106 protein-coding genes, 2 tRNA genes and 1 pseudogene (2 of these 109 running past the window's edge) are annotated in these 113,126 nt (G+C 65.3%); 48 read left to right on the top strand and 61 right to left on the bottom strand.

Annotated elements, in window-relative coordinates:
- From AC1DT7_RS04745 to moaA, 3 genes are all read right to left on the bottom strand, one after another.
- Window positions 1–26, bottom strand: a tRNA-Asn gene (locus tag AC1DT7_RS04745) (it extends 49 nt beyond the left edge of the window).
- A gap of 52 nt (window positions 27–78) precedes the next feature.
- Entirely contained in the window at window positions 79–852 is a 774-nt protein-coding gene (locus AC1DT7_RS04740) for an NAD kinase (protein WP_478034587.1), read from the bottom strand.
- Window positions 853–862: 10 nt separating this feature from the next.
- The gene (gene moaA / locus AC1DT7_RS04735) at window positions 863–1,858 is read right to left on the bottom strand and encodes a GTP 3',8-cyclase MoaA (protein WP_478034586.1); all 996 of its coding nucleotides are present in this window, start codon (window positions 1,856–1,858) and stop codon (window positions 863–865) included.
- Between the two features lie 217 nt (window positions 1,859–2,075).
- Between moaA and AC1DT7_RS04730 the strand changes: the two genes are divergently transcribed.
- Window positions 2,076–4,025 carry a putative bifunctional diguanylate cyclase/phosphodiesterase gene (locus tag AC1DT7_RS04730; RefSeq protein WP_478034656.1) on the top strand — a complete coding sequence of 650 codons (1,950 nt, stop codon included), beginning with the start codon at window positions 2,076–2,078 and terminating at the stop codon, window positions 4,023–4,025.
- 2 nt (window positions 4,026–4,027) lie between these two features.
- Window positions 4,028–4,456, top strand: coding sequence for a YybH family protein (locus tag AC1DT7_RS04725; RefSeq protein WP_478034654.1), 429 nt, complete (start codon window positions 4,028–4,030; stop codon window positions 4,454–4,456).
- 266 nt (window positions 4,457–4,722) lie between these two features.
- On the opposite strand, the gene mfd is transcribed toward AC1DT7_RS04725, so the two are convergent.
- Both mfd and AC1DT7_RS04715 read right to left on the bottom strand, forming a co-directional pair.
- Window positions 4,723–8,178: a transcription-repair coupling factor gene (gene mfd, locus AC1DT7_RS04720; protein ID WP_478034653.1), complete on the bottom strand. Its 3,456-nt coding sequence runs from the start codon at window positions 8,176–8,178 to the stop codon at window positions 4,723–4,725.
- 126 nt (window positions 8,179–8,304) lie between these two features.
- Entirely contained in the window at window positions 8,305–8,571 is a 267-nt protein-coding gene (locus tag AC1DT7_RS04715; protein WP_478034585.1) for an FAD assembly factor SdhE, read from the bottom strand.
- A gap of 73 nt (window positions 8,572–8,644) precedes the next feature.
- Here AC1DT7_RS04715 and recG point away from each other — a divergent pair, with 73 nt between their 5' ends.
- Window positions 8,645–10,705, top strand: coding sequence for an ATP-dependent DNA helicase RecG (recG, locus tag AC1DT7_RS04710; protein ID WP_478034583.1), 2,061 nt, complete (start codon window positions 8,645–8,647; stop codon window positions 10,703–10,705).
- A 2-nt stretch (window positions 10,706–10,707) separates the two neighbouring features.
- On the opposite strand, the gene AC1DT7_RS04705 is transcribed toward recG, so the two are convergent.
- The 6 genes from AC1DT7_RS04705 to serS all read right to left on the bottom strand — a co-directional run bounded on the left by AC1DT7_RS04705 (window position 10,708) and on the right by serS (window position 16,133).
- Window positions 10,708–11,034 (bottom strand): PilZ domain-containing protein, encoded by a 327-nt coding sequence (locus AC1DT7_RS04705; protein ID WP_478034582.1) that lies wholly within the window; start codon window positions 11,032–11,034, stop codon window positions 10,708–10,710.
- 168 nt (window positions 11,035–11,202) lie between these two features.
- Window positions 11,203–11,523 (bottom strand): PilZ domain-containing protein, encoded by a 321-nt coding sequence (locus AC1DT7_RS04700; protein ID WP_478034581.1) that lies wholly within the window; start codon window positions 11,521–11,523, stop codon window positions 11,203–11,205.
- Window positions 11,524–11,676: 153 nt separating this feature from the next.
- The gene (gene tyrS, locus AC1DT7_RS04695; protein ID WP_478034579.1) at window positions 11,677–12,906 is read right to left on the bottom strand and encodes a tyrosine--tRNA ligase; all 1,230 of its coding nucleotides are present in this window, start codon (window positions 12,904–12,906) and stop codon (window positions 11,677–11,679) included.
- Window positions 12,907–12,942: 36 nt separating this feature from the next.
- Window positions 12,943–14,001 (bottom strand): peptidoglycan DD-metalloendopeptidase family protein, encoded by a 1,059-nt coding sequence (locus tag AC1DT7_RS04690; protein ID WP_478034578.1) that lies wholly within the window; start codon window positions 13,999–14,001, stop codon window positions 12,943–12,945.
- A gap of 46 nt (window positions 14,002–14,047) precedes the next feature.
- A complete protein-coding gene (gene surE, locus AC1DT7_RS04685) occupies window positions 14,048–14,812 on the bottom strand; it encodes a 5'/3'-nucleotidase SurE (RefSeq protein WP_478034576.1) in 765 nt (254 codons plus the stop codon).
- Between the two features lie 43 nt (window positions 14,813–14,855).
- Window positions 14,856–16,133: a serine--tRNA ligase gene (gene serS / locus AC1DT7_RS04680; protein ID WP_478034575.1), complete on the bottom strand. Its 1,278-nt coding sequence runs from the start codon at window positions 16,131–16,133 to the stop codon at window positions 14,856–14,858.
- A gap of 90 nt (window positions 16,134–16,223) precedes the next feature.
- On the opposite strand from serS, the gene AC1DT7_RS04675 reads away from it, so the two are divergent.
- The 4 genes from AC1DT7_RS04675 (at window position 16,224) to AC1DT7_RS04660 (ending at window position 19,070) form a co-directional block, all read left to right on the top strand.
- A complete protein-coding gene (locus AC1DT7_RS04675) occupies window positions 16,224–16,664 on the top strand; it encodes a host attachment family protein (protein ID WP_478034574.1) in 441 nt (146 codons plus the stop codon).
- Window positions 16,665–16,942: 278 nt separating this feature from the next.
- Window positions 16,943–17,446, top strand: coding sequence for a hypothetical protein (locus AC1DT7_RS04670; protein ID WP_478034573.1), 504 nt, complete (start codon window positions 16,943–16,945; stop codon window positions 17,444–17,446).
- Between the two features lie 701 nt (window positions 17,447–18,147).
- Window positions 18,148–18,612, top strand: coding sequence for an RNA polymerase-binding protein DksA (gene dksA, locus AC1DT7_RS04665; RefSeq protein ID WP_478034572.1), 465 nt, complete (start codon window positions 18,148–18,150; stop codon window positions 18,610–18,612).
- 80 nt (window positions 18,613–18,692) lie between these two features.
- Window positions 18,693–19,070 (top strand): PilZ domain-containing protein, encoded by a 378-nt coding sequence (locus AC1DT7_RS04660; protein WP_478034571.1) that lies wholly within the window; start codon window positions 18,693–18,695, stop codon window positions 19,068–19,070.
- Between the two features lie 62 nt (window positions 19,071–19,132).
- Here AC1DT7_RS04660 and AC1DT7_RS04655 read toward each other — a convergent pair whose 3' ends face one another.
- Window positions 19,133–19,288 (bottom strand): YdcH family protein, encoded by a 156-nt coding sequence (locus AC1DT7_RS04655; RefSeq protein ID WP_478034570.1) that lies wholly within the window; start codon window positions 19,286–19,288, stop codon window positions 19,133–19,135.
- Between the two features lie 176 nt (window positions 19,289–19,464).
- Between AC1DT7_RS04655 and AC1DT7_RS04650 the strand changes: the two genes are divergently transcribed.
- From AC1DT7_RS04650 to AC1DT7_RS04620, 7 genes are all read left to right on the top strand, one after another.
- On the top strand, window positions 19,465–19,662 hold the full coding sequence (locus AC1DT7_RS04650; protein WP_478034652.1) for a YdcH family protein: 198 nt from the start codon (window positions 19,465–19,467) through the stop codon (window positions 19,660–19,662).
- 116 nt (window positions 19,663–19,778) lie between these two features.
- The gene (locus tag AC1DT7_RS04645; protein ID WP_478034569.1) at window positions 19,779–20,228 is read left to right on the top strand and encodes a DUF1465 family protein; all 450 of its coding nucleotides are present in this window, start codon (window positions 19,779–19,781) and stop codon (window positions 20,226–20,228) included.
- Between the two features lie 290 nt (window positions 20,229–20,518).
- Window positions 20,519–21,316, top strand: a complete 798-nt coding sequence (locus tag AC1DT7_RS04640) for a glycosyltransferase family 2 protein (RefSeq protein ID WP_478034567.1) — start codon at window positions 20,519–20,521, stop codon at window positions 21,314–21,316.
- On the top strand, window positions 21,291–22,094 hold the full coding sequence (locus AC1DT7_RS04635; protein ID WP_478034566.1) for a ChbG/HpnK family deacetylase: 804 nt from the start codon (window positions 21,291–21,293) through the stop codon (window positions 22,092–22,094). The genes AC1DT7_RS04640 and AC1DT7_RS04635 overlap by 26 nt, the downstream gene beginning before the upstream one ends.
- Window positions 22,095–22,158: 64 nt before the next feature.
- The gene (locus AC1DT7_RS04630; RefSeq protein ID WP_478034565.1) at window positions 22,159–22,671 is read left to right on the top strand and encodes an RNA polymerase sigma factor; all 513 of its coding nucleotides are present in this window, start codon (window positions 22,159–22,161) and stop codon (window positions 22,669–22,671) included.
- Window positions 22,661–23,599 (top strand): FecR family protein, encoded by a 939-nt coding sequence (locus AC1DT7_RS04625; protein ID WP_478034564.1) that lies wholly within the window; start codon window positions 22,661–22,663, stop codon window positions 23,597–23,599. Before AC1DT7_RS04630 ends, AC1DT7_RS04625 begins: the two co-directional genes overlap by 11 nt.
- A 10-nt stretch (window positions 23,600–23,609) precedes the next feature.
- Window positions 23,610–25,943, top strand: a complete 2,334-nt coding sequence (locus AC1DT7_RS04620) for a TonB-dependent receptor (RefSeq protein WP_478034562.1) — start codon at window positions 23,610–23,612, stop codon at window positions 25,941–25,943.
- Window positions 25,944–25,946: 3 nt separating this feature from the next.
- Here the strand turns inward: AC1DT7_RS04620 and AC1DT7_RS04615 are convergent, their stop codons facing one another.
- On the bottom strand, window positions 25,947–26,909 hold the full coding sequence (locus tag AC1DT7_RS04615; RefSeq protein WP_478034561.1) for an NAD(P)H-dependent flavin oxidoreductase: 963 nt from the start codon (window positions 26,907–26,909) through the stop codon (window positions 25,947–25,949).
- 121 nt (window positions 26,910–27,030) lie between these two features.
- Here AC1DT7_RS04615 and AC1DT7_RS04610 point away from each other — a divergent pair, with 121 nt between their 5' ends.
- The 3 genes from AC1DT7_RS04610 (at window position 27,031) to AC1DT7_RS04600 (ending at window position 31,409) form a co-directional block, all read left to right on the top strand.
- On the top strand, window positions 27,031–29,619 hold the full coding sequence (locus tag AC1DT7_RS04610) for a M1 family metallopeptidase (protein WP_478034559.1): 2,589 nt from the start codon (window positions 27,031–27,033) through the stop codon (window positions 29,617–29,619).
- 71 nt (window positions 29,620–29,690) lie between these two features.
- A complete protein-coding gene (locus AC1DT7_RS04605) occupies window positions 29,691–30,866 on the top strand; it encodes an RsmB/NOP family class I SAM-dependent RNA methyltransferase (protein WP_478034558.1) in 1,176 nt (391 codons plus the stop codon).
- A gap of 33 nt (window positions 30,867–30,899) precedes the next feature.
- Window positions 30,900–31,409: a tetratricopeptide repeat protein gene (locus AC1DT7_RS04600; protein ID WP_478034557.1), complete on the top strand. Its 510-nt coding sequence runs from the start codon at window positions 30,900–30,902 to the stop codon at window positions 31,407–31,409.
- Window positions 31,410–31,524: 115 nt separating this feature from the next.
- Here AC1DT7_RS04600 and rsmA read toward each other — a convergent pair whose 3' ends face one another.
- The 4 genes from rsmA to AC1DT7_RS04580 all read right to left on the bottom strand — a co-directional run bounded on the left by rsmA (window position 31,525) and on the right by AC1DT7_RS04580 (window position 37,082).
- A complete protein-coding gene (gene rsmA, locus AC1DT7_RS04595) occupies window positions 31,525–32,343 on the bottom strand; it encodes a 16S rRNA (adenine(1518)-N(6)/adenine(1519)-N(6))-dimethyltransferase RsmA (RefSeq protein ID WP_478034556.1) in 819 nt (272 codons plus the stop codon).
- A complete protein-coding gene (gene pdxA / locus AC1DT7_RS04590) occupies window positions 32,340–33,335 on the bottom strand; it encodes a 4-hydroxythreonine-4-phosphate dehydrogenase PdxA (RefSeq protein WP_478034555.1) in 996 nt (331 codons plus the stop codon). Before pdxA ends, rsmA begins: the two co-directional genes overlap by 4 nt.
- A gap of 12 nt (window positions 33,336–33,347) precedes the next feature.
- Window positions 33,348–34,724: a peptidylprolyl isomerase gene (locus tag AC1DT7_RS04585; RefSeq protein WP_478034554.1), complete on the bottom strand. Its 1,377-nt coding sequence runs from the start codon at window positions 34,722–34,724 to the stop codon at window positions 33,348–33,350.
- A gap of 123 nt (window positions 34,725–34,847) precedes the next feature.
- A complete protein-coding gene (locus AC1DT7_RS04580; protein WP_478034553.1) occupies window positions 34,848–37,082 on the bottom strand; it encodes an LPS-assembly protein LptD in 2,235 nt (744 codons plus the stop codon).
- Between the two features lie 191 nt (window positions 37,083–37,273).
- Here AC1DT7_RS04580 and AC1DT7_RS04575 point away from each other — a divergent pair, with 191 nt between their 5' ends.
- From AC1DT7_RS04575 to AC1DT7_RS04560, 4 genes are all read left to right on the top strand, one after another.
- Window positions 37,274–38,740 (top strand): leucyl aminopeptidase, encoded by a 1,467-nt coding sequence (locus AC1DT7_RS04575; RefSeq protein ID WP_478034551.1) that lies wholly within the window; start codon window positions 37,274–37,276, stop codon window positions 38,738–38,740.
- Between the two features lie 107 nt (window positions 38,741–38,847).
- Complete coding sequence (locus AC1DT7_RS04570) at window positions 38,848–39,288, top strand: DNA polymerase III subunit chi (RefSeq protein ID WP_478034651.1); 441 nt, start codon at window positions 38,848–38,850, stop codon at window positions 39,286–39,288.
- A gap of 102 nt (window positions 39,289–39,390) precedes the next feature.
- Complete coding sequence (gene ndk, locus AC1DT7_RS04565; protein ID WP_478034649.1) at window positions 39,391–39,813, top strand: nucleoside-diphosphate kinase; 423 nt, start codon at window positions 39,391–39,393, stop codon at window positions 39,811–39,813.
- A gap of 13 nt (window positions 39,814–39,826) precedes the next feature.
- Entirely contained in the window at window positions 39,827–40,333 is a 507-nt protein-coding gene (locus AC1DT7_RS04560; protein ID WP_478034550.1) for a GNAT family N-acetyltransferase, read from the top strand.
- Window positions 40,334–40,438: 105 nt separating this feature from the next.
- Here the strand turns inward: AC1DT7_RS04560 and AC1DT7_RS04555 are convergent, their stop codons facing one another.
- The 4 genes from AC1DT7_RS04555 to purM all read right to left on the bottom strand — a co-directional run bounded on the left by AC1DT7_RS04555 (window position 40,439) and on the right by purM (window position 43,310).
- Window positions 40,439–41,059 (bottom strand): hypothetical protein, encoded by a 621-nt coding sequence (locus tag AC1DT7_RS04555; RefSeq protein WP_478034549.1) that lies wholly within the window; start codon window positions 41,057–41,059, stop codon window positions 40,439–40,441.
- An 86-nt stretch (window positions 41,060–41,145) separates the two neighbouring features.
- The gene (locus AC1DT7_RS04550; RefSeq protein WP_478034548.1) at window positions 41,146–41,523 is read right to left on the bottom strand and encodes an MmcQ/YjbR family DNA-binding protein; all 378 of its coding nucleotides are present in this window, start codon (window positions 41,521–41,523) and stop codon (window positions 41,146–41,148) included.
- Window positions 41,520–42,041 (bottom strand): phosphoribosylglycinamide formyltransferase, encoded by a 522-nt coding sequence (gene purN, locus AC1DT7_RS04545; protein WP_478034647.1) that lies wholly within the window; start codon window positions 42,039–42,041, stop codon window positions 41,520–41,522. Before purN ends, AC1DT7_RS04550 begins: the two co-directional genes overlap by 4 nt.
- A 162-nt stretch (window positions 42,042–42,203) precedes the next feature.
- Complete coding sequence (gene purM / locus AC1DT7_RS04540) at window positions 42,204–43,310, bottom strand: phosphoribosylformylglycinamidine cyclo-ligase (protein ID WP_478034547.1); 1,107 nt, start codon at window positions 43,308–43,310, stop codon at window positions 42,204–42,206.
- A gap of 61 nt (window positions 43,311–43,371) precedes the next feature.
- On the opposite strand from purM, the gene AC1DT7_RS04535 reads away from it, so the two are divergent.
- Genes AC1DT7_RS04535 through AC1DT7_RS04520 form a run of 4 tightly spaced genes read left to right on the top strand, consistent with a single transcriptional unit; the run spans window position 43,372 to window position 48,948 of the window.
- Complete coding sequence (locus AC1DT7_RS04535) at window positions 43,372–44,637, top strand: heavy-metal-associated domain-containing protein (RefSeq protein ID WP_478034546.1); 1,266 nt, start codon at window positions 43,372–43,374, stop codon at window positions 44,635–44,637.
- Complete coding sequence (locus AC1DT7_RS04530) at window positions 44,637–45,272, top strand: HdaA/DnaA family protein (protein ID WP_478034544.1); 636 nt, start codon at window positions 44,637–44,639, stop codon at window positions 45,270–45,272. The genes AC1DT7_RS04535 and AC1DT7_RS04530 overlap by 1 nt, the downstream gene beginning before the upstream one ends.
- On the top strand, window positions 45,269–47,446 hold the full coding sequence (locus tag AC1DT7_RS04525; RefSeq protein ID WP_478034543.1) for an RNA degradosome polyphosphate kinase: 2,178 nt from the start codon (window positions 45,269–45,271) through the stop codon (window positions 47,444–47,446). The genes AC1DT7_RS04530 and AC1DT7_RS04525 overlap by 4 nt, the downstream gene beginning before the upstream one ends.
- A gap of 5 nt (window positions 47,447–47,451) precedes the next feature.
- Window positions 47,452–48,948 (top strand): Ppx/GppA phosphatase family protein, encoded by a 1,497-nt coding sequence (locus tag AC1DT7_RS04520; RefSeq protein ID WP_478034542.1) that lies wholly within the window; start codon window positions 47,452–47,454, stop codon window positions 48,946–48,948.
- A 30-nt stretch (window positions 48,949–48,978) separates the two neighbouring features.
- Here AC1DT7_RS04520 and AC1DT7_RS04515 read toward each other — a convergent pair whose 3' ends face one another.
- Both AC1DT7_RS04515 and rnd read right to left on the bottom strand, forming a co-directional pair.
- Window positions 48,979–49,263, bottom strand: coding sequence for an I78 family peptidase inhibitor (locus AC1DT7_RS04515; RefSeq protein ID WP_478034646.1), 285 nt, complete (start codon window positions 49,261–49,263; stop codon window positions 48,979–48,981).
- Window positions 49,264–49,268: 5 nt separating this feature from the next.
- The gene (gene rnd / locus AC1DT7_RS04510) at window positions 49,269–50,447 is read right to left on the bottom strand and encodes a ribonuclease D (protein WP_478034541.1); all 1,179 of its coding nucleotides are present in this window, start codon (window positions 50,445–50,447) and stop codon (window positions 49,269–49,271) included.
- Window positions 50,448–50,550: 103 nt separating this feature from the next.
- On the opposite strand from rnd, the gene aspS reads away from it, so the two are divergent.
- The 3 genes from aspS to AC1DT7_RS04495 all read left to right on the top strand — a co-directional run bounded on the left by aspS (window position 50,551) and on the right by AC1DT7_RS04495 (window position 53,480).
- A complete protein-coding gene (gene aspS, locus AC1DT7_RS04505) occupies window positions 50,551–52,371 on the top strand; it encodes an aspartate--tRNA ligase (protein WP_478034645.1) in 1,821 nt (606 codons plus the stop codon).
- Between the two features lie 87 nt (window positions 52,372–52,458).
- Complete coding sequence (locus AC1DT7_RS04500; protein ID WP_478034540.1) at window positions 52,459–53,235, top strand: polyphosphate kinase 2 family protein; 777 nt, start codon at window positions 52,459–52,461, stop codon at window positions 53,233–53,235.
- A gap of 86 nt (window positions 53,236–53,321) precedes the next feature.
- Window positions 53,322–53,480, top strand: coding sequence for a hypothetical protein (locus tag AC1DT7_RS04495; RefSeq protein WP_478034538.1), 159 nt, complete (start codon window positions 53,322–53,324; stop codon window positions 53,478–53,480).
- Here the strand turns inward: AC1DT7_RS04495 and AC1DT7_RS04490 are convergent.
- Window positions 53,477–54,118: a carbonic anhydrase gene (locus AC1DT7_RS04490; protein ID WP_478034537.1), complete on the bottom strand. Its 642-nt coding sequence runs from the start codon at window positions 54,116–54,118 to the stop codon at window positions 53,477–53,479. The genes AC1DT7_RS04495 and AC1DT7_RS04490 overlap by 4 nt on opposite strands.
- Window positions 54,119–54,270: 152 nt before the next feature.
- Between AC1DT7_RS04490 and lipA the strand changes: the two genes are divergently transcribed.
- Together lipA and AC1DT7_RS04480 are read left to right on the top strand one after the other, a co-directional pair.
- Complete coding sequence (gene lipA, locus AC1DT7_RS04485; protein WP_478034536.1) at window positions 54,271–55,215, top strand: lipoyl synthase; 945 nt, start codon at window positions 54,271–54,273, stop codon at window positions 55,213–55,215.
- Window positions 55,215–55,688, top strand: coding sequence for a type II toxin-antitoxin system RatA family toxin (locus tag AC1DT7_RS04480; protein ID WP_478034535.1), 474 nt, complete (start codon window positions 55,215–55,217; stop codon window positions 55,686–55,688). Before lipA ends, AC1DT7_RS04480 begins: the two co-directional genes overlap by 1 nt.
- On the opposite strand, the gene AC1DT7_RS04475 is transcribed toward AC1DT7_RS04480, so the two are convergent.
- From AC1DT7_RS04475 to AC1DT7_RS04465, 3 genes are read right to left on the bottom strand one after another with little or no spacing between them, the layout of a single operon-like run.
- The gene (locus tag AC1DT7_RS04475; RefSeq protein ID WP_478034533.1) at window positions 55,634–56,149 is read right to left on the bottom strand and encodes a CinA family protein; all 516 of its coding nucleotides are present in this window, start codon (window positions 56,147–56,149) and stop codon (window positions 55,634–55,636) included. The two genes, AC1DT7_RS04480 and AC1DT7_RS04475, sit on opposite strands and share 55 nt — an antisense overlap.
- A 2-nt stretch (window positions 56,150–56,151) precedes the next feature.
- The gene (locus AC1DT7_RS04470; RefSeq protein WP_478034532.1) at window positions 56,152–56,691 is read right to left on the bottom strand and encodes a hypothetical protein; all 540 of its coding nucleotides are present in this window, start codon (window positions 56,689–56,691) and stop codon (window positions 56,152–56,154) included.
- Window positions 56,691–57,845 (bottom strand): bifunctional 2-C-methyl-D-erythritol 4-phosphate cytidylyltransferase/2-C-methyl-D-erythritol 2,4-cyclodiphosphate synthase, encoded by a 1,155-nt coding sequence (locus AC1DT7_RS04465; protein ID WP_478034530.1) that lies wholly within the window; start codon window positions 57,843–57,845, stop codon window positions 56,691–56,693. Before AC1DT7_RS04465 ends, AC1DT7_RS04470 begins: the two co-directional genes overlap by 1 nt.
- Window positions 57,846–57,931: 86 nt before the next feature.
- Here AC1DT7_RS04465 and dusB point away from each other — a divergent pair, with 86 nt between their 5' ends.
- The 7 genes from dusB to hflX all read left to right on the top strand — a co-directional run bounded on the left by dusB (window position 57,932) and on the right by hflX (window position 67,012).
- The gene (dusB, locus tag AC1DT7_RS04460) at window positions 57,932–58,933 is read left to right on the top strand and encodes a tRNA dihydrouridine synthase DusB (RefSeq protein WP_478034529.1); all 1,002 of its coding nucleotides are present in this window, start codon (window positions 57,932–57,934) and stop codon (window positions 58,931–58,933) included.
- Between the two features lie 4 nt (window positions 58,934–58,937).
- Window positions 58,938–60,002 (top strand): two-component system sensor histidine kinase NtrB, encoded by a 1,065-nt coding sequence (locus tag AC1DT7_RS04455; RefSeq protein WP_478034528.1) that lies wholly within the window; start codon window positions 58,938–58,940, stop codon window positions 60,000–60,002.
- Between the two features lie 10 nt (window positions 60,003–60,012).
- Complete coding sequence (gene ntrC, locus AC1DT7_RS04450) at window positions 60,013–61,467, top strand: nitrogen regulation protein NR(I) (RefSeq protein ID WP_478034527.1); 1,455 nt, start codon at window positions 60,013–60,015, stop codon at window positions 61,465–61,467.
- 53 nt (window positions 61,468–61,520) lie between these two features.
- Window positions 61,521–63,737, top strand: a complete 2,217-nt coding sequence (locus tag AC1DT7_RS04445; RefSeq protein ID WP_478034526.1) for a sensor histidine kinase — start codon at window positions 61,521–61,523, stop codon at window positions 63,735–63,737.
- 3 nt (window positions 63,738–63,740) lie between these two features.
- Complete coding sequence (gene ntrX / locus AC1DT7_RS04440) at window positions 63,741–65,114, top strand: nitrogen assimilation response regulator NtrX (RefSeq protein ID WP_478034525.1); 1,374 nt, start codon at window positions 63,741–63,743, stop codon at window positions 65,112–65,114.
- A 78-nt stretch (window positions 65,115–65,192) separates the two neighbouring features.
- On the top strand, window positions 65,193–65,723 hold the full coding sequence (gene hfq / locus AC1DT7_RS04435) for an RNA chaperone Hfq (protein ID WP_478034643.1): 531 nt from the start codon (window positions 65,193–65,195) through the stop codon (window positions 65,721–65,723).
- Window positions 65,720–67,012 (top strand): GTPase HflX, encoded by a 1,293-nt coding sequence (gene hflX, locus AC1DT7_RS04430; protein ID WP_478034524.1) that lies wholly within the window; start codon window positions 65,720–65,722, stop codon window positions 67,010–67,012. Before hfq ends, hflX begins: the two co-directional genes overlap by 4 nt.
- Window positions 67,013–67,096: 84 nt before the next feature.
- Here the strand turns inward: hflX and mazG are convergent, their stop codons facing one another.
- From mazG to metG, 5 genes are all read right to left on the bottom strand, one after another.
- Complete coding sequence (gene mazG / locus AC1DT7_RS04425) at window positions 67,097–67,870, bottom strand: nucleoside triphosphate pyrophosphohydrolase (protein WP_478034523.1); 774 nt, start codon at window positions 67,868–67,870, stop codon at window positions 67,097–67,099.
- A 93-nt stretch (window positions 67,871–67,963) separates the two neighbouring features.
- Window positions 67,964–68,173 (bottom strand): hypothetical protein, encoded by a 210-nt coding sequence (locus AC1DT7_RS04420; protein ID WP_478034522.1) that lies wholly within the window; start codon window positions 68,171–68,173, stop codon window positions 67,964–67,966.
- A complete protein-coding gene (locus AC1DT7_RS04415; protein ID WP_478034520.1) occupies window positions 68,170–68,934 on the bottom strand; it encodes an MBL fold metallo-hydrolase in 765 nt (254 codons plus the stop codon). The genes AC1DT7_RS04420 and AC1DT7_RS04415 overlap by 4 nt, the downstream gene beginning before the upstream one ends.
- A 10-nt stretch (window positions 68,935–68,944) precedes the next feature.
- Window positions 68,945–69,721 (bottom strand): TatD family hydrolase, encoded by a 777-nt coding sequence (locus AC1DT7_RS04410; RefSeq protein ID WP_478034519.1) that lies wholly within the window; start codon window positions 69,719–69,721, stop codon window positions 68,945–68,947.
- A complete protein-coding gene (gene metG, locus AC1DT7_RS04405; protein ID WP_478034517.1) occupies window positions 69,721–71,265 on the bottom strand; it encodes a methionine--tRNA ligase in 1,545 nt (514 codons plus the stop codon). Before metG ends, AC1DT7_RS04410 begins: the two co-directional genes overlap by 1 nt.
- A 407-nt stretch (window positions 71,266–71,672) precedes the next feature.
- On the opposite strand from metG, the gene AC1DT7_RS04400 reads away from it, so the two are divergent.
- Window positions 71,673–74,120: a TonB-dependent receptor gene (locus AC1DT7_RS04400; RefSeq protein ID WP_478034515.1), complete on the top strand. Its 2,448-nt coding sequence runs from the start codon at window positions 71,673–71,675 to the stop codon at window positions 74,118–74,120.
- A gap of 173 nt (window positions 74,121–74,293) precedes the next feature.
- Window positions 74,294–74,458 carry a YrhB domain-containing protein gene (locus AC1DT7_RS04395; protein WP_478034513.1) on the top strand — a complete coding sequence of 55 codons (165 nt, stop codon included), beginning with the start codon at window positions 74,294–74,296 and terminating at the stop codon, window positions 74,456–74,458.
- A 65-nt stretch (window positions 74,459–74,523) separates the two neighbouring features.
- On the opposite strand, the gene AC1DT7_RS04390 is transcribed toward AC1DT7_RS04395, so the two are convergent.
- The 7 genes from AC1DT7_RS04390 to AC1DT7_RS04360 all read right to left on the bottom strand — a co-directional run bounded on the left by AC1DT7_RS04390 (window position 74,524) and on the right by AC1DT7_RS04360 (window position 81,690).
- Window positions 74,524–75,858: a HAMP domain-containing sensor histidine kinase gene (locus AC1DT7_RS04390; RefSeq protein ID WP_478034511.1), complete on the bottom strand. Its 1,335-nt coding sequence runs from the start codon at window positions 75,856–75,858 to the stop codon at window positions 74,524–74,526.
- Window positions 75,858–76,535, bottom strand: a complete 678-nt coding sequence (locus AC1DT7_RS04385; RefSeq protein WP_478034509.1) for a response regulator transcription factor — start codon at window positions 76,533–76,535, stop codon at window positions 75,858–75,860. Before AC1DT7_RS04385 ends, AC1DT7_RS04390 begins: the two co-directional genes overlap by 1 nt.
- A gap of 444 nt (window positions 76,536–76,979) precedes the next feature.
- Entirely contained in the window at window positions 76,980–77,960 is a 981-nt protein-coding gene (locus AC1DT7_RS04380) for an AAA family ATPase (RefSeq protein WP_478034508.1), read from the bottom strand.
- Entirely contained in the window at window positions 77,957–78,586 is a 630-nt protein-coding gene (gene tmk / locus AC1DT7_RS04375; RefSeq protein ID WP_478034507.1) for a dTMP kinase, read from the bottom strand. Before tmk ends, AC1DT7_RS04380 begins: the two co-directional genes overlap by 4 nt.
- The gene (locus tag AC1DT7_RS04370; protein WP_478034506.1) at window positions 78,583–79,752 is read right to left on the bottom strand and encodes a D-alanyl-D-alanine carboxypeptidase family protein; all 1,170 of its coding nucleotides are present in this window, start codon (window positions 79,750–79,752) and stop codon (window positions 78,583–78,585) included. The genes tmk and AC1DT7_RS04370 overlap by 4 nt, the downstream gene beginning before the upstream one ends.
- Before the next feature lie 26 nt (window positions 79,753–79,778).
- On the bottom strand, window positions 79,779–80,687 hold the full coding sequence (locus AC1DT7_RS04365) for an SPOR domain-containing protein (protein ID WP_478034505.1): 909 nt from the start codon (window positions 80,685–80,687) through the stop codon (window positions 79,779–79,781).
- Entirely contained in the window at window positions 80,671–81,690 is a 1,020-nt protein-coding gene (locus tag AC1DT7_RS04360; RefSeq protein ID WP_478034504.1) for a lytic murein transglycosylase, read from the bottom strand. The genes AC1DT7_RS04365 and AC1DT7_RS04360 overlap by 17 nt, the downstream gene beginning before the upstream one ends.
- Before the next feature lie 123 nt (window positions 81,691–81,813).
- Here AC1DT7_RS04360 and AC1DT7_RS04355 point away from each other — a divergent pair.
- Window positions 81,814–81,903: transfer RNA gene (locus AC1DT7_RS04355), tRNA-Ser, on the top strand.
- 21 nt (window positions 81,904–81,924) lie between these two features.
- Here the strand turns inward: AC1DT7_RS04355 and AC1DT7_RS04350 are convergent.
- The 15 genes from AC1DT7_RS04350 to AC1DT7_RS04280 form a co-directional block, all read right to left on the bottom strand.
- Window positions 81,925–82,263 (bottom strand): PilZ domain-containing protein, encoded by a 339-nt coding sequence (locus AC1DT7_RS04350; RefSeq protein ID WP_478034502.1) that lies wholly within the window; start codon window positions 82,261–82,263, stop codon window positions 81,925–81,927.
- Window positions 82,264–82,356: 93 nt separating this feature from the next.
- Window positions 82,357–82,587 (bottom strand): 50S ribosomal protein L31, encoded by a 231-nt coding sequence (rpmE, locus tag AC1DT7_RS04345; protein ID WP_478034501.1) that lies wholly within the window; start codon window positions 82,585–82,587, stop codon window positions 82,357–82,359.
- A gap of 97 nt (window positions 82,588–82,684) precedes the next feature.
- On the bottom strand, window positions 82,685–83,161 hold the full coding sequence (gene fabZ / locus AC1DT7_RS04340) for a 3-hydroxyacyl-ACP dehydratase FabZ (protein ID WP_478034499.1): 477 nt from the start codon (window positions 83,159–83,161) through the stop codon (window positions 82,685–82,687).
- Window positions 83,158–83,859, bottom strand: a complete 702-nt coding sequence (locus AC1DT7_RS04335) for an OmpH/Skp family outer membrane protein (protein WP_478034498.1) — start codon at window positions 83,857–83,859, stop codon at window positions 83,158–83,160. The genes fabZ and AC1DT7_RS04335 overlap by 4 nt, the downstream gene beginning before the upstream one ends.
- Window positions 83,859–86,612, bottom strand: coding sequence for an outer membrane protein assembly factor BamA (gene bamA / locus AC1DT7_RS04330; protein ID WP_478034497.1), 2,754 nt, complete (start codon window positions 86,610–86,612; stop codon window positions 83,859–83,861). The genes AC1DT7_RS04335 and bamA overlap by 1 nt, the downstream gene beginning before the upstream one ends.
- Window positions 86,613–86,676: 64 nt before the next feature.
- Complete coding sequence (gene rseP, locus AC1DT7_RS04325) at window positions 86,677–87,810, bottom strand: RIP metalloprotease RseP (RefSeq protein WP_478034496.1); 1,134 nt, start codon at window positions 87,808–87,810, stop codon at window positions 86,677–86,679.
- Entirely contained in the window at window positions 87,807–88,964 is a 1,158-nt protein-coding gene (locus AC1DT7_RS04320) for a 1-deoxy-D-xylulose-5-phosphate reductoisomerase (RefSeq protein ID WP_478034495.1), read from the bottom strand. The genes rseP and AC1DT7_RS04320 overlap by 4 nt, the downstream gene beginning before the upstream one ends.
- Window positions 88,961–89,755 carry a phosphatidate cytidylyltransferase gene (locus AC1DT7_RS04315; RefSeq protein ID WP_478034494.1) on the bottom strand — a complete coding sequence of 265 codons (795 nt, stop codon included), beginning with the start codon at window positions 89,753–89,755 and terminating at the stop codon, window positions 88,961–88,963. The genes AC1DT7_RS04320 and AC1DT7_RS04315 overlap by 4 nt, the downstream gene beginning before the upstream one ends.
- Window positions 89,752–90,477 (bottom strand): isoprenyl transferase, encoded by a 726-nt coding sequence (locus AC1DT7_RS04310; protein WP_478034642.1) that lies wholly within the window; start codon window positions 90,475–90,477, stop codon window positions 89,752–89,754. The genes AC1DT7_RS04315 and AC1DT7_RS04310 overlap by 4 nt, the downstream gene beginning before the upstream one ends.
- 14 nt (window positions 90,478–90,491) lie before the next feature.
- Window positions 90,492–91,049: a ribosome recycling factor gene (gene frr / locus AC1DT7_RS04305; protein ID WP_478034492.1), complete on the bottom strand. Its 558-nt coding sequence runs from the start codon at window positions 91,047–91,049 to the stop codon at window positions 90,492–90,494.
- On the bottom strand, window positions 91,033–91,779 hold the full coding sequence (gene pyrH, locus AC1DT7_RS04300) for a UMP kinase (RefSeq protein ID WP_478034641.1): 747 nt from the start codon (window positions 91,777–91,779) through the stop codon (window positions 91,033–91,035). The genes frr and pyrH overlap by 17 nt, the downstream gene beginning before the upstream one ends.
- A 207-nt stretch (window positions 91,780–91,986) precedes the next feature.
- Window positions 91,987–92,907 (bottom strand): translation elongation factor Ts, encoded by a 921-nt coding sequence (gene tsf, locus AC1DT7_RS04295; RefSeq protein ID WP_478034491.1) that lies wholly within the window; start codon window positions 92,905–92,907, stop codon window positions 91,987–91,989.
- 86 nt (window positions 92,908–92,993) lie between these two features.
- On the bottom strand, window positions 92,994–93,860 hold the full coding sequence (rpsB, locus tag AC1DT7_RS04290) for a 30S ribosomal protein S2 (protein WP_478034490.1): 867 nt from the start codon (window positions 93,858–93,860) through the stop codon (window positions 92,994–92,996).
- Window positions 93,861–94,259: 399 nt separating this feature from the next.
- Window positions 94,260–95,087 (bottom strand): CDP-alcohol phosphatidyltransferase family protein, encoded by an 828-nt coding sequence (locus tag AC1DT7_RS04285; protein WP_478034489.1) that lies wholly within the window; start codon window positions 95,085–95,087, stop codon window positions 94,260–94,262.
- 10 nt (window positions 95,088–95,097) lie between these two features.
- Window positions 95,098–95,829, bottom strand: a complete 732-nt coding sequence (locus tag AC1DT7_RS04280) for a phosphatidylserine decarboxylase (RefSeq protein ID WP_478034488.1) — start codon at window positions 95,827–95,829, stop codon at window positions 95,098–95,100.
- 168 nt (window positions 95,830–95,997) lie between these two features.
- On the opposite strand from AC1DT7_RS04280, the gene AC1DT7_RS04275 reads away from it, so the two are divergent.
- The 3 genes from AC1DT7_RS04275 to AC1DT7_RS04265 all read left to right on the top strand — a co-directional run bounded on the left by AC1DT7_RS04275 (window position 95,998) and on the right by AC1DT7_RS04265 (window position 99,947).
- Window positions 95,998–97,218 carry an NADP-dependent isocitrate dehydrogenase gene (locus AC1DT7_RS04275; protein ID WP_478034487.1) on the top strand — a complete coding sequence of 407 codons (1,221 nt, stop codon included), beginning with the start codon at window positions 95,998–96,000 and terminating at the stop codon, window positions 97,216–97,218.
- Window positions 97,219–97,413: 195 nt separating this feature from the next.
- Window positions 97,414–99,189 carry a cation:proton antiporter domain-containing protein gene (locus AC1DT7_RS04270; protein ID WP_478034486.1) on the top strand — a complete coding sequence of 592 codons (1,776 nt, stop codon included), beginning with the start codon at window positions 97,414–97,416 and terminating at the stop codon, window positions 99,187–99,189.
- A 29-nt stretch (window positions 99,190–99,218) separates the two neighbouring features.
- The gene (locus AC1DT7_RS04265) at window positions 99,219–99,947 is read left to right on the top strand and encodes an SDR family oxidoreductase (RefSeq protein WP_478034484.1); all 729 of its coding nucleotides are present in this window, start codon (window positions 99,219–99,221) and stop codon (window positions 99,945–99,947) included.
- A gap of 9 nt (window positions 99,948–99,956) precedes the next feature.
- Here the strand turns inward: AC1DT7_RS04265 and AC1DT7_RS04260 are convergent, their stop codons facing one another.
- Window positions 99,957–100,868: a LysR family transcriptional regulator gene (locus AC1DT7_RS04260; protein WP_478034482.1), complete on the bottom strand. Its 912-nt coding sequence runs from the start codon at window positions 100,866–100,868 to the stop codon at window positions 99,957–99,959.
- 108 nt (window positions 100,869–100,976) lie between these two features.
- On the opposite strand from AC1DT7_RS04260, the gene AC1DT7_RS04255 reads away from it, so the two are divergent.
- Window positions 100,977–101,837: an NmrA family NAD(P)-binding protein gene (locus tag AC1DT7_RS04255; RefSeq protein WP_478034480.1), complete on the top strand. Its 861-nt coding sequence runs from the start codon at window positions 100,977–100,979 to the stop codon at window positions 101,835–101,837.
- Window positions 101,838–101,851: 14 nt separating this feature from the next.
- On the opposite strand, the gene AC1DT7_RS04250 is transcribed toward AC1DT7_RS04255, so the two are convergent.
- Complete coding sequence (locus tag AC1DT7_RS04250) at window positions 101,852–103,582, bottom strand: alpha/beta hydrolase family protein (RefSeq protein ID WP_478034478.1); 1,731 nt, start codon at window positions 103,580–103,582, stop codon at window positions 101,852–101,854.
- Window positions 103,583–103,690: 108 nt separating this feature from the next.
- On the opposite strand from AC1DT7_RS04250, the pseudogene AC1DT7_RS04245 reads away from it, so the two are divergent.
- Both AC1DT7_RS04245 and AC1DT7_RS04240 read left to right on the top strand, forming a co-directional pair.
- Window positions 103,691–103,996: pseudogene (locus tag AC1DT7_RS04245) on the top strand (NRDE family protein); the annotation flags it as partial.
- 110 nt (window positions 103,997–104,106) lie between these two features.
- Entirely contained in the window at window positions 104,107–104,457 is a 351-nt protein-coding gene (locus tag AC1DT7_RS04240; RefSeq protein WP_478034639.1) for an NRDE family protein, read from the top strand.
- 8 nt (window positions 104,458–104,465) lie between these two features.
- On the opposite strand, the gene alaS is transcribed toward AC1DT7_RS04240, so the two are convergent.
- Window positions 104,466–107,123 (bottom strand): alanine--tRNA ligase, encoded by a 2,658-nt coding sequence (alaS, locus tag AC1DT7_RS04235; protein WP_478034476.1) that lies wholly within the window; start codon window positions 107,121–107,123, stop codon window positions 104,466–104,468.
- Between the two features lie 41 nt (window positions 107,124–107,164).
- Window positions 107,165–108,421, bottom strand: a complete 1,257-nt coding sequence (locus tag AC1DT7_RS04230) for a M24 family metallopeptidase (protein WP_478034475.1) — start codon at window positions 108,419–108,421, stop codon at window positions 107,165–107,167.
- A 93-nt stretch (window positions 108,422–108,514) separates the two neighbouring features.
- On the opposite strand from AC1DT7_RS04230, the gene AC1DT7_RS04225 reads away from it, so the two are divergent.
- Window positions 108,515–109,807 (top strand): dicarboxylate/amino acid:cation symporter, encoded by a 1,293-nt coding sequence (locus AC1DT7_RS04225; RefSeq protein WP_478034474.1) that lies wholly within the window; start codon window positions 108,515–108,517, stop codon window positions 109,805–109,807.
- A gap of 301 nt (window positions 109,808–110,108) precedes the next feature.
- On the opposite strand, the gene AC1DT7_RS04220 is transcribed toward AC1DT7_RS04225, so the two are convergent.
- The 3 genes from AC1DT7_RS04220 to recA form a co-directional block, all read right to left on the bottom strand.
- Complete coding sequence (locus tag AC1DT7_RS04220) at window positions 110,109–110,741, bottom strand: glutathione S-transferase family protein (protein WP_478034473.1); 633 nt, start codon at window positions 110,739–110,741, stop codon at window positions 110,109–110,111.
- 13 nt (window positions 110,742–110,754) lie between these two features.
- Window positions 110,755–111,474, bottom strand: coding sequence for a class I SAM-dependent methyltransferase (locus AC1DT7_RS04215; RefSeq protein WP_478034471.1), 720 nt, complete (start codon window positions 111,472–111,474; stop codon window positions 110,755–110,757).
- A 302-nt stretch (window positions 111,475–111,776) separates the two neighbouring features.
- Window positions 111,777–112,871, bottom strand: coding sequence for a recombinase RecA (recA, locus tag AC1DT7_RS04210; protein WP_478034469.1), 1,095 nt, complete (start codon window positions 112,869–112,871; stop codon window positions 111,777–111,779).
- Window positions 112,872–113,069: 198 nt separating this feature from the next.
- On the opposite strand from recA, the gene AC1DT7_RS04205 reads away from it, so the two are divergent.
- Window positions 113,070–113,126, top strand: the beginning of a protein-coding gene (locus AC1DT7_RS04205) for an adenosine deaminase (protein WP_478034467.1). The gene runs 954 nt beyond the window's last position; only the first 57 of its 1,011 coding nucleotides appear in the window; the start codon lies at window positions 113,070–113,072; its stop codon lies beyond the right edge, outside the window.

Below are 113,126 nucleotides of genomic sequence, written 5' to 3'. Positions count from 1 at the left end.
GAGCTCTACCGCTGAGCTATCAGGGAACACCGTGCGGAGGCGCGCTGTATAGCCTGCGATTCAGGCGATGCAACCCCATCAGGCGATGAATTGTTCCATCGTTATGCGATCGTCCAGAGCATGCTCGGGATCGAACAGCAAAGTGAGTTCGCGCGAGCGGTCAATCGCGATATCGACCTTCGCGACTTCGCGAATCTCGCGCTGGTCGGCGACGGCGCTGACCGGGCGTTTGCCGGGCTCGAGCACGCGAAGCGAAATCCTTGCCTTGTCGGGCAGGATCGCCCCGCGCCAGCGCCGCGGCCGGAACGGGCTGATCGGGGTCAGGGCAAGCATCGCTGAGCCGAGCGGCAGGATCGGCCCCTGCGCCGAGAGGTTGTAGGCGGTCGATCCCGCCGGCGTCGCGACCAGGATGCCGTCGCAGGCCAGTTCGTCGATCACGATTCTTTCGTTCACCGTCACTTCGAGCTTGGCGGTCTGGCGGGTTTCGCGAAGAAGCGACACCTCGTTGATCGCGGGCAGCTTGAAGATCTCTCCGCTCGCCGTCTCGGCCGTCATGCTGAGCGGGATGACCTTGAACTCCTTGGTGCGCGACAGGCGTTCGTCCAGCCCGTGGCGGCGCCATTCGTTCATCAGGAAGCCGACCGTGCCCAGGTTCATGCCGAACACCGGCACGACCGGCTTGCGGCGTTCTAGCATCGCGTGGAGTGTCTGCAGCATGAAGCCGTCGCCGCCCAGGGCAACGATCATCTCGGCATCCTCGACCGGCACCCATTCATACGCATCGGCGAGTTCAGCCGCCGCGGCCTGCGCGGGGGGAGTCGGGGAGGCGACGAGCGCCCGGCGAATCGTCATTGGGGCAATCTCATCCGCCGGTCACGCTCATGTGCCGCGATACCGCCGGCGCGTTGGCGGYGATATCGAAATCGTGGCGCGCCGGCTTGGTGGCCATGGCCCGGTCGAGCGCCGAATCGAGGCCGTCCGCGCCGCCATCGCGGAGCGCCGCCTTCAGGTCGACCTGATCGTCATGGCCAAGGCAGGTATAGAGGATACCCTCGGTCGTCAGGCGCACGCGGTTGCAGGTGTCGCAGAAATTGGCAGTGAGCGGCGAGATCAGGCCGAGCCGCGTACCGGTGCCGCTGACGCGCCAGTATCGCGCCGGACCGCCGCTGCAATGCGTGTCGCGGGCCAGTGGGAAACGCGCGGCGAGATCGTCGAAAACCTGAGTGAGCGGCAGGAAACGGTCGGTGCGGTCCTCGTCGATCGCGCCGAGCGGCATGGTCTCGATCAGCGAGAGGTCGAAGCCATGTTCGACGCACCAGTTTAGCATCGGCGCAATCTCGCGATCGTTGAGGCCATTCAGCGCGACCATGTTGATCTTGACCGCCAGGCCGGCGTCGCGGGCTGCGAAAATCCCGCCGATCACCTGATCCACGTCGCCGTGGCGGGTGATGTAGCGGAAGGTTTCCGGATCGCGGCTGTCCAGACTGACATTGATCCGCCGGATACCGGCGGCGACCATTTCTTCGGCATGATCGGCCAGCCGGTTGCCGTTGGTCGTCATGGTCAACTCGTCCAGGCCGGCCCCGACGTGCCGGCCGAGGCGCCGCACCAGATCGCCGACATCGCGCCGGACGAGCGGTTCTCCGCCGGTGAGCCGGATTTTGGTGATGCCGCGGGCAATGAAACGCTCTGCGATCAGTGCGATCTCTTCCAGGCTGAGCAGGGCAGCGCGCGGCAGGAAGGTCATCTTCTCGGCCATGCAATAGCGGCAGCGCAGATCGCAGCGATCCGTCACCGAAATCCGCAGATAGCTGATCGTTCGGCCATGACGGTCGATCAGGGCGGGGGAACAGGCCATGAGAGGGAGCTAATCCTTTGCTGGGGTGCTAACAACCCCGTTCGGCACCTCATCCTCCTTCCTGTCCGACGCTGGGACCGAACAGCCCCCGTTCCAAGCCTTGTCCTTCGCCTCCAAAGCTTGGATGAAGGGAGAAGCGGTCCCTCGACAGGCGCGCAGACGAACGGAGAAGCTAGAGACCGTGACCGACGCCGAGCCCAACCATGGCCCTGCGCCTCTGTTCATCCTCTCGTTCCGGCAGCGTGACGAGCTTGCCGAGCTGGCGACCGGTGCCGGCTGGCAGGTCGTGGCAGCGCGGCGTGCGGCCGGAGTCGAACGGCGTTTTCTGAGCAGCGGCGCGGCGGTCGCGGTGATCGATGCCCGTGGCGCCCTGGAAGAAGGCCGGGAAGCGGCTTCGGCAATCGGCGGGGCGATCACCGCCAATGGCGGCGCGCTGCTCGCGCTGGTCTCACGCGGCGATACCACGGCGATCGGCGATTTTTACGATGTGGGGGCGACCCATTTTCTCGCAAGCCCGTTCAGCGAGAGCGAATTCCTCCAGGCGCTGCGCTATGCCGCGCGTCATGCCGAGCGGATGGCGGGGGAATGGCGCGCGACCGGGCCGCTCGAGCCGCTGGGCTGGCGGCTCGATGTGGCGACGCGGGCGCTACTGCTCACGCCGGCCTTCGCCCGGCTGCTCGACGTTGCCGAACATCCCAAGCCGGTCGCCTTGTGGCGGCGGATCGACCCGGTGGAACGGCGCGCGGCGATGGCATCGATCAGGCGCCTTTCGGCGACGCGCCAGACGACCGCGTTCGCGCACGATCTGCCGGGCCTCGGCCGGATCGTACAGCATCTGCACTATGACGCGAAAGCCGGGCGTATCGATGCGCTCGTCGAGCCCCTGGGCAGCGCGCCCGAGCCCGCGTCGGTCCTGCGCGATGCCCTGATCGGTACGCGCGACGCGGGGAGCGCGCGGCGCTGGATCGACCGGCGGCTGGCCGATCCCGAGGGACGGCCGCTCACCGCGATGCTAGTGGCGCTCAACCGCTTCGATATGGTCAATGCGGCCTATGGCCGGGCGGCAGGGGATGCGTTGCTCCGTGCTGCCTTCAAGCGGATCGAGGAAGCGGCGGTCGGTGCGCTGGTCGCGCGGCTCGGCGGATCGGAATTCCTCGTCGCGATCGAGGACGTCGGGGCGCGGGTCGATCTGACGGCCGAGCGGATCGCAGGCGAACTCGCGCGGCCTTTCGTGACCGGAGAGACGATCGCCGTGCTCGGCTGCCGCATCGGCATCGCCGGACGCGAACCGGGCGATACCGCTGCCAGCCTGCTGCGCCGTGCAAGCGAGGCGCTGGCCGATGCGCGTGCGTCCGACAGCGCCACGGTTCGGGTGGCGGAGACTGGCGGCGGCGAGGAATCGATCGATGCCCTAGCCGTGGAACTGCGCCATGCGATGGAGCGCGGCGAGATCGATATCCTGTTCCAGCCCCAGGTATCCGTTTCGACCGGCGCGATCGTCGGGGTTGAGGCGCTGGCGCGGTGGGATCACAAGGTACTTGGCACGATCGGTGCCGAGATATTGTTCGCGGCGGCCGCGCGCGCCGATCTCGAGATCGGGCTGTCGGATCATATTCAGCGGATCACGCTCGATCGCGCCGCAGCATGGCCGTCGCCGCTGCGCGGCCTTCGCCTGTCGATCAACCTGACGGCGGGCGACATCGCCCGCCCGGGCTTTGCCGATCTGTTCCTCGACCGGGTCGATTCAAGCGGTTTCCCGCGCTCGCGGCTGACGGTGGAGATCGTCGAGAGCGGGCTGATCGAGGATCTGGGCATCGCCGCGGCCCTCCTTGCTGCCTTGCGAAGTGCTGGCGTGCGGGTCGCGATCGACGATTTCGGCACGGGGTATTCAAGCCTGGCCTATCTGAAGTCGCTGCCGCTCGACTATCTCAAGATCGACAAGAAGCTTGCACAGGACATCACCGGCACGCCGCGCGACCGGGTCGTGGTGCGCGGCGTGATCGACATGGCGCGCTCGCTCGGGCTGGTCGTCATCGCCGAGGGTGTCGAGACCCAGCAGCAGCTCGATCTGCTCGCCAAGGAAGGGTGCCAGATCTACCAGGGCTTCCTCCGGTCCGAGGCGATCTCGATCGATGCACTGGTGGCGCTGATGGGAATTGCCCCGTGAAAATGGTCGCCGCCCTCGCCGCTGTGGCGCTGACCGCACCCGCCGCCGCGACGCCGCGGGAGGATGCGCAAAAGGCGATCATGGCGGCGATGACGGAGAGTGCGGGCGGATGGACGGCGGGCGATCTCGACCGCTTCATGGCGGTTTATGCTGAGGGGGCGACATTCGTCGTCGGCGACGGCGTGATCCGCGGCAAGGCCGCCATCGCCGCGCGTTACGCCCCGCGCTTCTCGGGCGACCGAGCCGCCAAACGGGGTGCGCTCAGTTTCGAGGAGATCGATTTCCGCGTGATCGACACGTCCCATGCCCTGCTCGTCGCCCGCTACCGCCTGAAGATCGAGGGAGCGGTCGACCAGACGGGGCCGACGTCGCTGTTGTTCGAGAAGAACCGAGCCGGCGCTTGGAAGATCGTGGCCGATCACAGCAGCTGAGTCGAAAAGAGCCGCTTCCCTTCGCCCCTTTGCCGAGCCTGGCTCACCTTGCCCGACGGAACGCCGGTGCCATCGATCCATCATTCTCAATCATATCGATCACCGTGCCGAGCGCGCGGGCGAGGGCCGAGAGCAATATGATCGAGCGGCCGTCGATATCGTGGCGACTGCGCCAATAGGCGCCGATCGCGGCGGTCGGGACCGCCCGCCGAAGTGGATATATCTCCTCCAAGGCGACTGGGGAGGGGGCGCCGCTCGGCGCAGCCCTAACCAGCCGCCTTGGCCAGCCCCTTGGACAGCTGCAGCGCCCCGTTGAGCCGAGCCTTCGGGTCGCCCCAGACCCGGTTCACCACCAGCTTGGAATCCGGCCGCAGCTTGGCCACGCCGTCGAGCCTCGCGATCCAGGCGAGCAGGCCGTCGATGTTCGGCGGCTTGTCGTCGTGGAAGCTGACCAGGGCGCCACGCGGGCCGACATCGATCTTCGACACGCACGCCTTTTTCGCGTTGAGCTTGATCTCGATGAGCCGGATCAAATTCTCCGTCGGGTCGGGCAACGGGCCGAACCGGTCGATCAGTTCGGCGGCGAAGGCCTCGATCGCCTGGGCCTCGTCCAGGTCGTTCAGGCGGCGATACAGGCCCATGCGCAGGTCGAGATCGGGCACATATTCCTCCGGGATGAGGATCGGCGCGTCGACGGTGATCTGCGGTGAGAAATCGCGTGGGCGCTGGGCCATGCCGCCGGCCTTTGCCTCCATGATCGCCTCTTCCAGCATCGACTGGTAGAGTTCGTAGCCCACCTCCTTGATGTGCCCGGACTGTTCGTCGCCGAGCAGGTTGCCGGCGCCGCGAATATCGAGGTCATGGCTGGCAAGCTGGAAACCCGCACCGAGGCTGTCGAGGTCGCTCAGCACCTTCAGCCGCTTCTCCGCCGTCTCGGTGACGATGCGATCGGGCGGGGTGGTGAGATAGGCGTAAGCCCGGGTCTTCGCCCGGCCGACCCGTCCGCGCAGCTGATAGAGCTGGGCAAGCCCGAAGCGATCGGCGCGGTGGATGATCATCGTGTTTGCGCTGGGGATGTCCAGGCCGCTCTCGACGATCGTCGTGGAGATCAGCACCTCGAATTTCTTGTCGTAAAAGGCCGACATGCGTTCCTCGACCTCGGTCGGGGACATTTGCCCGTGCGCGGTGACCGCACGAACCTCCGGCACATGCTCGCGCATGAACTGCTCGATATCGGGTACATCGGCGACGCGCGGCGTGACGAAGAAGCTCTGGCCGCCGCGATAATGCTCGCGCAACAACGCTTCACGCAGCACGACCGGATCCCAGGGCATGATATAGGTGCGCACCGCGAGGCGATCGACCGGCGGGGTCTGGATCACCGACAGCTCGCGCAGGCCCGACATCGCCATCTGGAGAGTGCGCGGGATCGGCGTGGCGGTGAGGGTCAGGACGTGGACGTCGGTCTTGAGCGCCTTCAGCCGCTCCTTGTGGGTGACGCCGAAACGCTGCTCCTCGTCGACGACGACCAGGCCGAGACGTTTGAACTCGACCGATTTGGCCAGGATCGCGTGCGTGCCGACGATCACGTCGATCGTACCGTCGGCAAGCCCTTCGCGCGTGGCTTTGGCTTCGTTCGTACCGACGAGACGCGACAGGCGGCCGACCTTCAGCGGGAAGCCGTCGAACCGTGCCGTGAAGTTCTGGAAGTGCTGGCGGGCAAGCAGGGTGGTCGGGCAGACCACGGCGACCTGAAGGCCGGACATGGCGGCGGCAAAGGCGGCGCGGAGCGCGACCTCGGTCTTGCCGAAGCCGACATCGCCGACGACGAGCCGGTCCATCGGGGTGCCCGCGGAAAGATCGGCAAGCACGTCGTTGATCGCGCGGTCCTGATCGTCGGTTTCCTCGTACGGAAAACGATCGACGAAGCTGGCATAGCCACCCTGATCGGGTTCGATCACGTCCGCCGGGCGGAGCGCGCGTTCGGCGGCGGTCGCGATCAGCTCGCCGGCGATCTCGCGGATGCGCTCCCTCATCCGGCTCTTGCGGCGCTGCCATGCCTCGCCACCGAGCTTGTCGAGGCTCGCGCCTTCGCTGTCGGAGCCGTAGCGCGACAGGACTTCGAGGTTCTCGACCGGCACGAACAATTTGTCGCCGCCGGCATAGGTCAGCGCAACGCAGTCATGCGGGCTCTGGCCGACCGGGATCGAGGTCAGCCCTTCGTACCGGCCGATACCGTGATCGACATGGACGACCAGATCGCCGGGGGTGAGCATCGCCAATTCGGCGAGGAAGGCATCGGCCGATTTCTTGCGCTTCTGGCGGCGGACCAGCCGGTCGCCGAGCATGTCCTGCTCGGTCAGCAGGGCGACATCGGGCGTGGTGAAGCCGTGGTCGAGCGGCAGGACGATAAGCGCCACGCCCTTGTCGGCGATGCCGAGCGCTTCCTGCCAGGTTCCGGCCTTGCTCGCGCCCTTCAGGCCGTGATCGGCGAGCAGGGTGGACAGGCGCTCACGTGCGCCGCCGGAATAGCTGGCGAGGATCGGCTTCTTGCCCTGTCGGCGCAGCTTCGCGACGTGCTCGGCGACCGCCTCGTAGACGTTCGCGCCGCTCGACCGCTCCGGGCCGAAATCGCGCGGGCCATCGACGTTGAACTCGATGACGGTGGCGCTTTCGGGCTCGTGGAACTGGGTGGTCAGATGAGCGGGTGCTCCTTCAAGCCGCTCCGCGAAATCCTTTGCGGTGAGGTAGAGGGCATCCGGCGGCAGCGGCCGGTAGCTGCCCGGATCGCTCGACTGCGCCTTGACGCGGTTGGCGTGATAATCGGTGATCGCCTCGAACCGCTGCTCCGCCGCGCCGAGCACGCCCGCGTCGCGGACCAGCACGGCGCCGTCGCCAAGATGGTCGAACAGCGTCGCCATCTTCTCCTCGAACAGCGGGAGCCAATGCTCCATGCCGGCGAGACGGCGGCCATCGCTGATGGCCTGATACAGCGGATCGCCGGTCGCGGTGGCGCCGAAGCGCTCACGGTAGCGGCTGCGGAAACGCTTGATACTGTCCTCTTCGATCAGCGTCTCGGAGGCGGGGAGCAACGTGAAGCCCTCGATCCGGCCGGTGGTGCGCTGATCGGCCGGGTCGAAGGTGCGGACGCTCTCGATCTCGTCGCCGAAAAAATCGAGCCGGAGCGCCTGCTCGGCGCCCGAAGGAAAAAGATCGACCAGGCCGCCGCGCACGGCGAATTCGCCGGAATCGGCGACCGTTTCGACCCGGACATAACCGTTGGCCTGGAGCTGATCCGCCAGACGGTCACGACCGATGCGTTCCTTGGGGGCGAGCGTGGCGACGAGCTGGCGGATGCGGAAGGGGGTGAGCGTGCGTTGGGCGGCGGCGTTGGCGGTGGTGATGAGGAGCTGCGGCCCTTTGACCGGCTGTTGCAGGCGGTGGAGCGTCGCCATGCGCTCGGCCATGACATTGAGCGTCGGCGAGGCGCGGTCGTATGGCAGGCAATCCCAGGCAGGGAAGGTAAGGACTTCCAGTTCCGGCGCGAAGACGGCGGCGGTCGCGGCGACGGCGCGCATCGCGGCCTCGTCCGGCGCGATGAACACGGCACGGGTCTTCGCGGCGCGGGCGAGATCGGCGAGCAGCCACGGCTCGAACCCCGTCGGCACGCCGGCAAGGGTGAGGGGCGTCTTGGCCGATAGGATCGTCTTCAGGTCGGGCATAAGGGCTTTCGACAATTTTCGTCATGCCGGACTTGTTCCGGCATCCATGTCTCCCGGCACACCACAGCGGTTGGGTTTGCGGATCGATGGACCCTGGAACAAGTCCGGGGTGACGAAGAATTCAGGTCATTTCTGGATCGGTACGTAGGTGAGCACGCGCATCGCTTCCATGATCGGCCCTTCGTAACGCGCCGGGCAGATATCGGTGCCGATGGCCCAGGCCATGATGTCGACATCCTGTTCCTCGAGCAGTTCCTCGAACAGATCGATCTCCGCATCGGTCCAGTCCGACGAGGCGGCATCGCAGAAACCGCCGATCAGCAGGTCGGCTTCCTTGGTGCCACGATGCCAGGCACGGAAGTGCAGGCGTTTCAGGCGGGTCTCGCGATCCATATATTTCCAACGGCAATTGGCCGGCGGCGCTTGGAGCAACCGTCGGCTGGGACTAGGTAGGCCTCAGATAGTCATGCGCCCCGATATCCTCAATCCATTGTTCGCCGAGATCACGGCACTGAAAGGCGTCGGCCCCGGCCTGGCCAAGCCGCTGGACAAGCTCGGCCTGCACCGCGTGATCGACATGGCTTTCCACCTGCCCACCGGCTGGATCGATAGGGTGCCGCGCGAAGAGCTCGATATGGCGGATGCCGGGCGGACGATCGCGATCACCTTGACCGCAGTCGAGCATCGTTCGGGCAACGGACGCGGGCCCGCACGGGTTCGCGCGGTCGATGCCAAGGGCAACTATGTCAGCCTGATCTATTTCGGCGGGCATCCGGGCTGGTCGAAGAAATTGCTGCCGACGGGCGAGCCGCGCCGCGTCTCCGGTCGACTTGAGATGTACGGGCAGGAACTGCAGATGGTCCATCCGGACTATGTGCTGCCGCTCGACGAGGCGCCGGAAGTGGGCGAGCGCGAGGCGATCTATCCGCTCTCGGAAGGCATCACGTCACGGCGCATGGGGCAGCTGACCGCTCAGGCGGTCGAGCGGGCGCCCGACCTGCCCGAATGGATCGAGCCGGGGCTGCTGGCGAAACATGGCTGGCCCTCCTGGCATGAGGCGCTGGCGCGGGTGCATGCCGATCCGTCCGATGCCAAGGCTAAGGAGCGGCTGGCCTATGACGAGCTGTTCGCCAACCAGCTCGCGCTGATGCTGGTGCGGCAATCGTCCAAGGCGCGAAAGGGCAGGGCGCTTGCGGGCGACGGCCGACTGCGCGATGCGCTCAAGCTGCCCTATCAGCTGACCGGCGCGCAGGCCCGGACCGTGCGGGAAATCGATGGCGACCTGCAACAATCCCAGCCGATGCTGAGGCTGCTCCAGGGTGATGTCGGATCGGGCAAGACCCTGGTCGCGGCGATGGCGCTGCTGATGGCGGTCGAGGCGGGCGCGCAGGGCGCGTTGTTGGCGCCGACCGAAATTCTCGCGCGTCAGCATTACGAAACGCTGCGCCGCCAGCTCGGCGGGCTGCCGGTCGAGATCGCGGTGCTGACCGGGCGCGACAAGGGCCGGGTGCGGGAGGCGACGCTGATGGGGCTGGCCTCTGGGGCGATCCATATCCTCATCGGCACGCACGCGATCTTCCAGGAAGCGGTGACCTACAAGGACCTCGCTTTGGTGGTGGTGGATGAGCAGCACCGCTTCGGCGTGGCGCAACGCATGATGCTGCAGGCCAAGGCCGAACGGCCGCCGCACCTGCTGGCGATGACCGCGACGCCGATCCCGCGCACGCTGACGCTCGCCAATTATGGCGAGATGGACGTCAGTCAGCTCGACGAAATGCCGCCCGGCCGCCAGCCGATCGAGACGCGGGTGATCTCGGAGGATCGCCTGCCCGAGGTTGTCGACGCGCTGGCGCGGCACCTGTCCGATGGCGGCCAGGCCTATTGGGTCTGCCCGCTGGTCGAGGAGAGCGAGAAGAGCGACCTCGCGGCGGCCGAGGACCGAGCGGAGACGCTGCGGGCGCGCTTCGGCGATCGGGTCGGGCTGGTCCATGGCCGGATGAAGGGGCCGGAGAAGGATGCGGTGATGGCCGACTTCGCCAGCGCGCGGACCGGTGTGCTGGTGGCGACGACGGTGATCGAGGTCGGCGTCGATGTGCCCAATGCGACACTGATCGTGATCGAACATGCCGACCGCTTCGGGCTGGCGCAGTTGCACCAGTTGCGCGGGCGTGTCGGGCGGGGCAGTGGTCGGTCGATCTGCCTGCTGATCCGCGGCAATCAGCTCGGCGAGACATCACGCGCCCGGCTGGCGCTGATGCGCGAGACCAATGACGGTTTCCGTATCGCCGAGGAGGACCTGCGACTGCGCGGCGCGGGTGACCTGCTCGGGACCAAGCAATCGGGCGAAGCCGGATTCAGGCTGGCGACGCCTGAGATACTCGAATCGCTGCTACCGGCCGCAGCGGCCGATGCGCGGTTGCTGATCGATCGGGATGGCGGGCTGGAAGGCATACGCGGACAGGCGGCGCGGACGGCGCTTTATCTGTTTGAGCGTGATGCCGGGGTTGCGTTGCTCCGCTCGGGCTGAACTCAGCGTCCGGTGGTTTCTCGCGCCAGCAGCGTCAGCACTTCATAATAGCTCTCGAGCGCGATGGGATGCTCCAGTTCGCAACCGATCCTTCCGCCGAGCGACCACCGGATCTCGGCGAAACACATGCCGATCAACGGGAGCATCACCTGCACGCGCGATCCCGCATCGAGCTTTGCCTCGCATCGCGCCATCAATCCGTTGGCGGACAGATCGACGATCACCAGCGACAAGGGCTCCCCATCGGGGTCCACGGCGCGGGTACGGTGGCACACGGGAATACGATCGTCGAAGCGCTTCTCGCGGAAAGAGTGGCGTTCCAAACCCATTAATCTGTCCTCTGTACGGCGACAAATACACGGCCACCGACCCTGACAGGCTTGCTCCGAACGCGCTTAACGCGGGGTTCCCGCTGGGCTAAGGGATTCCACGATGCCGAAGCTCAACATGGTGTTGAAACCGCGCCATTCCCTGCGCCGGCAGCGTTCAACCGGGCATCAGCGTCCGCGCAGCAGCACCGCGAGCAGATCATAATAGTCGGCCAGCTCGATCGCCTGGTCCAGCTCGCATCCGATCCTGCCGCCCAGCAGCCAGCGGATTTCCGCCCTGATGACCCCGACAACTGGCAACGTGATCGTGAGCCGGTCCCCGACCTTATACGGCAGGTCACACCGCGCCATCAGGCCGAGAGCCGAGATGTTTACGATGAGCAGGTTCACCGGACGCGCATCGGGACCGAAGGCGCGTGTACGGAAATGCACCTCGTCACGCGGCGTGCCGCGCTCGTCGATCGGTCTCGCACTCCCGAATGCTGGCATTGCTCACTCCCTCGGAGCGCCAAGGCTAGGATAGAGGTGTAAATCCGCTCGCAACGAAACTGTTTAACGACACCTTGCAAAGGCACGAAGTTCTTGCGCTTCAAGCATTTATGGCAGGAGTGTTACGTACAAACCCGAAGGTTTGCAGCTACGTTAGCCGGCGACGAGAAGCCCGTGATGCTTCTTGCCCGCAGCGATCCGCACCGGTTCCGCCCCGACCTGGATGGTCAGCGCCTCGTCGGTGACCTTGTCGGCGCCGACCCGGGCGCCGCCGCCCTTGATCAGGCGCCGCGCCTCGCCTTTCGACGCGCACAGGCCCAGCGCCACCAGCGCGTCGACGATGCCGATCGTGCCGCCCTCGACCGCATAGGTGGGCAGGGAATCCCCGGCTGCGCCCTCCTCGAAGGTGCGGCGTGCCGTCTCCGCCGCTTCGGTGGCGGCAGCGGGACCGCGGCACATCGCTGTAGCGGCATCGGCGAGGATCTTCTTCGCCTCGTTGATCTCGGCGCCCTGAAGCGCCTCGAGCCGGGCGATCTCGTCGAGCGGCAGGTCGGTGAACAGGCGCAGGAAACGGCCGACATCGCGGTCGTCGGTGTTCCGCCAGAACTGCCAGTAATCATAATGCGCCAGCTGGTCCTCATGGAGCCAGACCGCGCCCGACATGGTCTTGCCCATCTTGCCGCCATCGGCCGTGGTGATCAGCGGCGTGGTGATGCCGTACACCTCGGTCGAATCGACCCGGCGCGACAGCTCGATGCCGTTGACGATATTGCCCCATTGGTCCGACCCGCCCATCTGCAGGCGGCAGCCGGCGCGGCGCGACAGCTCGAGAAAGTCATAAGCCTGGAGGATCATGTAGTTGAATTCGAGGAAGCTCAGCGACTGTTCGCGGTCGAGCCGGAGCTTGACCGAATCGAAGCTCAGCATGCGGTTGACCGAGAAATGCTGGCCGATGTCGCGCAGGAACGGGATGTACTCCAGCTTGTCCAGCCAGTCGGCATTGTCGACCATCACCGCATCGGTCGCGCCGTCTCCAAAGGTCAGGAAGCGTTCGAAGATGCGGCGGATCGACGCGACGTTGCTCGCGATGCCATCGACGCTCAGCAGTTTGCGCGCTTCATCCTTGAAGCTCGGGTCGCCGATCTTGCCGGTGCCGCCGCCCATGAGGACGATCGGCTTGTGGCCGCTCTGCTGGAGGCGGCGCAGCAGCATGATCTGGACCAGGCTGCCGACATGGAGCGAGGGCGCCGTGGGATCGAAACCGATATAGCCCGGCACGACCTGCTTGTTCGCAAGCGCATCGAGGCCGGCGGCATCGGTGAGCTGGTGGATGTAACCGCGCGTCGAGAGCAGGCGGAGCAGATCGGAAGAATAGTCGGTCATGATGCGGCGGCGCTTAGCATCGCTAGGCGCGCGTCGCTAGCGTGGCGGCAACTGCCCCAGCGGATCGACCGGGGTCCGGCCCTTGCGGATCTCGAAATGCAGCTCGGGCCGGTCGGCGAGACCGGTATCGCCTGACGTTGCGATGGTCTGGCCCTTCTTCACCGACTGGCCGCGCTGGACGAGCAACTGGCTGGCATGGCCATAGACGGTGGTCCAGCCATCGCCGTGCTTCAGGATCACCAGCCCGCCGAGATTGGCCACTTCATTGCCGGCATAGGCAACCACGCCGTCGGCCGCGGCCAGGATCGGCGTGCCCATTGGCGCGGCGATCTTGATGCCGTTGAAACGTTCCCCGCTGGCGCCCGGGCCGAACCGGGCGACGATATTGCCGCGCAGTGGCCAGGCGAATGCGCCACGCAGACGCGCAGGCTCTGCCAGGGCAGCGGAGGAGGGGAGAACACGGGCAGGCGAGCTGGTCGGCTTCGCCGGGCGCTGGTTGGTCGCCAGTGCCGGTTCGCCACCCGTCACGATGTCGTCGACGTCGAGGCGGAAGGCAGCCGCACGCTCGGCCACGGTCTGCGGGCCGCCGGGGATCAGCACCCGCATGCCGACGCGCAGCGTATAGGGTTCGCTCAGAGCGTTTACCGCGATGATCCGCGACCAGTCGACACCATAAGCGCGGGCGATGGCGATGCCGGTCTCGCCGGCACGCACCAGGTGATAGCGGCCCGCTGGAATAGTGAGCCGCTGGCCCACGCGGACCACGAAAGGCGGCGTCAGCCCGTTGGCGCGCGCGATCGCCTCCGATCCGGCACCCGTCCTGTCGGCAATGCCGCGCAGCGTGTCGCCGGTCTGAACGACATAGTTGCTTGCGCCGATCGTCTGCGCCGTGGCGCTGACCGGTCGCGCCTGCCACGCAGGCGGTGCCGTGGCGGGGCCGCGCACATCGTCGTCGATGCGCTGGCGTTCATAGGGATTCTGACGCTCGTAGGGCGTCTGGCGCTCATAGGGGATCGGCGGCGGCGCATAGCGCGGGCCGGCCGGTTCGGTCTGGGGGATGCAGCCCCCAATCAGCGCGAGCAGAATCACGGGCATGGCAGCGCGCGCGCAACGTTCGAATTGTCCCCCCATCATGCCCCCCTTACCTATAGGCGGCGTTAAGCATAGTCAGTGATTCCACATGTGTCAGGTCGAGATGCAGTGGGGTGACGGCGACATAGCCGTCGGCGACAGCTTCCAGGTCGGTCGAATGCGCCGGTGTCTCCACCGTCGGGCCCAGCGCGAACCAGTGATATTCGTAGCCGCGCGGGTCCCGGTTCGTGACGATCTGCAGCCGGCCGTAGTCGCGAAGTCCCTGATTGGCGACGCGGATGCCCTTTACCGCATCCGCCGGGCCGGCCGGGAAATTAACGTTTACCAAGGTGCGTGGCGCAAGCGGCGCATCGATCAACGGGCGCAGCACACGCTCGCCCCAGGCAGCAGCCGCTTCGAACGGGACGGTGTCTCCCATGCCCTCGCGCGAATAGACTTGGCTGAGGGCGATCGATCGCACGCCCGCCAGCGCCCCCTCCATCGCCGCCGAGACGGTGCCAGAATAGGTGACGTCCTCCGCCAGATTCGCGCCGCGATTGACGCCCGACAGGATCAGGTCGGGTGGCGAATCCTTCATGATCCGTGCCAGCGCCATCATCACCGCATCGGTCGGCGTCCCGGCGACCGCGAAACGCCGGTCAGAAAATCGCCGTACCCGGATTGGCCGGGTCAGGGTCAGCGAATGGCCTGCGCCCGACTGCTCCTCGGCCGGGGCGACGATCCAGATGTCGTCGGAAAAGGCCGATGCGATCTCCTCGAGCACCTTGAGACCCGGAGCGTGATAGCCGTCGTCATTGGTCAGGAGGATGCGCATCTAAGTTCCTTGCCGCCCTGCTCGGGCGGGATGGTGGTGGATGTCAGGCCGGCTCCAGCCGGTTCAGGCCGCGCAGATAGGGCTGCAGCGCATCGGGGATCGCAACCGACCCGTCCTCCTGCTGGTAATTCTCCAGCACGGCGACCAGCGTCCGGCCGACAGCCAGGCCGGATCCGTTGAGCGTGTGCACGAAGCGCGTGTTCTTTTCACCCTCGGGCCGATAGCGTGCGTTCATACGGCGCGCCTGGAAATCGGTGCAGGTCGAGCAGCTCGAAATCTCACGGTAGCGGCCCTGGCCGGGCAACCATACTTCGAGGTCATAGGTGCGCGCTGCCGTGAAACCCATGTCGCCGGTGCACAGCTTCATCCGGCGGAACGGCAGGCCCAGCGCGGTCAGGATGCCCTCGGCGCAGGACGTCATCCGCTCATGTTCGGCTTCCGACGCGTCGGGCGTGACGATCGAGACCATCTCGACCTTCTCGAACTGGTGCTGGCGGATGAAACCGCGTGTGTCCCGGCCTGCGGCGCCGGCCTCGGAACGGAAGCAGGCGGTGAGCGCCGCGAAGCGCAACGGCAGCTCGTCCTCGCTCAGGATCTTTTCACGGACGATGTTGGTCAGCGACACCTCGGCGGTCGGGATCAGCCACCGGCCGTCGGTGGTGCGGAACATGTCCTCGGCCGCTTTGGGTAACTGGCCGGTGCCGAACACGATCTCGTCCTTGACCAGCAGGGGCGGGATCACCTGTTCATAACCATGGTCGTTGCAGAGCTGGTCCAGCATGAACTGGCCGAGCGCACGATGAAGGCGCGCCGCTGCGCCACGCACCAGCGTGAAGCGGGCGCCGGCAAGCTCGACACCGGTCTCGAAATCCAGGCCGAGCGCCGGGCCGATCGAGTCGTGCTCCTTCGGTGCGAAGCTGAAAGTCCCGGGCGTGCCATGCTCGGCGACCAGGACGTTGTCGTCCTCGTCCGCACCGTCGGCCACATCGGCCAGGGGCAGGTTGGGTAGGATGGCGAGCTTGCCGTGCAATTCCTCGCCCAGTGCCTTTTCCTCGGCCTCGATGGCAGGCAGCCGCTCTTTGAGGGCGGCGACCTCGGCCATCAGCGTGGCGGCAGTGGTTTCGTCCTTCGATGCCTTGGCCGCCCCGATCGCCTTCGATGCCTCGTTACGCCTGGCCTGGCCGGCCTGCGCCTCGGTGATGAGCGCGCGGCGGCGTTCGTCCAGGGAGACAAGCGCGTCGGCCACCGGCGCGACCCCGCGCCGGGCAAGGGCGGCGTCGAAGGCGGCGGGATTTTCGCGGATCAGGCGGATATCATGCATGGCGGCAGGCTATGGCGGCGGCCCGGCGCCCGCGCAACCCGTAGCGGTGCCGGGGCGTTGTCCCAGCATCACAGCCGAAAGGACCATGTCATGCAGATCCCCCATAACGCCGCCGTGCTCGTCGCCGACGGGCGCAAGATGCTCTTCCTGCGCAACGAGGGGGACGAGACTTATCCTAACCTGGTGGTCGAGCATGCCGAGGAACAGGCGAACCCGAAGGACAGCGACCAGAAGACGGATGCTCCCGGCTTGTCCTATTCAAGTGTCGGCAGCGGCCGAAGCACCATGGACGAGGTCGATTTCCACCAGCAGGAGGAAGATCGCTTCGCCGCTGATGCAGCCGACCTGTTGAAGCGCGGTGCGCTGGCGAACGAATTCGAATCGCTGATCATCGTCGCCCCGCCGCGAACGCTCGGCGAGATGCGCAAGCACTATCATAGCGAGGTGAGCGCCCGGATCGTGGGCGAGTTGGACAAAGACCTGACGAAGCACCCGATCCCGCAGATCGAAGCGGCGATCAAGGCTGCCTGACCCAAAAAAGGCCTCGGCTGATGCCGAGGCCTTTTGGAGATCATGCCGGGGCGGTGGCGTCTTTCCTGGCGAAGCGTTTGCGTGCCACCAGCGCCGCTGCCGCTGCGCCGAACAGGAGAACCATCGGCGGGGCTGGAACCGGGGCAGGCGGACCACCGCTCGAACCGCTGCTGCCGTGATGGCCGCCATTCGAACTCCAGCCGCCGTTCGAGCTCCAGCCCTTGCTGCTCGAACCATGGCTCGACGATCCATAGCTGGACGAGGAGGTAGACGAGCTGGTGCTGGTGCTCGAACCATTGGACGAGCTGGACGTGCTGGTGCTCGATCCGTTGGACGAACTGGAGGTGCTGGACGAGGAGGACACGCCGCTGGACGTGCTGGTCGAGGAGGAAACACCGCTCGAGGTGCTCGACGAAACGCCGCTCGACGTAGAGGTCGAGGAGCCACCGGTGGATGACGTGCTGGTGCTCGACACGCCGCCGGTCGAAGTTGAGGTCGACGATCCGCCCGACCCGCCCGATGAAGTCGAAGTGGACGATCCACCCGATCCGCCCGACCCTCCCGATGAAGTGGATGTGGAGCCGCCGCTTGTGCTGGTCGATCCGCCACTCGACGTGGACGAGATGATGATGCCGCTGCTGCCGCTCGATCCGCCGCCGCCGCCGAAGAAGCCACCGGCGAAGAAACCGCCACCGCCGCCAAAGCCGCCGCCACCGCCGACGATCGCAGCACCGCCACCACCACCGCCGCCCGACACGACCGGCATCTCGGCGCTGGCATAGCTGGGGGGCAGGGGAATCGGCGCGCCCTGGCTCGTGACCGTGACGACCTGTGGCGCGCAGGTCGCCCTGGTCTGGGTCACGACTCGGCGCACGCGGGTCACCTTGCGGGCAGCCACCTTGGCGCGGACGACTCGCTTCGCCTGCTTCTGCTGATAGACCTGACGGGTCTGTGACTGCTCAGCGACATGTACTGCGCCGCCGCCGACCAGGGCACCACCGCAAGTGCAGGCACATAGTTTGGCCAAGGCCATCCGAACGGACATGTTTCGTCACTCTCTCGCTTATCGATACCAAGATGAACCAACGATCGGCTCCACCAGGCTCTGATGTGTCGCTATTCCGCAAAGTGCCGAACAAAGCATTAAGTTCAAGATCGTTAACCAAGCTTTGGCGGGCATTTGGTTGAATCGGCAGGTTCGCCACGCCACTGTTATGGTTAACGTGCCGCAATGGTACGGCTTCATGGTTAAGCCAGCCGCCCTGCCGGAGCAGTCGTTAACATTTTCGAATCGCTGCTGGGCGACACGGGGCAAATTCGCCTGGATGCGATGTCGCGGTGGCTAAGCGCGGTCGAGAAACACATGGCGATAGTTTTGCTATGCCTTGCTTGTGGTGCCCGAGCGGCGTGGCTATAGGCCGCGTCGGGATGGGACGACGGTGGAGGTGCCCCTTAAGGCATCGGTCGCCGACGGGAGAGTGGGATGGCGACGGTCTTGAATCGATTGGACGAATCCGAAAAGTTTCAACCGCCTGCGGGCGATGTTGGCGATGGCTATCGGCCCAGTGCCGATGAACCCTTCATGAATCCGCGGCAGCAGGCGTATTTCCGCGACAAGCTGCAGGCGTGGAAGGAAGCGATCCTGCGCGAAGCCGCGGGCACGCTGTCCCAGCTTCAGGTCGATTCGCTGCGTGAGGCCGACCTTACCGATCGAGCGTCGAGCGAGACCGACTGGTCGATCGAGCTGCGCACGCGCGATCGTCAGCGCAAGCTGATCTCCAAGATCGACGCTGCGCTCAGGCGAATCGAGGAGGGCGAATATGGCTATTGCGAGGTGACCGGCGAGCCGATTTCGCTCGCCCGCCTGGAAGCGCGCCCGATCGCGACGATGACGGTCGAGGCACAGGAACGCCACGAACGCCAGGAGAAGGTTTCGCGCGAAGATTGATTTCCGGACGCGTTCCTTAAGCGATTGGATACTGTTGGGCGGCTATCGTCTGTCGAACGGAGGTCGTTTCGAGCGTCACGATGGACCAATTTTCTCAAGATTCTTACAGCGCGGCTGCCGGCGAAGACGGCGCACACAACCGGAACGAGTCGCGTGACAGCCTGTTCCTGATGGCGGACATGCGCGTGCCCGGCACAGCCGATCTGCTCCAGGTGCGCGTGCGCAACCTGTCGGCCGGCGGCCTGATGGCCGAGTTTCCCAATGGTCTCGACCAGGGCACGCCGGTCGAATTCGATGTGCGGGGAATCGGCTGGGTACACGGCAAGGTGGCCTGGGCGGCCGCGGGGCGGATCGGCGTCGCCTTCGATCGCCAGATTGATCCGATGCTGGCGCGCAAGCCGGTCGGGACCGGCGGGACTGCCTCGGGCTATGTGAAGCCGGTGCTCCGCCGCCGCTGATGATGGGCGCGGAGCCGCGCTTCGGCCCCGCGCGGGTGCTCCCGCGCGAGGCGATCAGCGGCTCAAAGCGCTGACATTTCCTCTTTTACGCGAAGTTTCTTCTTCTTGAGTGCCGCCAGGGTGGCGGAGTCGGGCGATGGGCGCTGCGACTCGGCGCTGATTTTGCGATCAAGCACGGCATGCTTGGCTTCGAGGGCCGAAAAATGCGCGGTCTGCATGGAAGCGTTCCTCCTACATTGCTGGGCGGGGTATGAAGTAGAACACGGTCATCCTTAATTGTCTTCCCTATTTTCGGATATAATCGACATGCCGAGGCTATTTGCACGACGGCATGTTTTTCCGGGTCGCGGGCGTCGCGCAATTTGCTAAGGGCGGTCGTGTGAACGGGGAACCCATGGACGACACGCAGATCGGCAAGCGTCTGGAAATCCTGCGGATCGAGCATCGCGACCTCGATTCCGCGATCGCTGCGCTGTTCGACACCGGCTCGACCGACCAGCTCCAGCTCGCCCGCCTGAAGAAGCGCAAGCTGCGCCTTCGGGATGAGATCGCGATGCTCGAGGACCAGATGATCCCCGATATCATCGCCTGAGCCGCCGCGACTCGGGGCGCCGGTCCTTAATGGGACGGGATCGGACCGGGTTCTTTCAATTCCTGTGTCGCCGACACGAACATTATGGCACCTATCAGCCCATGACCGGGGGGAACATGAGCGAACCGCGCATCCATCGACGGCTGATCGACACGCTCTATATCGATGCGATGGTGCTGGCCGACGAGGCGCGCAGCTATTTCGATCAGGGCGGCAAGGCCGATCGCGACCAGCTCGACCCGATCGCACGGGTCTCCTTCTCCTGCGAATCGCTCAAGGTCACGACGCGGCTGATGCATGTCATCGCATGGCTGCTGACACAGCGCGCGGTCGATTCGGGTGAGATGGCGCCACGCGAGGCGCTCGACCCGTCGCGCCGGCTCGGCCCGGCACCGATCAGCGAGCAGGCGGCGGTCGAGGCGATGCCGCTCGCCGCGCAGGCGCTGATCGAGGCAAGCGCCGAACTCTATCGCCGCGTCGCCCGGCTCGACCAGGCCCAGGCGGCCAACGACACCGCCGAGAGCCCGGCCCGCTCGATGCTCGAACGCCTGGCGGCCGCTTTCTGATCTGATCGCCGCCGCTCGGCCGGACAGCGACGTCGATATTGCCAACAATTTTCGCGCCCCTGGTGAGGGTCGCCGCCCAGCATGTCGTCATGGATGTGGGGGGCGCCGGCCGGCGCCAGGACTGAGGTTTCGCGAGCATCCGTGGGGAGGGCGGTCGCGTCTGCCTCGCTCCTGGCGTCGGTCGCTCGCCACCCCGATCGTGTTTGGGGGTGTTCGTGTATCTCGATCTCTATCCACCGCGTATCGAATGCACGGTCAGGCCTGTGCGTCGATCGGCCCCAGCCTGGACCGTGTTGGTCCCGTTCTTCAACGAACGGGATTTCCTGCCGGCCACCATTGCCAGCCTTGCCGACCAGACTCGCCCGTTCCGCCTGGTCCTGATCGACAATGGCTCGACTGATGGCGGCGCCGCGATCGCGCGCGCCGAGTGCGACCGGCTCGGGCTGAATTATCTGCTGCTGACCGAGCGCACGCCGGGCAAGGTCGCGGCACTTCGCACCGGGCTGGAGCGGGTGCATACGCGCTTCGTCGCCACCTGCGACGCCGACACGCTCTACCCATCGCACTATCTTGCCGAGGCCGAACGCGTGCTGGGCAAGCAGGGGTGCGTGGTCGCCGGGGCCTTTTTTGTCGCGAAGGAGTCCGACTCGGACGCCATTGCGGCCAAGGGGCGGCAGATCAACGGCGCCGCGCGGCTGCTGCCACGCCAATCCCATACCGGCGGCGCCGGGCAGACCTTCGTCACGGTGGTATTGCGCGCGGCCGGCGGGTTCGATCCCGCCCGCTGGAACTTCGTGCTCGAGGATCACGAGATCATCCACCGCGTGATGAAATTCGGCACCATGCGATATTCACCTGATCTATGGTGTGCCCCGTCGCCGCGCGAACGGGACCGGGCGTCGATCCGCTGGACCCTGGCTGAGCGGCTAACCTATTCGGCGGCCGCGCCATGGGCCGGCGACTGGTTCTTCTATCGTTTCCTGGGGCGCCGGCTGAAGAACCGCCGGTTGCTCAGCCACCATATTCGAGAGCGGCAATATCAGAATGTCGAAGGGGCGCTTTTTGCGACGACTCATCCTGTGTTCTGACGATTTCGCCTTCTCGCGCGACATCAGCATGACAATTGCCGGACTGGCCCAGGAGGGCAAGCTCAACGCCATCGGTTGCATGGCGGTGATGCCCGGCTGGCCGAACGACGTCGGTTTTCTGCGCGGCCTGCCTGACCACGTCCAGATCGGCCTGCACCTGACGCTCACCGACGAGCGTCCACTCACGACGATGGCCCACCTGGCGCGCGATGACCGGATGCCGGCAATCAACGATCTCGCACGCCGCGCCCGGTTCGGAACATTGCCGCTGGACGAGATTGCGAGGGAGGTAAGCTGGCAGTTCAGCGCCTTCATCGACCGGCTGGGGCGCCCGCCCGCCTTTGTCGACGGCCATCAGCATGCCCATGCCTTGCGGGGCATTCGCGACATCGTGCTGAAAACGACCGCCCGGCGCGCGCCGGGGGCCTGGATCCGCTGCTGCGCCGATACGATTCCCGCGATGATGACCCGGCCGTTTCGCGCAAAGGCGCTGGGCAGCGCGATCCATTCGCTCGGGCTGAGGCGGGATGCCGCGCGCTACGGGCTGCGCTGCAATGACAGCTTCGCCGGACATTATGATTTTTCAGGCGATTACGAGACGCTGTTTCCACGATTCCTGCGCGCCGCCGGGCCGGTTCACCTTGTTATGTGTCACCCCGGAGCGGGTTCGCGCGCCGGTGACGGCATCGCAACGGCACGGATCCGTGAGGCTATGGCCTTGCGCAGTTGGTCGATCGCAGACATGGCAACGGCCCGGGGGCTGGCGTTTCCGGCCTGATCAAAGGGTCGAATAGACTGTGGCTGGCGGTGGGCTAAGGGCCATCTTTCTCGAACAGCGCCCGATGCTGCTGCGCCTGCTGGTCGCGCGGCTCGGCGGTGCCGACGATGCCGAAGACGCGCTGCAGGACATGTGGCTTCGCATCGACCAGATTGCCGACCGTCCCATCGCCGAGCCCAAGGCATTCCTCTATCGTATCGCCGCGAACCTCGCGACGGATCGCCGTATCGCGCATGGGCGTCGCGGCGCGCGCGACGCCGCCTGGCTCGACGGCCAGCCAGACGCCGAGGAACTGCCCGATACCGAGCGCGCATTGATCGCCAGCGAACAGCTGAAGACGGTCGCCGAGGTGATCGCGGCGATGCCGGAAAGGATGCGTATCGCGCTCAACATGTTCCGCATCGAAGGTCAGTCGCAACGGGCCATCGCCCAGGAACTGGGGATCAGCGTCAGCGGCGTGGAGAAGCTGCTGCAGCGCGCCTATCGCGAGCTTCACGATCGTCTCGAACCATCTGCTGTGGATATCGCGCCGCCATATCGTCTAGTTGGGGAAAGGGGCGAAAACCGTGCAGGGTAACGACTCCGCCGTCATCGACCAGGCAATCGAATGGCACCTCCGCCAGGCGGAGATGCGTGACGATGACTGGGAAGCGTTCCTGGCCTGGCTCGAAGCGAGCCCGGCCAATGCCAGCGCCTATGATCGTGTCGCGGCGCAGGATCGTCTGATCGATCGCGACCATTTTCCGGCCAAGGCGGCGAACGACCAGTCGCCGGTGCGGCGCTGGCCATGGGTGGTCGGTGGTCTCGCGGCGGCAGCGGCCGCCGTCGCCATGGTCCTGCCACTGGCCATGCCGGCCCGGCCATCCGTGTACGACATCGCGACGAAGGCGGGCGAGCGGCGCACGCTGCAACTGGCTGACGGGTCCCGCATCGAAATGAGCGGCGACACGCATCTGCGGTTCGACCGCGCCCGGCCCCGCCTGGTCGATCTGCGGCAGGGCGAGGCGACGCTTCACGTCAGGCATGATTCGGCCAATCCCTTCATCGTGACGTCGGGCAGCCTTACGGTGCGCGACCTCGGAACAGTCTTCAACCTTGCACGCGATGGCGACCGGTTGTCGGTCGAGGTGTCGAGCGGATCGGTGCTGTTTCAGCCGGATCGCGAATCCGTCGCGCTGGCGCCTGGCGACGCGCTGACGGCGCGCGAAGGCAGCGGCACGATCACCAGGGGCAGGATATCGCCCGAGGCGGTCGGTGGCTGGCGAACCGGCCGGCTGAGCTTCGACGGCGAACCGCTGGAAAGCGTGTTCTCCGCGATCCACAGGCTCTACGGGACCCAGGTCGTGCTTGAGGGCGGCTTGTCGCAACGGCCCTTTACCGGCATGGTTCGGCTGACAGGCGCCGCCGATCGGGACATCCCGCATCTGGCCGAGCTGATCGGGGCAAATTGGCGACGTGACGGAGAGCGTTGGATATTGGCGGGCGACGAGGCGCATCCCCGTTAAGCTCAGTCCATTGCTGTTGCTCGTGGCCGCCGGCCTGCCGGCGCCGGTGGCAGCGCGCGACATCGCCATTTCAGTGCCGGCGACCACGCTCGACAAGGCGCTGACCACGCTGGCCCATGAGACGAATGCGGAGATCATCAGCACCGAGGCCGGGCTGGGCCTGATCCGGACGCTCCCGCTGAGAGGGAGCATGTCGGTTCGCGAGGCGCTCGCGCGGCTGCTGGCGCCTACCGGCTATCGGGCGCTGCCGATCGAGGGCGGTGGCTATCGTGTCGTGCGCGCGGTTGCGGCGGTGGCCGTGACCGTCCCGGTGCGTCGCCGGGCCACGCCGCGCATTGCGGCGATCGATCCCGCCGATATCGTGGTCACCGCCAGCAAGCAGCGGGTGCCGCTGCTGCGCTATCCCGGCAGCCTGACGTCGATCGTCGCAGCGCCGCCGCTTTCGGCGGGCGGGGCGGGCGACATGACCGACGTTGCCGCCGGAACGCCGGTCCTGCAGAGCACGCAGCTTGGTGCAGGCCGCAACAAGGTCTTCATTCGCGGGATCGCCGACAGCAGCTTCAACGGCGCCAGCCAGTCCACCGCCAGCATCTATCTCGACGACGTCCAGCTCAATTATTCGGGGCCGGACCCCGGCCTGCGCCTCTACGATATGCGCAACATCGATGTGATGGAGGGCCCACAGGGCACGCTCTACGGCGCCGGTGCGATCGGCGGCGTGATCCGGCTCACGTCGAACCCGGTCGATCTGGCCGGCTACCACGCCTCGATGGCGGACGGAGTCACGGCGACTCGAAGCGGGGCGCCGGGGTTCGATATCGCGGCGATGGTCAACGCGCCGCTCAAGACCGACACGATCGGCATACGGGTGGTCGGCTATCGGGTCCGCGACGGCGGCTATATCGATGACAGGGGTCGCGGCCTGTCCAATGTCAATCGCACCGACACGGTGGGCGGGCGGCTCGCGCTCCGCATCGATCCGGGCGATGGCTGGCGGATCGAGATGAGCGGCGCCGGCCAGCAGATCGACGCGCGGGACGGCCAATATGCCGAACTGAGCCAGGGCCAGTTCGCCCGATCGTCGCTGATCGCTCAGCCCTTTCACAACCGTCTCGGCTTCGGCAGGCTGGTGGTCACCAGGGATTGGTCGAACGGCCTCAAACTCGTGTCGGCCTCAGGTGTCGCTGCGCTCGACACCGTCGAGATATTCGACGCGAGCGCCATCGCGCCGCCTTCCCAGGTTCCGCTGATCTACGACAGCCGCAACTCGAAGCTGCTGCTGACGCAAGAAACGCGATTGTCACGATCGCTCGACGGTGGCGGCTCATGGGTGGCGGGCTTTGCCCTGCTGAGCAACCGTGACGTGCTGTCGCGTCTTCTCGGTTCGCCGGGCAGCGAGGCAAGCATCATCGGCGTGACCAACGTCACCCGGGCCGCGTCCGTCTTCGCCGAGGCAACTATGGCGCTCCGCCCGAGCCTGTCCGTCACTCTGGGCGCGCGCGCGACCGTCGCACGCATCGATGGCGAGCCATCGAGCAAGCCGCGATCGGATGCCTTTGTGAAGGGGCGTTCGACTCGACGGATCGACCCGACTGTGGCCATATCATGGGTAATCGCGCCACAGACCGCCGCGTTCGCCCGCTTTCAGTCGGGTTATCGCACCGGCGGTGTTGCGGTCGCCCGGGGCATCGGGCGTGTCGCCGATTATAAGGCGGATTCGATCACCGTCGGCGAAATCGGAATCCGCAGGCTGCATGAGGGCCCCACGGGCCTGACGTTTTCCGGCAGCTTCTCGGTCGCCCATTGGACCGGAGCACAGGCGGATCTGATCAATCGCCGCGGACAGCCATACACCGTCAATCTCGGCGACTCGCGGATCAACAGCCTGGAGGGGAGTGTCGGCTGGACGCCGTTACCCGGGCTCAATGCCACCGGCTCCTTCCTCTATTCCCGCTACAGCGCCACGGGCGCGATCGCCGACCTTGCAACTCGTCCTCCGCGCCGGCTTCCGGAAACGCCGTCCTTCTCGGCACGAGGGGGCCTGTCTTATCAATGGACCGCCGATACCGTCACGTTCCGCACTCAGGGGGCGCTTGGCTATGTCGGCAGATCGATGCTCGGCACGGGCGATGCGCTCGATGCCAATCAGGCCGACTATGCGGTGCTCGACCTCTCAGGCGTGGTGAAATGGCGCAATGTCGAGGTTTCGCTGGCCGTGGCCAACGCGACGGGCGCGACCGCGAACCGTTTCGCGTTCGGCAATCCCTTCAGCCTCGCGGCGCGCGACCAGACCACGCCACTGCGACCGCTCAATACCAGGCTTGGGATGGCCGTTACCTGGTAAGGCTCAGCCGATGCGAAGCCGGTCCCGCGCCGCGCGATATTCCCGCTCCAGCCGGTCGATCCGCACCGCGACGGGCTCGACCCGGTCGACCACGCCGATGCCCTGGCCCGATCCCCAGATGTCCTTCCATGCCTTGGCCTTGCTGCCATTGCCGCCGCCAAAGTTCATCGTGCTCAGATCCCCCTCCGGCAGATTGTCCGGGTCCATGCCGGCCGCGACGATCGACGTGCGCAGATAATTGCCGTGAACGCCGGTGAAGAGGTTCGAATAGACGATGTCGGCCGCCTTGCCTTCGACGATGCCCTGTTTGTAGCGGTCTTCCGCATTTGCCTCGTCGGTCGCGATGAAAGGCGATCCGATATAGGCCAGGTCGGCGCCCATCGCCTGCGCCGCCAGCACCGCATCACCCGTCGCGATCGACCCCGACAGCGCCAATGGCCCGGAGAACCATTGCCTGATTTCCTGGATGATCGCGAAGGGAGACAGGCGCCCGGCATGCCCGCCGGCACCGGCCGCGACGGCGATCAGGCCGTCAGCGCCTTTTTCGATCGCCTTGCGTGCAAACCGGTCGTCGATGACGTCATGCAGCGTGATCCCGCCCCAGCCATGTACCGCGTGGTTGAGGTCCTCGCGCGCGCCGAGCGAGGTGATCACGATCGGCACCTGCCACTTCGCACAGGTCGCAAGGTCGGCCTCCAGCCGCTCATTGGAACGGTGGACGATCTGGTTGACCGCAAACGGAGCCGCCGGCCGGTCCGGATTGTCGCGATTATGCTGCGCCAGCTCCTCGGTGATTCGATGGAGCCATTCATCGAGCAGCCCTTGCGGGCGCGCGTTGAGCGCCGGAAAGGATCCGACGATCCCCGCCTTGCACTGCGCGATCACCAGATCGGGACCGGAGATGATGAACAGCGGGGACCCGATCACGGGCAGCCGCAGGCGATCGAACAAGGGTGGCAAGCTCATCTGCGTTTCATAGCGCAACTGATTTCACTGTCCAGCGAGCCGCGATTTGCCTTAACCGGCTAATGCCTTATTAGGCCAATACACCGGGATACACTATATCTGCCTTCGGAGTCCCTCTTCCATGAAATTCGCTATCGCGTCGCTGCTTCTCGGCGTTTCGACGCCCGCCCTCGCAGTCGGCCAGCTGCCCGCCACTGTCGCCCCCATCGCCTATGACATCACCGTCAAGCCGGACGCGAAGGCGATGACCTTCAGCGGCACCGAGACGGTGACGGTCCAGGTCAAGCAGGCGACGAGTACCATCGTCCTGAACGCAGCCGAGCTGAAGCTCGGCAAAGTGACCTTCGACGGCAAGGACGTGCCCTTCGCCATCGACGACACCAAACAACAACTCACCGTGACCCTGCCGGCGCCCGCTACGGTCGGCACGCACCGGATGAGCTTCGCCTGGGACGGCAAGATCAACACGACGTCGGCCGGCTTCTTCGCGATCGATTACAATAACCCCGACGGTTCGGCGGCGCGCATGCTCGCAACCCAGTTCGAGGCACCCGATGCGCGTCGTTTCGCGCCGATGTGGGACGAGCCCTCGTTCAAGGCGAAATTCACCCTGAGCGCCATCGCGCCGGGCAACCAGACGGCCTTTTCCAACATGCCGGCCGCCAAGGTGACCAACCTTACCGACGGCACGAAGAAATACACGTTCCAGCAGTCGCCGACCATGTCGAGCTATCTGCTGTTCCTCGGCATGGGGGATGTCGAGCGCAAGACGGTAATGTCGGGCAAGACCGAGATCGGCATCATCACGCGCCGCGGCGTGGTCGATCAGGGCGATTATGCGCTGGCCGAGGCGAAGCGCCTGCTGACTTATTACAACGATTATTTCGGCCAGCCCTATCCGCTGCCCAAGATGGACATGATCGCAGGCCCCGGCTCGAGCCAGTTCTTCGGCGCGATGGAGAATTGGGGCGCCATCTTCTATTTCGAGCCCGAGCTGCTGTTCGACCCGAAGCGCGCGACCCAGAGCGGGCGTGAGCGCATCTTCACCGTCGTCGCACACGAGATGGCGCATCAATGGTTCGGCGATCTCGTCACGATGTCCTGGTGGGATGATCTCTGGCTCAACGAAGGTTTCGCTTCGTGGATGGAGAACAAGACGAGCCGTGACCTGAACCCGACCTGGGATGCGCAGGCCTCTGCGGTCGCCTTTGATCGTGAAGCCGCGCTAGGCCTTGATGCCACCTCGGCAACGCACCCCGTCATCCGCCATGTCGAGACGGTCGACGAATTGGGCGAAGCGTTCGACACCATCACCTATCAAAAGGGCCAGGCCGTCATTGGCATGATGGAATCGACCCTTGGTGGCGACGTGTTCCGCAAGGGCATCCGCAGCTACATGGCGAAATACAAATATGGGAACACCGTGACCGACCAGCTCTGGACCGAGCTCGGCACGGCCGCGGGCAAGCCGGTGCTGGACATCGCACATGATTTCACGCTTCAGGGCGGCGTCCCGCTGGTGAAACTGACGGGTGCGACCTGTTCGGGCGGCACGACCCAGGCGACCATGACCCAGGGCCGCTTCGGCTATGACGAGGTGTCGAAAAAGCCCCAGAACTGGCATGTGCCGCTGACGCTCGGGCCGATCGGCGGCCCGGTTACCAGCGCCATCGTCCATGGCGCCGCGCCGGCCACGGTGGCGGTGAAAGGCTGCGGAACGCTCGTACTCAACCGCGACAAGGGCAGCTATGTCCGCGTCCAGTATGACGATGCGAGTCACGCCGCGATCGTCAGGGATTTCAGCAAGATGGCGCTGACCGATCAGGTCGGCACGCTTGGCGACGATTACGCTCTGGCGCTGAGCGGCGACCAGTCGCTGGATCGCTATCTCGCGGTGCAGGCGGCCGTGCCGATCGATGCCAGCCCGCTCGACTGGTCGGTGGTCGCGGGCAATCTCGGTGCGCTCACCAATCTGTTCCAGGGCACCCCGCTCGAAACGCCGCTGCGCGCGCGCACCATCGCCGTGCTGTCGCCGGTGATGAAGCGTGTCGGCTTCGATGCGCAGGAGGGCGAATCGCCGCTGATCACCAATCTGCGCGAAACGCTGGTCGGCCGGCTCGGCTATAGCGGCGATCCCGATGTCGCGGCCAAGGCGCGCGCCTATGTCTCGGCGCTCTCGACCGATCCCAACGCGATCCCGCCGTCGATCCGCACGCCGATCCTGGGCGTCTATGCGGCGAATGCGACGCCGGCCGAATGGGAGGCGCTGCTCGCCATCGCCAAGGCCGAGAAGAACCCGGTGGCCAAGAACACCTATGTCCGGCTGCTCGGCAATGCGCGCGACGATGCCCTGGCGCAGCGCGCTCTCGGCCTGCTCAAGACCGATGAGTTCACCGCGCCGCAAAAGGCCGGGCTGATCCGTGCGGTAGCGACCCGGCATCCGGAAATGGCGTTCGACTTCGCGGTCGCCAATATGGAACTGGTCAATGGCCTGCTCGAGACGAGCACCCGTGCCGGCTTCATTGTCGGCCTGGGCACCGCCTCGAACGATCCGTCGATGCCGGGCAAGATCACTGCCTTTGCCGAGAAGAACCTACCAGAGGCAGCGCGCGGTGGCGCCGCCAAGGCGCTCTCGGCGATCTCTGTGCGCAAGCAAGGGGCCGACCGGGTCCGTGCCGATGTGGCGAAATGGGTGGGTTCGGGCAACTGACCCCATCTGGAATGGCTTGAATTGGGGCGCTGATCGTCTCTTCGGGTATAGAGACGTCAAGGAGTAACAGCATGACCCCAGCAGCCCGCGTCCAGGCGGCGATCGATCTTCTCGATTCGATCGTCGCCGCGGCCCGCGATTCCGGGGCGGCGGCGGATACGCTGATCGCCCGCTATTTTGCCGAGCGCCGTTACGCCGGCAGCAAGGACCGGCGTGCCGTGCGCGAGCTGGTCTATGCGGCGATCCGCCGGCTGGGCGAACGGCCCGTTAGCGGGCGGGCGGCGATGCTCGCACTCGCCACGACCGATCCGGAGATTGCGGCCCTGTTCGACGGCGTCGGCCATGGCCCGGCCCCGATCGGGCCGGACGAGCAGCCGGCAACACCCGGCACGGCGCCCGAGTGGATCCTCGCCAGGCTGCGCGAGTCTGGCCTCGACGGCGAGGAGCTTCCCGCGCTGATCGACCGGGCGCCGCTCGACGTGCGGATCAACTGGCTCAGGGATGCGCCCGCGCCGATCGAGGGGGCTGAACCGATCCCGGGCCTGCCCGATGCCCTGCGCCTGCCGTCGGGCACCAATATCGAGACGTTGGATGCCTATCAGGACGGTGCGATCGAGGTGCAGGACGCCGGTAGCCAGATCGTCACGCTTGCCTCGAAGGCAGTGCCGGGCATGCGCATCGTCGATCTGTGCGCCGGCGCGGGCGGCAAGACGCTCGCCCTTGCGGCGCTGATGGGCAATGAAGGCGCATTGCTCGCCACCGATACGGACCGTGCCAGGCTCTCGCGCCTGGCACCGCGGGCCGCGCGGGCGGGCGCCACCATCGTCGAAACCCGATTGCTCAACCCCGGTCATGAAGCCGAGATGCTATCCGATTGGGCCGACACCGCCGATTGCGTGCTGATCGACGCGCCCTGTTCGGGGACCGGCACCTGGCGGCGCAATCCCGAGGCGCGCTGGCGGCTGACGCCGGAACGGATCGAGCGGCTCACCCGCACCCAGCGCCATGTGCTGGAAACGGGCGCTGCGCTGGTGAAGCCGGGCGGTAGTCTGGTCTATATCGTCTGCTCGTTGCTCGACGAGGAAGGGGCAGGGCAGGTCGCCGCGTTCCTGGCCGAACATCCGGGCTGGACCGCCGATACGCTCGCTTTGCCGGTCGGCCGGGCTCATGGTGCAGGCGTTCGGCTCACCCCGGCGCACGACGCGACCGACGGATTTTTTGTCGCACGACTGCAACGTGCGTGCTAGCCACATAGCATCGTGCCGAGACTGGAGTTGATCATGCGTTATTCGTCCGTCGCCGCCGCTGCTGCGCTGACGCTTCTTGCAATCTCCACCTCCCTGCACGGCCAGCGTCCCGACGACCAGATCGATCCGCGCTCCATGGCGCTGCTCGCCAAGGGCAAGGCGGCCCAGGTCGCCGGCAATCTCGATGGGGCAACCGATGCGCTCGAATCCGCGCTGGTGGTCGATCCACGCAACCGCGCCGCCTTCATCACGCTCGGTCAGGTCGCCGAAGCGCGCGGCCTGCCCGGCAAGGCGATCCGGCTCTATCGCGAGGCGTTGCTGCTCGAACCCAATGACGTCTCGGCCCTGAAGGGCCAGGGCGAGGCCCTCGTCGCCAAGGGCGCCGTCGCCCGCGCCAAGGACAATCTCGTTAAGATCCGCACGATCTGCGGGAAGGCCGGCTGTGCCGACGCAACCGTACTCGCCGCCACCATCGCCAAGGGCCCGCCGATCGCAACCGCCTCGGTCGAAGTGCCGGCGGCGGAGCCCGCCGGCAAGGAATAGGCATCGACACTGAAATCCCTTTCCCAGCGGGAGAGGGAGGGGCCCGCTCCGCGCAGCCGAGTGGGAGGGTGAGGGCGACGTTACTCGCCCCGCCGCTTTCTGCCTCGAGAGAGGGTTAGCTCAGCGCCCTCGCCAGCTCGACGAACTCGGCGACACTGACCGTCTCGGCCCTTCGCGTCGGCTCGATCCCCACCGTCTCCAGCGCATCGATGGCGCCATGGACCGATTTCAGGCTCTGCCGCAGCATCTTGCGCCGCTGACCAAAGGCAGCCCCCGTCAGCCGTTCCAGCACGCCGAAATCCACGCCCGGTGGCGCCTCGTCGGGCGTGATATGCACGACCGCCGACATCACCTTGGGTGCCGGCGTAAAGGCCGAGCGATGCACCGGCATCGCCAGCTTCGCGCTGCTCCGCCACTGGGCAAGCACGGCAAGGCGGCCATAATGGTCGTCATCGGTCTTCGCGACGATCCGCTCGGCGACTTCCTTCTGGAACATCAGGGTCAGGCTTCGCCACCAGGGCATCCAGTCGGCCGATAGCCAGCGCACCAGCAATGCCGTGCCGATATTATAGGGCAGGTTGGAGGCGATGTGCGGCTTGCCCTCGAACAAGGGCGTGGCGTCGATCTCCAGCGCGTCCCCTTCGATCACGCGCAACTGGCCGGGGTAGAACTCCCCAAGCTCGGCCAGCGCCGGAATGCAGCGCCGGTCGCGCTCGATCGCCGTCACCTTCGCACCTGCCGCCAGCAGCGCCCGGGTCAGGCCGCCGGGCCCGGGGCCGATCTCCAGCACCTCCGCATTGGCGAGGTCTCCTGGGATTCGCGCGATCCGCGCAAGCAACTGGGCATCGAGCAGGAAATTCTGCCCAAGCGCCTTGCTGGCGTTCAGCCCGTGGCGCGCGATGACGTCACGTAACGGGGGAAGGGGAGGAGTCACGCCCCCATGGCGGCGCGGCGCTCCGCTGCGCTTGCCGCAAGCTGGATCGCGGCGATGGTCGCGCCCGGCTCCGCCCGGTCCTGCCCGGCGATGCCGAAGGCAGTGCCATGGTCGGGCGCGGTCCGTACGATCGGCAGGCCGAGAGTGATGTTCACGCCCTCGTCGAAATGCAGCGTCTTCAGCGGCACCAGCGCCTGGTCGTGATAGCAGCACAGCGCCGCATCATAGGTGGCGCGCGCCCTGCCGTGGAACATGGTGTCGGCAGCGAAGGGGCCGGTCGCGTCGATGCCTTCCTCGCGCAGGATTTCGATTGCGGGAATGATGAAGTCGATCTCCTCCCGGCCGATCGCGCCGCCTTCGCCGGCATGCGGGTTGAACCCGGCAAAGGCCAGGCGCGGGATCAATATGCCGAAATTGCGGATCAGCCCGCGTGCGGTCGCCCGCGCCTTGGCGACGATCAGATCCACCGACAGCAATTCGGACACCTTGGCCAGCGGCACATGGGTGGTGATCGGCACGACACGCAGGGACGGGCCGGCCAGCATCATCACGGCATTCTCGCCGGCAATGCCGCAGCGCTCGGCCACGAATTCAGTCTGGCCCGGGTGGGTGAAACCGATTTGGTAGAGCTGCGATTTGGAAACCGGCCCCGTCACCAGCGCCCGCGCCGTGCCTGACCGGGCAAGCCCGGCGGCGATCTCTAGCGCGTGCAGCGCACAGCGCGCGCCGTCCACATCGGGCGAGCCCGGCGTGATCTCGCCCCCATCCTCGACATTGAGCACCGGGAGCGCCCCGGCGAACACCTCGTTCGCCTCGGCCGGATCGAAGATCCGCTGCACCGGGCCCGGCCACACCGCGCCGATCGCGCGGGCATCGCCGACGGCGAAGAAGGGGGCGAGGCCCTCCTTCTCGCGCGCGGCCCACGCCTTTGCGATCACTTCGGGGCCGACCCCGGCGGGATCGCCCATGGAGACCGCGAGCGGCGCGATCATTGCCACCGTCCCTTAGCGATATTCGATCACCGCATCGCGGCGAAGATCGCGCAGCACGCCCTGGGCGCGCAGGTTGACGCGGGCCTGTTCCATCTGGCCCTGCACCTGCTCGGCCTGAGGCGCGGAGGCAACCTGCGGGTCGTCGCGGCCGCACAGGACGAGCGTACGGACGCCATCCTGCGGCGTACCGAACCACGGAGTCGCTTCGCCGACCTGCATTTTCAGCACCATTTCCTGGAGCCGTGCCGGCAGGTCGCGGGCCTTTACCGAAGCATTGTCGACCACTTCAGCGTTCAACTCTCCGGCGACTTTCGCCACGTTGCCGCACCCCTGCATGGCACGGGTCGCCTTTTCCAACTCGGAAACGCGAGTCCCGGCGGCCGCCTGAGTCGTGCCGGGCGGGAAGTGCACGGTGAGCTGTTTCAGCGTGAGCTGCGCGTCGCGCGGATCAGCGGTGAGCACCTGGCGCTTGTCGACGAGATACAGGATCGAGAAGCCGCCCGGCACCTCGATCGGTCCCGCGACCTCGCCCATGTTCATCTTCTGGGCAGCCTCGGACAGGCTCGCGGGCAGATAGGTGAGCTGGCCAGTGCCCAGCCAGCCGAGGTCGCCCTGCGTGCTGCGGGTCGATGCTTCCGAGAATTGAGTATAATATTCAAAGGGTTTTCCACCCTTTTCGATATCCTGAATCATCTGGCGCATATTGTCGAAGACCTGCTGGGACCGCTCCGGACCAGCCGCCAGATAAATCTCCTTCAGATGATATTCGTTGGTGCCCTTCGCCGCATTGATGCGGTCGATCGTGGCCTTGACCTCGTCTTCGCCGACATTGACGAACGGCTCCACCTTGCGGCGCAGGTAGCGGTTCCAGGCAAGGTCGGCCTCGATCTGGCGGCGCAGCGAGCGATCGGACGATCCGATGCTGCGCAAATAGGTGCGCATGTCGGCCACCGACTTGCCGAACTGCTGCGACACGCGCGCAAAGCTCTGGTCGATCTCGTCCTTGGTGACCTGGATATCGCTGGTCTTGGCCTGCTGGATTTGCAGCGTCTCGTCGATCAGGCTGCGCAGCACCTGGAGCTTGAGGCGCTCCTGGTCCTCCGGACTCAGCTTCAGCTGGTTCGCCGCAACGATCAGGCTGACGCGCTGGTCGACATCGGTGCCGGTGATCACGGCTTCGTTGACGATCGCGGTCGCCTTGCGGACGTTCGGATCGAGCTTGCCGAAGATCTGCATGTTCTCGGGGATGTTGAGCCCCACCGTCGGCGTGCTGTTGTCGTTCACCGTCTGGGCCGGCAGGCCGCTGGTCGCGACGACGATCGCCAGCAGCCCCGTGCTCGCCATGCCGATCCTGCGCCCGAGACTGGCCGCCTTATGCTTCGAAATCATCACGTTTTTCAAAATCCCATCCCGCGCCATCGCGACCTGGCTATCATCCACCATTGCTGAACCGGCGCTTAGCGGCCCAGATCGCTGCCCGATCTTCTTGAAGTTCAGCTTCTACGACAGCGTCTAGCGCCCCAGATTCTTGAACGCCAGTGACAACAGGAAGCTGTTGCCGCTGCGCGCATCGCCCGTATCTTCGTAATTACGCCGCCAGGTCAGCCCGATCCTGAGGCAATCATCCTCATATTGCACGCCGACACGGTGGCGGATCGGATCGAATCCGTCCGACAGCGACAGCGGATCCTCGTCGCGGTTGGTCAGGTCGATCACGGTCGATCCGAAGACCGACCAGAAGCGTGCGAACTGGAGTCGACCGGCGACGCGTGCTTCCTCGCGGTCCTGCAAATCCTCCGTCGTGACGATGTTGCGGTTGAGCCGCAGGTAACCGAGCAGCACATAGGTGCTGCGCGAACCGATCGTCGCGTCGATCTCGTTGCGGCGTACCGCAAGATTGTCCTTGTCCAGCCGATACCGGTGCGTGATCGACACGAAGTCGCGGAAACGCAGCTCGGTGCGCCCGACAATGTCCGAGGTACGGTCGCTCAGCCCGGTGCCCTGGGGGAAGATCGCGGGTCGGCTGTCGAGGCGATAGCTCTGCCCGACCGTCGCATCCAGCGAGAAGCCCGGCAGGTCCACGGCCCAGTCGACGCCATAGGTGACGCGGGCCGAATCCTCGAACCGGTCATATCCGGCGAAGCGGTTGAGCGCGAACAGGTTGGAATCTTCCAGGTCGACGGCGCGCGCATCCTCGTTGGGGATGCCCATATTCTCCGTCTTGGGCGCGGCGACGATCTGGACTCGCGGGGTGAGCCGCTGCGTGCCGCCCAGGAAGGATCCGATCAGCGGATATTTGACGTCGATCGCCAGCGCGCCGATCGCACGGGCCTGGAACCCTTCGTTGCCGCGATAGCTGGCAACGGCCGTCGCGATCGTATCGTTGGCGTTGTAAAGGTCGCCGCGCGCATAGGCGGTGAAGGTCACTTCCTGACCCCAGGGCGTCAGCTTGCGCAGGTCCCAGCGCGCGCTGGCAAAGGCGCGCTGCGTGTCCTGGCCGGCGGGCCGCGTGATCGCCAGGCTGTTGACCTGGAACTCGAACTTGCCGCCCAGCAGGCCGTCGTCCATCCGCCGGCGATAATCGATCTCGGGCAGGGCGATCGGCTGCAGGCCCTGCCGGTCGTTGATGCGCAGCGTCTGCACGTACCAGCCGGTCACCGCGAAATAGCTGTTCGGGTCGATCCGCTCGATCTTGGCGGTCGTCCGCAGCCGGTCGTCATTGGAGATGTCGTAGCGGCGCAGGAAGGTCCGGTCGGTCGTCAGGCGCAGCGATCCGCTGACGCTCCAGTTCGGGTCGAGCTGATAGCGCGCGACGCCGTCGAGATAGCCGCGAAATGCCTGCTCCGTATCGGTCGGCGTCGCCGACAGCAGATCGTCGCTGCGGCGGCTGACCGTCGCATAGCCGCCGACATGGAAGGCGCCCTTCTGGTCGAGCGCGCTGTAATCCACCTGCACCATCGGCAGGACCGAGCTGTAGATGCGCGGGGTGACGGTCAGCGCCCGGTTGGGGCCGAGCGCGAGGAAATAGGGCTGGGCGAATTCGAATCCGTTGACGCCGTTGTAGCGGAAGGTCGGGCTCAGCAGCCCGCTGTCGTTCTCCCCGCCGGCCGGGTGGGAGAATCGCGGCAGCGGCAGCGTCGGCAGCCCGAACAGATTGATCCGCGCGTCCTTGTAATAGATCCGGTTCTTGTCGGGCCGGTACACCACCTGAACCGCGGTGATCTTCCACGACGGCTCCTTGGGGCAGCCGGTAGAGGTGGTCACGGTGCAGGGCGTATAGGCCGCATCGTCCAGCGTGACCGTCTCGTCGAGCGCGCGGGTGCCGCGCCGCGCCGCAAGCCGCCCGCCGCGCTCGAGCACGACCAGCATGTTGTCGACCATGCCGTCCTTCAGCGAATCGGTCAGCTCGATCGAATCGCCATAAGCCGTATCGCCGCCCGGATTGACCACGACGATATTGCCGGACGCAAAGACCTTGCCGGTCTTGCGGTTCCAGGTGACCTTGTCGGCCCGCAACCTGTCCCCTTCGCGATACATGCGCACATCGCCGGTCGCGATGACGGTATCGTCGTCGGTGACATATTCGAGCTGCGACGCGCTGAACTGTACCTTGTCGTCGCTCGTCTGGGTCTCGGCGGGCGGCGGCAGGGGGACGGCAGGGATCTGCAGGTCCTGCGCACGCGCGGCGGTACCAAGGAAAAGCGCAAGGGGAAGAGCGCAGGTCGCGAGAAGATCGGAACGCTTCACGTTGGAAAAAACACCTCCAAGCGCGCCGGATGCGGTCGCGATGATGCCGCCCTATCGCATCCGATGCCGCCCGCTGCAATCGCGGCTGTGTTTTGCCAGTACGATGCGGCTGGCCTAGAGGGTAGCGACTCAACACCCGAACACCCAAATCTTCACGATCGAAAACCAAAAAGTCCGAAACCGAGGTTCCCATGCAGATCAGCTTTTCCGCCGTCCCTCCCGCCGCCGCGCTTGCGCTTCTCGTGGAAAAGGATGGCCTCGACCGGCTGAGCACCGGGGAACTCGATGCTGAATCGCTGCGCATCGTGACGGGCGCCGCCCGCGCCACCCGCTTCGAAGGCGAGACGGCGGCGGTGGTCGAGGCGTTCGTGCCGCAGGGCGACGGCGTCCGCCGCGTGCTGTTGATCGGCACGGGCAGCGGTAGCGAGAGCGATTATGAGCGTGCCGGCGGCGCGCTGACCGCGCGTCTGCTGACCTCGGGCGTCCAGGCGGTCGCCGTCGATTTCGCCGGCGCCGGCGCGACCGCGAAGGCAGCGGCACGCTTTGCCGGCGGGGCCGCGCAACGCAGCTGGCGTCATGACGTCTACCGCACGAAACTGCCCGAAAAGTCGAAGCCGACGCTCGGCTCGGTCACCCTGCTCAATGCGCCGGAAGGCAGTGAGGCTGCATGGGCCCCGCAAAAGGCGCTGACCGAGGGGCTGGAACTGACCCGCACGCTCGTCGCCGAGCCGCCGAACGTCATCTATCCCGAAACCTTCGTGGCCCGCGTGCTGGCCGAGACCGAGGGCCTGGGCCTCGAAGTGACCGTGCTCGGCGAGGCCGAGATGAAGGAACTCGGCATGGGCGCGCTGCTCGGCGTCAGCCAGGGTTCGGCGCGCGAAGCCCGCCTGCTCGCCCTGAAGTGGAATGGCGCAGGGGCCGGCGATCCCGCGCTGGCGCTGGTCGGCAAGGGCGTGACCTTCGACACCGGCGGCATCTCGCTCAAGCCGGGTGCCGGCATGGAGGACATGAAGTGGGACATGGGCGGCGCCGGCGCCGTCGTCGGCGCGATGAAGGCGCTCGCCGGGCGGAAGGCCAAGGCGAACGTCATCGGCGTGTGCGGCCTGGTCGAGAACATGCCCGACGGCAATGCGATCCGTCCCGGTGACGTGCTCACCTCGATGTCCGGCCAGACGATCGAGGTACTGAACACCGACGCCGAGGGACGGCTGGTGCTGTGCGACGCCATTACCTGGGTCCAGCGCACGCATCACCCGAAGACGATCGTCGACCTGGCGACCCTGACCGGTGCGATGATCATCGCGCTCGGCAACGAACATGGCGGCTGCTTCGCGAACGACGATTCGCTGGCCGATCAGCTACTCGCCGCCGGCAAGGCGTCGGGCGACCTGCTGTGGCGCTTCCCGCTGTCCGACACGTACAACAAGCTGATCGACTCGCCGATCGCCGACATGAAGAATGTCGGTCCGCGTGGCGCGGGCTCGATCACCGCGGCGCAGTTCATCCAGCGCTATGTCGAAACCGGCGTGCGCTGGGCCCATCTCGACATCGCCGGCATGGTCTGGGCGGAAAAGCCCGGCGCAACCTGGGACAAGGGCGCGACCGGCTATGGCGTGCGCCTGCTCGACCGGTTCGTGGCCGACAATTTCGAGGGCTGAGCTATCACACCCCGGACTTGTTCCGGGGTCCACCGTGCCGCAAAACAACGGCTCGCGATTCTGCGGAGCGGTGGATGCCGGGACAAGCCGGCATGACGGAAAGTGAAATGCAGGTCGACTTCTATCATCTGACCGCCCAACCGCTCGACCGCGTCCTGCCGCGCATTGCGGAGCGTGTGGTCGAGACGGGCGGCCGCCTGCTCGTCGTATCGGAGAGCGCGGTCCAGCGGATCGCGCTCGACAAGCTGCTCTGGACCTATTCGGCCGAAAGTTTCCTCCCTCACGCCCAGGCGGGGGGGGCGGGCGATTCGCTCCAGCCGATCCTGATCGCCGGTGCTCCGATGGCGGACAATGACGCACGCAACATCGCGCTGGCCGACGGTGTCTGGCGCGAAGAGGCGCTTGGCTTCGACCGCGCCTTCCACTTCTTCGACGGAGACCGGATCGGCGAGGCGCGACTCGCCTGGAAGGCGCTCGCCGATCGCGACGGTATCGAGCGCCGCTATTGGAAGCAGAATGAGGGCGGCAAGTGGGAACAGGCGGCCTGACGGGCGCTCCCGGTCACCCGAGCATGCTTGCATCCGAAGCCGCGCCCGCCTAGGGGAACCGCGACTTTTCCGCCTCATCAAATACAGGAGCCCGTGACCGTCATGGCCGCGAACCGTACCTTCTCGATCATCAAGCCCGATGCCACCCGTCGCAACATCACCGGCGCCGTCACCAAGATGCTGGAAGAGGCCGGCCTGCGCGTCGTCGCTTCCAAGCGCATCCAGATGACCAAGGATCAGGCCGAGGGCTTTTACGGCGTTCACCGTGAGCGTCCCTTCTTCAACGACCTCGTTGCCTTCATGATCTCCGGCCCGGTCGTCGTGCAGGTGCTCGAAGGCGAGAACGCCGTTCAGCGCAACCGCGACATCATGGGTGCGACCAACCCGGCAAACGCCGAAGCCGGCACGATCCGCAAGGAACTGGCCGAATCGATCGAGGCAAACTCGGTCCATGGGTCGGATTCGGACGAGAATGCGGCGATCGAGATCGCCTATTTCTTCAAGCCGGAAGAACTGGTCGGCTGAGATGAGCTGGCGGGTGCGACAGGCCGGTGCAGCGGATGCCGCCGCCCTGTCGCTTGTCGCCTCCGCCACTTTCCTCGAAACATATGCCGGGCTGATCGAGGGCCGGGATATCGTCGCCTATTGCGCGGCGAACAACCTCCCCGAAAAATTCGCTGCCTGGGCGACCGATCCGCTCGGCGCGGTGACCATTGCCGAGGCCGACAAGGGCGATGCGCCCGTCGGCTATGCCGTGCTGACTGAGCCCGACCTGCCGGTCGAGGCCGGTCCGGCGGATATCGAGCTCAAACGAATCTATACCCTCTCGCTGATGCACGGCTCTGGTCTGGGCCCGGCGCTGATGGACGTTGCGGTGGAGGACGCCGCCCGGCTCGGTCGCAAGCGGATCCTGCTCGGCGTCTACGCCAAAAACACCCGCGCCCAGAGCTTCTATAAACGTCAGGGCTTCGACGTGATCGGCGAGCGGCAGTTCCTGGTGGGCAGCACCCTCCACGACGACCTGGTTCTCGCGCGGAACATCTAGGGAATACCCATCCTCCGTTCGTGCTGAGCTTGTCGAAGCACTGCTTTTTCTACCGACGCCTCAAGGAAGAGCAGCCCTTCGACAAGCTCAGGGCGAACGGGCTTGTTACTTCGCAGGCTTCGGTTTCTCCCGCGCCCATAAAGCCTCCAACCGCGCCGGTTGCGACGTCCGCTCCCGCAGGATCACACCCTTCAGGCTGAAAGCCCGGCCCCGCATGACCCTGCCATGGGTCTCCCAGATCACATCGTAAATGGCGCTGTCGGTGCGCTGTGTGTCGGCATCCCAATAACTGCTGGTGATCAGTACGGGCAGACGGCCTTCACGTGCGTCAGGTCCACCATCGGTCGCCGCCAGGATCGCTCCGGAAAACCAGTCGGCGTCGATATGCGGCTCGAGCACGCTGGTCTGGTTGCTCACGCCCAGCGCCGTCGGAAAGCGCAGGTCGACGCTCTGGATCGGGTGCGCATCATCCTTCAGCGCCAGGCGAGCGCCGCCATGCTCCGGTGTCGCGGTCAACAATACCAGGGTGCGCGCCTTGGACTCGCTCGCCTTTTCGGCGCGCTTCTCCTGCTCGTCGGCCCGGCGATCCGACCAGCTTATCCACAGGCTCAGCGCCGTGATGAGCAGGCCGGCGACACCGACCAGTTCGGCCAGGGTCACCCAGCGGCGGCGCGTCGCAGCCGCCTCGGCCCGGTCCACCGCCTGTCGCGCGGCGGTCTCGATCACCGGGTCGCGTGCGGGAGGAGGGGGAGGCGGGACGGGATCTGGGTCTGGAACGGGTGGAACGACGGGGGGAACAGGGGTTTCGTCACTCATCGTCCACCAGCCTCCAGCAATTTACGCGGCGCCACCAATTCCCAGCTCGTCGCGATCCGGTCCCCGACATGGTCCCAGTCGACCTCGCCCGTGTCGAGCCGCAGGCCGATCCAGCCGGCATGGCCGATATAGGCTGGCACATAATAAAGATCCGGGTCCATCTCGACGAGCATCGCCTGCTCTTCCAGCCCGCTGGTCTTCACCTGAACCGCGGTGCGATCGTCGCCATGATGGTTATGCGAAAAATAGGCGAAGACCTTGCCCTTCGCGATGAAAAAGGCTGGCGCACCGTGCGAGATTTTCTCGGCGGCGCAGGGCAGGGCCATGCAGATTTCGCGGACCTTGGCGAGGATTGGCTCGGGATCGGGACTCATCGCATCGCGAAGTCTGCCAGAACCTTCGGGTAAAGGCGATGCTCTTCGGCGAGTACGCGGGTTGCCAGCGTATCGGCGGTATCGCCGGCCAGGATCGGCACCTCGGCCTGGCCGAGCACCTCGCCGCCATCCAGTTCCTCGGTGACGATATGCACCGAGCAGCCCCCGACGGCATCGCCCGCGTCGATGGCGCGCTGGTGGGTGTCGAGGCCCTTGTACTTCGGCAGCAGCGAGGGGTGGATATTGACGATCCGACCGCGCCAGCGCGCGACGAAATCATCGGAGAGAAGGCGCATATAGCCGGCCAGCGCGATCACCTCGACACCCGCCTCGCGGAGAGCGGCATCGATCGCCGCTTCATACTCGGCCTTGGGCATGCCCTTGGGCGATTGGGCGAAGCTGTGCAGGCCGGCATTGCGTGCCCAGGCGAGGCCGGGCGCGTCGGGCTTGTTGGAGGCGACGATGGCGATTTCGTACGGGCAGGCAGGGTCACGCGCCGCTTGGGCAAGCGACATCATGTTGGAGCCGCGGCCCGAGATAAGAATGCCGACCTTGCGCCTCACGACTCCCCTCCCGCTTGCGGGAGGGGTTGGGGGAGGGCATGTCCAAAAGAGAGGGCGTCATGTGATGACAGGCCCTCCCCTAACCCCTCCCACAAGTGGGAGGGGGACAGTGCCACACTATGCCTCATGCGTCGCCGACCACGCAGCCCGCGCACTCCACGCCTCGTCGCTGCCAAACACCGTGCACCCACGCGCTCCGGCCTCGATCGTCCCGATCGCAAACACCGTCTCGCCGGCCGCCTCCAGCGCCTGCTTCACCCCATCGGCATCGCCAGCAGCCACCACAGCCACCATCCCGATCCCGCAATTGAAGGTCCGCGCCATTTCCTCCGGCTCGATCGCGCCCTGGCCCTGCAGGAACGCCATCAGCCGCGGTTGCGGCCAGGCATCGGCATCGATTCGCGCATGCACGCCCTCGGGCAGCACGCGCGGCACATTCTCCAGCAGGCCGCCGCCCGTTATATGGGCCAGCCCCTTGATCCTCTTCTCGGCAAGCAGCGGCAGCAGCGGCTTCACGTAAATGCGGGTCGGCGCCATCAGCGCATCGATCAGCGTCACGTCCTGGTCGAACACGGCAGGGCGGTCGAGTTTCCAGCCCTTGTCGGCCGCCAGCCGGCGCACCAGCGAGAAGCCATTCGAATGCACGCCCGACGAGGCGAGTCCCAGCATCACGTCGCCGGGTGCGATCGCGGCACCGGTCAGCACCCGGTCTCGCTCGACCGCGCCGACGCAGAAACCGGCCAGATCATAGTCGCCATCGGCATACATGCCCGGCATCTCGGCGGTCTCGCCGCCGATCAGCGCACAGCCGGCCTGCTTGCAGCCCTCGGCGATCGAGGCCACGACACGCTCGGCTACCGCCGCGTCGAGCTTTGCGGTCGCATAATAATCCAGGAAGAACAGCGGCTCCGCGCCCTGCACGATCAGGTCGTTGACGCACATCGCGACCAGGTCGATCCCGACGCCATCATGGCTGTTGTGGTCAATGGCAAGCTTCAGCTTGGTGCCGACGCCATCATTCGCTGCCACCAGCAGCGGATCCTTGAACCCGGCCGCCTTCAGGTCGAAGAAGCCGCCAAAGCCGCCAAGATCGGCATCCGCACCGGGTCGCCGGGTGGATTTCGCGAGAGGGGCGATCGCGCGCACCAGCGCATTGCCGGCTGCAATCGAGACGCCCGCCTGGGCATATGTATAGGGGCTGTCAGCCCGTTCGGTTTCGCTCATTGCGTGCGACTAGCCACATCCTGCTTGGATTTCCACGATTGCTTCGCCAAAAGGGCGCGCAATGACATCCCGTCGCCTAGTCCGCCTGCTTCCGATCGCCCTGATGGTCGCCGTCACCGGCGGAATCGTCGCGGCGCAGGATGATGAACAGAGCAGCCCTCCGGTTTCGGCCGGCGACGGCTCGGGTAGTTATGAGGTCAGCGGGGTCGATGTCGATGTGACCGGCAAGACCGCCGACGCGGCTCGTACCGGCGGCTGGCGTATCGCCCAGCGCAAGGGATGGCAGATGCTGTCGCAGCGGCTCGGCGGGGGCGGCGGGCTGGTTTCGGACGGCACACTCGACTCGATCGTCTCGGGCATCGTTGTCGAGAATGAACAGATCGGGCCGAACCGCTATGTCGCCCGGCTCGGCGTCCTGTTCAACCGCGCGCGGGCGGGTGCGTTGCTCGGCGTTGCCGGGCGAACGGTGCGTTCCGCCCCGATGCTGACCATTCCGATCCAATGGTCGGGCGGGGCAGGGCAGGGCTTCGAGCAAAAGACCCCGTGGCAGGAGGCGTGGAGTCGCTTCCGCACGGGCAACAGTGCGATCGACTATGTGCGCCCCGCCGGTTCGGGCCCCGATTCGCTGTTGCTCAACGCCGGCCAGGTTGGACGGCCTGGCCGCGCCTGGTGGCGGTCGATTCTCGATCAATATGGTGCATCAGACGTGCTCGTGCCCGTGGTCAGGCTCTCGCGCCAATGGCCGGGTGGCCCGATCATCGGCGTGTTCGAGGCGCGCCATGGTCCCGATAATCATATCATCGCCCGTTTCACGCTTCGCGTCGGCAATGGCGATGCGCTGCCGATCCTGCTCGATGCCGGCGTGAAGCGAATCGACGACGCCTATCAGGCGGCGCTGCGCAACGGCTCGCTGCGCACCGATCCCACGCTGTCGTCTCGCCCGCCGGAACTGACGCCGGTGATCGAGGAAGAGGCACCGGGCGAAGCGCCGATCGAAACCACTGACGCGGTGCAGGCGACCGGCGGCAGCGTCGCGATCAGCATTCAGGTCGATACACCGGGCGCTGCATCGGTCTCGGCGACCGAGGCTGCGCTGCGGACCATCCCGGGCGTGCGCTCGGCGCTCACCAGCAGCCTGGCGCTTGGCGGCGTGTCGGTGATGCGGGTTACTTTCGACGGCGATCCGGCGGCGCTGAGGGCGGTGCTCGAAGCGCGCGGATGGACGGTCCAGGGCAGTGGCACGACCTTGCGTATCCGCAGAGGGGGCGCGCCGTCGCAGGGTGGAGCCGCGCCACCATCGGCCCCACCGGAAAACGCGACCAACTGATGAGCCAGATCGCGCTGCCATTCGATTGGCCGCCGGATCCGCGTGACGACGAATTTCTTGTCAGTGATTCGAACGCCCGCGCCGTCCAGCAGCTGGAACGTTGGAGTACCTGGCCAGTGATGGCCGTGGTGCTGACGGGGCCGCGCAAGTCGGGGCGGAGCCTGCTCGCGCGGATCTTCGCGGCGAAGAGCGGCGGGGAGATCATCGACGATGCCGAACGCCAGAATGAAACGGCGATCTTCCACGCCTGGAATCGGGCGCAGGAGACCAGGCATCCGCTCGTCATCGTCGCCGACGCGCCGCCCCCCGAATGGGCAGTCAAGCTACCCGACCTCCGATCCCGGCTTACCGCAAGTCCGACTGCGCGAATCGGTGCGCCCGACGAGGCACTGATGCAGGCGCTGTTCGAGCGGCAATTCCTCCGACGCGGCCTCGATGCCCGGCCGGATCTCATCCAGTGGCTGATTCTGCGTGTCGAACGCAGCCATATCGCCCTTCTGCGAACCGTCGATATCCTCGATCAGGCGGTCCTCGCGCGCCACAAACGCTTGTCGATTCCGCTCGCACGCGCCACATTGGCGGAAGCGGGGCTGATCGCCGGTCGCGCCCCAGAATTACCGATCGAGAACCTATGACACGCCCCGCTCATATCGTGCGTCTGGACGATGACGACGATCCCTTTGTCAGCGGCGAGGGGAGCGAACGCTATTTCAACCGCGAACTTTCCTGGCTGGCCTTCAACCGGCGCGTGCTGGAAGAAGCCTGCAATCCTGCACATCCGCTGCTTGAGCGGGTCCGTTTCCTGTCCATCTCGGGCTCGAACCTGGACGAGTTCTTCATGGTCCGCGTTGCAGGCCTGAAAGGGCAGCAGCTGCAGGACGTCGATCGGCTCTCGGTCGATGGCATGTCCTCGCGGCAGCAACTCGCCGCGATCGTGGCGGAAGCCGACGAACTGGTGGAAAGCCAGCGCTCGGTCTGGCGCGACCTGCGTCTTGAGCTTGCCGAGACCGGCATCGAAGTGCTTGGCTCCAAGACGATCGACGCGGCGGTCACCGCCGAGGAACTGGTCTGGCTCGAAACGCATTTCCGCGAGCAGATCTTCCCGATTCTGACGCCCCAGGCGCTCGATCCGGCGCATCCTTTCCCGTTCATGCCCAACAAGGGGCTGGCGGTGATGTTCGATCTCGTCCGCCTGTCGGACAACGAGCCGATTCGTGAGCTGGTCATGCTGCCGGCGCCGATGGCGCGCTTTGTCCGTCTTCCGGGCGAGCGGGCGCGCTATGTCGCGGTCGAATCGCTGGTGAAGCGTTTCTCGTCGCTCGTCTTTCCGGGCTATCGCATCGATGGCGGCGCCGAATTCCGCGTGCTGCGCGACAGCGATATCGAGATCGAGGAAGAGGCGGAGGATCTGGTCCGCTACTTCGCCAACGCGATCAAGCGCCGCCGCCGTGGCCGGGTGATCAGGCTCGAGCTCGAAAGCGGCATGCCTGACGGCCTTTCCAAGGCGCTGCGCGACGAGCTTGGCGGCCCCGACGCTTTCGTGACGGAGAGTGGTGCGTTCCTCGGCGTGGGCGACTTGGAATCGATCGTCGATGAGGACCGCCCCGACCTGAAATTTCCGCCCTACAGCCCACGTTTTCCGGAGCGGATCCGCGAGTTCAATGGCGACTGTTTCGCGGCGATTCGCGCCAAGGACATCGTGGTCCATCACCCGTACGAGACCTTCGACGTGGTGCTGGCCTTCCTCAAACAGGCAGCGGCCGATCCCGATGTGGTCGCGATCAAGCAGACGCTTTATCGCGCCGGCAAGCAGCCGGCCGTCATCAACGCGTTGATCGCTGCCGCCGAGGCCGGCAAATCGGTCACTGCGGTCGTAGAGCTCAAGGCGCGTTTCGATGAGGAGCAGAATTTGCTCTGGGCCTCGGCGCTCGAGCGTGCCGGCGTGCAGGTCGTCTATGGCTTCATGGAGTGGAAGACCCACGCCAAGGTCTCGATGGTCGTCCGGCGCGAAGCGGGTCAATTCCGCACCTATTGCCACTTCGGCACCGGCAATTATCACCCGGTGACGGCAAAAATCTACACTGATCTCAGCTTCTTCACGGCCGATCCTCGCATCGGGCGCGATGCCGCGCAGATGTTCAACTACGTCACCGGCTATGTCGAACCGCAGGACATGGCGCTGGTCAGCCTGTCGCCACGCGACCTGCGGCGGCGCCTGATGGGCTTGATCGATACCGAGATCGAGTTCGCGAAGGCGGGCAAGCCCGGCGCGATCTGGGCCAAGATGAACTCGGTGGTCGATCCGGCGGTGATCGAGAAGCTGTACGAGGCGAGCGCGGCCGGCGTGCGTATCGACCTGATCATTCGCGGCATCTGCTGCCTGCGACCGGGTGTGCCGGGCCTGTCCGAGAATATCCGGGTGAAATCGGTGATCGGCCGATTCCTGGAGCATAGCCGCATCTGGGCGTTCGGCAACGGCAAGGCCCTGCCGAACGACGGGGCTAAGGTGTTCATCTCGTCGGCCGACTGGATGCCGCGCAATTTCGACCGCCGGGTCGAATATATGCTCCCGATCGAGAATTCGACGGTGCACGATCAGATCCTCGACCAGGTGATGGTCGCCAACCTGATCGACAACGAACAGAGCTGGGAGCTTCAGGCCGACGGCAGCTATGTACGGACCGAACCGGGCGACCGGCCGTTCAACCTGCATCGCTATTTCATGACCAACCCGTCGCTGTCCGGGCGCGGCGCCGCGCTGTCCGCCAGTGACGCCGTGCCGAAACTTTCGCTCAGCCGGAGGCGTTAGGGGGCGTGGCCACCCTTGTTTTCCGTAAGCCCAAGGCCGAATCGGCTGTCGAACCGCGGACCGGCATCATCGATATCGGCTCCAATTCGATTCGGCTCGTCGTCTATCAGGGGCCGGAGCGATTGCCGGCGATCCTGTTCAACGAAAAGGTGATGGCAGGCCTTGGCCGTGGTCTGGCCGAGACCGGGGCGATTGCCGAGACCGGGCTTGAACTGGCGTCCGAGGCGCTTGCTCGCTTTGCCGCTGTTGCGCGCGAGATGGAGGTGACGCGCCTCCGCACCGTCGCCACCGCCGCCGTACGCGACGCATCCAACGGGCGCGTGCTGCTCCGCACCGCGCAGGATCTCGGGCTGAAGGTCGATCTTCTGTCGGGCGAACAGGAAGCGACCGCCGCCGGGCATGGCGTCCTGTCCGCGATTCCGGATGCCGATGGCATCGTCGGCGATCTTGGCGGGGGCTCGCTCGAACTGGTCCGTGTTTCCGGCGGCAAGGTACGCGACCGGGTATCGTTCCCGTTAGGCGTCCTCCGTATCGGTGCGGTACGGGTCAAGGGGCAGGGGGCACTCGAGCGCCAGGTGTTCAAGTCGCTGAAGGCCGCCAGCTGGCTCGGGCGCGGCGCGGGGCTGCCGCTCTATCTCGTCGGGGGGTCGTGGCGGGCGCTTGCGCGGCTCGACATGCATCTGAACAATTATCCGCTGCCGGTAATCCACCAATATTCGATGACCTTGCCCGCCATCTCTCGCATGGGCCGCACGATCAGCCATGTGCCGAAAAGCTGGCTGCGCGCCATTCCGGGTCTGTCCTCGGGCCGGGCCGCAACGCTTGGCGATGCTGCCGCGCTGCTGGCGGTGCTGCTCAAGCATCTTCAGGCGGAGACGACGATCGTTTCCGCCTTCGGCCTGCGTGAGGGGTTGCTTTACGGCGCGCTCGAAGAAGAGGTTCGTGCGCAGGATCCGCTGATCGTCGCGGCACGCGATGAGGGACAGCGCCACGGGCGCTTCGCCGAGCATGGCGACCTGCTCGATCACTGGATCGCGCCGCTGTTCACCCGCGACACGCCCGCCCAGGCGCGCCTGCGACTTGCAGCCTGCCTGCTCGCCGATGTGGGCTGGCGCGCCAACCCGGAGTTCCGCGCCGAACGCGGCGTCGAGATCGCACTCCACGGCAATTGGGTCGCGATCGACGCCCGCGGCCGCGCGCTCGTCGCCCAGGCATTGTTCACCAGCCTGGGTGGCGGCACCGAGATCCCGGCACCCTTGCAATCGCTTGCGACCACCGAGGACCTGAAGCGCGCCGTTACCTGGGGTCTCGCGATGCGGCTTGGCCAGCGGCTCAGCGGCGGCCTTGCCGGGCCGCTACGCCGCTCGCGCCTGACTGACGATGGCCAGATCGTGACGCTGCAGGTAACGCCGGACGATCTCGCGCTCTACGGCGAGGCGGTCGAACGCCGTCACACGGCGCTGTGCAACGCTCTCGGCAGGAAGCCGATCGTCACCGCATAAGGGGGCGGGGCGTCTCCGCCCGTTCGTCCGTCAACCGCAGTGAACGCGCGTGACGACATCCTTCTCGTCGAGATCGAGGTTCAGCCGATCGATCCGATAGTCCATCGTCACGGCCATGCCCGGACGAATCACCCGCACCGTCTTCGATCCCGAGGCGAGTCGCGCCTTTTCGACGGCCTCGGCCGAATAGGCCTTGCCGACCAGATCACCTGCAGCCTCCGCCGAGCAGTTACCCTCGGCCACTGGCGGCGTCTGTGCGGGCGTTTCTGCGGGCGGTGCCGGCGTGCAGGCCGTCAGCGCGGCGAGCAGCACCATTATCCTCACGCGTCGACATCCTCGGTCCGCGTCATCTTCAGCTTGCCGTTGACCACCGCAAAGGCGAGCCGCCCCTCGACCAGGTCGAGCGCGTCCTGGCCGAACTGATCGAATCGCCAGCCCTGCAGGATCGAAATCCCGTCGCGCTGTCCGGCGGCAAGCGCTTCCAGGTCCTCGCTCCGCGCCAGCAACCGTGCCGCGACGTCGATTTCCTTGGAGCGGATCTTGAGCAGCAGCTTGAGCAGGTCGGCGACGAGCGCGCCGTCCTTGCCAAGGCCGGGCTTGCGATCGTCGCGCGCGGGCATCTCGTCGGCGCTCATCGGCTCGGCCGCTTCGAGCGCCGCCATCAGCCGCGCGCCGATATCGTTGCCGGCCCAGGTCGCGGAAAGGCCGCGCACCTTGGCGAGATCGGCCTGCTTGCGCGGGGCATGGCCGGCGAGATCGGCCAGCGTCTCGTCCTTGACGATCCGGCCGCGCGGCAGGTCCTTGCCCCGCGCCTCAAGCTCACGCCAGCGTGCCAGCGCCTTCAGCCGGCCGAGCACGTCCGGCTTGCGTCCCGCGATCCGCACGCGCTTCCACGCCTCGTCCGGATCGTTGGCATAGTTCTTCGGGTCGCCCAGCCGCTCCATCTCCTGGTCGAGCCATGCGCCGCGACCTGTCTTGCGCAGCCGTTCGAGCATCTTGGGGAAGATCTTCGCGAGATGGGTGACGTCGCCGATCGCATATTCGATCTGCCGTGCGTCGAGCGGACGCCGGCTCCAGTCGGTGAACCGCGCGCCCTTGTCGACCTGGATGCCGAGATAGGCATCGACCAGGTTGGAGTAGCCGACCTGCTCGCCTTGCCCCAGCGCCATCGCCGCGATTTGGGTGTCGAACAGGGGGTACGGGGTCTTGCCCGTGAGATTGTAGATGATCTCCAGATCCTGCCCGCCGGCATGGAAGACCTTCAGCACGTCCTCGTTGTTGGTCATCAGCTCGAGCAGCGGGGTCATGTCGAGGCCCGGCGCCATCGGGTCGATCGCCGCCGCCTCGTTCACATCGGCGATCTGGATCAGGCAGAGTTCCGGCCAGAAGGTGTTCTCGCGCATGAACTCGGTGTCGACGCAGACGAAGTCGGCCTGGCCGAGTCGGGTGCACAGATTGGCGAGGGTGGCGCTGTCGGTGATTAACGGATGGATATGCATCGCAACCCCATAGACATGTGTCGCCGCCTTGACAAAGCGGCGTATGACGGGGAAGCGCGGCGCTTCGCATACTCTGCCGAACATTTTGAACGAGAAGACGATCATGCACGCCTATCGCACCCATAATTGTGCCGAACTGCGCCCCGACCACGTCGGGCAGGAGGTCCGCGTTTCGGGCTGGGTCCACAAGAAGCGCGACCATGGCGACCTCGTATTCGTCGACCTGCGCGACCATTACGGCATCACCCAGATCGTCACCGACATCAGCGGCCCCGTATTCGACGTGATCGAGTCGCTGAAGAACGAGTCGGTCGTCACCATCACCGGCACCGTCGTCGCCCGCGCCCCCGAAGCGGTGAACCCCAATCTCGCGACCGGCGCGATCGAAGTGCGCGCCGCCGCTGCCGTGGTTCAGTCGGTCGCCCATGACCTGCCGATGCCGGTCGCCAGCGAGAATGAATATCCCGAGGAAATCCGCCTCCGCTATCGTTTCCTCGATCTGCGGCGCGAGCGGCTCCACGCCAACATCATGCTGCGGTCCAAGGTCATCACCTCGCTGCGCCAGCGCATGATCGGACAGGGCTTCACCGAGTTCCAGACCCCGATCCTGACCGCGTCGTCGCCTGAGGGCGCCCGCGACTATCTCGTCCCGAGCCGTGTCCACCCGGGCAAGTTCTACGCGCTCCCGCAGGCGCCGCAGATGTTCAAGCAGCTGCTGATGGTCGCCGGCTTCGACCGCTATTTCCAGATCGCACCCTGCTTCCGCGACGAGGATGCCCGTGCGGACCGTTCGCCGGGCGAATTCTACCAGCTCGATTTCGAGATGAGCTACGTCACCCAGGAAGACGTGTTCGCCGCGATCGAGCCGGTACTGCACGGCGTGTTCGAGGAATTCGCCGACTGGCAGGGCAAGGGGCGCACCGTCTCGGCGCTACCGTTCAAGCGCATCCCGTACCGCGAATCGATGCTCAAATACGGCAACGACAAGCCCGACCTCCGCAATCCGATCCTGATCTCGGACGTGTCGGAGCGTTTCAAGGGCTCCGGCTTCGGCCGCTTCGCCGGAATCGTCGAGGGCGGCGATGTCGTCCGCGCCATCCCGGCGCCTGGCACCGCCGACAAGAGCCGCAAATTCTTCGACGACATGAACGCCTGGGCGCAGAGCGAAGGCTTTGCCGGCCTCGGCTATGCCACGCGCAAGGCCGGCGTTTTCGGCGGCCCGATCGCCAACAACCATGGCGAAGAGGGCATGGCGAAGATCGCCGAGGCGCTCGGCCTCGGCCCGGACGACGGCGTGTTCTTCGCTGCCGGCAAGGAAGGCCAGGCTGCGAAGCTCGCCGGGCTCGCGCGCACCCGCGTCGCCGATCAGCTCGGCCTGATCGACCAGAACCGCTTCGAGTTCTGCTGGATCGTCGACTTCCCGATGTTCGAATATGACGAGGACGCCAAGAAGGTCGATTTCAGCCACAACCCCTTCTCCATGCCACAGGGCGAAATGGAGGCGCTGGAAACGAAGGACCCACTCGACATCCTCGCCTATCAGTACGACATCGTCTGCAACGGCGTGGAACTATCCTCGGGCGCGATCCGGAACCACAAGCCGGAGATCATGTACAAGGCGTTCGAAATCGCCGGCTATACCCAGACCGATGTCGACACCAATTTCGCCGGCATGATCAACGCCTTCAAATGCGGCGCCCCCCCGCATGGCGGCTCTGCGCCGGGCGTCGACCGCATCGTAATGCTGCTCGCCGACGAGCCGAACATCCGTGAGGTCATCGTCTTCCCGATGACGCAGAAGGCCGAGGATCTGATGATGGGCGCGCCAAACTTCGCGACGGAAAAACAGCTGCGCGAACTCAACATCCGCACGATCGAGGTCGCGACCGCCAAGCCCACGGTCGAGGCGGTTCGCCCGGAGTAATCGGGAACTACCCTCCCGTCCGTTCGCTTCGAGCGCAGTCGAGAAGCCTCTCTCGCTTCGCTCGACACGAACGGATAGGGTTGCCGAATGACGATCAATCTCTCGGACTATGAAGCCGGCGCCAAATACAAGGGCGACTACGATCAGTATCTCGCCAAGCTGCAGGAGCGGCTGGCGCATATCCAGGTCGCGCATATCGTCCATAAGCGCCGCGCGCTCATCCTGCTCGAAGGATGGGATGCGGCGGGGAAGGGGGGCATCGTCCAGCGCCTCACCTCCGAATGGGATCCGCGCAACTTCCAGGTATGGCCGATCAAGGCGCCGACCGAGGTCGAGCTCGGCCACCATTTCCTCTGGCGTTTCTGGAAGAAGCTCCCCGCCAACGGCAACATCGCCGTGTTCGATCGCAGCTGGTATGGCCGCGTCCTGGTCGAGCGGGTCGAAGGCTTCGCCAAAGAGGCGGAGTGGCGCCGCGGCTATGACGAGATCAACGAGTTCGAGGCGCAGCAGAGTGATTCGGGCACGACCATCGTCAAGCTGTTCGTCCATGTGACCCAGGAGGAGCAGGACGAGCGCCTCAAGGCTCGGCTCGAACACCCCTGGAAGCGCTGGAAAACCGGCGCGGAAGACTATCGCAACCGCGACAAGCGTAACGACTATCTCGATGCGATGGCGGAGATGTTCCGCCGGACCGACACACGTTGGGCGCCCTGGCATGCGATTGACGGCAACCATAAAAAGGCAGCCCGTATCGCCGCGCTCACCGTCATCGCCGATCGGCTCGAGGCTGCGGTGCCGATGGACGCCCCACCACTCGACCCCGACCTTGAGAAACTGGCGCGCAAGGCGCTCGGGATGAAATAGGCCCTGCAAACAGTCCTTACGGATGAATCCTGAATTGTAACATGGTCGCTTCAGCGAGATGTTCAGTCCAGGAAAGGACCAAGAACATGCGCAGGATCGAAGACCCGTCGGCAACCGGTCTCGCCACCGTTTTTGAAGTCGCGCTGACCGCCGCGCTGCTTGGCATGGCACTCGCCATGCCGCTGGTGCGCGACCAGATGGTCGACACGATCAGCGCGTTGATCGCGAATCTCCGTGCTTTCTAAGCCGGTACGAAAGCTCCGCTCTCGTCCATCAGGTGCAAAATGCCGTCCGCGATGGCGAAATAGGCGCCGCGCAGCTTCAGCGTCCCGGCGGTTTCCCGCTCCGGAATGCAGGGGAAGGTCCGTAGATTGGCAATGCTCACCCGAACCGTCTCGAGTTCCAGCGCCCGTTTCGCTTCCGGCCCGTCACCATATTCGGCAACGATCCGCTCCCGCGCGTCGTCGAGCATGTCCACCCAATGCGCGATGAAGCCGCCATTTCCGGCGGGTTGGCCGACGAAGCGCTGCGAGAGCGCCGCCTCGACGCCGCCGCACGAACCATGGCCCAGCACGACGATTTCCGCGACCTCGAGCTGCGTAACTGCGAATTCGAGAGCGGCGGACACACCATGCCGGCCGCCGCCCAGCTCGAACGGCGGCACGAGATTCGCGATATTGCGCACCACAAAGATTTCGCCGGGGGAGGTATCGAAAATCTGGGCGGGATCGACCCGGCTATCCGAACAGGCGATCACCATTACCCGCGGCCGCTGACTGTCGCGAAGCTCGGCCCAGCGGCCATGCTGGCTTGACCAACCCGTCTCGCGAAAGCGGCGATAGCCGGCGATCAGCTCGGCGAATCCCTGGGTATCCGTAGACATCGTTTCTGTAGACATAATCGCCCATATTCGGAGTTTTGCCGGGATGGCAAGCGCAGCCCGTGGCGACCCGCTCGGAATGGTCGCCGCAAACTGCAACTGGCCCTGCCATCGCTGCACTAGCGACGAGCGCTGACACTCGCTATCTGGCGCTCATGAACGAGATGACGCCGCTCAACCCCATCCCCGGCCAAGCCCCCCGCCAGCGCAAGCCCGACTGGATTAGGGTGAAGGCGCCGACCAGCACCGGTTTCGCCGAGACCAAGGCGATGATGCGTCGTCTCAACCTCAATACCGTGTGCGAGGAAGCGGCCTGTCCGAACATCGGCGAGTGCTGGACCAAGAAGCACGCAACGGTGATGATCCTGGGCGACACCTGCACGCGCGCCTGCGCTTTCTGCAACGTGAAGACCGGCATGCCACGCGCCGTGGACGCGCTCGAGCCGCAGCATACCGCCGATGCCGCCGCGGAGCTTGGCCTCGAACATATCGTCATCACCTCGGTCGACCGCGACGATCTGCCGGATGGCGGCGCATCGCAATTCGTGAAGGTGATCCAGGCGCTCCGCCGCACTACGCCGAAGACGACGATCGAAATTCTGACTCCGGACTTCCGCAACAAGGCCCAGGCAGCGGTCGAATCGATCGTCGAGGCACGCCCCGACGTCTATAATCACAATCTCGAAACCGTGCCCCGGCTTTACCCGACGATCCGCCCGGGCGCGCGTTACTATGCGTCGCTGCGTCTGCTAGAATCGGTCAAGCGCCACGATCCGTCCATCTTCACCAAGTCCGGCGTGATGGTCGGGCTCGGCGAGGAACGCCTCGAGGTCCATCAGGTGATGGACGACATGCGCTCTGCCGACATCGATTTCCTGACCATGGGCCAGTATCTTCAGCCAACCCCGCGCCATGCCAAGGTGCTGGATTTCGTCACGCCCCAGGCCTTCGACGCCTATGCCGCTATCGCCCGCGCCAAGGGTTTCCTGCTGGTCGCGGCCTCCCCGCTGACCCGGTCGAGCTATCACGCCGGCGATGATTTTGCGAAGATGCGGGCCGCGCGCGAGGCCCAGCTTTCGAGGGGGCTCGCAAAGGGCTGATGCCGCGCCATTCGGAAACCCGCCGGCTTCCCTATTCGCGCGAGCAGATGTTCGATCTCGTCGCCGATGTCGGCAGCTATGCTCAGTTCCTGCCTTGGGTCACCGCCGTGCGCATCCGCTCGAGCGGCGAGACCGAGATGGTCGCCGACCTGATCGTCGGCTTCAAGGGCCTGCGCGAGACCTTCACCTCGAAGGTCGCCAAGACCCGGCCCGATCGCATCCATGTCGACTATCTCGACGGGCCGCTCAAATATCTGCGCAACGACTGGGTGTTCCGCCCGCACGCCGATGGCTGCGAAATCGATTTCAGCGTCGACTTCGCGTTCAAGAATCGCGTGTTCGAGATGCTGGCAGGGCAGGTGTTCGGCGCCGCGTTGCGCAAGATGATCGGCGCGTTCGAGGAACGCGCTGCCAGGCTTTACGGATCTTCGGACTCGGGCAGCAGCAGTTCGAGCGCACACAGGGCGGCCTGAAGCCGGATCCCGCCGCGGCCGAGATCGCCGAAATCCTTGCGATCGGCGACGACATGCCCCGGATCGCCGCCCTTTTCGGCCCGGGCGAACACGACGGTGCCGACCGGCTTCTTCTCGGTCCCTCCGCCTGGGCCTGCCACACCGGTGATCGCCACCGCTACATCGGCACCGCTCTGCTCGAGCGCGCCCTGCGCCATGCTCCATGCCGTCGCGATCGAGACGGCGCCGAAGGTGTCGATCACGTCCGAACTCACCCGGAGCATGCTGAGCTTGGCATCGTTGGAGTAGGTGACGAATCCACTTTCGAAGATCTCGGACGATCCTGGGATCTCGGTCAGGGCGGCGGCAACCAGTCCGCCGGTGCAGCTTTCAGCGACGGAGATGTGGCGTCCGATGGCCTTGTTGGCATCAACCACACGCTGGGCAGCGGCGACCAGTTCGGCGGGGAGGATGGTGTCCATGCTCACCGCTTTAGTGCCGGGCAGATCGGCAATCCATCCTTCTTGCCCTTGCTCGCCTTTGACGCGCTCTCCAGTTCGAGCACCGTGATGACGAGTTCGACAAGATTGCCCGGCGGCAGAGGCGCGAGCTGAGTCATGATATGATCGATTGCCGCGCAGTCCCGCGGCTTGATTTCATTCGCTATCATGGGGGCGATCATCGTCTTCAGCAGGGGCTTCATCACCTCCGGCTCGAGCAACGCCGCCATCGTGCTGTCACCGGCGAGCTTGGTCAGTCCCGATCGTGCCTGGGGCCACGCCCGATCAGCTTCGACCTGGAAACCGTCGAGGAGCGGCCCAGAGGTCTGCCGCAACAAGGCGGTCGATGGCAGCGTCCGTTCGCAGGCGGTACCGGCTGCCCTGATCGCCTCGGGAGCCAACACGAACATGACCGCGGTGGCCTCGTCATGCGTCAGGCAGGGTTTTGCCTGCTCCGCCTGGGCGACACTGGCGCCTGCAAGCGCCCACAGCGCCAGCGCTCCCGCGATTCCGTTCCGCTTCATCACGCCCTGTCCCCCGGTATCCTGATGGTTGCGATGGCCTGTGCAGCGATGCCCTCGCCGCGGCCGGCGAAGCCGAGACGTTCGGTTGTCGTCGCCTTGACGCTGATCTGGCCGGGTGAAAGCCGCAACAGCGCCGCGATCCGCGTGCGCATCGCCTCGCGGTGCGGCCCGACTTTGGGCGCTTCGCAGATCAGCGTCAGATCGACGAAATCGATGATCCCGCCCTGTGCCGCGACGAGCGACGCCGCATGTTCGAGGAACTGTGCCGAATCCGCCCCGCGCCATTTCGGGTCGCTCGGCGGGAAATGCATGCCGATATCCCCATCGCCGATGGTGCCGAGCAGGGCGTCGGTGATGGCATGGAGCGCGACATCGGCATCGCTATGCCCGGAAAGTCCCTTGTCGTGCGGGATCAGTACGCCGCCGAGCCAGAGTTCCTCGCCCTCGACCAGCCGGTGAACGTCGAAGCCGGTTGCGCTACGCACGCGCATATTGGCGGCATGACGCGCTTCGGCAGCGGCGAAATCGGCCGGATAGGTGATCTTTTCCAGCATCATGTCCCCTTCGACGAGCGCTACCATACCGCCCGATGTGCGCAGCATCTGGGCGTCGTCGGTCGGCTCCTCGCCCGACCACGCCCTGTGCGCGGCAACTATTGAATCGAAACGAAAGGCCTGCGGCGTCTGCACCCTGTACACGCCGTCGCGCGGTACGAGCTCGCCCAAGGTGTCGGCGCCCCGCGCCAGCGTATCGGCGACCGGCAGGGCAGGAATGGCGCCCTCCTGCGTATCCAGCGCGGCGAGCAGGCGGTCGATCACCGCGCTGCTCAGGAACGGGCGGGCTGCATCATGGATCAGTACCCGGTCGGGCATGTCGCCCGCCAGGGCTTCGAGCCCGGCGCGCACGGACGCACGTCGAGTCGCGCCACCAGTGATGTGCTCGACATCGCCCAGGGCAGCGGCGAGCGCCTCTTCCTGGTCCGGGCCGATCACGACGATCACCCGCGAAATGTCAGGATGCGCTTCCAGCGCTGCGAAACTATGCGCAATCATCGGCTTGCCGGCGAGCATGGCGAATTGCTTGGGCACACTGCCCCCGCTTCGCACACCCTGTCCGGCGGCCACGATCAGCGCTGCGGTGCCCCTTCGCGTCATCGCGCTCGCCTAGCCGAAGCGCGCCGTGACCGCCAGCCTTGCCGCCGGGCCGATCCTCGCCTATAGGCTGCCCGTTTTTCAGGCACATGACCCAGACACTCGCCCCCATCCAGATCGGATCCGTCCGGATCGAGCGCCCCGTGATTCTCGCGCCGATGACGGGCGTCACCGACATGCCGTTCCGCACTGTCGTGCGACGCTTCGGCTCCGGCCTCAACGTGACCGAGATGGTCGCCAGCCAGGCCGCGATCCGCGAGACCCGCCAGTCGCTGCAGAAAGCGGCATGGGATCCGGTCGAGGAGCCGGTGTCGATGCAACTCGTCGGCTGCACCCCGTACGAGATGGGGGAAGCGGCCAAGCTGAGCGAGGACCGCGGCGCGGCGATTATCGACATCAATATGGGCTGCCCGGTGCGCAAGGTGACCAGCGGCGATGCCGGATCTGCGCTGATGCGCGATCTCGACAATGCCGGCGCCATCATCCGCGCGTGCGTCGATGCGGTCAGCGTCCCGGTAACGGTCAAGATGCGCATGGGCTGGGACCATTCGAGCCTCAACGCACCGGACCTGGCGAAGATCGCGCAGGATCTCGGGGCGAAGATGGTCACCGTTCACGGTCGCACCCGCAACCAGATGTACCGCGACACTGCCGACTGGGCATTCATCCGCCGGGTCAAGGATGCGGTGTCGATCCCGGTCATCGCCAATGGCGATATCTGCTCGATCGAGGATGCCGAGACGGCGCTCGAACAATCCGGCGCTGACGGTGTGATGATCGGCCGCGGCGCCTACGGCCGCCCCTGGCTGCTTGCCCAGGTGATGGAATGGTTCGCTACCGGCCGGCGGATCGCCGACCCGACGATCGAACAACAATATGACCTGATCACAGAGCATTATGACGCGATGCTCTCGCATTATGGCAATGAAGTCGGCGTCAATATGGCCCGCAAGCATATCGGCTGGTACACCAAGGGACTTCACGGTTCGGCCGAGTTCCGCAACCGCGTGAACCAGATCCCGGATCCCAAATTGGTCCAGGCGATGCTTGCCGAATTCTACGCGCCCTGGCGCAGCCGCGCGGCGGCGTGACCTCATGACGGAAAAGGCGGAGCCAAGCTTCGCCGCCCTGTTTGCCGCTCTGCCGGTCGCCGTGATGGTGATCGATCCGGAGGGACGGATCGCCTTCGCCAATGCCGAGTGCGAGGCGCTGCTCAACCTGTCCGAGCGCGCGATGCGTGGCCAGCCGCTCGACAGCGTGCTGACGCCGCCCGGCGAGCCGAGCCGCCGCGACAATCAGGGCTTTTCGGCATTCGACGCCGAGATCGAGATTGCGCGTGGCGGCCGCGTGATGGTCGATTATATCGAGGCGCGGGTGCCCGATCATGCCGGCTGGCGATCGGTCACACTGCATCACGGGGCGACCTCGCGCCGCATGGGCCAGTCGGTCGATCGCGCCTCTGCCGCCCGTGCCGCGATCGGCGCGGCCGCGATGCTCGCGCATGAGATCAAGAACCCGCTCTCGGGCATCCGCGGCGCGGCGCAGCTTATCGCCGGCGATGGGGACGGCACCGAAGAGCTGACCACGCTGATTACCACCGAGGTCGATCGTATCGCCGCGCTGATCGACCGGATGCAGGATTTCACCGACACCCGTCCGTTGAGCCTGAACCCCGAAAATATCTATCCGCTGCTCGATCATGCCCGGCGCGTCGCGCTTGCCGGGTTCGCCAGGCATGTGACGATCGACGAGCGGTTCGACCCATCGCTCCCGCCAGTGCTGGCCGATCGCGATGCGATCCTCCAGGTCGTGCTCAACCTGATCAAGAACGCGACCGAGGCGATGGCTGAACAGGCTGATGCGAGGATCACGCTCGCCACCGCCTATCGCCACGGCATGGCGGTCAGCCCGTCGCCTGGCCGCCCGCGCCAGCCCCTGCCGATCGAGATCTGCGTGATCGATAATGGACCCGGTGCGCCGGAAGACATCGCCGACCATCTCTTCGATCCCTTCGTGTCGGGAAAGCCGGAGGGGCAGGGGCTCGGCCTCGCCCTTGTCGACAAGCTGGTGCGCGATATGGGCGGGATCGTGCAATATGCCCGCGAAGGATCCCCGCCCCAGTCGGTGTTCCGCATCCTGTTGCCCCGAGGATCAGCATGAAGATCAGCATATGAGAAACCAGGGCAGCATCCTGGTCGTGGACGATGATTCGGCGATCCGCACGGTCGTCGCCCAGGCACTGCGCCGTGATGGCCACCGCGTGACGACCGCGGCAAGTCTGGCTGAGCTCGACGTGCAGCTTGCCGCAGGACTGCCCGACGTTTTGATTACTGACGTCGTGCTGCCCGACGGCAATGGCCTCGACCGGGTCGAGAAGCTGACCAAGGAATATCCCGGTCTGCCGGTCATCGTCTTCTCGGCGCGCAATACCCTCACCACCGCCGTTCGCGCGACCGAAGTCGGGGCTTACGATTATCTCCCCAAACCGTTCGACCTCGATGTGCTCGCCCGTGCGGTGCGGGGCGCGCTCGCCCGCGGGCCCGGCGCGCCGGAAGAGCGCCCCGACGAGGTCGATTCGGCGTTGCCGCTGATCGGCCGCTCGCCGGCGATGCAGGACGTCTACCGGATCATCGCGCGCGTCGTCTCGAACGACCTGACCGTGCTGATCTCGGGCGAATCGGGCACCGGCAAGGAACTGGTCGCCCGTGCGATCCATGATCTCGGCCCGCGCCGCCGCTCGCCCTTTGTCGCGCTCAACATGGCCGCGATCCCGCGCGAGCTGATCGAGGCTGAGCTGTTCGGCCACGAACGCGGCGCCTTTACCGGCGCCCAGGCGCGCTCGGCCGGTCGTTTCGAACAGGCGGAAGGGGGGACGCTCTTTCTCGACGAGATCGGCGACATGCCGATGGAAGCGCAGACGCGACTGCTCCGCGTGCTCCAGTCGGGCGAGTTCACCACCGTTGGCGGCGCACGCACGATCCGCGCCGATGTCCGTATCGTCGCCGCGACCAATCGGGACCTCGCCCAGCTCGTCGCCACCGGCCAGTTCCGCGAGGATCTGTTCTATCGTCTGAACGTCGTGCCGGTCAGTCTGCCCGCGCTCCGGGCGCGGCGGCAGGATATCGCTCTGCTGGCGCGCCACTTCCTCGATCGCGCCGCGGAGGGCGGGCTGCCGCGCAAGCAACTCGATCCGGCCGCCATCACCTCGCTCGAAAGCTATGACTGGCCCGGCAATGTCCGCGAGCTCGAGAATATCATGCGCCGGATTGCCGTGCTGAGCCGTGACGAACGAATCGGTGCCGACGAGGTGAGGGCGATGATCGGCGCGTCCTCGTCGTCGCAGCCCACCCCACCCGGAGATCCGGGTATCGAGGCAGCAGTCCATGCCCGGCTCGAACGGCTGGCACGCGAAGAACCGGCCGCGCTCGACGATGGCAGTCTATATGACCGCATCATCGGCGAAGTCGAACGCCCACTGATCGAGGCGCTGCTCGCCCGCCACGGCCAGAACCAGCTCCGCGCCGCCCGGGCCCTTGGCATCAACCGCAACACGCTGCGCAAAAGACTCGATACGCTGGGCATCGATCCGGACGCAGGGCGGTCGGGCGGTAGCGATACGGGCTGACCCGTTCGCTTTTGTGTGTTTTCCTTGCAACAAAATGTTGTATTGAAGACACGATGACGGCCGACGCGGTACCCGCGAAAAGAACGAAACCGCTGACTCTGCGTTTCAGCGTGACCCCGTTCGTCGAATTATTGGTTCTGGCGGGCGCGATCGCGATCGCGACGGCCAGCTATTTCATCATTTCGAGCGGCGCAGCGTCGCCGACCCTGCTCACGCCGCTTCTCGTCGCCCTGCTGCTCGTCTCCAACCTGGTGCCCGGCGTGGCGCTGCTGGTACTGCTCGGTCGACGGATCGCGATGCGCCGCGCCGCCCGGTCGCCGATCGGCGGGCGCGGCCGGCTGCACGTCAGGCTGGTCGCGCTGTTCTCGATGATCGCAGCGGTACCGACCCTGCTCGTCGTCATCTTCGCGTCGCTGCTGTTTCAATATGGCGTCCAGTTCTGGTTCTCGGACCGGGCGCGCGGCATGCTGGAAAATGCGACGTCGCTCGCGCAGGAAAATTACAAGGCCGAGCTCAACCGCGTCGGCGAGGAAACGCTGACGATGAGCGGCGATCTTGCCGGCTATCTGAAATCCTATTCGATCGACAGCGACGAGTTTCCGAAGGGTTTCGGTTTCCAGGTGTTTCGCCGCAATCTGTCCGAGGCGGTGATTACCCGCGTCATGCCCGACGGACAGATGCAGGCGCTGGCGCTGGTGAATCCGTATGATCGTCCGCTCGACAAGGTCATCACGGCGTCGATGATCGCGACGATCGATGGCGGCGCGCCGAGCATCATCGTGCCGAGCAAGGATCGCGCCGCCGCGGTGGTGAAGCTGCCTTATGGCAACAAAACCTATCTCTACGCCGCCCGCATATTCGACCCACAGCTCGCCACCCAGTTGAAGCGCGGCGAGACGATCCTGAGCGACTATCGGACGCTGCAGACGAAGTCCCGCTCGCTGCAGCTCAGATTCAACGCGGCTCTGCTGTTCATCTCCCTGCTGATCGTCGGCATCGCCGTGTGGATCGCGCTGGAGGTCGCCGATCGTCTCGTCCGCCCGGTGGGCGAGCTCGTCGCGGCGGCACACCGGGTCGCGACCGGCGACTTCACCGCCCGCGTGCCGACACCCAGGACCGATGACGAAGTCGGCACGCTCGGCACCGCCTTCAACCAGATGACCGGGCGGTTGCAGGAGCAGACCGGCGCGCTGGAAAGCCGTCGTGCGCTGATCGAGGCGGTCATGTCGGGCGTCACCGCCGGCGTCATCTCGATCACCGGCGACGGGAGGATCCGCCTGATCAACCGCTCCGCCGCGATGCTGCTGCACACGGGCGACGAGGATCTGGTCGGCCGTCCCCTCGGTGCGATCTCGCCCGAGCTCGACGCATTGATCCGCGGCGAATCGCGCGAATCGATCGTCGAGGTGGATGTCGATGGCGAGGCGCGCACCCTGGCGGTGAAGATCGCCCGCGCCGATGAGGGGCCGATCCTGACTTTCGACGACATCACCGGGCAGTTGCTCGACCAGCGCCGCGCCGCCTGGGCCGATGTCGCGCGCCGCATCGCGCACGAGATCAAGAACCCGCTGACCCCGATCCAGCTCGCCGCCGAGCGGCTGCAACGCCGCTATAACAAGCAACTGCCCAACGACGACGGCACCTTCACCCGCCTGACCGAGACGATCGTGCGCCAGGTCGGCGATCTTCGGCGGATGGTCGACGAATTCTCGTCCTTCGCGCGCATGCCGAAACCGACCTTCCACGACGAATCGCTGCTCGACATCGCGCGGCAGACGCTGTTTCTGCACGAGGTCGCGCATCCCGCGATCCGTTTCGATCTCGTCCATGAAGATCCGGGGCCGATGCTGGTGTGCGATCGCCGCCAGATCGGCCAGGCGTTCACCAACATCGTCAAGAACGCCGTCGAGGCGATCGATGCGCGCGGGGAGGGGAGCGAAGGCGCTATCACCATGACGCTCGCCCAGAAGGATAGCTCGGTGATCGTCACGGTCGCCGATGACGGCGTCGGCCTGCCCGCCGCGCGCGAGCGGCTGGTCGAGCCTTATGTGACGACACGCGCCCGCGGCACCGGCCTCGGCCTCGCGATCGTGAAGAAGATCGTCGAGGAGCATTGCGGCACGATCGGCTTCACCGACCGCGAAGGGGGCGGCACGGTGGTCATGATGATCTTCGACACGGCATCGCTGGCGACGATGGATACCGGAGGGCGCGACACCAACGAGGGGGAAGACCGCCGGACCCCTGAACTCACGCGAAATCGGACCTGAACCATGGCACTCGACATCCTCATCGTCGACGACGAGCACGACATCCGCGAACTGGTCGCAGGTGTGCTGGAAGACGAAGGTTATGAAACGCGCGGCGCCGCCGACAGTGACGCGGCGCTGGAGGCGATCTCCGCCCGGCGTCCGTCGCTTGTGCTGCTCGATGTCTGGCTGCAGGGATCGCGCCTCGACGGCCTCGAACTTCTCGACGAGCTGAAGCGCCGCGATCCGTCGATCCCGGTGCTGGTCATTTCGGGCCATGGCAATCTCGACACCGCCGTGGCCGCAATCCGACGCGGCGCCGCCGATTTCATCGAAAAGCCGTTCGAGGCCGAACGCCTGCTGCTGATGGTCGGTCGGGCGACCGAGACCGAGCGGCTTCGGCGCGAAGTGGCGTCACTGCGGGCGTCGGTGGGCGCAAACAATGATCTCACCGGTAATTCGGCCTCGATCAACGGCGTGCGCGCCACGCTGAAGCGGGTCGCCTCGACCGGCAGCCGCGTGCTGGTAATGGGCGCGGCCGGCGTCGGCAAGGAAGTCGCCGCACGCCTGCTCCACGGTTGGAGCCAGCGCGCCAGTGCGCCTTTCGTGATCGTCAGCGCGGCCCGCATGACGCCCGAGCGCGTCGAAGAAGAATTGTTCGGGGTGGAGGAGGGCGGGCAACTCGTCCGTTCCGGCCTGCTCGAACAGGCCCATGGCGGCACGCTGTTCCTCGACGAGATCGCCGACATGCCGATCGCGACCCAGGCGCGCATCCTGCGCGTGCTCACCGACCAGAGCTTTACGCGTGTCGGTGGCCAGCGCGTCGTAAAGGTCGATGTCCGCGTGGTTTCCGCCACCGCGCGTGACCTGACTCAGGAGATTGCCGAGGGGCGCTTCCGGGAGGATCTCTATTACCGCCTGAACGTCGTGCCCGTATTGATTCCCGGTCTTGCCGAGCGCCGCGAGGATATCCCGCCGTTGGTCGGCCATTTCATCGCGCACTACGCCTCCGAACGCCGCGTGCCGACGCCGGAGATCGCACCTGACGCCATGGTCGCGCTGCAAAGCTATGAGTGGCCGGGCAATGTCCGCCAGCTCCGCAATGTGGTCGAGCGTACCGTGATCATGGCGCCKGGCGACCGCATCGGGCGGATCGACCTCGATCTGCTGCCGGCAGAAGTGCTTGGCGATCCCGGCGAAATGGGCGGGAGCGCGAATGCGATCATGGGATCGCCGCTGCGCGAGGCGCGCGAAACCTTCGAGCGGGAATATCTGCGCATCCAGATCCGCCGTTTCTCCGGCAACATTTCGCGCACCGCGAGTTTCATCGGCATGGAACGCTCGGCCCTGCACCGCAAGTTGAAGCTGCTCGGAATCACCGAAACGCGCGACGAATAGTGGACGAAACGAGGGTTAGTCCCTAGATTGGCCCTACCGCGCTCAGGGAGCGCGCATCCGACGCCGGGAACCCGGCGCATCGCGGGAAACCACCCGCCAATAACAAAGGATCGACCGATGGCCGACAAGCAGACTTCGCTGCAAGACCTCTTCCTCAACGCCCTGCGGCGCTCGAAAACGCCGGTAACGATGTTCCTCGTCAAGGGTGTGAAGCTCCAGGGCATCGTGACCTGGTTCGACAATTTCTCGGTACTGCTCCGCCGCGACGGCCAGTCGCAACTCATCTACAAGCACGCCATCTCCACGATCATGCCCTCGGCCACGGTCGATGTGGCGGCTATCGTCAATGCGGTGGGTGAAGCGCAGAAAAAGGCCCCGCTGCTTCAGGAAATTTTCCTGAATGCGGTTCGCAAGTCCGACGACAACGTCACCATGTTCCTCGTCAATGGCGTCATGCTCCAGGGCCAGATCGCTGCGTTCGACCTGTTCTGCATGCTGCTCCAGCGCGATGGCATGTCGCAGCTCGTCTACAAGCATGCCGTATCGACCATCCAGCCGGCGCATCCGCTGAATTTGGCTGACGAAACAGCAGGTTCGGACGACGATTGAGCACTGGTTTCGAACGTGATCGCGATGAGTTCGCGCGGGGTGCGCGGGCCATCGTGGTCTATCCCGAACATGGCGTTTCCTCGCGCGACGCCGCCGCTCGTCTGGAAGAGACCGCTGGTCTCGCTGAGGCGATCGGCGTCGTCGTCGCCGAAAAGGTCGCGTTCCGCGTCCGCCAGGCCAAGCCAGCGACCCTGATCGGTTCCGGTCAGGTCGAACAGCTTGCCGCCTCTGTGCGGATGGAGGAGGCGGGGCTCGTCGTTTTCGACGCGCCGCTCACGCCGATCCAGCAGCGCAACCTCGAAAAGGCGCTCGAGGCCAAGGTGATCGACCGCACCGGCCTGATCCTCGAAATCTTCGGCGAACGCGCCGCGACCGCCGAAGGGCGGCTGCAGGTCGAACTCGCGCATCTCGACTACCAGGCCGGCCGTCTCGTGCGCAGCTGGACCCATCTCGAGCGCCAGCGCGGCGGCTTCGGCTTTCTCGGCGGCCCGGGCGAAACCCAGATCGAAGCGGATCGCCGCCTGATCCGCGACCGCATGGCGCGGCTGCGCAAGGAGCTCGACCAGGTCACGCGCACGCGCGGCCTGCATCGCGACCGGCGCCAACGCGCGCCGTGGCCGGTTATTGCGCTGGTCGGCTATACCAATGCCGGAAAATCGACGCTTTTCAATCGCCTGACTGGTGCTGACGTCATGGCGGAAGACCTGCTCTTCGCCACGCTCGACCCGACCCTGCGACAGATTTCGCTGCCCGGCATCGACAAGGCGATCCTCTCCGACACGGTGGGGTTCGTCTCCGAACTGCCGACCCAACTGGTCGCCGCGTTCAAGGCGACGCTCGAGGAAGTCATCTCGGCCGACCTGCTGATCCATGTCCGCGACATCGCACATCCCGACAGCGCCGCGCAAAAGGCCGATGTAGAGGCCGTGCTGACCGAGATCGGCGTCGCCATCACCACGCCGCGGATCGAGGCCTGGAACAAGCTCGACCTGCTAGACGAAGACGACCGCACAGAACGGGTGGGGGAGGCGGAGCACCGCCCCGACGTAGTCGCGCTCTCGGCAATGACCGGGGAAGGGGTCGATACCCTGATCGACAAGGTAGCCGCGCTGCTGACTCAAGCCCATCGCCGGTTTCGCATCGAGCTCGCGGCATCCGACGGCGCTGGCGCCGCTTGGCTGCACCAGCATGGCGAAGTGATCTCGCAGGAAATCGAAGACGACAGCGCGGTCTACGAAGTCCGCATGGCCGAACGTGATTATGAGCGGTTCAACCAGCGCACCGATTGAGCACCGCGATTCCCCACCGTTCGTCCTGAGCTAGTCGAAGGACTGCTTTTCCTTTTTGGTCTGAGCAGACAGTCTGCGGCAATGTTAGCTTGGCCGGCGTTTCTCCGCCCGCTTCGCTGAAACCCAAAGCGCTTCCTTGGCCTCCAGCTCCAGTCCCACAAACCCATCGCCGGCCTCAGCCTCCATCGCCTTGAATCGCCGCTCGAATTTCGCATTCGCCAAGCGCAAAGCCGCCTCGGGATCGACGCCGAGGTGCCGCGACCAGTTCACCACCGCGAACAGCAGGTCGCCAATCTCTTCCTCGCGCTCGGCGGGCGAGGCCGCCTCGATCTCGGCGATCTCCTCGTCGATCTTGGCGCGGGCGCCCGACGGATCGGGCCAGTCGAACCCGGTACGCGCCGCGCGCTTCTGCAGCTTCTCGGCCCGCAGCAGCGCGGGCAGGCCGGCCGCAACGCCGTCCAGCGCGCCGGCATCGCCCTTGGCCTGGCGCTCGATCGCCTTCAGCCGTTCCCAATGTTGCGCATGGCCACCGTCGCTGCCGCCGAAAACATGGGGGTGCCGGCGCTCCATCTTGTCGCTGATCGACGCCACGACGTCACGCAAGGCGAACAGGCCGGCTTCTTCGGCGATGCGGCTATGGAACACGACCTGGAACAGCAGATCGCCAAGCTCGTCCTGAAGATCCGCCATGTCGCCACGGGCGATCGCATCGGCGACCTCATAAGCTTCCTCGATCGTGTACGGTGCGATCGTCGAGAAATCCTGCGCGACATCCCAGTCGCAACCGCGCTCCGGATCGCGCAACCGCGCCATGATCGCGACCAGGCGCTCGATATTGCTCTCGGAGGGACCAGTCACAGCCGGGGGAGTCCTGCCCCGGCCATATCCGCCAGTTCGATAATACACATTATGTTAAATTCAGATAGTATCAAAGCAGCCCCCTCGCGGCCTTCACGAACCAATCGCTCCTCTGAGCGCCGCGCCGGTCCCGAACGATTGCTGCCAGAGCACCACCAGGATGAACAGGACGCCAAACACCGCGATCCAGGCCAGTGCCATCTTGAACACGTCCTTGATCGGCAACCGGCGCGCCATCAGCGCAGATACCGGCAGGATCAGCAGCAAGGCGTAAAAGACGATATCGAAGGACTGATCGTTCATGGCGTCACCTCCATGCCGTCATAACCGGGTTCAACCCCGGCCGGAAGCGCGGCGCGCACCGTGGCATAGTCCATCGACTGGTCCATATGGATGAAGGCAGTGCGACGCGGCCGAAGCTCTTCGATCCATCGAAGCACCGTCGGCACATCAGGATGGGTCGGATGTGGCCGATAGCGCAGCGCGTCGACGATCCACACGTCCAGATCCCGATACAGCGCGCGCATGTCATCGGTCAGGATATTGAAATCCGTAGCATATCCGATCGAGCCGGCCGGCGTGTCGAAGCGCAATCCCGCCGACAGGATGTTGCCATGTGGCTGGTCTACGGCACGGATCGCGATGTCGCCGATGGTAATCGCATCGGGCAGCGTCTCCATCGCCACGGTCGATGGATAGCCATCGCGCCCGAGAAAGGCATAAGCGAAACGCTCGACCAGCGCGTCGCGCGTCATCGCGCGCGCCAGCCCACGCACCGGATGGCCCATCGCATGATAGACTTGCCGCAGATCGTCGATCCCATGGCAGTGGTCGGCATGGTCATGCGTCCAGATCACTGCATCGATCGTCGAGACATCGGCCGCCAGCAACTGCTCGCGCATGTCCGGGCTGGTATCGACCAGGATGCGGGTCGTCCCGGTTTCGACCAGGATCGAGGCCCGCAGCCGGCGGTTGCGCGGCTCGGCCGGATCGCAATCACCCCAGTCATTGCCGATCCGTGGCACGCCCGACGAGGTGCCCGATCCGAGGATGCGGACTTTCACGCCTGCGCTCTCACGCGGCCGTCTTGGCAAACAAGGCGTGGAAGTTCGCCGCCGTCTTCTCCGCCAGCACCGACACATCTTCGCCGCGCAGCGTTGCCAGGAACTCGGCGGTATCGGCCACGAACGCCGGTTCGCCGGTTTTCCCGCGATGCGGCACCGGCGCCAGGAACGGTGCGTCGGTTTCGATCAACAGCCGCTCGACCGGCAGCCGCGCCGCCGTCTCTTGCAGATCCTTGGCATTCTTGAAGGTCACGATGCCGGATATGGAGATATAAAGACCCAATTCCAGCGCGATATCGGCAAAAGCTCCGCTCGCGGTGAAACAATGGATCACGCCCGGATAGGCACCCTTCCCCATCTCCTCGCGCAGTATCTCCGCCGTGTCCTCCTCGGCGTCACGCGTGTGCACGACGATCGGCAGACCGGTCTCGCGCGCCGCGGCGATATGCGCGCGGAAGCTCGCGCGCTGCCGGTCGCGGTCGCTATGATCGTAATAATAATCGAGCCCGCTCTCGCCGATGCCGACGACGCGAGGATGCGCCGCCCGCTCGATCAGCCGTGCCGTGCCGATATCGGGATGCTGGTCGGCCTCGTGCGGATGGATGCCGACGGTCGCCCAGACATCCGGCTCGCGCTCGGCCGTGGCGATCACCGCATCCCATTCGCTCTCGCGCGTCGAGATGTTGAGCATGGCGGACACGCCACGGGCTCTGGCGCGGGCCAGTATCTCCGGCTGCTGCTCGTACAATCCCTTGTAATTCAGGTGGCAATGGCTGTCAGCGAACATCAGGCCTCCGCAAGCTCCAGCCGCGGAAACACGCCGCTCGGCGCCGGCAGAACGGTCCCAGCGACCACGGGCACACCAAGCGAGTCGAAATTGCGCGCGCCGACCTCCTGGCCGAGCAGATCGAGCAACCGGTCGGCCCCGTCGGGAATCGCCCAGCGCGCCATGATCGCGATTCGCCGGATAGCCTCGATCGTCAGGTGCAGAATCGTGTCGGCGCGTTCCGGATCGGTCTTGCGAACGCTCCACGGCGCCTCATCGGCGAAATACTGGTTCGCGTCGCGCGCTGCCGACCATATTGCCTCGAGCGCATTGTGGATCGCGAGATCTTTCATCGCCGCATGCATGCCGGCTTCGGCGGCGTGGACGCTTGCCAGCAACGCCGAATCGGCATCGGTCTGCGGACCCGCCACCGGCACGATGCCACCGCAATTCTTGGCGACGATCGACAGGCATCGCTGCGCCAGATTGCCGAGATTGTTCGCGAGATCGGCGTTGCAACGCGTGACGATCGCGTCTTCCGAATAGCTGCCGTCCTGGCCGAAACTCACTTCGCGCAGCAGGAAATAACGCAACGCGTCGACGCCGAACCGCTCGACCAGTTCCATCGGATCGGTGACGTTGCCGAGCGACTTCGACATCTTCTCGCCGCGGTTGAGCAGGAAGCCATGCCCGAACACTTGTTTCGGCAGCGCAAGCTTCGCCGACATCAGGAAGGCCGGCCAGTACACCGCGTGGAACCGCACGATATCCTTGCCGATCACGTGCAGGTCGGCCGGCCAATAGCGCGCCAGATCGGCCTCATTGTCGGGATAGCCCGCCCCGGTCAGGTAATTGGTCAGCGCGTCGACCCAGACATACATGACATGTCCTGGGCTGCCGGGCACCTTCACGCCCCAGTCGAAGCTGGTACGCGACACCGACAGGTCGGAAAGCCCGCCTTCGACGAAGCGCATCACCTCGTTGCGCCGCGCCTCGGGCCGGATGAAGTCGGGGCTGGATTCGTACAGGTCCAGCAAGGGCTGCTGATATTTCGACAGGCGGAAGAACCAGGTCTCCTCGACCGTCCATTCCACCGGCGTACCCTGGGGCGAGAGCTTGGCCCCTTCCCCCCCATTTTCGTCGGGGACCAGTTCCTTTTCGTCGTAGAATGCCTCGTCGCGGACCGAGTACCAGCCCTCATATTTGTCCATATACAGGTCGCCGGCGGCCTCCATCGCCAACCAGATCGCCTGGCTGGCGGCGTGATGTCCAGGCTCCACGGTACGGATAAAACGATCGTAGGAGATGTTCAGGCGATCATCCATCGCCTTGAAATATCCCGACATCTCGTCGGCAAGCGCGCGTGTCTCGACGCCCCGGTCGCGCGCCGTCTGGACCATCTTCAGGCCATGCTCGTCGGTGCCGGTCTGGAAACGCACGTCGCGCCCCGCCTGGCGCTGATAACGCGCGATCGCGTCGGTCGCGATCGCCTCATAGGCATGGCCGATATGCGGCCGTCCGTTCGGATAGCTGATCGCGGTGGTGATGTAATAAGGCTGGCCCATGCCGGGCCTCCTAGCGCGGTTGCGGTGCGATTAGAACCACCCGGAGCCGAGCTTTTCCGATGCATGTCAATCGGCCCGCCCCGCAGCCCCTTCTGCCCCCTCGACCCCTTCTGCGCCTCGACCTGGGTGGCAAGTCGCTCGAACGCGCTTTATGTACTTCAGGAAGAATAGATATTAATTGGGTCGCCCTATTCAGCCATTGATTGATAAAATACCGCCATCATTCTCAAAATATCGAGCACTTTACTGTAGTTGCACAATAACACATATCTGCATTAGATAAAAATGATGCGAAAATGACAAGGTTGTATTGATTGTGTTACACTGATTGTAACATTTCTGACCCCCACCATCTGTAGCGGCCCAGAAACCGGGACGGGATGTCCCGCTTAAAGGGAAATCTACACATGCATGATCGCAAAGCCTTCCGGCTTCAGCTGTTGCTGGGCGGCGCTCTGCTGGCCACCATGGCGGTGCCGGCTGTCGCCGAAACCGCACCCGCGCCAGCGCCCGCCGCTGACGAGGCAAAGCCCGCTGACGCGCCCGAAGCCGATAGCGGCCAGATCGCCGATATCGTCGTGACCGCGCTGAAGCGCGAGACCAATCTCCAGAAGACCCCGATCGCCATCTCCGTGGTCTCGCCCGAGGTCATCGCTGACCGTCACGTGCAGAGCCTGATGGATCTGGCCGACGGCGCCGTGCCGTCGCTGCGTATCGCCACCTTCGAGGCTCGCCAGTCGGCGCTGACCGTCGGTATCCGCGGCATCGTGCCGTTCGATGCGAACCAGACGGCGCGCGACCAGGGTGTCGGCGTCTATGTCGACGGCGTCTATCTTGGCCGCCAGCAGGGCCTCAACGCAGCCCTGTTCGACGTCGAGCGTATCGAGGTGCTGCGTGGCCCACAGGGCACGCTGTTCGGCCGCAATACCGAAGGTGGCGCGCTAAGCATCGTCACCAAGGCGCCGACCGGCCAATTCGACGGCCGCGTCTCGGCCGGCGTCGGCAATTACGGGCAGTATGACGGCCAGGTCCATCTCGACCTCCCCGCTTTCCATAATTTCGCGGTCAAGCTCGACGGCGTGATCCAGCACCAGGATCCGACGACGAAGGATCCGCTGGCCGGCTCGATCGGCTGGAATGCCTATAACCGCGTTGGCGGCCGCATCTCGGCGCGGTGGCAGCCGTTCGACGGCTTCACCGCGGACTTCTCGTTCGACAAGGCCAAGGACGAGAACACCCCATTCTACAGCCAGTTGATCAACTATAATCCGAAGGGCCATACCGTCGGCGTGTATACTGGCACCGCGCTCGGCGCGCCCGCCGGAGGCACCTGCACCGGCGGCTGCATTGCGCCACTGTCGCCGCTGGTCGGCGTTCATCCGGATCGCCAGGACGTCGCCGATGTCGGTGTGCCACAGCAATATAGCGTCGACGAAACCAGCGGTGAAAGCGCAAAGCTTTCCTACAAGATTTCGCCAGCACTCGAACTGCGCTCGATCACGGCATGGCGGAAGGTTTCTACCAATCAGTGGGACAATTCCGGTGGCCCGGAGCGGGTTCAGTTCGTGCCCAACGGCAAGACCAGCCGCTACAGCCTCTCTGACCTCTATCAGAACCAGTTCAGCCAGGAATTCCAGGCAGTTGGCAGCATCTCGCAGCTCGATTACGTGGCGGGACTCTATTATTTCAACGAACAGGCCCGGGAATCGGCAGCGACACCGTCTTCGATCCAGTGGAACGCAGACGGCACCGCCTATACCATCCTTCCCTCGCAGGTATTCGGACCAATCACCTCCAGCAATCAGGGCTGGGATTACAATTCGCGTTTCCTGCAACGCGCCAGCGTCAACCGTACGCGCAGCTATGCTGCCTATGGCCAGGCAACCTACACGCCTGACTTCGCCACCATGCTGCACCTGACGGTCGGCGGTCGCTACACCAAGGACAAGCGCGATGGCGTCCTCTACCTCGTCTCGGGCGTGCCAACCAACTATCAGCTTCATTACGATCGTGGCCGGTTCGATCCGATGGTCACGCTGGCGTTCGACGCGACACCGGACCTCAATCTCTACGCCAAATATTCGACCGGCTTCCGCGCCGGCGGCGCGAACGACCGCTCGTCGAACTTCTCGGCGTTCGGGCCGGAATCGGTGAAATCGTACGAACTTGGCGCAAAGATGGATCTGTTCGATCGCAAGGTTCGCCTGAACCTGGCAGGGTACATCATGGATCGGTCCGGGACTCAGATCGACTTCGACAATGTCGATACGAACCAGTTCCTGCCCGGCACCACGACGCTCAACCCGAACTTCAACCTCCACACCGAGAATACCGCCAATGCGCCGGGCATCTCGAAAATCCGGGGCGTCGAGGCGGATATCACCGTGCGCCCGATCGAGCATCTGACGCTCGGTGCGTCCTACACCTACACCTACACCAAGGTGCCGTTGACGCCGAACCCGAACCCAGGGCCGACGTTCGGCGTGCCGACACAGGTGTTTGTGGTCTACACCCCGCCAAACGCCGCTTCCGGCTATATCGATTATGAAGTGCCGGTTGGCAGCAGCGATGCGAAGCTTCGCTTACATCTTGATGCCAATTACGCGGATGCGAACTACAGCTTCCAGTCTGAGAACGTGAAGACTGACTCCAGCTTTATCGTGAATGGCCGACTGGCGCTGGCTGGTATTCAGATCGGCGATGCCAACAAGGCTACGTTCTCGATCTGGGCACGCAATCTGCTCGACGAGCAGCACATCTATCGCCGCTCCGGCGCAAATGACGCGGTGCTCGGCAGCTATGCGAACTTCAACACGCCGCGGACCTTCGGCGGCGAAGTGAGCGTCAACTTCTGATCCCCGTCCCGGGCACCCTCATGGTGTCCGGCACGACCAAAGACAATCGCCCCGGGCCGACCATCGCGTCGGTCCGGGGCGATCCGTTTCCGTGCTTCTTTTCCATGTGCCCGAGGAAAGCGCGCGCGAACTAACCTACGAATCTAAAATCGCGACGGACCGTGACCTAACGTTTGTCTGCCGGTTGGGCGTTCTACTACCAGTCGCGCGCCTACCTCGAAACTGGCAACTCCGAAGGTCGATTGATCGGCCACGGGCCGGTGGTCATCCGGGACGATGGCACTGTTATCGAAGGTGCTTCGCTTGATTGGCAGCCCGAGACGCTATTGTTCCGTTGAAGGGGATGTCGCTCGGAGGCCTTCCAACTGGATACCGGCCCGGCGAAGCCGCCAAATGCTTCCGTTCAGCGATGCAACGGCAACGTCACCACCGCGCGCAACCCCGGCGCCGCATCCTCCAGCACCAGCCTGCCGTCATGCAGCCGGGCGATAGCATCGACGAGGGTCAGCCCGAGCCCCTGCCCGGCCGGCTTCCCTTCGGCCTCCAGTCGCCCGAAGCGGCGGATCACGGTGTCATGCGCCTCATCCGGTATCCCGGGCCCGTTATCTGCCACGCTAACCACGACCGAATTCCCCCGCCGTTCCGTGCTCATCACGATCCGCGTGCCGGGCGGCGTATGCCGGATGGCATTTTCGACCAGATTGACCAGCATCTGACGCAGCAAATTGGGGTCGCCGCGCACGGTCAGCCCGTCGACGATATCGAGATGCAGCGGCCGCCCCTCGTCCTCGGAGACATGCTGGAGCGTCTCTCCCGCTTCATGTACCAGGTCGCTCATATCGACATCGGCAAAGCGCTCGCGGCGATGGCCGCCTTCGATCTCCCATAGCCGCAACAGGCTGCCGAACAGATCGATGATCTGGTCGGTCTGTTCCAGTATATCGGCGATATCGGCGCCGATCGGATCGCTCTCGGAACGCCGGGCGATCGCCGCCACCCGTGCACGCAGCCTTGCCAGCGGACTCTTCAGCTCATGGGTCACATCCTTGGCGGCATGTTTGATGTTCGCCATCAGCTCATCGATCCGGTCGAGCATGCGATTGAACGCAGCCGCCTGCTGGTCGAACTCGCTACGCGACCCGTCGAGCGGTACCCGGCTTCTCAGGTCGCCTTCCATGACGGCATCGACCGTGCGCTGCATCGCGCGCATCCGTCCGCCGATCACCATCATGATGCCGATGGCGCCGCCGATCAGGATCAGCGCGGTGATGCCCAGCCCGATGAGCTGGACCCGGAACAGCATCCGGTCGAAATCGTCGACAACGTCATTGTCGGAAACGACCACCAGGGTATCGCCATCGCCGACCTTGCGCGCCAGGGCACGGCCATGGGCGACGCCCTCGATATTGGCGTCGTCGCCGAAATCGGAATAGCCCACCCGGGGCAGGTGCTTCAGCCGCAGCTCGCCTGCGATCCGCCGGCCATGCTTGTCCACCAGCATGTAGAACAGGTCGGCGGTATCGTGACTATTCTGCGCCGCTTCGATCCGCTCGATCATCGCCGCCCGGGAAATCCCGGCGCCGCTGATCGCGCTCGCCTCGCTCGCCAGGCGGCGGTCGACCTGCCGGCGCAACGCGTCGCTGTCGAGGGTGTAGCTGACGGTGCGGATCGCCACCAACGCGATCAGGAAGACGACCACATAGATCGTCATGATCGCGCGGAGGGACCGGGGCCGCATCAGCTCTTGTCGGTGATCATGTATCCGACGCCGCGCACGGTGACGATCGGGTCGGGTTCGCCCGGCCGGTTCAGGTGAAGCCGCAGATGGCGGATATAGGATTCGATGATGTTGGTCGTCGGCTCGAAATCATATTTCCAGACATTCTGGTAGAACATCTGGCGCGTGACGATGCTGTTCGCGTTGCGGACCAGCTCGCACAGCACCTGGAACTCGAGTTTCGGCAAGACGAGCTGACGACCGGCCCGCGTCGCGCGGTACTTCACCTCGTTCACCTCGATATCGCCGATCCGCATGATGCCGGATTCGGTCGATCGCGCCGAGCGACGGATGATCGCCCGCAACCGGGCATCGATCTCGGCCGGGGCGGCGGGCTTGATCAGATAATCGTCGGCGCCGGCGTCCAGTCCGATCAGCCTCTGGTCGAGATCGGCCAGAGCGGTCAGCATGATGATAGGCACGTCGATGCCGCGTTCGCGCAGCAGCTTGGCCACGCCCACGCCATCGACATAAGGCAGCATGACGTCGAGCAGCACCGCCTCGAACTTGCCGTCGGTGACGATGGCGAGCGCTGCCCTCCCATCGGGCGCCACCACTGTATCGTGGCCCAGTTCCGCCAGGTCGGCGACAAGCTGTTTCGCCGCGCGCGGATCATCCTCCACGACCAGAAGTCGCATTGTTTTCGGCCCTCAATGGGAAGTCGGTGACGGCTCCCCCTTATCCTTTGTGGGCCCGATCTCAACCGCCCATCTCACCCGTCTTGGGCGATCAGGTTCCCCGGACGTTTGAGAACCTCGGCCCCCCTCATTTCGCATGCCTCCCCACGGAACTGCCGCATGACCCGGGAGGGCGACGTTTCTGATTCAATATAGCCGTTCGCCGCCGCAGATTCCGGCCGGGCGGGGCAATTCCAGCCTCCGACCGGCTCCTTCTATTGTTCAGAATGTTGGACGATTTTTCGTCCTTACAGCGGTAAAAGCAGCTGCATTTTCCCCTGTTATGCAAACAGCGGAAAGCGGTCGTAACAGTTTGGAGTCACCCGCGGATTTCGCGAATGAAATCCAACATAACAGCGGAGAAAAAGGAAGTGCCGACTATCGGCGAAGTGGTCGAGAAACCGTTCAGGCCTCGCCGAGCTTCGCTACCAGTCCGGCCATCTCGTAGACCGTGGCCTGCGAATCCAGCGACAGACCTCGGGCACTCGCCGCCAGCGCCCGTGCCGCGTCATAGCTGTCGAGTGCGGTTTGCAATCGACGCCCTTGCCGCGATGGCGCCGCCGAGGCAATGAAGGCAGGCGCCCGATCGAGGAACGCCTCGTAGCGCGGCTGCGCTGCCTTGGGAGCAAGCAACTTGGCGAGCCTCGTCCGACGCGCATTGCCTGGATCGCCATCGCGCGCGATGGCGGCCATGGCGTCATCAAGCTTGGCCAGTTCGAGGCCGGCAAAACCGAGCGCCCTGCCCGGCGCGCCGTGCCCGGCCTTTACCAGCGCGGCGATCTCGGCGTCGTCGCACTGGGGCAGTTGGGCGCGCAGCACGCCGGCCATCAGCCTGTCGTCGAGCGGATCGAAGCGCAGGAGCCGGCACCGCGAGCGGATCGTCGGCAGCAACCGGCCCGGCGCATGGCTGATCAGCAGGAAGATCGTGCCGGCCGGCGGCTCCTCCAGGTTCTTGAGCAGCGCGTTCGCCCCGCCCCGCTCGAGATCGTCGATCGCGTCGATCAACACAACGCGGCGTGACGACATGGACGGCGTGGTCGCGAACAGCGGCTGGAGCGAGCGGACCTGAGCGATGGAGATGCTCCGCGCGAGATCCTGTCCCGGCTTGTCGGCATCCTTGGGCAGTCGTGCCATCTCGCGATAATCCGGGTGCGATCCGGCCGCAATCAGCGATCGGGTGCGGTCTCCCTCGGGCACGTCGAAACCGGGCGGCAACGTCCCCGGCGAGGCGCCCTCAGCCAGCAGCCGCAACGCGGCCGCCCGGGCGAAGCTCGCCTTGCCTACGCCCTCAGGCCCAGCGAACAGCCAGGCATGGTGCAGCGCACCGCTCTCCACGGCCGCTGCGAAGGCTGCGTGCGCCGCATCGTTCCCAACCGGCAAGGTCACGGCAGCAGATCCGCCAGGCTGGCAAGAAGCGCCTCGGTCACCATGTCGGGCGTGCCCGACGCATCGATCCGCCGCACGCGATCGGGCTCACGCTCGGCAAACCGCCGGAACGCCGCGGCGACATCGGCATGGAAGGCGTCGCCCCGTGCCGCGAAACGATCGGCGCCCACGCCGTCGCGCACCTCGGCCCGGGCGCGCCCCTGTTCGGGCGGCACTTCTAGCACAAAGGTGCGATCGGGCAGCAGGCCGCGCGATCCGAAAGCGTGCAGCGCCAGCACTGCGGCGTCATCGATCCCGCCCGCCACACCCTGATAGGCGCGCGAGCTGTCGATGAACCGGTCGCAGATCACCCAGGTCCCGGCACCGACCGCGGGGCGGATCATCTTCTCGACATGATCCGCCCGCGCCGCAGCGAACAGAAGCGCCTCGCTATGCGGGCTCCAGCGCCTGACATCGCCCTGCATCAGCAGGCCGCGAATCGCCTCTGCGCCCTCGCTGCCGCCGGGCTCGCGCGTCACCAGCGTCTCGATGCCGCGCGCGGCCAGCGCTTCCGCCAGCCGCTTCGCCTGAGTCGATTTGCCGGCCCCCTCCCCTCCCTCGAGCGAGATGAAGCGACCCGTGGTCACCCGCCGAACAGGCCTTTGAAACCTGCCCAGGCACGACCGAAAAAGCCCGCCTCGTCCACATCGGTCTCGGCGACCAGCGGCAGTTTCTGCGGTTGCATGTCCGGGGTCGTCACGATCAGGTCGGCAATGTGCTGGCCGGCCTTGATCGGCGCCTTGATCGGCCCGTCATAAACGACCTTGAGCTGGATGTCGGGCGAGACGCCCGCGGGCAGCGTGGCGGTCAGGTTGGTCGCCGCGACGAGACCGACGGTGCGTGCGTTGCCCAGCTGCACCTCCGCGGTCTCGACCTTGCGGCCCTTGGCCACGATCGGCTTGGCCTGCCAGGCGCGGAAGCCCCAGTTCATGAACTTGACCGATTCCTCGATCCGCTGGTTCGAGCTGGTCAGCCCGGCCATCACCATCACCAGGCGGCGGCCATTCTGCTGGGCAGATCCGGTAAAACCGTAGCCGGCCTCTTCGGTATGGCCGGTCTTCAGGCCGTCGGCGCCGGCGACGCGCCCGAGCAGCGGATCGCGGTTCGCCTGGGTGATGTCCGCGCCGGCGCCCAGGGTCTTGCCCCAGGTGAAGTTCGGCAGGGAGTAGAACTTCTTGTAGAGTTGCGGATGATCCTGGATCGTCGCCGCGGCCAGCTTGGCCAGGTCGCGCGCGGTGACATAGGTCACGCCATTGTCCGGCCAGCCGTTCGAATTGCCGAAATGGCTGTTGGTGAGGCCAAGCTTCGCCGCACGCTGGTTCATCAGGTTGGCAAAGGCTTCCTCGGTCCCCGAAACGCCCTCGGCCAGCACCACACAGGCGTCATTGCCCGACAGGGTCACGATGCCTTTCAGCAGATTCTCGACGCTGACCTTCTCACCGGGCGAGAGGAACATGGTCGAACCCGCTGCAGGCCCATGCCATTTCTTCCAGGTGTCAGGGCTGACCTCGATCTGCTGGTCGAGCTTCAGCTCGCCACGTTTGATCAGGTCGAACGCGACATAAACGGTCATCATCTTCGCCATCGACGCCGGGGGCATGCGGCGATCCGGGTCCTTCGCGTACAGGATGGCACCGGTCGAAAGGTCGGTCAGGAAGGCGACGGGCGCTGGAGTCGGGAAATCGGGCGCGGCGGCGACGCCGGGGCATGCCATCACGATCGCGAGGGCGGAGGCGGCGAGCAGTTTCTTCATGACAACAGGTCCGTGACGCTAGGGGGTTACTCGATATGCAGTATGCGGGCATCGGCATAGCCGTGCCGGGCGGCCTCGTCACGTGCGCGCTTGGCGCTCGCGGCATCGGCAAAGGGCCCAACCTGAACGCGGAACAGATTGCCGGCAGGCGTGATCCGCCCGCCCACCTGCCCGGCAGCGGTCTGGGCCCGTTCCCGGGTCGAGAAGGCGGCAACCTGGACAAGATAGCCCGAGCGGGCGGGTGCAGCCTGCGGTGGTGCAGGACGCAGCGGTGGCGCAGGTCGCGGCGCTGACCCCGGCGGCGCATAGCGTGCACCTGGGGGCGGCGCGGCGGTGCGCACAGAGGGTCGCACGGACGCAGGGCTGCTCCGGCCCGGCAGCTTGTGGCGGAGCGCGACCAGGAGCGATTGTGGCGCGTCCATCCGCGCCGCAGCCGTCCGGCCCGACCTGAGCGCCATCTGGTCCTGCGGCGACGGCGCCACCAGCCTTACGCGCACCCGAGCGCCCACCTCTATCCCGAGTTGCTGCGCGGCCGCCGGCGACAGGTCGACGATGCTTCTGCCACTGCCACCCGGTCCTGCGACCAGCGCAACGATCGTCCGTCCCGTATCGAGCGCGGTCAGTTCCACATAGGAGCCGACGGGCAAGCCCGAATGGCCGACGCTGACCGTAGCGGTCGAATATTGCGGGGCACCGCCATCGAACGCGCCGGCATAGCCGACCATATCGTAGCGCTGCTCCTGCCCGGATGTGCCGCGCGGCCCTGGCCCCTGGGGCAGGTCGGCAGGCGCTGGCTGGTCGAGCGTCGAGACCGGCACATTGGCGCGCGGCGGATCATATTGCGGCGGCGGCATCACGCGCTGGCCGTAGCTCACCCCTCCGCTGCCCGCGATGAGGAGTACCAGCGCGACCTTGCCGCTATTGTTCAACGGCATCGGCGAGCAACCCCACGGAAAGCGCATAGAAATTGGAGCAGTTGTAGTCGAGGATCACCCGGTAGTTGCCGGTCAGCAGATAGGCGGTCTTGCCCGGACCATCGGGCTCCATCAGCGTTGCCAGGACATTGTCGGCGGCCCAGCCGCGAGTCTGCGGCACCAGGCCCATCGCGCGCCACTCCGCCATCGTCTTCCAGCCGCTGTGCCGCGCGAATACGCGCGGGCAGCGCGGCGAGATCATCCGATTGGTGACGAGGTTGCGGTCGAAGCTTGCCGGCAGGTTCACCGCCAGCCCCCAGGGCTGGCCCGGCCGCCAGCCGGCATTGGCGAAATAATTGCCGATCGATGCCAGCGTATCGGCCTCGCTCGTCCAGATGTCGGCGCGACCGTCCCCGTCCCCATCGCGGGCAAGGCGGAGATAGATGGACGGCAGGAATTGCGGCCCGCCGGTGGCACCCGCCCAGCTGCCCTTGAGCTGAGAGATCGGCACGCCGCGATCTACCATCAGCAGCGCCGAGATAAACTCGTCGGCGAACAGGTCGCGACGGCGCCCCTCATAGGCCAGCGTGGCGAGAGCGCGTGGCAGGTCGAACCCGCCCATCACCCTGCCGTAATTGGTTTCATGCCCCCAGATCGCGACCATGATCGATTCGGGCACGCCAGTCTCGCGCTCGATCCGTGCCAGCCGGCTGCGCTGGGCGAGATAGGCCTGGCGCCCGCGCGTGATCCGCGCCGTATCGACATGCTGCGCCTTGTAGGGGGCGAAATTGGGAACGGCCGAAGGCGTGCTGGCGCTGCCGGGCTGCGCCCGGTCGAGCTCGATCACCCTGGTATTGAGCGTGAGGCCCGGCATCACCGCATCGAGCGTCGCACGGCTGACGCCACGCGCCTGGGCCTCGCCGCGCAGTGTGCCGAGATAGGCCTGGAAGCCGGCTTCATCCTGCGCGGCGGCAGAGCTGCCGGCGGACAGGCACAGGACAGCCGCAAGCGCCGCGCCCGTCATTCTGGTCAATCGTTTAGGAAAACCCCGCATCACCGGACTTTGGCACAGCCCCCGCGGGACATGAACCCCTATAGTCGCAGGCCTTGCACAAAAGAGCGCAGGCGCTCTAAGGGCCGATCGAGCGGAGAGGTGGCCGAGTGGTTTAAGGCAGCGGTCTTGAAAACCGCCGTGGGTGCAAGCTCACCGTGGGTTCGAATCCCACCCTCTCCGCCAAATCATTCGCGTTGGGGCTGTTCAGGCCGCGCGCGGCTGGGGACGAAGGCCGTAATCGGCGAGCGTCGCGAAAGCGCCATCGTCGAGCGGACGCTGGAACTGGCAGCCGGCCTCGAAATCGTCAGCCCACATGATCGTCGCCGCGACCTGGCCGAGACGCGGCAATGTCAGCCAGATCATCGAGCCCTTGCGCAGGCTCGAATAGGTATGGATCCGCGCGCCGTGAAGCGAAATGTCGGTCACCTTGCACAACGCGCGGTCGAATCCGCCACGCCCGAGGCGCGCATCGAGAGACACCGGCGCCCGCGGGCTGCGCCGGCGTCCATTGCTCAAGGCTGGTTCGAATTCGGCAGCGAACATGGCTTCCCTCTCGCGTTGGTGCGACAAGGGAAAGCCTAGTCCTCGATAGCTAACGCGCCATTAACGACGGCGCGCCCACTACCTTGAAGCGCCTTACTTCTTGTTGAGCGTCAGCCCACCAAAGCGCTTGTTGAAGCGCGCAACCTGGCCGCCCGAATCGAGCATCGTGCCACGGCCGCCGGTCCATGCCGGATGCGCGAGCGGATCGATGTCCAGCGTCATCAGATCGCCTTCCTTGCCCCAGGTCGAGCGGGTCTCGAACTGGGTACCGTCGGTCATCTGCACCTTGATGGTGTGATAATCGGGATGGGTGTTTTTCTTCACGTGCAAATCTCCGAAAAGCCGCTGGTTTCCGACCAGCAGCGAAGGCGCGGCCCCTAACAGAGCCGCCCCGTTAGCGCAACCTGTGGGTATATTCGCGTCAGGCCTTTGGCGGATCGGTGATCATCGCCATGAACTTGGCCTCGGCGGCAAGCTTGCCGTCGACGAGCGCGCGCCCCGCGAACTTGGTGGCGCGGGCGCTCTTCTGCACGATCTCGACCTCGAGGTGCAGCAACACACCCGGCTCCACCGGCTTGCGGAACTTCACCTCGTCGATCGACATGAAATAGACGAGCTTGCCCGAACCGGCGAGGCCGAGCGACTCGACCGCGAGGATGCCCGCGGCCTGCGCCATCGCCTCGACGATCAGCACGCCGGGCATGATCGGGCGGCCGGGGAAATGTCCCTGGAAGAAGCCCTCGTTGATCGTCACCGCCTTGATCGCCACGATCGACCGGTCGAGGACAATCTCCTCGACACGGTCGACCAGTAGCATCGGGTAACGATGGGGGAGCGCCGCCATGACCCGCCCGATATCGAGCGGGCCCAGCGTTCCCGTCGTCACCGCGTCGGTCACCGGCCCTGCGGCCTCGTCGCGGGGCGGCCGCCAGCGGCAGGAGCTGCGGCTCCAGGTGCGGCCGGTGCAGGCGCCGCCTGCTGACCTTGCTGGCCCTGCGCCTTGGGCTGCCATGCGGCCGGCGGTGGCACCGCGACGCTGGTCAGAGTGCGGTCGATCTCGGCGCTCACGGCCGGCGTGATGTCGGCGGTCGCATCACCCAGCATCAGCACTGCTTCCGGCTTCACGATCAGGCCGACCTTGCGCGTCTTGACGACGCTGGTCACCGCATCGGGGACCTTTGAGCCGACCTGCTCCTGCAGGTACAGCCGCGCGCGGGTCACCGGCTGAAGCATCGTGCCGAGCTCGGCCTGGCCGGCAGCCTGCTTCTGCTCAATCTGGGCGAGTTCGGGACGCTTGGCGTCGCGCGCACGCTGGATCTCTTCCTGCGAAAGCTGGCCGTCGCCATTAGCGTCCAGCGCCTTCAGCAGCGGCTGGATCTCGCGATTGATCGCCTCGTTACGGGTCTTCGCCTGATCGAGCTGCGCCTTGTAGGTGGTGTCGATGGTGGTCCAGGTCGTCGTCCAGACCTTCGAATTCTGCATGGCAGCATCCGGATCGAGCATGGCGACGGTCTGTGCCTGGGCACCCGCCGCGGCGACCATCAGGCCCGGCGCGACGAGCGCCGTGGCCAGCAGAACCTTCTTGTACGTCTTCATCAGAATTGTGTCCCTACGTTGAATGTAACCAGTTTGGTGTCGTCGGTCGGGTTCTTGAGCAGGGCGTACGCTACGTCGATGCGAAGCGGCCCGAACGGCGAGTTCCAGTTGACCCCGGCACCAACCGAAAGCCTGGGTTTGGCGGAATCACCGCCAAAACGTTCGAAGAACGGATCTGTCGTATTGGTAACAGCCGTGTTGATCGACGTGCCGGCGCAATCCGTGCCGCCGAGCGTCGAGGAAAAGCCGACGGCGCAGGTGGTAACCGTGCCGCCATGATCCGCGTCGGTTCCCGGCACCTGATACAGCAGATGGCCGTTGCCGTCGAACACCTGGGTTTCGAGCGGAAGGACGGTCTTCCGGCCGGTGACCGGATCGATCTTGACCGGGAAGGTCACGGTCGGCAGCGGCCGCGTGATCCCGAACAGAGCGCCAGCCTGAATATAGATCGACGGCCGCAGGCCCATCTCGCGCGCACCTGCGCCCAGCGGAATCTCCATTTCGAGCCGACCCAGATAATAAGCCCGGCCGCCCAGCGCGTCGTCGATGAACTGGGTTCGGTCGGTATTCAACGTCTGATTGCCGCTTGCGTCGGTGGTATAGCCGATGCGCTGCACACGCGGGCCCACGCCGCGGATGTCGAAGCCGCGGAAATCAGGCTCGCCCAGATAGAAGCGATCGGTGATACGCACCTTGTCGATGCCAGCCCCGCGGCTGCCCTCGAGCGATTTGATATAACCGCCCTCGCCATTGACCGAGAGAATGAACCCGCTGCCCAGGCCCCAATATTTGGCGCCCTCGAAACGGGTACGAACATATTTCACGTCGCCGCCAAGGCCGGCGAAATCCGCACTGAGGACCATGCGCTTGCCGGCACTCGGCCGCAGGCGGCTGTTCAGGCTGTCGTTGATCAGCGAGAAACCGACCGAGGAGGTCCAGCGATTGCCGATCGCGTCGCAGAGATAGTTGCCCGCACGCAACCGGTCGCAAACCCCGTTCGTGTAATAGGTGTTCTTGTCGAGACCGACCTGATCGTAGGACAGGCCGTAGCGTGCGGCGAACTGCCAATATTCGGTCAACGGCAGGCCTGCACGGAGCTGGAAACCAGTCGAAACCTGCGTGTAGGTTGTCTGGCGCTCGTTGTTGATGCCGTAGTTGAACGCGTTGTAATCGCGCCGGAAGAGATCACCGCCGACCGCAATGTTCTTGTCGAACAGATAAGGTTCGGTGAAACCCAGCTCGACCGACTTCGAATAGCTCGAATAATTCACGCTGGCGCGCAGTTCCTGGCCCTTGCCACGGAAGTTGCGCTGGCGGATCGAAGCCTGGATGATGAACTTCTCGAGGCTCGAATACCCGGCCGATAGCGACAGTTCGCCGGTCGATTTTTCCTGTAGGTCGGCGGTCAGCACGACGCGGTCGGGAGCAGACCCCTGCGTCTTCTTGATCTCGAACTTCTCCTGGAAGAAGCCGAGCGAGTTGATGCGGTCCTGCGAACGCTTGACCTGGAAGCTGTTGAACGCGTCACCCTCGGACAGACGGATTTCGCGCCGGATGACCTTGTCCTGGGTCTGCGTGTTACCGTTGATATCGATCCGCTCGACATAGCTGCGCTGTGCCGCCGCGATGTGGAAATTGATCCCCATCGTCAGCGTTTCTTTGTCGCGGTTATACTCGGGATTCACCTCGGTGAAGGCATAGCCGAACAGCCCGGTCGATTCGCTCAGTGAGTCGATCGCGTCCTCGACCTGCTTGGCATTGTACCACTCTCCCTTGTGCATCGGCAGGGTGGCGGCAAGCCGCTTGTTGTCGAAGTCGCGGATGTCGCTGTCGACCGTCACGTCGCCGAATTTGTAGCGAGGCCCCTCCTCCACCACGTAGGTGATGATGAAGTCCTTCTTGTCCGGCGTCAGCTCGGCCACCGCAGACGTCACGCGGAAATCGGCATAGCCGTTGGTCAGGTAGAACTGACGCATCTTCTGTTGGTCATACGCCATGCGATCCTGGTCGTAGCTCGTGTTCGAGCTCAGGAGCGTCGTGAGGCGCGCCTGCTTGGTCGCCATCTCGCCGCGCAGCTTCCCGTCTGAAAACACCTCGTTGCCGAGGATGTTGATCTGCCGGACCTTCGATTTCGGGCCTTCGTTGATCTCGAACACGACATCGACCCGGTTCTGGTCGAGTGCGACCATCTTCGGCTCGACGACCGCGGCGAAGCGGCCCTGGCGGCGATACAGCTCGATGATGCGGCCGACGTCCTGGCGGACGGCGGTGCGGGTGAATATCTGCCGCGGCGCGAGCTTGATCTCCTTCTTGATCTTGTCTTCCTTCAACCGCTTGTTGCCCTCGAGCAGTACGCGGTTGATCACCGGATTCTCGCGGATACGCAGCACGATATCGCCCGATTCGGCACCGCTGATCGACACGTCGGCGAACAGGTCGCTGGCGTAGAGATCCTTGATCGCCTGATCGAGCGTCTCGTTGGTGAAGGCGGTACCGACACGCAGCTTCGTATAGGACAGCACCGTATCGGCTTCGATGCGCTGCGATCCTTCGACGCGCAGCGACTTGATCGTCCGCGTCACTGGCGGCGCAACCTGCGCCTCCGGCAGCGCCGGCCTCGGCGCTGCAGGCGGTGCAGCAGGCCCGGCCGCGGTCTGGGCACTCGCGGCCATCGGCACGCCTGACAGCATCGTGCCCGCCAAAAGCAGCACGGTGGCGCGGGCGCCGATTGTTGAAACCTTGATCGCTGTCACTATCCCACCCCAGTCGGAGAAATTACGCGGGCCGCTCTTGAAAGCCTGCCCTGCCTCAACCACGTCAGCCGATCAAGCCGGCCAAATTGTTCCACAAGCCCAACGACCCGAGATCGTTGAACGTAACCAGCAGCATCAGCGCAAGAAGCGCTGCAAGGCCGCCACGGAACGCCCACTCCTGCACCTGAGGCTCGACCGGCTTACGCCGGATCGCCTCGATTGCGTAAAAGAACAGATGACCACCATCCAGCATGGGAACTGGCAAGAGGTTGATGAATCCCAGATTAATCGACACCAGTGCGATCAGCCAGACAAAGGCCGGAAGGCCCAGCGAGAGCTGCTCGCCCGACACTTTCGCGATACTGAGCGGCCCGCCCAGTTCCTTCACCGAGCGCCGCCCCGTGATGACCTGGCCCAGCGTCTCCACCATCATGCTGACGATCTCGCCAGTCTGACGAACCGCGACTCCAGGCGCTTCGATCAGGCTCACATCCACCAGCACCGGTCGAGCATTGGCGATGCCAAGTCGGCCCATCCGATACACATTGCCGAACCTGTCGCGCTCTTCGATCGTCCCGATCACCGCCGCGCTCGACATCCGCGCGTCGCCCCGGGCAAAATCGATGGTGACCCGCTCGCCGGCACGGATTCGCACATACCGGACCATGTCGTCGAAGGTTTCGACCGACCGCCCACCCAATGCGATGATGCGATCGCCCGGCTGCAGTCCAGCTTTCGCCGCCGCTCCGTTGGGGGAAATCGCGCCAGCCACAGCTGGTGTGCGGCTGTCACCATAAGCCAACGCAAAGCCGGCCAGGATCAGGATCGCAATCACGAAATTCGTGACGGGGCCTGCCGCGACAATGATCGCGCGCTGCCACACCGGCTTGGACGGGAAGGTCCTTGCGCGCTCTTCGGGCGGCAGCATCAGCCATTCGGCATCCGGCACGCTTGCCGGGTTCATGTCGCCAGCGAAGCGCACATAGCCGCCCAGCGGCAGCCACCCGAACTTCCAGCGCGTACCGCGCTTGTCGGTGATACCGAAAATCTCTTGTCCGAAACCGATCGAGAAGGCTTCGACCTTCACCCCGAACAGCCGGCCAGCAAGATAATGGCCCATCTCGTGAAGGAACACGAGCGGCCCGATGACGAGCGCAAAGGCAAGGACGGTCAGAAACAGGCCAGGGCTAGTGATCAAGCGACGCAGTCCTTTACACGCTCGCCCGCAAGCCTTCGTGCTTCCGCGTCCACGATAAGGACGTCGTCAAGCGTCTCGGGGGCGGGCGGGTCGTAGCGATCGAGGGTATCGGCGACGATTGCGGCAATTTCGAGGAAGCCGACACGCCGATCGAGGAATGCAGCCACGGCGATCTCGTTTGCCGCATTGAGGATCGCGGGGCGCGCGCCTCCTGCCTCCAGCGCCTGCCGGGCCAGCCTCAGAGCCGGGAAGCGCACGGGATCGGGTGCCTCGAAGTCGAGCCGCCCGATCGCGATCAGATCGAGCGGGGCCATCGGCGTTTGCATCCGGTCGGGCCATGCAAGGCAATAAGCGATCGGCGTACGCATGTCCGGTGGGCCGAGCTGCGCCAGCATCGATCCGTCGACATATTCGACCATCGAATGGATCACCGACTGCCGATGCAGAATGATCTCGATTCGGTCGGATGGGACCGGGAACAGTCTCGCAGCCTCGATCAGTTCGAGGCCCTTGTTCATCAGCGTGGCCGAGTCGACGGAGATCTTCGCACCCATCGACCAATTGGGATGCGCCACGGCCTGTTCGAGCGTCACGCCGCGCATCTTCTCGGTCGGCCAGTCGCGGAACGGACCGCCACTCGCCGTGAGGACGATACGCCGTACCCGCTCGGGCCGGGTAAAATCGAAGCACTGGAAGATTGCGTTATGTTCGGAATCGGCAGGCAACAGGACCGCGCCGTGCTGTTCGGCGGCGGCAAGCACCACATCGCCGGCCGAAACCAGCGGTTCCTTGTTGGCAAGGATCACCGTGCCGCCCTGCCCGATCGCCGCCATGACGGGTTCGAGGCCGGCGCAACCTACGATCGCTCCCATCGTGATGTCGGCGCCCATCGCGGCGGCTTCACACAGGGCGTCGCGCCCGCCCGCCGCGGCGATGCCCGAACCGGCAAGCGCGGCACGCAGATCGGGCAGGCAGCTTTCATCCGCAACCACCGCGAATCGGGCATTGGTCCGGATCGCCGCCTTTGCGAGCTTTTCGGCATCGCAATTGGCGGTCAGCGCGACGACCTCGAACCGTTCGGGCTCCCGCTCGATCAGGTCGAGGGTGGAAGTGCCGACCGATCCGGTCGCGCCAAGGATAGTGACTGTCTTCATGAATAGAATTTCGGCAGGATGACGAGGAAGGCGGCCAGCGGTGCGACGGGAACCAGCCCGTCCAGGCGATCCAGGATGCCGCCATGTCCGGGTAACAAGGTGCCGCTGTCTTTCACCCCGGCGCGGCGCTTCAGCCAGCTTTCGAACAGGTCGCCGGCCTGCGCCACCACCGCAAGCGCCGGCGTGGCCAAGGTCAGGCGCCAGGGCAGTCCGTAAAAGACATGCATCGCGGCGCCGAACGCGCTTGCCAGCAGGACGCCGCCAACCAGGCCGGCCCAGGTCTTGTTCGGGCTGATCGCCGGGGCAAGCTTCGGGCCACCAATCGCGCGGCCGCTGAAATAGGCGCCGATGTCGCACACCCACACCAGAGCAAGCGCCCAGAGCGTGAAGACGATTCCGTCTTCATGCTTGCGGATCAGCAACAGCGCGAGGACCGGTAGTCCGACATAGACCGCGCCCAGTGCCAGGGTCGGGCGCCGCTGGACGATGACGATGAAGAAGGCAGCGGCAGCGATGAGCCCGAGCGCGAAGAAATCCGGCCCGGCCGCGATCGGCGCCATGATCGCCAGCGGCACCGACAGCGCGAACTGGGAAAGCCGCTTCTGGCTGGCCGATGCCTTGTCCAGATCCGCCCATTCGCCCATCATGCAGATGCCGAGCACAGCGCAGAGCACCCAGAAGACGATGTCCCCCAGCCACAAGGCCGTCAGCGCGACGGCGACCAGTCCGATGCCGACCACCGAACGGATCGCAAGGTCCGAAGAACGCTTGGGCGAGGAAGGTGCGGTCACAGGCCTCCGAAGCGGCGTTGGCGATTGCCGAATGCAGCGACCGCATCGGCAAGGGTCGTCGCATCGAAATCGGGCCATAGCGTGTCGACGAACAGCAACTCGGCATAGGCCGCCTGCCACAGCAGGAAATTGGACAGGCGGATCTCGCCCGAGGTGCGGATCAGCAGGTCGAGCGGCGGCAAATCGCTGGTGTCGAGTTCAGCCTCGATCGCGGCGGGGTCGATCATCGATGGATCGAGCGTGCCTTCACGCACCTTTTCGGCCAGGCGACGCGCAGCGGCGGCGATCTCGGCCTGGGCGCCATAGTTGAGCGCGATCACCAGGATCGGGCCGGTGTTGCCGGAGGTTCTTGCGACCGCCTCCTCGACCAGCGAGACCAGGTCGGGCGAGAAACGGCGATAGTCGCCGATCACGCGCAGGCGGACATTCTCGCGCACCATCTCGTCGAGATCGGTTCGGATGAACAGCCGCAACAGGCCCATCAGGTCACTGACCTCGTCCTCGGGACGGCGCCAGTTCTCGGACGAGAAGGCATAGAGCGTCAGTGCCTCGATCCCCATCGCCCGCGCCGCGCGGGACACGCGGCGGACTGCCTCGACGCCCTGGCGATGCCCGGCGATCCGCGGCAGATGCCGCTTCTTCGCCCAGCGGCCATTGCCGTCCATGATGATCGCGATATGGCGCGGCAGCACGGTCGCGCCTCCGGCCGGGATCGGGACCATGGCGGGCGATGAACTCACTTGCCCAGGATTTCCTTTTCCTTGGACGAAGCGGCGGCGTCGATCTCGGCGATGGTGCTGTCGGTCAGCTTCTGCACCTCGGTCTCGTGGCGCTTGCGTTCATCCTCGGAGATGACGCCCTTCTTCTCGTCGGTCTTCAGGCTGTCATTACCGTCGCGGCGAACGTTGCGGGCCGCGATGCGCGCCTTTTCGGCATATTGGCCGGCGAGCTTCGCCAACTCCTTGCGGCGCTCCTCCGTCAGGTCCGGGATCGGCAGGCGCAGAGTGGTGCCGTCGACGATCGGATTGAGGCCCAGACCGGCCGAGCGGATCGCCTTGTCGGCCGGGCCGACGTTCGACTTGTCCCACACCTGAACCGACAGCATGCGCGGCTCGGGCGCCGAAACGGTCGCGATGGTGTTGAGCGGCATGTGCGACCCATAGACCTCCACGGTCACCGGATCGAGCAGCGAGGTCGAAGCACGGCCGGTGCGCAAGCCGCCCAGATCGTGTTTCAGGGCCTCGACAGCGCCTGCCATGCGGCGTTCGAGATCGGCCTTATCGTAGGCGGCCATTGGCTTCCTCCTCTTCGTTTCTGACGATCGTCGATGTTCCTTCGCCCCGTAGGACAGCAGCAAGGTTGCCCTCGCCACGGATGTTGAACACGACGATCGGAATATCGTTCTCGCGGCACAGCGCCACCGCAGCGGCGTCCATTACCTTGAGATTGTCGGCAAGTACCCGGCCGAAGCTCAGGCTCTCATACCGCGTCGCGGTCGGTACGATCTTGGGGTCGGCATCATAGACACCGTCGACGCTGGTGCCCTTGAACAGCGCATCGCAATTCATTTCGGCGGCGCGGAGCGCGGCGGCGGTGTCCGTGGTGAAGAACGGGTTGCCGGTACCGGCCGCGAAGATCACGATCCGCCCCTTCTCGATATGGCGCTCGGCGCGGCGGCGGATATAGGGCTCGCACACGCTGGCCATCGGGATCGCAGACTGGACCCGGGTTTCGACCCCGATCTTCTCCAGCGCGTTCTGAACCGCCAGGGCGTTCATCACCGTCGCGAGCATGCCCATATAATCGGCGCTGGTGCGATCGAATCCCTTGGCCGCAGCAGCCAGGCCGCGGAAGATATTGCCCCCGCCAACCACAAGGCACAGTTCATGCCCGGCCTCCTTGGCGGCCTTGATCTCGCCGGCGACACGATCGACGGTCGCCGGATCTATACCGAACTGGTTCGGACCCATCAGGACCTCACCAGACAATTTCAGCAGAATGCGTTTGAAGCGCGGTATCGTCACAAGTTCCAACATGCTGAGGGTCTGGGGCGGCGCGGACCTTAGTCGGGCGCCAGCGCGATGCCAAGCGATGATACCGCCCGCGAAGCGTGCAAATTCGATGCAACATTCACGTAAAAGCGTTACATCGCAATCACTTACGCAGTATCATACAAGAAGGGCGAGGCCGGCAACGCCGAACCCCGCCCCACTGATACGGTATCGAAGCGATCAGACGCCAGCGGCGGCCGCGACTTCGGCAGCGAAATCGCTGACTTCCTTCTCGATGCCCTCGCCGAGCTGGAAGCGGACATAGTCCTTCAGCACGATCGGCTTGCCGGCTGCCTTGGCGGCATTGGCGACGACGTCGGAGATCTTGGTCTTGCCGTCCATCACGAGCAGCTGGCTGACCAGTGCGTTTTCCTTGCGGTACTTGGCGATCGAGCCTTCGACCATCTTCGCGACGATGTCGGCGGGCTTGCCCGATTCGGCTGCCTTCTCGGTCGCGATCGCGCGCTCGCGCTCGACGATTTCGGGGTCGAGATCGGATTCGTTCAGCGCCAGCGGGAACGCCGCGGCAATGTGCATCGCAATCTGCTTGCCGAGCGGCTCGAGCACATCGGCACCAGCCTCGCTCTCGAGTGCGACGAGCACGCCGATCTTGCCGAGGCCGGGAGCGGCCGCGTTATGAACGTAAGGAACGATCGCGCCCGACGTCACTTCGAGGCGCTTGGCGCGGCGAATCGTCTGGTTCTCGCCGATCGTCGCGATGTTGTTGGTCAGCACCTCCTCGACGGTCTTGTCGCCGAGTTGCGCTGCCTTGATCGTGTCGATCGAATCGCCCAATTCGAGCGCAACCGAGGTCACGTCGCGGACGAACGTCTGGAACTGCACGTTCTTGGCGACGAAATCGGTCTCGGAATTGACTTCGACCGCGGCGCCCTTGGTACCGGACACTTCGATACCGACCAGGCCCTCGGCCGCGGTGCGGCTGGACTTCTTCGCGGCGGCGGCGAGGCCCTTGGTACGCAGCCAATCCATTGCTGCGGTCGTGTCGCCATTGTTCTCGGTGAGCGCCTTCTTGCAGTCCATCATGCCTGCGCCGCTCTTTTCGCGCAGATCCTTGACCGCGGCTGCCGTGATCTCGGCCATGTCTCTTGTCCTCTTGTGCTTCGGATATGGTTGCGGACGGGGAAAGGCCTGCGCCCTACCCCGTCCGTATTTCAGTTCAGCGACGCTCAGGCGTCGAGCTGACGCTCTTCCTCGGCAGCAGCCTCGGGAGCGACGGCCACATCAGCCGCAGGCGCCGTGAAATCGATCGCTTCGACCGGCTCGGCTGCCGGAGCAGCTTCGACGGTCAGCGCCTCTTCGACGGGCGGTGCTTCCATCGCGCCGACATCGACGCCACGACGTGCAACCTGCTCGTTGCCGCCACGGGTCGCTGCGATGGCGATCGCCTCGCAATAGAGGCGGATGGCGCGGCTTGCGTCGTCATTGGCGGGAACCGGGAAGGCGATGCCGTCTGGCGAGACGTTCGAATCGAGGATCGCCACGACCGGGATACCCAGGGTGTTGGCTTCCTTGATCGCCAGCTCTTCCTTGTTGGCGTCGATCACGAACATCACGTCCGGAATGCCGCCCATGTCGCGGATGCCGCCGAGCGAGAGCTCGAGCTTGTCCTTCTCGCGGGTGAGCTGGAGCACTTCCTTCTTGGTCAGGCCGTGCGTGTCGCCCGAAAGCTGCTCTTCGAGCGTCTTGAGGCGCTTGATCGAGTTCGAGATGGTCTTCCAGTTGGTGAGCATGCCGCCCAGCCAGCGATGGTTGACGAAATGCTGGCCCGAACGACGCGCGGCGTCGGCGACGGGCTCCTGCGCCTGGCGCTTGGTGCCGACGAACAGCACCTTGCCGCCGGCCGCGACCGAAGCATTCACGAATTCGAGAGCGCGCGCGAACAGCGGCACGGTCTGCGAAAGATCGAGGATGTGGACGCCGTTGCGGTCGCCAAAGATGTAAGGCTTCATCTTCGGGTTCCAGCGGTGGGTCTGGTGGCCGAAGTGCGCGCCCGTTTCGAGCAATTGCTGCATGGTGACGACAGGTGCCGCCATAGATAATTCCTTTCCGGTTGTGCCTCTGGGAAGCGAGTAATCCGGATTGCTCCGGACACCGGCGATGTGTGCTTCCCATGCGGTGTGAAGGCGCGCCACTTAGCGAAGCGCTCGACTTAAATCAAGCGTTGACAAGTGGAACAGTAAGGGAACATACAGTGTTCACAACAGGGACATGGAACGGAACACGGCGTTTCGCGGTTTTCGGATTCTGGTTTCTGCCCACGCAATCAGGGAGTTGGGCGATGATGACGGTTCTTGGTATCCTGGTTTTCGCCGGCGCCTTTGCCGCCGCCGCTTCCGTATTCGCGTTCACGCTTGTTCCGGCACTGCCCCGGATCGCAGCCCTGCTCCGCGGTGAGGCTGATCCGGCCTATGTCACCGAACCGATGTTGATCCTCAGCGATCGGCGGCTTCGCGCCCGCGTTCGTCCGGTACGGGCAGCGGTGGCTGCGGCTCGCCCGCAGGTGCTCCGCGCAGCCGCCTGACACGGCGATATGCGGAAACGCTGAACGGCATCGACGCGAGATAGGCGATACAGATCGCCGATAGCGTGTGCCAGGGCGCCGAGATCAGCGCTGCACCGAGCAGCACCACGATCGCGATCGCCTCGAACCGGATATTGTTGCGCAGCTTGAGCGAAGACCAGCTATAGGTCGCAAAGCTCGATACCATCAGGGTTGCCACCAGTCCGACCCAAGGTGCGACGATAAAGGGCGACCGCAGCCAGGGCAGGTCGTTCCAGAAGGACAGATAAAGCGGCAGCATCGCCAACCCGGCCCCTGCCGGTGCGGGAATGCCGGTCAGGAAACCGGCAGATTTATGTGGCTGCTCGGTCACGTCGATATTGGCATTGAACCGCGCCAGACGGAGCGCGCAGAATACCGCGAAGACCAGCGCGACCAGCCAGCCGATGCGCGGCATTTCCTGCAATGACCAGAGATAGAGGATCAGCGCCGGGGACACGCCAAAGGAGATCGCGTCGGACAGCGAATCGAGTTCCGCGCCGAACCGGCTCTCGCCACGCACCAGCCGCGCGACGCTGCCGTCGAGCCCGTCAAGGACGCCGGCGATCATGATCATCGTCACCGCCGTCTCCCAGTTCGCCGAGATGGCGAAGCGGATTCCGGTCAGGCCGAAGCATAAGGCTAGCGCGGTGACCGCATTGGGGGCGACTGCGCGTAGCGGCAGGCCGCGGGGTGTTCGCCTCGGAAGCGGGCGCCTCATAGGGGATGGCTCACTGCGCGATACCGCTCGCCGCGCTCACGCCGGGCCGGCCAAGGATTGTCTCGCCCGCAACGCATCGCTGGCCGAGCGCGACCTGCGGCGCGATATCGTCGGGAAGGTAGACGTCGACCCGGCTGCCGAACCGGATCAGGCCGACGCGCTGGCCGCTCGCGACCATATCGCCTGGTTTCACGAAGCCGACGATGCGCCGCGCGACGAGGCCGGCGATCTGGGTAAAGCCGATACGGCGCCCATCGCGGCCCTCGACCACGACATGCTGGCGCTCATTCTCCTCGCTCGCCTTGTCCAGGTCGGCGTTGAGAAATTTGCCCGATATATAGACGACCTGGCGGATCGTGCCGGCGATCGGGGTGCGGTTGATGTGCACGTCGAACACCGACATGAAGATCGAGACGCGCACCAAAGGCGCATCGCCAAGCCCATTCTCGCCGGCCAGTTCGCGCGGTACCGGCATGCGCTGGATCATGGTGATCAGCCCGTCGGCCGGCGCGATGATCAGCCCGTCGCCCTGCGGCGTGACGCGTACCGGATCGCGGAAGAACGCCGCGACCCATAGGGTCAGGCCGATCAGCGGCCAGGCGACGAACCAACCGAACCACCACAGCGCGACCAGCGCGACCGAGCCGGAGATGAGAACATATTTGCGCCCCTCCGGGTGCATGTCGGGAAAGCGCCATTTGATCGCGGGCGTGCCCGACGGCGGCGTGTCTTGTGAAACCATCGACACGGTCTATCCCGTGCATCCCCCCAAGACAATGATGCTATGGGTGTCGGGTACGAACGGCACCGGCGACGATCCGTGACGAAAGCCTGGCACGACGATGTTGATCCGGGCGGGCCTTCCTCCTAGACGCTCCCCCAACCCCTCCCCTCTTGAAAGCGAGTATCGATGGCGAAGATCAAGGTGAAGACGCCTGTCGTGGAGATCGACGGCGACGAGATGACGCGGATCATCTGGCAATGGATTCGCGAGCGCCTGATCCTCCCCTATCTCGATATCGATCTCGATTATTACGATCTGGGCATCCAGAAGCGTGACGAGACCGACGACAAGATCACCGTCGACAGCGCGAAGGCGATCCAGAAATACGGCGTCGGCGTGAAGTGTGCGACGATCACACCGGACGAGGCACGCGTCGAGGAATTCGGCCTCAAGAAGATGTGGAAGTCGCCCAACGGGACGATCCGCAACATCCTGGGCGGCGTCGTGTTCCGCGAGCCGATCGTGATGAAGAACGTCCCCCGGCTGATCCCGGGCTGGACTCACCCGATCGTCGTCGGCCGCCACGCCTTTGGCGACCAGTATCGCGCGACCGATTATCGCGTCCCCGGCCCCGGCAAGCTGCGCCTGGTGTTCGAAGGCGACGACGGTACCGTGATCGACGAGGAGGTGTTCCAGTTTCCGTCCTCAGGCGTCGCCATGGCGATGTACAATCTCGACGATTCGATCCGCGATTTCGCACGCGCCTCGATGCATTACGGCCTCAACCTGGGCTGGCCGGTCTATCTCTCGACCAAGAACACCATCCTCAAGGCCTATGACGGCCGCTTCAAGGATCTGTTCGCCGAGGTGTTCGAGAGCGAGTTCAAGGATCGCTTCAAGGAAGCCGGCATCGTCTATGAGCATCGCCTGATCGACGACATGGTCGCCTCGGCGCTGAAGTGGCACGGCGAATTCGTCTGGGCCTGCAAGAACTATGACGGCGACGTTCAGTCGGATCAGGTCGCACAGGGCTTCGGCTCGCTCGGCCTGATGACCTCGGTGCTGCTCACGCCGGACGGCAAGACGGTCGAGGCAGAGGCGGCGCACGGCACCGTCACCCGCCACTTCCGCATGCACGAACAGGGCAAGGCCACCTCGACCAACCCGATCGCGTCGATCTTCGCCTGGACCGGCGGCCTGAAGTATCGCGGCAAGTTCGACGGCACGCCGGAAGTGACCGAGTTCGCCGAGCTGCTCGAAAAGGTCTGCGTCGACACGGTCGAGAGCGGTCACATGACCAAGGATCTCGCGATCCTGATCGGCCCCGACCAGCCCTGGATGACGACCGAGCAGTTCTTCGAGCAGGTCCGCGTCAATCTCGAGGCACGGATGGGCGCTTCCAGATAACGCCACCCGGTACCGACACGAACACCGTCGCTACATCCGCAAGGCCGTAGCGGCGGTGTTTTCGTTTTGGGGCGGCGACGCCCTGCCCGCCCCTTGAAATGGCGCCCCCTCTTCCGTGGCGGTAAAGTCGGGACGATCCAAAAAACCAGTCGGTGAACGGCTGACAAACCCGCCATCGGGTGTTTATGTACCCCCATGGCGATGGGATTGGAAAATAACGGCTTCAGCGACGCGCTGGTGATCTTGGGGGCGGCCGGACTGGTTATTCCGGCTTTTGCAAGGCTGAAGATCAGCCCGGTGATCGGTTTCATCCTGGTCGGCCTGCTTGTCGGTCCTTCCGGCCTCGGCACCCTGGTCGGCGACTATCCCTGGCTCTATTACATCACCATCTCGGACGCGCATTCGATAGAGCCCTTTGCCGAATTCGGCATCATTCTGCTGCTGTTCTCGATCGGGCTCGAACTGTCGCTCAAGCGGTTATGGTCGATGCGAACGCTCGTGTTCGGCACCGGCGCCGCCGAACTGATCGGCTCCGGCCTCATCATCGGCACCGCGATTCATCTTACCGGCCTGAGCTGGGCGGGCTCGATCGGCCTGGGATTCGCCCTGGCTCTCTCCTCCACCGCGCTGGTCCTCCCGATCGCCGGCACCAGCAGCCCCGTCGGACGCTCCGCCTTTGCGATGCTGCTGTTCGAGGATCTGGCGCTCGTCCCGATCATCTTCGTGCTGGCGGCGCTCGGCCCTGGCGCCGGTGACGGATGGGCCCCCATCGTTCGCGTCATCGGCGGCGGCGTGCTTACCGTCGCGGCAATGTTCATTGGCGGCCGTTTCCTGCTTCCCCGCCTGTTCGCCCAGGCGGCCCGGACCAAGAGCCCGGAGCTGTTCCTGGCCGCTTCCCTCCTCGTGGTGATCATCGCAAGTCTCGCGACGGCCGCCGTCGGCCTTTCCCCGATCGTCGGCGCACTGCTCGCCGGTGTCCTGATCGCCGAGACCGACTATCACAGCGAGGTCGAGGTGATGACCGCCCCGTTCAAGGGCCTCGCGCTCGGTGTGTTCCTGATCACGGTCGGCATGAGCCTTGACCTGCGCTCGATCCTGGAAAACTGGCCGGCCCTTGCCGCTGCCATCGTCGCGGTGGTCGCGGTTAAGGCGCTGGTGACGTTCGGCCTGCTGAAATTATCAGGCATTCGCAACGGCGTCGCGGCTGAAACCGGTCTTCTGATGGGCAGCCCGTCGGAAACCACCCTGATCGTGCTTGGCACAGCCGCAGCCGCTGGTCTGATCCAGCCTGCGACCGCCAGTTTCTGGCAGACCGTCACGGCGATCGGCCTGACGATCACGCCTCTGCTCGCCTGGCTCGGCCAGCGGGTTGCACGCCGGATCGAATTGCGCGCCGGTGGCGACGCGCCCGATACCGAGGTCTCCGCCGACGGGCCGGGCACGGTGGTGATCGGCTTCGGTCGTGTCGGGCGCATGGTGGCGGACATGCTGAAGGTGCATGACCAGCCCTTCATCGCGGTCGAAGCCGATATCGACGCGGTCAAGGCGGCGCGCGCGGACGGCTATCCTGTCATCTTCGGTGACGTTGCCCGGTCGGAACTGGTCGATCGCCTCAATCTGGGGCGCGCCAAGGCGCTGATCCTGACGATGGACGATCCGGTCCTGTCGGTTCAGCTCACCCGGCGCGTGCGCAGCTGGGTACCCAACCTGACCATCGTCACCCGCGCGCGCGATACAGCCCACGCCGCCGAGCTCTACCGAGCCGGCGCGACCGATGCGGTCCCCGAAACGCTGGAAAGCTCGCTTCAGCTTTCCGAGGCATTGCTGGTCGATCTCGGCATCGCCGTCGGCCCGGTCATCGCCTCGATCCACGAGAAGCGCGACGAGTTGCGCAAGGAGATCAAGGAAGCGGCCGACATGAAGCACGAACCACGGCTGCGCCGCGCCAGGATGCCAACGGCAAAGGCCTGACCCCGTCGGCTGAAATGGGAAATTGATCGATGAGCAGATTGTCCGGCAAGATCGCGCTCGTCACCGGGGCAGGCCAGGGTATCGGCCGCGCGGCGGCGACCCTGTTCGCGGCCCAGGGCGCGACCGTCTGGGCTACCGATCGCAACGCGACGACGCTGGGAGGCCTGGATGGTTGCACTGGCCGGATGCTGGACGTAACGGATCCGGCGAGCATCGAGGCGGTGCTGGCGGAAGCTGGCCCGATCGACGTGCTGCTAAACTGTGCCGGGTATGTCGCGCGCGGCACGATCCTCGATTGCGACGATCGCGACTGGGCTGCCTCCTTCGAGATCAACGTCACCGGCATGTTCCACCTGATCAGGCGCGCCCTGCCCGCGATGATCGCGAAGGGCGGTGGATCGATCGTGAACATCGCCTCGGTGGCGGGCTCGGTCACCGGTGTGCCGGGCCGGTTCGCGTACGGCGCGAGCAAGGCTGCAGTGATCGGCCTGACCAAGTCAGTCGCGGCCGATTTCGTGAAACAGGGCATCCGCTGCAACGCAATCGCGCCGGGCACGGTGGACAGCCCGTCGCTGCACGACAGGTTGCGCGCGACCGGAGATCATGACGCCGCTCTGGCCGATTTCGAGGCCCGCCAGCCTATGGGCCGCCTCGGTCGGCCTGAAGAGATCGCCGCTCTCGCCTTGTATCTCGCGTCGGACGAGTCGAGCTTCACCACGGGGCAGGTCCACATCATCGACGGCGGCTGGACGACCTGATCGCCGGCCTCACTCCCGATGGCCCGATAGCGCCTCGACCACGAAATCGATGAAGGCACGCACCTTGGCCGCCCGCTGATGCCGCGAGGGGTAGAGCGCATAATAGGGGAAGACCTCCCCGGGCCAGTCGGGGAAAAGCTCGATGAGCCGCCCCTGCTCGATCAGGTCGCGGGTACCCAGCGCGAGGATCTGCGCGATACCCACCCCCGCCACACAGGCACGAAGCATGGTGCTACTGTCGGAGGTCATCATCCGCGCCCTGATCTTCACCGGCAATATCTCGGCGCCCCGGCGAAACTCCCAGTCATAAGCGCGCCCATGCGCCGCATCCCAGAAGTCGATCGTGTCATGCTGCGCCAGTTCGGACGGATGGACCGGCCTGCCCCGCCGATCGAGGTAGCCGGGTGCCGCGACGGTCAGCACGCGGGTCTCGATCAGCTTGCGCGCCACGAAGGATCCGGTCGAGGGCTCGCCCGATCGCAGTGCCAGATCGAACCCGTCCGCCACCAGATCGCCGACCGAGTCGCGCATGATGAGGTCGAGCGTCAGTTCCGGATGACGTTCGAGGAAGATCGCCACCTGTTCGGCCAGCACGACCTGCGAGAAAAACGGGTCGACATTGACGCGCAGCCGCCCACGTACGACCGCGGCCGAGCCTGATGCCTCGATCGCAGCCTCCTCGATCCCATCGAGAAGCGGTCCGATCCGCTCGTACAGGCGCCGCCCCTCATCGGTGAGATGCATCGATCTGGTCGTGCGTTCGAGCAGCCGGATACCGACCCGCGCCTCGAGCCGGGCGATCGCGCGGCCCACACCGGACGCCGACAGCCCCAGCGCCTCTGCCGCACGCACCATCGTCCCGGCTTCGACCACCGCCATCAACACGGTCACGCCCGAAAGGAGTCTCGCGTCGTACGCCATCGTCATTCCCGATTTCGAGTCTCGACTGTTTTGACATATCGGCATTGGGATCAACAGTGGTCCGCCTCCTAAATGCCGTTCGAGAGACAGCATCGGAAGGATCAGATCATGTTTGCCATCACTGCCATCACAGGGAAGGTCGGCGGCGCGGTCGCGCGCACCTTGCTCGATGCTCGGCGCAGCGTCCGCGCCGTTGTGCGCGACGAGTCGAAGGGTGCACCATGGGCCGCTATCGGCTGCGACGTCGCGATTGCCGATGCCGACACGGCCGGGCCGCTCGCCGCTGCGCTGGAGGGCGTTGAAGGCGCCTTCATTCTGCTCCCGCCGGTGTTCGATCCCGGCCCGGACTTTGCCGAGACCAGAGCCCGCCTAGCCGCGATCCGCGCTGCCTTGAATCAATCCAGACCCGCCAGGGTGGTCGTGCTGTCCACGGTCGGCGCCGACGCCGCGCAACCGAACTTGCTCAATGCGCTGCGGTTGCTCGAACAGGAACTGGCGGGCGTCGATCTGCCGATCACCTTCCTGCGCGCTGCGTGGTTCATGGAAAATGCCGCCTGGGATATTTCCTCGGCGCGCGAGCAGGGTGTAATCCATAGCTATCTCCAGCCGCTCGACCGTCGCATCGCGATGATCGCCACCGACGATGTCGGCCGCGTCGCCGCAGAACTGCTGCAGGATAATTGGACCGGGCATCGCATCGTCGAGCTTGAAGGCCCGACGCGAGTCTCTCCGAACGACCTCGCCGTCGCGTTCGGCAGTGCGCTCGGCCATCCCGTCGAGGCCGATATCGTACCGCGCCTCGATTGGGAGCGGATATTCCGCGAACAGGGCATGGTGAACCCGCTGCCGCGCATGCAGATGATCGATGGGTTCAACCAGGGCTGGATCGATTTTGCCGAGCATAAAGCGCGCAAGGGCAGGATCACCATTGATCAGGCAATCGCTGCCCTTGTCGCCGGGGCCGGTTGAGCTCGGGAGCGATCTCACCCCTGGGTCGCGGTCCCCGCGACGACATACAGGGTCACGAGCATGCCGGCGAGCACCGCGCCGGGCCGATGGCTGCCGGTGCGGCTCCAGCCAAAGGTCATCACCGCGGCCGCGGCGGCCAGCACGGGCACGAACTGGATCGCGATGACGGTCGTCAGCGGATCGAACCCCGTCACCAGCGTGCCGGTCGCGAAGAAGGCCCCATAGACGAGGCCGAGCAGCACCACGAACCCACCGCACGCTGTCAGCATGGCCGAGACATAGCGCGACAGGCCCCGGTCGCCCGCAACCGTAAGCGACCGCAATACCCGCCCCGTCATCAGGAAGGCGACGGTGATCGGCACGACATAGATCAGCGCGATGAGCCATTGCCGGGCGCTGGGCGGCTTGATCGCCACGACCCAGAAACGGAGATCGGTCAGCAGCCCATACTGCACCAATGAAGAGACCAGATAGGCGCCCAGTGTAGCCGTCAGGGCGAGCAGGATCGTCTTCAGCCAATCACTGCCTGCATCCGGCCCAGCGAGGCCGCGCCGCCCGAATGCCCAGGTGAGTCCCGCGCCAACCAGCGCCCATACCATCACCTGGGTCGTCACCATTTGCGGCAGGAACGCCGTCGCCGGCACCAGCAGGAAGATCGCGATGAAGACGGGGAAGAAGGTCAGCGTCGGCACCGCGGCAGCGGTCACCGCCCTGCGCCACCACCGCCCGTCCCGGACTGCCACTGCGGCGGCGGCATTGCCTCGTAGCGAGGCGAAGAAGGGCAACGCCAGCAGCAGATCGAACACCCCGAGAACCAGCGGCACGAAGCCGAGCAGGCCGATGCCGGTCCCGACCTCTTTCCAGAACCAGATCTGGTCTCCAGTCGGGAGCGGATGGCCGCCAGCCAGGGTGTGGGCGAACCAGTCGGTCGCGGCGCCGATCGCCGCCGGCGAGATGTGATCGCCCGGATGCGTGGTCGATGGCTGCACCAGATAGCGGGCGGTCCCTGCCGGTATCGACCCGTAGAGCTTTCCGGCCTGGATCGTCTCCGCCGTGCCGAACAGGTGCTTTAGCTTGGCGGATTGCCCGACATCCATCGCCCGCCCCGCGCCCCACATGAGCTGCGAGAACTCATCGTAACGGCTATAGACCAGCCCCAGATTGCGCGGCCATGCCGGGGTGCCTTCCTTCGCATAGGGCGCACCGGTGGACGATCCTTCGAGCACGATCGCGCGATAGGCGTCGGGCATCGCTGCCGCCGCGGCGAGGACCGTCCAGCCGCCCATGCTGTGCCCCTCGAGTCCGATCTGGTCCTTGTCGACGAAAGGCAGCGAGCGAAGATAGGCGAGCCCGTCTGGCCCGCCGAAACCGTTCGAAAACGCCTTCCCGCCGCTATAGCCATGCCCGGTCTGGTCCATCGCCAGCACGACATAGCCACGTCGCGCGAACTCGATCGCGAAGCCATCCTGCATCTCGCGCGAATTGATGTAGCCATGCACCGCGAGGACGCCGGGCGCTGGGCTGGCCGGGCTGGCATTCGCAGGGATGTAGAGAAGCGCGCTCATCTCCGTGCCGTCGGCACCCTTGAAGCGGATATCGCTCACCCGCGTGCCGCCCGATGTCTGGATCGCGCTGGCGAGCAGGGCCCCGCCGACGATCATCGTCAGACCGATCACAGCCAGCATCCAGCGCGGCCATCGGTGCGCCTGTCCGAACCAGGTCGAATCCTGCTGCTGGCTGTCCATCGCATCCCTCCCCTATGGGCGCGGTCGCGGGGCGCCGGCGCTCTCGATCCGGATCATGCGCCTCCACGCAAACCCTGTCGAGACAAGCGCTGTGGGTCGTCCTAGGATATGCTCATGTGTGTCCTGGCCTTTGCGTGGCAAGCGCATCCCCGCTGGCGGCTGTTGATGGCCGGCAACCGCGACGAACTTCATGCCCGGCCGGCGCAGCCGCTTGCGCGCTGGCAGGAGCCTGACCATTTGCTCGCCGGTCGCGACCTCCAGTCGGGCGGAACCTGGCTTGGCGTATCCGAACAGGGCCGGTGTGCCGTGGTCACGAATCTTCGCGGCTTCGGCGCTCCGGTCGCCGGCCTCGCATCGCGCGGTGCGCTGGTGACGGACTATCTGGCTGGAAGCGGGGTCTATGCCGATCCGCTCGCCGCCGACCTGTCGGTCTTCAACCCGGTCAATCTGATCGTGGCTGACCGGCGCGGCGCCCATTTCCTGTCGACCGACCCGACAGTACACGGAGCACGCTTGCCTCCGGCCTGTACGGCCTGTCGAACGGTCGGCTCGACCAACCCTGGCCCAAGACGATGCGGCTCAAGTCACGCTTGCTCGACTGGATCACCGGTGACGCGACCGATCCCGAACTGCTGTTCGATGGCCTGCACGAACAGGTACCGCCGGATATGGGTCTGGAGCCGCGCACCCCGTCCGACGTGCCGCAGGAGCCGCTCCGGTCGCCGATCTTCATCCTCGACCCGGTCTATGGCACGCGGTGCAGCACCGTGCTCGCGATCGACATGCAAGGGCGCGGCATGATCATGGAGCGGCGCTTCGCAGCCGACGGCGGCGAGACGGGCAGGACGAGCCTACCCTTCTCCTGGCCCGAATGACCTGAGGATCAGGCGACCGCGGGTTGTTCCGCAAGCGCCGCCCTGATCGCCTCGACCGCTTCCGCCCCCTTCGATCCGTCCGGACCGCCGCCCTGCGCCATGTCGGGGCGGCCACCACCGCCCTGCCCGCCCAACACGGCCACAGCGCGGCGCAGAAGATCGACGGCGCTATGGGTCGCAACCAGATCGGCGGTCACGCCGACCGCGATCGACGCGCGGCCTTCATTAACGGCGACCATCACCGCAACGCCCGATCCGATCCGCTGCTTGGTCTCGTCGACCGCACCGCGCAGGCCCTTGGCGTCGAAATCCTGCACGACCTGGCCGACGAAGTTCACCCCACCGATCTGTTCCGGACCAGCCTGTGCCGAACCGCCGCCGCCGAGCGCCAGCGCCTTCTTCGCCTCGGCCAGTTCGCGCTCGAGCCGGCGGCGCTCCTCGACCAGTGCGACGACACGCGCCGGCACCTCGTCGGGCGATGCCTTGAGCGCGGCGGCCGCCTCCCGAAGTTTATCGTCGCGCGCAGTGAACCATTGCCGCGCGGCCTCGCCGGTCAGTGCCTCGATACGGCGGATGCCGCTCGACACCGCGCTCTCGCCGACGACCTTGAACAGGCCGATATCGCCGAGCTGCTTCACATGCGTGCCGCCGCAAAGTTCGAGCGAATATACTTTGTCACCCTCATGGCCCATCGAGACCACGCGGACCTCGTCGCCATATTTTTCCCCGAACAACGCCATCGCGCCCTCGTTGATGGCTTCTTCCGGCGTCATCAACCGGGTCGAGACCGCACCATTTTCCCGGATATGGCGGTTCACATCGGCCTCGACCTCGGCGATGCGCAGCGGCTCGATCGCGGTCGGCTGGGAGAAGTCGAAACGCAGCCGGTCGGGCGCGACGAGACTGCCCTTCTGTGCGACATGCAGGCCGAGCCGCTGGCGCAGCGCCTCATGCAGCAGATGCGTCGCGCTGTGATTGGCGCGGATCGCGCCGCGGCGGCCATGATCGACCGTCAGGCGCACTGCGTCGCCGACCGAGATATCGCCTGCCTCCACGTAAAGCCGATGCGCCCAAAGGCGGCCGAGATGCTTCTGCGTGTCCTGGATCGCGCCGTGCAGGCCCTTCTCGCTGGCGATGGTTCCGGCGTCACCGACCTGGCCACCACTCTCGCCATAGAAAGGCGTCTGGTTGACCACGAGATCGACGGTGTCGCCCGGGCCGGCGCGCTCGACGCGCTTGCCGTCCTTGACCAGCGCGAGCACCTGACCCTCGCCATCCTCTGCCGAATAGCCGAGAAACTCAGTCCCGCCGGTTTCCTCGGCGATGTCGAACCAGATATCGTCCGAGGCGCGGTCGCCCGAACCCTTCCAGGCAGCGCGCGCCGCACGCTTCTGCTCGGCCATCGCCGTATCGAAGCCGGCGCGGTCGACGCCGAAACCCTGCGCCCGCAGCGCATCCTCGGTCAGGTCATAGGGGAAGCCGAACGTGTCGTAGAGCTTGAACGCCGTCTCGCCCGCCAGGGTGGCGCCCGGCGCCATGCCGGTAGTCGCTTCGTCGAGGAGGCGCAGGCCGTTGGTCAGCGTGCGGCGGAACTGGGTTTCCTCCTGCAACAGCGTCGCCTCGATCGAGGCCTGGGCGCGCAGCAGCTCGGGATAGGCGGAGCCCATCTCGGTCACCAGCGACGGCACCAGCCGGTGCATCAGCGGCTCTTTCGCGCCCAGCAGGTGCGCATGCCGCATCGCGCGGCGCATGATCCGGCGCAGCACATAACCGCGGCCTTCATTCGCCGGCAGCACGCCGTCGGCGACAAGGAAACCCGACGCACGGAGATGGTCGGCGATCACGCGGTGGCTCGCCTGGGTGTCGCCGGTGCTCGGCGTCCGAGTCAGCGCGCTCGATTCGGCGATCAGCGCCTTGAACGTGTCTGTATCGTAATTGTCGTGGACGCCCTGCAGCACCGCCGCGACACGTTCCAGCCCCATGCCGGTATCGATCGACGGGCGCGGCAGAGTGGTGCGCGTGCCATCGGCCGACTGCTCGAACTGCATGAAGACCAGGTTCCAGATCTCGACGAAGCGGTCGCCATCCTCATCCGGGCTGCCGGGAGGGCCGCCGAAAATATGGTCGCCATGATCGTAGAAGATTTCGGAGCAGGGCCCGCATGGGCCGGTATCGCCCATCGACCAGAAATTGTCGGACGTCGCGATGCGGATGATCCGGCTCTCGGGCAGGCCGGCGATCTTGCGCCACAGGTCGTACGCCTCGTCATCGGTATGATAGACGGTGACGGTCAGCCGGTCGCCCGATATGCCCCATTCCTTGGTGATCAAATTCCAGGCGAGCGAGATCGCGCGCTCCTTGAAATAATCGCCGAACGAGAAATTGCCGAGCATTTCGAAGAAGGTGTGGTGCCGCGCCGTATAGCCGACATTGTCCAGGTCGTTGTGCTTGCCGCCGGCACGAACGCATTTCTGGCTCGACGTCGCAGTCGAATAGGGCCGCGTCTCCAGGCCGGTGAACACGTTCTTGAACGGCACCATGCCCGCGTTGACGAACATCAGCGTCGGATCGTTATGCGGCACCAGCGGCGCCGAGGCGACGCGGGCATGACCCTCGGCTTCGAAATAGTCGAGGAAGGATCGGCGGATGTCGTTTGTCGATGTCATGGCGGCGATTTAAGCGGGACTGCGCGCCTTGCCAAGGAACATCACCCGAACGGCGCGTCGATAGCCGTCGGAGGCTGAGAAAACCACTTCGGGCCGGCCTCGGTCATGTGGAAACAATCCTCCAGCCGGACCCCGAATTTGCCCGGCAGATACAGGCCCGGCTCGTCCGAGAAGCACATGCCCGGCGCGAGGGGCGTCGCCTCGCCATGGACGAGATTGACCGGCTCATGCCCGTCGAGCCCGATGCCGTGGCCGGTGCGGTGCGACAGGCCGGGCAGCTTGTAGCGGGGGCCGTAACCAAGCGTCTCGTAATAGCGGCGCACGGCATCGTCGACGCTGCCGGCCGGCGCGCCCAGCTTTGCGGCGGCGAAAGCGGTCGCCTGGCCCTGGCGCACATGGTCCCACACCGTGCGCTGCTCGGCGCTCGCAGTGCCGAACACGAAGGTGCGCGATACATCCGACTGATAGCCCTGCACCGTGCAGCCACAGTCCATCAGCACCACTTGCCCATCGGCGACCACTTGCGGCGCCTTGCTGCCATGCGGGTAGGCCGCTGCCTCTCCCACCAGCACCAGCGAGAATTCGGGGCTGCCGCCCAACTTCTCGGTCGCAGCATCCATCAGCGCGCCGATATCGGCCGGCGTCATGCCCTTCTCGATTCGCGGATGGGTCCAGCGATAGGCGGCGATCGTCACGTCGGTCGCGGTCTGCATCAGCGCGATCTCGGGCGCGGTCTTGATCATGCGGCATCCGCGCACGACCGGGTTGGCCGAGACCAGCGTCGCACCCGGCAGTGCGCGGGCGAGGCCGTTCACCGCGAAATAGCGCAACGTCTCCTCGATGCCGATCGGCCGCGCGGCGAGCTTTCGCTCCTTGAGGAAGCCGGCAACGACGGCCAGCGGGTCCTCATCCTCCTGCCACACCCGCACCTCGGCCGGCACACCCAGTGTCTGGCGCACCGAGGGTTCTTCGAAAAAGGGCGTGACGATGCAGGGATCGCCCTCGACCGGCAGGATCGCGGCGGTCAGCCTTTCGCTGCGGCCCCAGCGCACACCGGTGAAATAGATCATCGACGATCCGGGCTCGATCAGCACCGCGCCGATGCCATTGGCCTTCATCAGGGCCTGTGCCCGGACGAGTCGTGTCCGGCGCTCCCCCTCGCCGATCGGCGCCGTCCCGGTCGTGATGTCCTTCAGTGCCGAGAGATCTGGCGCCGCCGCTCGAAGAATCGACGGCATTGCGAGCAACGAAATTCCCGTCGCCGCGCCAGCGAGCAGTTCGCGTTTCGTGAGGAACATGCGCGCCCTTTCCGTTTATTGCGCGAGGACATAAGGCGCTTGACCGCGCCGCTGCAATCCCCTTCCCTGCCGCGGCATTTCCGGGGAATCTACATGGCCAAGCGCCTTACACTCTACATCGTGATCGGCCTGGTGCTTGGCCTTGCCGTCGGCTGGGCGCTGCATGTCGCGATCGACGACGGCACGCCGGCCTCCGCCGCATCGCTCGAGCAGATCGCGGGCTATTTCTCGATCATCACCACATTGTTCCTGCGCCTTATCAAGATGATCATCGCGCCGCTCGTCTTCTCGACGCTGGTCGTCGGCATCGCGCATATGGGCGACACCGGTGCGCTTGGCCGGGTCGGCCTTCGCTCGCTCGCCTGGTTCCTCTGCGCCAGCCTGTTGTCGCTGACCCTGGGCCTGATCCTGGTCAACCTGCTCCAGCCGGGCGTCGGCCTCGGCCTGCCGATCCCGCCCGCGACGGCGGATGCCGGGATCGTGAAGACCGCCTTCAACCTGAAGGACTTCGTCACACACGTCGTACCCGCCTCGATGATAGAGGCGATGTCGACCAACGAGATCATCCAGATCGTGGTCTTCTCGGTGTTCGTCGGCGTCGCCATCACCGCAGTCGGCGACAAGGCGGCACCGCTGGTCCGCGCTCTCGAAGGGCTGGTCGCGGTGATGCTGCAGATCACCAATTATGTGATGCGCTTCGCCCCGTTCGCGGTGTTCGCCGCAGTCGCCTCCACCCTGGCCGAGCGCGGCCCGAGCGTGCTGGCCGATCTTGGCTATTTCATCCTCAGCTTCTATTTCGGCCTGCTGCTACTCTGGCTGCTGCTGATCGGCATCGGATATCTGTTCATCGGCAAAAGGACGTCGCTGCTCGTCCGCTATATCCGCGATCCGCTGATCCTCGCTTTCACAACCGCGTCGTCGGAGGCGGCCTATCCGCGCACGCTGGAGGCACTCGACCGGTTCGGCGTGCCGCCCAAGATCGGCAGCTTCGTGCTGCCGCTCGGCTATTCGTTCAACCTGGACGGATCGATGATGTACATGACGTTCGCGTCGCTGTTCATCGCCCAGGCTTATGGCATCCACCTCTCGCTCGGCGAGCAGATCACGATGTTGCTGGTGCTGATGGTCACGTCGAAGGGCATTGCCGGCGTGCCGCGCGCCAGCCTTGTCGTGATCGCCGCGACCCTGTCGCTGTTCAAGATCCCTGAGGCAGGCCTGTTGCTGATCCTCGCGGTCGACCATTTCCTCGACATGGGGCGCTCAGCCACCAACGTGATCGGCAACGCGATCGCCGCAAGCGTCGTGGCGAAATGGGAAGGCAATCTCGACCCGGTCGAGCCGATCGACATCGAGCCGCCGCACGCGCCGTCCAAGGGCTTACTATAGTAGCGCAATGAATTCCCTGTTCCTGGGCCCGGAACAGGGAATTAACAGGGAATTTCGAATTTCCCTGTCGAAATTCCCCGGATTCCCCCGATATTCTCCATGGATATCAGCGAGATGACAACCAATTCCCTGTTATCCGAAAACAGGGAATTCGAGTCAGGTAACAGGGAAAATCCTGCGCCGAACAGGGAAATCCGAACACTATCGCGATGAGAAAGAACGCACAGGCTCATCGGGTCCTGTGCGATCCTACTCTACGACGCCCCCGCGTCCGTTTGAATCGATCCATACCGATCCGCGCTCAGGCGTAGGCGTAGGGCCCACCTTTCGCCAACGCCGCCTGATAGGCCGGCCGGGCATGAATCCGGTCGAGCCAGGCGATGGTGTGCGGGCGTGAGCCGTCGAGCCCGGCGCGGTTGCGCGCTGCTTCCAAGGGGAAGCTCATCATGATGTCCGCGCCGGTGATCTCCTCTCCGGCGAACCAGGGGCGCTGGGCCAGCTCGGATTCGACATAATCGAGATGCACGTCGATCATCGGCTGGATTCGTTTCGCGACCTTCCTGCCGAGGAACGGGATGCGGTTGACGACAAGCTTCACCAGCAACGGCGGCATCAGCGATCCTTCCGCATAGTGAAGGAACTGGCGGTAGCGGAGCACGGAATCCCGGTGCGGAAGCGGGCCGAGCTGGCCGTCGGCCTTTTCGACGAGATAATCGATGATCGCGCCGGTCTCGGCGATGACCCGGCCATCGTCGGTGTCCTCGATCACGGGGGACTTGCCGAGCGGATGGACCTTTTTCAGCTCGGGCGGGGCAAGCATCGTCTGCTTGTTCCGCTCATAGCGCCTGACCTCATAGGGCATGCCGAGCTCCTCGAGCATCCACAGGATGCGTTGCGAGCGGGAGTTTTCGAGGTGATGGACGATGATCGTCACGGCGATCCTCTCTCTATATGTCGTTATGCGCCGACCATAACCATGCCGCCGCCGGGAAATCCACGGACTCGTCCGAACGATGATGGGCGATGACCGATTCGATCCTGCCCAGCATCGCGTCTCGCTCCTCGATCGGCGCCTGGCGGAGCAGGGGCGCGGCCGGACCGATCCGCTGGAAGAAGCTCAGCGCATCAGCGACCGGATCGATCCCGTGTCCGGCGCGATAGGGAAAATCGACCGGCCTGGCCTCGACCCGCGACCACCCTGCTTCGGTGAGTAGCGGACGCACGAAATCGGGGTCGGCAAAGGCGAAAGGACCTGGAGCATAGCCGGTCGCAGGCGGCGGCACCTTCCCGATGGCAGCCGACACCAGTTCGGTCGCCCATGGATTGAGCGCAGCGCTCCTGAAACAGGAGAAAACGAAACCGGCACCCGGTACGGTGCCGCGCCGCAGTGCGGAGAAGGCCGCAATCGGATCGGGGAAAAACATCACGCCGTGCCGCGAGACGAGCAGGTCGACCGGCGCCAGTCCGGCGAGATGATCCTCAGCCGGACCACAGCGGAAGGAAAGATTGCCCAGATCACGCGCCCGCTCGGTCGCGATGCCGATCAGCGATGGCGAGATATCGACCCCGGCGATCTGCCGGTCCGGCAGCGCCCGGGCCGTCGCGATGCTCGTCGCGCCCGCGCCGCAGCCGATATCGACGATCGTCGTACTGCCCGTAGCCGCCATGTCGAGGATCGCAGCATTGAGGTGGACCGCGAGCCCGGCAAGGCAGCTATCGGTCCGTTGCCACTCATCGGCTCAGACATCGCCTACAGGACCGGACCAGTCGTTCGCGCTCGTCATGCCTTTGACCCTCTGCCTGCCCGTGACCTGGAGAGCCGCGAGTCCGCCCCGCCCTATCCCGCCGCGGCAGCGCATGCCATCGGCAAGGCCTTGGCCGGGCTCCGGACGCCGAAATATGAAAGGCCCGCCGACGCGGGCGGGCCTTTCCAGGTTTTGCGACGGGAAACGCCGCGCGAAGTCAGGTCTCAGAGATCGTCGGTATCGTCCTCAGGCTCGGGCCCAGCCATCATCTCTTCGGCGACCTTGTCGGTACGGGCACGTATCGCCTTTTCCAGGCGATCGGCCATTTCGGGATTCTCCTTGAGGAAATTCTTCGAATTCTCACGGCCCTGCCCGATGCGTACGCTGTCGTAGCTGAACCAGGCGCCCGATTTCTCGACCAGCCCGGCCTTCACGCCGAGGTCGAGGATCTCGCCGATCTTGGACACGCCCTGGCCGTACATGATATCGAATTCGACCTGCTTGAACGGCGGCGCGACCTTGTTCTTGACGACCTTCACCCGGGTGGTGTTGCCGATGATTTCCTCGCGATCCTTGATCTGGCCGGTGCGGCGGATGTCGAGGCGGACCGAGGCGTAGAATTTCAGTGCGTTGCCGCCCGTCGTGGTCTCCGGGTTGCCGTACATCACGCCGATCTTCATGCGCAGCTGGTTGATGAAGATCACCATGCAGCGCGAGCGGCTGATCGAGCCGGTCAGCTTGCGCAGCGACTGCGACATCAGGCGCGCCTGAAGGCCGACATGGCTGTCGCCCATCTCGCCCTCGATTTCCGCGCGGGGAACGAGCGCAGCGACGGAGTCGACCACCAGCACGTCGATCGCGTTGGAACGGACGAGCGTATCGACGATTTCGAGCGCCTGCTCGCCGGTGTCGGGCTGCGACACTATCAGCTCGTCGATATTGACGCCCAGCTTCTTGGCATAGACCGGGTCGAGCGCATGCTCGGCATCGACGAACGCCGCGGTGCCCCCGGTCTTCTGCGCCTCGGCGATGACGTGCAACGCGAGCGTGGTCTTGCCCGAGCTTTCCGGCCCGTAGATCTCGATCACGCGGCCGCGCGGCAGGCCACCGACGCCGAGCGCGATGTCGAGCCCGAGCGAGCCGGTCGAGATCGCCTCGACCTGCATGGTTTCCTTCGAGCCAAGCCGCATGGCCGAGCCCTTGCCGAATGCGCGGTCGATCTGTGCGAGCGCCGCGTCGAGTGCCTTGGCGCGCTCTGAGCTCGCCTTGTCGTTGGAGACTGCCATTTTGTTGTCGATGACCTTCAAAGATGCCGCCATTGGGAGCCTCCGTCGCTAAACCGATGTGCCGACGCATTCAATGCGTGTTGGAAGCTTCGTACATAGTTTGTTCCACAAGAACAAGAGCGGAACAGCATTTTTGTTCTCATTTTGTTTTAATCACCCGCCCGCGCCTCTTTTATGCGGGCATCGTCGTTCCGGCTTGCCGGGACGGACGCCGCAGGCAATGCTCCGCGCATGACCACGGACTTCATCGCCGGCCTGCCCAAGACCGAGCTCCACCTCCATATCGAG

It is taken from the genome of Sphingomonas sp. P3_C6, from assembly GCF_056402595.1.
The sequence above is the reverse complement of the archived record's forward strand: the minus strand, read 5'-3'. Positions and strand labels throughout refer to the sequence as shown.

Excerpts from the sequence above, each read along its gene's own strand:
- recA (WP_478034469.1), bottom strand. The coding sequence starts at position 112,871 with ATGGCGGCATCTTTGAAGGTCATCGACAACAAAATGGCAGTCTCCAAC.
- dusB (WP_478034529.1), top strand. The coding sequence starts at position 57,932 with ATGACCCAGACACTCGCCCCCATCCAGATCGGATCCGTCCGGATCGAG.
- AC1DT7_RS04535 (WP_478034546.1), top strand. The coding sequence starts at position 43,372 with ATGACATCCCGTCGCCTAGTCCGCCTGCTTCCGATCGCCCTGATGGTC.
- AC1DT7_RS04740 (WP_478034587.1), bottom strand. The coding sequence starts at position 852 with ATGACGATTCGCCGGGCGCTCGTCGCCTCCCCGACTCCCCCCGCGCAG.
- AC1DT7_RS04600 (WP_478034557.1), top strand. The coding sequence starts at position 30,900 with ATGCGTTATTCGTCCGTCGCCGCCGCTGCTGCGCTGACGCTTCTTGCA.
- AC1DT7_RS04690 (WP_478034578.1), bottom strand. The coding sequence starts at position 14,001 with ATGCCCGTGATTCTGCTCGCGCTGATTGGGGGCTGCATCCCCCAGACC.
- AC1DT7_RS04475 (WP_478034533.1), bottom strand. The coding sequence starts at position 56,149 with ATGGACACCATCCTCCCCGCCGAACTGGTCGCCGCTGCCCAGCGTGTG.
- AC1DT7_RS04360 (WP_478034504.1), bottom strand. The coding sequence starts at position 81,690 with ATGACGGGCGCGGCGCTTGCGGCTGTCCTGTGCCTGTCCGCCGGCAGC.
- AC1DT7_RS04675 (WP_478034574.1), top strand. The coding sequence starts at position 16,224 with ATGCAGATCCCCCATAACGCCGCCGTGCTCGTCGCCGACGGGCGCAAG.
- AC1DT7_RS04260 (WP_478034482.1), bottom strand. The coding sequence starts at position 100,868 with ATGGCGTACGACGCGAGACTCCTTTCGGGCGTGACCGTGTTGATGGCG.
- AC1DT7_RS04515 (WP_478034646.1), bottom strand. The coding sequence starts at position 49,263 with ATGGTGCTGCTCGCCGCGCTGACGGCCTGCACGCCGGCACCGCCCGCA.
- AC1DT7_RS04660 (WP_478034571.1), top strand. The coding sequence starts at position 18,693 with ATGGACCAATTTTCTCAAGATTCTTACAGCGCGGCTGCCGGCGAAGAC.
- AC1DT7_RS04420 (WP_478034522.1), bottom strand. The coding sequence starts at position 68,173 with ATGAACGATCAGTCCTTCGATATCGTCTTTTACGCCTTGCTGCTGATC.
- AC1DT7_RS04465 (WP_478034530.1), bottom strand. The coding sequence starts at position 57,845 with ATGACGCGAAGGGGCACCGCAGCGCTGATCGTGGCCGCCGGACAGGGT.
- AC1DT7_RS04605 (WP_478034558.1), top strand. The coding sequence starts at position 29,691 with ATGACCCCAGCAGCCCGCGTCCAGGCGGCGATCGATCTTCTCGATTCG.
- AC1DT7_RS04225 (WP_478034474.1), top strand. The coding sequence starts at position 108,515 with ATGGCCAAGCGCCTTACACTCTACATCGTGATCGGCCTGGTGCTTGGC.
- pdxA (WP_478034555.1), bottom strand. The coding sequence starts at position 33,335 with ATGATCGCGCCGCTCGCGGTCTCCATGGGCGATCCCGCCGGGGTCGGC.
- rpsB (WP_478034490.1), bottom strand. The coding sequence starts at position 93,860 with ATGGCGGCACCTGTCGTCACCATGCAGCAATTGCTCGAAACGGGCGCG.
- AC1DT7_RS04385 (WP_478034509.1), bottom strand. The coding sequence starts at position 76,535 with ATGCGACTTCTGGTCGTGGAGGATGATCCGCGCGCGGCGAAACAGCTT.
- serS (WP_478034575.1), bottom strand. The coding sequence starts at position 16,133 with ATGCATGATATCCGCCTGATCCGCGAAAATCCCGCCGCCTTCGACGCC.
- AC1DT7_RS04575 (WP_478034551.1), top strand. The coding sequence starts at position 37,274 with ATGCAGATCAGCTTTTCCGCCGTCCCTCCCGCCGCCGCGCTTGCGCTT.
- AC1DT7_RS04320 (WP_478034495.1), bottom strand. The coding sequence starts at position 88,964 with ATGAAGACAGTCACTATCCTTGGCGCGACCGGATCGGTCGGCACTTCC.
- AC1DT7_RS04490 (WP_478034537.1), bottom strand. The coding sequence starts at position 54,118 with ATGTCTACGGATACCCAGGGATTCGCCGAGCTGATCGCCGGCTATCGC.
- AC1DT7_RS04270 (WP_478034486.1), top strand. The coding sequence starts at position 97,414 with ATGGCGATGGGATTGGAAAATAACGGCTTCAGCGACGCGCTGGTGATC.
- AC1DT7_RS04455 (WP_478034528.1), top strand. The coding sequence starts at position 58,938 with ATGACGGAAAAGGCGGAGCCAAGCTTCGCCGCCCTGTTTGCCGCTCTG.
- purN (WP_478034647.1), bottom strand. The coding sequence starts at position 42,041 with ATGATGTCGCTTGCCCAAGCGGCGCGTGACCCTGCCTGCCCGTACGAA.
- AC1DT7_RS04480 (WP_478034535.1), top strand. The coding sequence starts at position 55,215 with ATGCCGCGCCATTCGGAAACCCGCCGGCTTCCCTATTCGCGCGAGCAG.
- AC1DT7_RS04495 (WP_478034538.1), top strand. The coding sequence starts at position 53,322 with ATGCGCAGGATCGAAGACCCGTCGGCAACCGGTCTCGCCACCGTTTTT.
- AC1DT7_RS04630 (WP_478034565.1), top strand. The coding sequence starts at position 22,159 with ATGCTGCTGCGCCTGCTGGTCGCGCGGCTCGGCGGTGCCGACGATGCC.
- AC1DT7_RS04585 (WP_478034554.1), bottom strand. The coding sequence starts at position 34,724 with ATGATTTCGAAGCATAAGGCGGCCAGTCTCGGGCGCAGGATCGGCATG.
- AC1DT7_RS04700 (WP_478034581.1), bottom strand. The coding sequence starts at position 11,523 with ATGCCAGCATTCGGGAGTGCGAGACCGATCGACGAGCGCGGCACGCCG.
- AC1DT7_RS04655 (WP_478034570.1), bottom strand. The coding sequence starts at position 19,288 with ATGCAGACCGCGCATTTTTCGGCCCTCGAAGCCAAGCATGCCGTGCTT.
- AC1DT7_RS04715 (WP_478034585.1), bottom strand. The coding sequence starts at position 8,571 with ATGGATCGCGAGACCCGCCTGAAACGCCTGCACTTCCGTGCCTGGCAT.
- rnd (WP_478034541.1), bottom strand. The coding sequence starts at position 50,447 with ATGCATATCCATCCGTTAATCACCGACAGCGCCACCCTCGCCAATCTG.
- AC1DT7_RS04230 (WP_478034475.1), bottom strand. The coding sequence starts at position 108,421 with ATGTTCCTCACGAAACGCGAACTGCTCGCTGGCGCGGCGACGGGAATT.
- AC1DT7_RS04650 (WP_478034652.1), top strand. The coding sequence starts at position 19,465 with ATGGACGACACGCAGATCGGCAAGCGTCTGGAAATCCTGCGGATCGAG.
- AC1DT7_RS04310 (WP_478034642.1), bottom strand. The coding sequence starts at position 90,477 with ATGGTCCCGATCCCGGCCGGAGGCGCGACCGTGCTGCCGCGCCATATC.
- metG (WP_478034517.1), bottom strand. The coding sequence starts at position 71,265 with ATGGGCCAGCCTTATTACATCACCACCGCGATCAGCTATCCGAACGGA.
- AC1DT7_RS04525 (WP_478034543.1), top strand. The coding sequence starts at position 45,269 with ATGACACGCCCCGCTCATATCGTGCGTCTGGACGATGACGACGATCCC.
- AC1DT7_RS04350 (WP_478034502.1), bottom strand. The coding sequence starts at position 82,263 with ATGTTCGCTGCCGAATTCGAACCAGCCTTGAGCAATGGACGCCGGCGC.
- AC1DT7_RS04725 (WP_478034654.1), top strand. The coding sequence starts at position 4,028 with ATGGTCGCCGCCCTCGCCGCTGTGGCGCTGACCGCACCCGCCGCCGCG.
- alaS (WP_478034476.1), bottom strand. The coding sequence starts at position 107,123 with ATGACATCGACAAACGACATCCGCCGATCCTTCCTCGACTATTTCGAA.
- AC1DT7_RS04530 (WP_478034544.1), top strand. The coding sequence starts at position 44,637 with ATGAGCCAGATCGCGCTGCCATTCGATTGGCCGCCGGATCCGCGTGAC.
- AC1DT7_RS04645 (WP_478034569.1), top strand. The coding sequence starts at position 19,779 with ATGAGCGAACCGCGCATCCATCGACGGCTGATCGACACGCTCTATATC.
- AC1DT7_RS04445 (WP_478034526.1), top strand. The coding sequence starts at position 61,521 with ATGACGGCCGACGCGGTACCCGCGAAAAGAACGAAACCGCTGACTCTG.
- mfd (WP_478034653.1), bottom strand. The coding sequence starts at position 8,178 with ATGCCCGACCTGAAGACGATCCTATCGGCCAAGACGCCCCTCACCCTT.
- AC1DT7_RS04215 (WP_478034471.1), bottom strand. The coding sequence starts at position 111,474 with ATGGCGGCTACGGGCAGTACGACGATCGTCGATATCGGCTGCGGCGCG.
- frr (WP_478034492.1), bottom strand. The coding sequence starts at position 91,049 with ATGGCCGCCTACGATAAGGCCGATCTCGAACGCCGCATGGCAGGCGCT.
- AC1DT7_RS04470 (WP_478034532.1), bottom strand. The coding sequence starts at position 56,691 with ATGAAGCGGAACGGAATCGCGGGAGCGCTGGCGCTGTGGGCGCTTGCA.
- purM (WP_478034547.1), bottom strand. The coding sequence starts at position 43,310 with ATGAGCGAAACCGAACGGGCTGACAGCCCCTATACATATGCCCAGGCG.
- AC1DT7_RS04400 (WP_478034515.1), top strand. The coding sequence starts at position 71,673 with ATGCATGATCGCAAAGCCTTCCGGCTTCAGCTGTTGCTGGGCGGCGCT.
- AC1DT7_RS04410 (WP_478034519.1), bottom strand. The coding sequence starts at position 69,721 with ATGTTCGCTGACAGCCATTGCCACCTGAATTACAAGGGATTGTACGAG.
- lipA (WP_478034536.1), top strand. The coding sequence starts at position 54,271 with ATGAACGAGATGACGCCGCTCAACCCCATCCCCGGCCAAGCCCCCCGC.
- recG (WP_478034583.1), top strand. The coding sequence starts at position 8,645 with ATGCGCCCCGATATCCTCAATCCATTGTTCGCCGAGATCACGGCACTG.
- aspS (WP_478034645.1), top strand. The coding sequence starts at position 50,551 with ATGCACGCCTATCGCACCCATAATTGTGCCGAACTGCGCCCCGACCAC.
- AC1DT7_RS04705 (WP_478034582.1), bottom strand. The coding sequence starts at position 11,034 with ATGGGTTTGGAACGCCACTCTTTCCGCGAGAAGCGCTTCGACGATCGT.
- AC1DT7_RS04335 (WP_478034498.1), bottom strand. The coding sequence starts at position 83,859 with ATGAAGACGTACAAGAAGGTTCTGCTGGCCACGGCGCTCGTCGCGCCG.
- AC1DT7_RS04550 (WP_478034548.1), bottom strand. The coding sequence starts at position 41,523 with ATGAGTCCCGATCCCGAGCCAATCCTCGCCAAGGTCCGCGAAATCTGC.
- AC1DT7_RS04365 (WP_478034505.1), bottom strand. The coding sequence starts at position 80,687 with ATGCCGTTGAACAATAGCGGCAAGGTCGCGCTGGTACTCCTCATCGCG.
- AC1DT7_RS04280 (WP_478034488.1), bottom strand. The coding sequence starts at position 95,829 with ATGGTTTCACAAGACACGCCGCCGTCGGGCACGCCCGCGATCAAATGG.
- AC1DT7_RS04610 (WP_478034559.1), top strand. The coding sequence starts at position 27,031 with ATGAAATTCGCTATCGCGTCGCTGCTTCTCGGCGTTTCGACGCCCGCC.
- ndk (WP_478034649.1), top strand. The coding sequence starts at position 39,391 with ATGGCCGCGAACCGTACCTTCTCGATCATCAAGCCCGATGCCACCCGT.
- ntrC (WP_478034527.1), top strand. The coding sequence starts at position 60,013 with ATGAGAAACCAGGGCAGCATCCTGGTCGTGGACGATGATTCGGCGATC.
- AC1DT7_RS04615 (WP_478034561.1), bottom strand. The coding sequence starts at position 26,909 with ATGAGCTTGCCACCCTTGTTCGATCGCCTGCGGCTGCCCGTGATCGGG.
- tyrS (WP_478034579.1), bottom strand. The coding sequence starts at position 12,906 with ATGACCGACTATTCTTCCGATCTGCTCCGCCTGCTCTCGACGCGCGGT.
- AC1DT7_RS04370 (WP_478034506.1), bottom strand. The coding sequence starts at position 79,752 with ATGAAGAAACTGCTCGCCGCCTCCGCCCTCGCGATCGTGATGGCATGC.
- AC1DT7_RS04570 (WP_478034651.1), top strand. The coding sequence starts at position 38,848 with ATGCAGGTCGACTTCTATCATCTGACCGCCCAACCGCTCGACCGCGTC.
- AC1DT7_RS04265 (WP_478034484.1), top strand. The coding sequence starts at position 99,219 with ATGAGCAGATTGTCCGGCAAGATCGCGCTCGTCACCGGGGCAGGCCAG.
- AC1DT7_RS04390 (WP_478034511.1), bottom strand. The coding sequence starts at position 75,858 with ATGCGGCCCCGGTCCCTCCGCGCGATCATGACGATCTATGTGGTCGTC.
- surE (WP_478034576.1), bottom strand. The coding sequence starts at position 14,812 with ATGCGCATCCTCCTGACCAATGACGACGGCTATCACGCTCCGGGTCTC.
- dksA (WP_478034572.1), top strand. The coding sequence starts at position 18,148 with ATGGCGACGGTCTTGAATCGATTGGACGAATCCGAAAAGTTTCAACCG.
- AC1DT7_RS04250 (WP_478034478.1), bottom strand. The coding sequence starts at position 103,582 with ATGGACAGCCAGCAGCAGGATTCGACCTGGTTCGGACAGGCGCACCGA.
- AC1DT7_RS04285 (WP_478034489.1), bottom strand. The coding sequence starts at position 95,087 with ATGAGGCGCCCGCTTCCGAGGCGAACACCCCGCGGCCTGCCGCTACGC.
- tsf (WP_478034491.1), bottom strand. The coding sequence starts at position 92,907 with ATGGCCGAGATCACGGCAGCCGCGGTCAAGGATCTGCGCGAAAAGAGC.
- AC1DT7_RS04275 (WP_478034487.1), top strand. The coding sequence starts at position 95,998 with ATGGCGAAGATCAAGGTGAAGACGCCTGTCGTGGAGATCGACGGCGAC.
- AC1DT7_RS04500 (WP_478034540.1), top strand. The coding sequence starts at position 52,459 with ATGACGATCAATCTCTCGGACTATGAAGCCGGCGCCAAATACAAGGGC.
- AC1DT7_RS04255 (WP_478034480.1), top strand. The coding sequence starts at position 100,977 with ATGTTTGCCATCACTGCCATCACAGGGAAGGTCGGCGGCGCGGTCGCG.